Raw genomic sequence first — 115343 nt, forward strand, 5'->3', positions numbered from 1 at the left:
CATGAAGCGAAGCTTGGCGGCCTGGTTCATCATGCCGTCGAGGCAGACCCCGATGAAGTCCATGTACATGATCTCGACGACGGGCTTCATCCCGGCCATGGCCGACCCGACCGCGGTGCCGATGATTGCTGACTCAGAGATTGGCGTGTCGCGGACCCGTCCGGGGAACTGCTCGAAGAGCTTGCGGAACAGCGCATAGACGTTGCCGCCCTTGCCGACGTCGATCCCCGCCATGAACACCGTCGGGTCTTCCTCCATCTCTCGAACGACCGCAGCGCGGACGGCGTCCATTAGGCGGAACTCCTCACCAGGTTCAAGCTGAGGCTCGTCCTCTTCCATTTCCTCGACCACGACGAAATCGAACAGTGAGTCCTCCGACGGCAAAGGTGACTTGCGCGCTTCTTCGACAGCCGCGTCGATCTCGGCCTCGATCTCGGAGTCGATCGCGTTGAGCTCAGCGTCGGAGACGCCCAGATCGTAGAGACGGCGCCGGGCGATGACCAGTGGATCGCGCTGTTGAGCCTGTTCGAGTTCTCCACTCTCGCGGTACTTCAGGGGGTCACCTTCGTAGTGACCATGCCAGCGATATGTGTCTGCCTCCACAAGGACCGGGCCTTCACCTGCTCGAATGCCCTCGAGGAGTTCGCACATGAGATCCGCCACGGCAGCCACGTCGTTTCCGTCAACCCACGCATAGCGAACGCCGTAGCCGGCTGCACGCTCCTTCAGCGTCGCTCGATGCTGATCGGCCTCCGGGGAAAACTCTGAATAGTGGTTGTTCTCGCAAAAGAACACGACCGGCAGGTCCCAGACGGCGGCCAAATTTACCGACTCGTGGAACATGCCTTGGGCCACTGCTCCGTCGCCGAAGAATCCAACGGCGACCTGGCCCTCTCCCCGGATCTGGGCCGCTGTGCCAACACCAGCGATGATCGGCAGCCCGGCGCCGACGATGCCGTTCGCGCCATAGATCCCGAGCGCGGGGTCGGCGATGTGCATGGACCCTCCACGGCCGTGGCACGTCCCGCCCTCGCGACCCATCAGCTCGGCGAACATCGGCATCGGATGCAGCCCCTTCGCCAAGCAGTGGCCGTGACCGCGATGAGTCGACGTGATGCCGTCGTTGTCACCGAGGTGCCAGCATGCGCCGACCGCGGTCGCCTCCTGACCGATCGACAGATGTAGAAAGCCAGGAATTTCGGTGTCTGCGTACAACCGCGACGCGCTCTTCTCGAAATGTCGGATTCGCGTCATCCGGCGGTACATCTCTGTGAGGTCTTCGACGCCTACTCCGGACATGCTCAAGTTCTCGCTTAGGGCGGTCATGCGCCCACTTCAGAGTGAGCACCGAGGCATCGCTCAGCGTGGCCGCACACCGACGTGTTCATCGGGACAAGGTCTGGGTTTAGGGAGAAGAGGTTCATGAACACTCCTGCGAATTATCAGCACCTCGGCGCGCTGGCTTTGGATGGAACAGCTCTGGGACTTCGAACTCGCTCAGGTTGTAGCGAAGATGGTGGTGGCGGATCGGGGGCCCCGTCGGGAGGACTTTGAACGTTGGGATCTCGCTGCCTCGGGCGTGCGGCGACAGTACTTTTAGCGACAACTAGGCGATGCTCGGCGCATCGAAAGCGCCGGCCGCGGCCGTACTGGCTATGTCAGGCGTCGGCCACCGTATACGTCCTCTGTGACCTCATATCCTCGGATGTTTGCGGGCCCGCTCACGTCCATAAAGTTTGGGTGGTCTTCGAACATCTGCGTCAATATTGGCTGCGCCATGGCCCTATCGAAATTCTCACGGGTGTCGAACCAAAGCTCTAGGAAGGCGTCGAAGTCGGAAGGCGCCTCTTTCGCCGCGGGTTGGTTGAAGTCATTCACCGTATGCCTGATGACGCGGTTATAAGCAATCGCGATGAAGCCGGGTGCTCCTTCAAACGCCTGCTTGGCCATGCCCATATGAACGCTTCGGTAGTGCCGCTCGCACTCCTCGGCTGACAGATCCGGGTTGTCGCGGAACCCGTAGATCATCTTGATCACGAAATCTCCAATCACCTGAGAAGCGGAGGTCCAATTGACTACCAACCGATTGGTTGAAATGTAGTGTGGAGTCGAGAATTGGTCAAGCTATTGCGACGTGGGGAGCCGATCGCAAGGCGGACTTAAGGATGGCGCTCGCCTCTCCCGATGAGTCATGGCGACGCAATATTTGACTCGCAGACTTGCATTCTACCAATCGGTTGGTTGATGATGCGATCAACGACTGAGAGGTAAGCGAATGAACGAGGTAGTGATTGCGGAGGCCGTTAGAACTCCGTTGGGCAAGCGAAACGGCGGGCTGGCGGAGGTGCATCCGGTCGATCTTTTAGGGGCTTGCCTCAGTGCACTGGTCGATCGTTCCGGAATCGATCCGAGCTTGGTTGACGACCACATCGCCGGATCTGTGGGGCAAGTGGGGGAGCAAGCGTGGAACATCGGCCGCAATGGCTGGCTGCAAGCGGGGCTGCCTCCCGAGGTGCCCAGTGTCACCCTCGATCGACAGTGTGCGAGCTCGCAACAGGCTATTCATTTCGCGGCGCAGGGCATTGCCAGCGGTGCATACCAAGCGGTCGTCACCTCGGGTGTTGAGAACATGAGTCGCATCCCCATTGGACAGTCCGGATACGCGGGCCCCGGGCATCCGTTTTCGGATTCCCTCCAGGGGCGCTACGACTTGATCGGGCAGGGGCTCAGTGCCGAATTGATCGCCGCACGATGGGGGATCACGAGAGAAGAGTGTGACGAGTTCTCTGCTCGCTCGCATGCGTTGGCGGGAGCCGCCCGGGAGGCAGGTCGCTTCGACGCGGAGATCTCGCCGATCTCGACCCCGCACGGGACGCTGACGCAGGACGAGGGGATCCGCGAGATCGCCATGGCAAAGCTCGCCTCGCTAAACCCTGCGTTCTGGAGTGAGGAGGCGAGTGAGAAGTTCCCCGAGGCCGACTGGGTCGTCACTGCCGCGGGCGCGTCGCAAATCACAGACGGCGCAGCCGCCGTGCTGCTCACGAGTCGTGAGTTCGCCGAGGCACACGGACTGCGAATCCGTGCGCGGTACGTTGCAGGCGTTTCCGTCGGAGACGACCCGACACTGGCGCTCACCGCACCAATCCCCGCGACTCAGAAGATCCTCGACCGCACCGGCTTGGATCTCACGGACCTCGATGCTGTTGAGATCAACGAGGCCTTCGCACCGGTGGTCCTGGCGTGGAAGAGCGAGCTGAAGATCCCCGACGACTGGTTCGATACTCACGTCAATCCGAACGGCGGCGCGATCGCGCTCGGTCATCCCGTCGGCTGCTCGGGGGCGCGCCTCATGGTGACCCTGCTGCACGAGCTCGAGCGTCGAGAAGGGCGGTACGGCCTGCAGACGATGTGTGCGGCCGGCGGCCTCGCCAATGCCACGATCATCGAGAGGGTCGCATGATGTTTACCGGTGTGTACGGATTCAACATTGCTGTCAAGGATCTGGAGGCGGCGACGAAGCGGTACGAGTCGCTCCTCGGCATCACCGGCCTGCCCCTGGGCGAGAAGGACTTCGCATTTCCAGGTCTCGTCGGGACAAGGCTGGAGTTCGGAGGTCTGGTCATCAACCTGATCACGTCAACGGATCCTGAAACGTCTGTTTACAAGTTCCTGGAGGCCAAGGGCGAGGGGTTCTTCCTGGTGTCGTTGACGACCTCGGACATGGACGCCTCGATCGAAGGGCTACGAGATCTGGACATCCGCCCCCTCCTCGATCCTCCACGGGAGACGAAATACGGACGAGTGACGTTTGTGCATCCGAAGAGCGCCCACGGCGTGCAGGTCGAGATTCTCGAGACTGAATGACGGGCGAAAATACGTCGGGTGCGACGCTTTTCACGCCACTCACCCTGCGTGGGGTGACGATCCGGAACCGCATCTGGCTCGCACCAATGTGCCAGTATGCCGTGGCCGAGCGAGACGGCGTGCCCACCGAGTGGCATCTCGTGCAGCTGGGGGCGCGTGCAGTCGGCGGGTTCGGCGTAGTCATGGCGGAGGCGACGGCCGTCGTTCCGGAGGGGCGCATCAGTCCGGAGGACACCGGAATGTGGAACGACAAGCAGGCCGCTGCCTGGGCTCGCATCGTGTCCTTCGTCCACGAGCAGGGTGCCGTCGCTGGGGTACAGCTTGCGCACGCCGGCCGCAAGGCCGGTGTGTCCTCGGGGGCGCCGTGGTACGACCCGGGCGCAGCGCACGTGGCGGCCTGGGAACTCGTCGCGCCATCAGCCCTTGCCTGGAACGGGTCGTCTCGCCCTCGAGAGATGAGCGTCGCTGACATCCGGGCGGTGACTCGGGCCTTCGCGGAGGCTGCGCACCGAGCAGATGCGGCCGGCTTCGACGTCATCGAGCTGCACGGTGCCCACGGCTACCTCCTCCATGAGTTCCTCTCTCCGTTGTCCAACCATCGGGTGGACGACTACGGGGGCTCGTTCGCGAACCGCGTGCGGTTCCTGGTCGAGGTCGTGGAAGCGGTCAGGGCCGTGCTGTCTGACCACAAAGTGCTGGTGGTGCGTTTATCCGCGACCGACTGGATCGACGGCGGCTGGGGACTGGAGGACTCCGTCCGGCTTGCCGTCCTGCTCAAGGGGCACGGGGTGGACCTTATCGACGCCAGCTCAGGTGGGCTCGACGAGCGGCAGGACATCCCCGTGGGTCCTGGTTACCAAGTCGACTTCGCGTCCGAGATCAGGTCGCGTGTCGGCATTCCGACGGGCGCAGTCGGTCTCATCACCGAACCGGCCGAGGCGGAGCGGGTCGTCGCCACCGGCCAGGCCGACGTCGTGTCCATCGGCCGCGTGGGTCTGCGCGAACCCGCCTGGCCATTGCGTGCGGCCCACGAGCTCGGGCTGCACCGCTCGGTCGCGCCCTACCGCCCCGCTCATCTCAGGGGAGCCTGGCGATCTGCTGGCGCGCAGGTGGGACGTTGAGCGGTCGAAGGTTCTGATGCCCGACAGCGCGCTCGAGGCGCGTCTCCATGCATTGGAGACGCGCCTCTCCGCGGTCGAGGACCAGCTGGCGATCACGCGGCTTATGGCGACGTACGGGCCGGCAGTGGATGGCCTCGACGCTGACCTGACGTCGGCACTGTGGGCTGAGGGCGGTTGGTACGACGCTGGGGTCGCGGTCTTCGAGGGGCGTCAGGGGCTGCGCGACCTCATCGACTCCGAACTCCATCAGCGCTTGGTGGCTGAGGGATCGGCCCACCTCATCAGCGCGCCCCAGATCACCGTCGATGGCGACACCGCGATCGCTGTCTGCTACGCCCAAGTGCTCCTGCACGACCCCTCGGCGGGGGCGGGCGGCGGGTGGCACGTCTGGCGGGTCACGGCCAACCGGTGGGAGTGGGTCCGCACGGCCCACGGCTGGAGGGTGGCGGCGCGCATCAATCGTCCGCTCGACGGCGCCGACGAGCCGCGACAGCTGCTTCGGGCCTCGCTGTCGGATGACCTCGGTCGATTTTTCCGCAGCTAACCGCTTTCTCGGCGGCCGAACGGCCTGGAATTCTCCGGTGAATGCTTCTTGCCCTTGATAGTGATCTGGGTTACAGTTCCCTACCAATCGGTTGGTAGAACTCTATGGAGGATCTGATGTCGAAGTCGTCACAAGGCGATCGGTCGGTTGTGGCGGTGCATCCCTCGCGTGACACCGACCTTCGTGTCGTGAACGTCTCCATGGAGTTCGCTGGACGACGTGTTCTGCATGACGTGGACCTCGCTTTCCGCGCCGGACAGGTCAACGGACTGGTCGGCCACAACGGGTCGGGCAAGTCAACGCTCGTGCGCATACTGGCCGGCTACTACCGCCCGGTGCTCGGTGACTGCTGGCTGGCGGGCGAGCGGATCGACTCGCCCCAGATGGCGCAGCGGCTGGGCCTTCGCTTCGTCCACCAGGACCTGGGCCTGGTCCAAGAGTTCACGCCCCTGGAGAACTTCGGGATCGGCGGGGACTACGCCCGTGGCAGGTGGCGGACAATCGACTGGCGCGAGCAGGAGCGGCGACTTGTCGAGGTCTTCGACCTCCTCGGCAACCCCGTGCCCGCGGATCGACCCGTCGCGGAGTTGACGGCCGTCGAGCGCAGCCTCGTCGCTATCGCGCGGGCAATCGGGGCCCGTCCAGGCCATGGTGGCGACGGGGAGGGCGCCCGCTTCATCGTCCTCGATGAACCGACCACCACGCTCGAGGCCACGGAAGCTGAGCACCTCTTCCGGGTCGTGCGTCGCATGTGCGAGAGCGGCATCGGGGTCCTGTTCATCTCTCACAACCTGAGCGATGTGCTGAATTTGTGCTCGTCGGTGTCGGTGCTGCGCGACGGTCACCTCGTCGACACGTTCAATGCGCGGCGAGCCACCCGCGAGAGCCTCGTCCTCGCCATGCTCGGAGCCGAGACGGCTAAGGCAGAGCGCGAGTCGGCGCGAGCTGTAGAGGCCCGGACGTCCGACGCCACGTCACGCCCCCCGGTGCTTACCGTTAAGTCGCTGCGCTCGTCCACGCTGCGCGGCGTCGACCTCAGCCTCCACCCGGGCGAGACGGTCGCGGTCATTGGCCTCGCCGGGTCGGGCCGCGAGGAGATGGTGTACTCGTTGGCTGGAGCGAACGAGTCGACGTTCGATCACATGACGGTCGGCGGCAAGCTGCTGGCGAGGATGTCTCCGGCGGTCGCGCGCGAACTCGGCGTAGCGCTTGCGCCGGGCAACCGCCTTCCGGGAACCCTGGTGAGCGACTTTGCGATGCGCGAGAACTTGACGTTCGCGTCGCTGGGCGACGTCTCGAGGCGGTGGGGGGTTATTCGTCGCCGTGACGAACGAGACCAGGCGCTGGAGTGGGTCAGAAGGTTCGACATCAAGCCTGGCGACGTCGAATTCGGGTCCCGCTACATGAGCGGGGGCAATAAGCAAAAGGTCATCATCGGCAAGTGGCTGAGCATCAAGCCTCGAGTATTGATGATCGATGAGCCGACGGCCGGCGTCGATCTTGGCGCCGTTGCCATGATTTTCGCGACGCTGCGCACGTACGTGGCGGACGGTGGCTCCCTGCTCATCTCGACCTCGGAGCTTAGCGACGCCGTCGCTCTCGCCGACCGGGTTGTGGTGCTGATCGACGGGCAGGTCCACTGCGAGCTTGTCCGGGGATTCGACGAGATCACCGAACGATCGCTGCTACTCGCGACAGTTCAGGGCGCGCCCGCAGGCGCCGGGCGGGTCGGCACCGATGAAACCACAGCAGGAAAGAGGTCCATATCGTGATCATCAGTGAGGTCAAGGGCAAGCTCGGCGTGAAGAACGTCGGTGCGATTTACGTATGGATCGCGTTGATCGTGGTCTTCGCGCTGATCGAGCCATCTGTCTTCTTCCAGTACGCCACGGTCAAGCAGGTGCTCAACGAGTACGCCGTAACGGGTCTCGTCGCATTGGGCCTTCTGCTCCCGATCGCGTGCGGGATCTACGACCTGTCCGTGGGCGCGGTAGCGGGTCTCGCGGGCATCGCGGCGGCATGGTCGCTGGACCACCTCAGCCCCAACCCCTGGGTCGCGGTCCTGGCCGGTCTCGTCGTCGCCCTCGCATTCGGTCTCGTGAACACCCTCATCGTGCTGGTCATGCGAGTCGACTCGTTCATCGGGACGCTCGCGACGAGCAGCATCGCCACCGCGCTGGTGACCATGATTTCAGGCGGTAACATTCTCACGACTAACGTCAGCGGGTCGTTCCAGACCGAGCTAGCCATCAGGAGCGTGGCCGGGCTGACGCTGCCGGTCGGGCTGATGCTCCTGGGCATGGTGCTCCTCGCCTTCATGACGGAGAAGACCTCCTTCGGGCGTCGGCTCTACGCGACCGGCTATGAGACCGAGGTCGCCCGGCTCGGCGGCGTGCGGGTTGACCGCCTGCGCATGCTCGCGCTGCTCGGCTCCGCCACGCTGGCGGGCATCGCCGGGATCTGCGTGACGGCCTCGCTCGGCGCCGGTGACCCCACCGTGGGTCCGGGATACCTGCTTCCGGCGTTCGCCGCCGTCTTCCTCGGGGCGACGCAATTCCGCAGCGGACGCTTCAACGCCTGGGGCACCGTCGTCGCGACACTGATGCTCGGCACGGGTCACGTCGGCCTCATCATCGTCGGCGCGCCGTCGTGGTCGCCGGCGATCTTCGAGGGCGTCGTGCTGATCGCCGCCGTCGCCTTGACCCGTTCGCAGGGCTTCAGCCCACTCCGATCTATCCGTGGCCGGTTCGGGCGTCCCGCCCCTGAACCATCGAGCGGTCCCGTCGCGGGCGATGACCCGGTGGAGTCCGCCACGCCCAGCTCTCCCAAGCAGTTCGTCTAACCATGAGAACCCTCTAGAAGGAGACCGAAATGAAGTTCACCAAGGCCGCTCTGCGGACAAGGCAGCACTTGAGGCACACCGCGGTGGTGGTGGCGGCACTGGCCGCCACTACATCGATCGCGGCGTGCGGCTCTGACGGGGGATCGTCGTCGTCGGGCGGGGAGTCGTCGGACTCGAGCGCTGCGGCGGTCGCCGACGCGAAGGCGTTCGTGGAGAAGGCGTCCATGCGTCCCACGGAGTTGTCTGTTCCGCCTCTGCCCTCGAAGCCCGAGCCGGGTAAGACGGTCGACTACGTCCAGTGCGGTGTGCCGTCGTGCCAAGCCTTCGCGAAGGACCTGAAGGCCGCTGCGGCAGCGGTCGGCTGGAAGGTCAAGGTACTTGACGCGGGATTCACCCCGCAGACGCAGGCCGCCGCGTACACCCAGGCGGTGCGGGACAACCCGGCTGGCGTCGTGGGGTCCGGCGGCGTCAACCCCGCGTCGTTCGCCAAGCAGCTCGCGCAGCTGAAGGCCAGGGGCATCCCGGTGCTGCTGCACGGCATCCCCGAGTCATGGAAGGTGCCCGGGGTCACGGCCGTCGGAGCCGGCAGTTCGGCGCCGTACTTTCAGTTTGACGGCGTCCAGTTGGGCAACGCGATCCTGGCGGATTCCGGTGGTCGTGACGTCCACATCGCGTACATGGGCACACCCGCCGTCTCGTCCTACAACGCCACGCGGGACGGGATAAAGAGCGTGCTGGAAAAGTCAGGCGCATGCGACGGCTGCAGCTCGGAGGAGTTCTCGTTCCCGGTGACCGACATCGGCCCAAACCTGCCTTCGAAGGTCGTGTCCTATCTGCGCTCGCACCCGAAGGTCAACTATGTCGATCTCGACTTCCTCGACCTGACGAACGGCGTACCGGCGGCCCTGGAGCGAGCGGGCCTGTCCAAGAAGGTAAAGATCGTCACCAACGGCATTAGCCCGGTGCAGATCGAGTACATCAAGAACGACCAGATGCTCGCGGCATCGGCCAATCCGTGGCCGGAGACCATGTACTACGACATGACGATCATCTACGCGGCCAGCTTGAAGGCTGACTTGCAGCCGTACATCGACACGAAGCTCCCGTCGATGCTGATGACCAAGTCCAGCCTTTTCCCGGTCAGCGCGGACGCGCAGTTCTTTCCCCTCGTCGAAGACTACAAGAGCATCTTCGAAAAGGCCTGGAAGGTCGGCTGAGATGCGTACGACGCCACGACACCACCACTACGAAGGAGACGGAGCATGACCACGCAACGACGATTCATCCACGGGCTCTCCAACCCAGAGGACTTCTCGTTGATCCCCGGGAGCGACTGGGTCATCACAAGCAGCCTGTCCGGAGGCACCCGCCCCGAGGTGCGGACGTCCTTCGTCAACATCAGGACGGAGGAGATCATCGAGGCTTATCCGTCGCAGTGCGAGTACAAGCTTGACGAGGAAACCTACGGGCCAATCGACCCTCCGGAGAACCCGATGTTCCACGGTCTCCATGTACGTCAGGAGGCTGACGGCCGGTCAACGGTCTACCAGGTCAACCATCAGGGCGGCGGCGATCCGACCAAGGGCCGCGAGTCGATCGAGGTGTTTGAGGTGACGATCGTTGAGGACCGTCCTCGACTTGTTTGGGTCGGAGGCGTCGAGCTTCCCGACTGGGGATGGGGCAACGACGTTTGCGGGCTACCCGGCGGAGGATTCGCGGTTGCCAACTTCGCATTCGGCGGGTCCAAGAACCTCGCCCCCGGCGCGGACGACGAGCTCGAGGCCGTGGCGGTCTGGGCGTCGAGCGGTCGACCGACCGGCAACGTCATCGAGTGGACCGACCGTGAGACCGGGTGGCTCATCGCACCCGGCACCGACCTGAGCACTCCCAATGGGATCGAGGTGTCGGCCGACGGCCGATACTTCTACGTCGGGGTCTGGGGCCAAGAGCGCGTGACCAGGATCGAGCGAGGCGTTGAGGAGCCCGAGCGTCGATCGATCCAGACGGGTCTGCTCACGGACAATCTGACGTGGTCCCGAGCGGGCACAATCATCACGACGGGCCAGAAGACCACGGCACACCAGGTCCTCACGGACTTCCTCGAGGAGGGAGTGGACCACGGCTACCCGTACCACGTCCTCGAAATCGACCCGGACCTGCAAGAGGCGAAAATCCTCGTTGAGTGGCCAGAGGCGGACACGTTGGCCACCACGGCGGCCGAGATCGCCGGTGATATCTGGGTCAGCACCTCACGAGGCGACCACATCACGGTCTACGAGCTCGGTCGCTAGCAACTCAGGTCGTCCCCGACGTCGGGATCGACGTCGGGGACGGCCACTCAGCCATACCACCACCGACGAAAGGACAGCGGCGTGTCGATCGACGACGAGTTTGGAGGGGCCGTCTTCGTTGTGACGGGAGCGGCCCGCGGGATGGGAGCCGCCACGGCTCGCATGGCCGCGAGTAGGGGTGCGAAGGTCGCGCTCTTGGACGTCCTGGACGAGGACGGCGAAACCGTGGCCTCCCAGATCCGAGACGCAGGCGGGTCGGGTCGGTACTGGCGGTGCGACCTTAGCGACCCCGCGGCGATTGAGTCCACAGTCGAGGCCGTGGCGAGCGAGTTCGGCGGCATCGACGTGTTGCACAACAACGCCGCGATCCTTGAGAGCGCCATGACGGACGACGCATCGTTGGAGAGCCTCTCGGTAGAGCTGTTTCAAAGGGTGATCGCGATCAACCTGCAAGCGCCGTTTTTACTCGCCAAGCACGCGACCCCTCATCTTCGGAAGAGCAGCTTCCCGTCAATCATCAACGCGAGCTCGACGGGCGCGCACGTCGCCTTCCCCGGGTGCGTCGCGTACGGCGCCAGCAAGGGCGGAATCTCCAGCATGACGCGGCAACTCGCCGTGGAGCTCGCTCCGTGGGGCATCCGGGTCAACGCGTACTGTCCCGAACTCATAAAGACGGCGATGATCGAGGACTACATCGAGAAGTGCCCAGATCCCGCTGCCACCGAACGTGGCATGACTGCCACCCATCTCGTCAACAGATTCGGGGAGTGCGAGGAGGTTGCGGAGCTCGTGTGCTTCCTGGCCAGCCGGCGCTCGTCCTACATCAACGGTGCGTCGATCCTGATCGAGGGCGGTTCGCTCGCTTGGCGCGGCACAGTTGACCAGTTGGGCATGTAGGCGGTCTTGCTAGCGAAGGTGACGTGCACTACAGTTATCAACCAATCGGTTGGTAGAAAAGTGAGAGATATGAGGATGGCCATGGCGGACGAAGTCCCCTACTACTGGAAGTCTTTGGACTGGGACGCGCTGATGGCGGACTACCCGCCGCCACCCCTCTTCGAGCGGGCCATGGCGACGCGCAGCAACGACGAGGTGCTAGCGCTGCAGGAGCAGCGGGTGCTCGCGCGGGTGCAGGACGCATGGAACGTTCCGTTCTACCGCAAGCGGTGGACGGCAGCGGGCCTGGACGAGGGATCGATCCGATCCTTGGAGGACCTGCGGCACGTGCCGACCTTCACGAGCGCGGACCTGAAGGAGGCGATTGAGCAAAGCCCGCCCTTCGGCGACCACCACCCGTTCGACCGCGAGTCCATGGCCGACTATCTTCCGCTCAAGGTGCAGACGAGCGGCGGCACCACGGGCCTGCCCAGGTCGACGATGTTCGACGCGATGGCCTGGGAGGTCCAAGGCATCCAGTCCGCCAGAGGACTTTGGGCGATGGGTGCGCGACCGGGTGACGTGATCCAGATCCCGTTCACGACTTCGTTGGCCAACGCGGCATGGTGTTACTACCTCGGCGTGCACCACTGGCTCGGAGGCATTCCGGTCACGACGGGTTCCGGGGTCGTGACGCCATCCGAACGTCAGCTTGAGCTCGCAGTCGCGTACGGCACGAACGGGTGGATGGGCCACGGCGAGTACCTCGGCCGGCTCGTTGAGGTGGCGGGCTCCATGAACCTCGATCTGCACTCGCTTCCCACGAAGTACATCCACGCGCTACTGGGCAACGACAGCGCCGGAGAACTGCGGCGGGCGCTCGAGGAGGCGTGGGGTGCGCCGGTCTACGACACGTACGGCACGCACGAGATCGGGCTTGTGGCGTACGAGTGCCATCTGCAGGACGGCCGCCACGTCAGCGAGGACACGGTCTATCTGGAGACGGTGGACGTCGACGACTCGACCCGCCTGCTGCCTGACGGGCAGGTCGGCGACCTGGTCGCTACGTCGTTGCACCGCGGCGTGCCTCCGCTCATCCGGTTCAACACGCAGGACGCGCTCGGCATCTGGCCTCGCGAAATGTGCGAGTGCGGGCTCCGCACAAGTCGGCTGTCGGGTCTGGAAGGCCGCAGCGACGAGATGGTCAAGCTGCGCGGCCAGAACGTCTTCCCGATGGCCTGCCAGGACCCCGTCCGCGCGGACACGCGCACCAACGGGCAATACCTGTGCGTCCTGACGAGCGAGGGCGAGGGCGTCAGCAAGACGACCGAGATGACCGTACGGGTCGAGCGCCGCTCCGCCGACGTCGACGCCGTCGCGCTGCAGCACGACCTCGAGGACGTCCTGAAGACGACGCTCAACGTGCGCGTCGGGGTGGAGGTCGTGGACGCCGGAAGCCTCGACGAGCTCACGAGCCTTGCCGGTGAGGGCAAGGTCCGCCGGATGCTCGACCTGCGTCGCAAGTAGCCCCCGGCACCCCACCCAGCCATCCGTCACACCGTAGGAGGAGATCACGATGACCAACACTGCCGTCGAGACCATCAGGACGAGAAGTGCGATCCTGCGCGAACAGCCCGGCGCGTTCGAGATCGTCGAGCTGGACCTCGAGCTGCCGCGCCAGGGCGAGCTCCTCATCAAGATGGCAGCCTCGGGGCTGTGTCATTCGGACGACAGCATGGCCAACGGCCACATGGGCGTCGAGATGTTCCCGATGTGCGCGGGCCACGAGGGCGCCGGGGTGGTCGAGCAGGTCGGACCCCACACCCCCGGCTGGGAGGTCGGCGACCACGTCGTGCTCTCCTGCCTGCCGCAGTGCGGCAGATGCAAGCAGTGCTCGACGGGACATGGCGCCCTGTGTGACATGAACGCGAGCCTGACGCTGGGGTGTCGCTTCGACGACACCGAGAGCTGGCGCATGTCGCTCGACGGCTCACCCGTCGGTCAGTGGTGCGGCGTCTCGACGTTCTCGGAGTACACGACGGTCGGAGTGACGTCGGCGGTGAAGATCGACCCCACCATCTCGCTCGAGGCAGCTTGCCTGGTCGGATGCGGTGTCAACACAGGATGGGGCTCAGGCTTCAACCTGGCCGAGCCCCAGCCGGGCGACACGGCCATCGTGATGGGATTCGGCGGCGTCGGTGCCTTCGCGATGCAGGGGCTCCTGCATGGCGGGGCGACTAACGTGATCGTCGTCGACCCAGTCGAGTTCAAGCGTGAGAGCGCCATGACCTTGGGTGCTACCCACGTCGCATCGACGATGCACGAGGCGACTGACCTCGCCCGAAGCCTGACGAACGGCCAGGGCGCCGACAGCTGTGTCATCACGGTCGGCGTTCTCAAGCCGGAGCACGTCGCCGAGGGACTCGCCGCCGTGGCCAAGCGGGGCACGGTCGTGGTCACAGCGCTCGGCGACTCCAAGGACGTCGGACTCCCGATCTCTGCGTACGAGCTCTCGCTGTCGCAGAAGCGTCTGCAGGGGTCCATGTTCGGTGGAGTGGCGCCGATGTGGGACATCACCAAGATGCTCACGATGTACCAAGCAGGCCAGCTTAAGCTCGACGAGATCATCACGCGCCGATACAAGCTCGATGAGCTGCAGCAGGGCTATGCCGACATGAACGCCGGCCTCAACATCCGCGGAGTCATCGTCTACTGATCCGCGAGTCGCGTCGGCTAGGCCTGGCCGTCGGTCCGGCGATGGCCAGACTGGTGGGTTTTGGTATCGCAGCGCAGCGATGCGACGACGAGATCGCCGACCTCGCGGGCCAAATGAGTGGCGTGGCCCTCATCTGCGTGCGGATACCAGTCGTAGACCATGTTGAGCATCCCGAGCAGAGACCCCGATGCGTGGCGGACGTCGATGTCGGGACAGATGGCCCCGTCGTCCTGTGCTGCTTTGAGCAAGACGTTGAACCGCCGCGCGTAGCTGTCACGCTCGGCCGCGATCTCACGGCCTCGGTCCTCTGAGAGCGAGCGGAAGTCTCGGAAGAAAATCGTGGCCTGGACGCGATTGGTGAGTATGTAGTGCACGTGTGCCTCCGCGATGCGCCGAATCTTGTCTAGCGGCGCGACGTCGAGGGCGATGATCGCGTCCATGTCGGCGTGGCTGGTGGTGAGCATGCCGTCTAGCACTGCGTATAGCAGGTCTTCCTTTTCGGAGATGTAGTAGAAGAGGCTGCCCTTCAGCAGGCCGACAACGTCGGCGATGTCCTGCAGGCTTGTCGCCTCGTAGCCTTTCTCGAGAAACAACTGGGTGGACGCGCTGATGATCTCCGCATGTCGGTTGTTGGCCCGGCTCGACTTCGGCTTCTCTCGAGCCATGGGGTACCTCCTGGTGATCCCTCTCGTGATACGGCGGGAGGGAATTGCGTGGGATGAGTCAGACGATGACATTACTCCAACCAATCGGTTGGCAGAACTAGCGTGTGCATGGGGGCCCGCCTAGCCGAACTCGGAAGCGGCTCGGGAGAGCAAAGCCTTGGCGTCCCGCGCAATGGACGGTATAAATTCCGCTACGTCGATGATCTCGTCGATAGCGGTCGCGCACTGGCCGGCTGGGAGAAGGCCGGCGTCGAGGTTGCCATCGTTCATGGCCTGCGCGATACGCTCCTCTTTCCAGGCGCCAAGGTCCTCGTCGCGAACCCCCGACTCGAGGAGTTGGGCGAGTTCGTCGGAGCCGCCGGAACGAAGCCCGCGAATGGGGCCGAGGTATCCAGGGAAGATGATGTCCTGACGCTCCCCGGTCGCGACGATCCTCTCAGCGTACGCTGGGTGCCAGTCGCTATCGCGGCTCGCGGCGAAGCGGGTGCCCATCGCGACACCGGCGCCGCCCATCGCGAGCACCGCGGCCAGCCCTTGGGCATTGTAGATGCCGCCAGACACGACGACCGGGACGTCGACGGCCGCGATGACCTGGGGGGCGAGCACCATGGTGTGGATCGGGTGCTCGTGCGTGTGGCCGCCCATCTCGGCTCCCGAGGCGATAAGGACGTCAACTCCGGCTTGTGCCGCCTTGCGAGCGTGAGCGACGGCGCCGATCTTTTGGATGTGGATGAGACCGACCTCGTGAAGACGCGACGTTACCTCGGGTGCGAATCCGGCTGAAGTTATGACAGCTCGAAGCCGCCTCGCCACTCCGGCTGACTCAGCTGCCTTGACAGTGGCGTCGACGTACGCGGCACTCAACGGAAGCATCTCGCCAGACGCAGCCCGGCCTACCGGGATATTGACCGCGAAAGTCCCCGCGCGCGAGGCTTCCAGTCGATCGATTTCGCGGCGAAACAACCGCACCTTATCGCCAACGTCCCCGGCCGTGCCGAACGAGCTCACCGTCCCCAAGCCCCCAGCTCGCGACACGGCCTCCGCGAGGTTCGAAGTGCTGACAGGTCCCATCCCGTCCTGGATTACTGGATAGAGGATGTCTAGGAGCTGGCATAGGTCACGAGTTGAGCTCATAGAGGGAGTCTACCAATCGGTCGGTAGATGATCTACATCGGCGAAGCCAAAGGTAGGGAAGCTGCCCACGCTGTGATCGCGGACGATATCTCGAGGCGACCTCACGCTGTCGCGAGAGGTACTCGTGCCAGGGCTCGGTTGACCACTCAGCGCTCTACTGCCCACTGCACTGGGGAACAGTTTCGGCGCGGCCCCCCTTCGCTCGGGTGTGCCACGCTTAGGTCATGTCAGGCCTCAGCTATCCTCCGTCCACCGCGATCCGCCGGGAGTTCTCCTGGTTCGGCGCAACCGATGCCGAGGCCGAAGACACTTGGCATTCGCTCAGAGCCCACGCGCCAGGCAGTACGGATCGACGTGTCCAGCGGCTGCAGTACAACAACTGGCGAGGTATCTACACAAGCGAGGTCGGCTACCTCGAGCACGATGACGTAGAAGAGTGGATTACTGCTGGCATCTTTGAGCCGGCCTCCAGTGCGAACCCTTGGCAGATTGTTATCGTTAAAGCCGCTGGCGGGTCTGTGGTTACCCGCAATCCACCGATCCTGGTTGCCAGCACAGATGTTCTCGAGATCACCGATTTCTTGCCTTGAGATCGATAGGCGCTCTTGCCTCTCCGAGCCCGACCTATCACGCGGTTCCACTACGGCAGGCGTTCGCCTTAGTCTGCAGAAGGAAGCGTCTCTAACGAGTGCTCGTGCGGCTGGCAAGCGATGCTTGTGGCTACATGATTGCTTGGAACCGTCCAAGTTTTGACGAGGTCGTTCCTCGGATCGTCGCCTGACGCGATGATAGGTGCGCAAGCGTCCGGTGCCCTCAAATTCTGAAGGTGCGCGTGCGGCATCGACAGATGATCAAGGAGTCCAGATGAGTAAGAACGAGACGTCGCCCACGGAGACGTCCGAGGTGGGACCTGCGGACACGGATGCGGCTGTGCGCGCCGTGGATGAGGGTCTTGCCTCGTTCGAGATCACGCTGTTGCCGATGTCCGAGAGTAAGGCGGGCCTGTTCGTGTACGAGGAGGCGTCCATCGACCTGGTCAAGGACCTGCGGTCAGCCGGTGTCGACGTTGGGTTCGCACATGAACCTGCGGACCGTACTTTCCACGCAGAGCGGTCCGCGGAGATCGCGGTCGCGTTCATCATCAACATCGCGAGCGCTGCCGCATGGGAGGCGCTTATGATCTCGTTGGAACTGTACCGGGCGAGGAAGCGACTGAAGGTGACGCTCGTGGAGAAGACGGCGGCGGACGGGTCGACCAAGCGCACCGTGGACTTCGACGGCAGCGGGGACGAGGTGCTTGAGGCGATGAAGCTGTACCTCGACAAGGGATCGTCGTCGTGAGGTTCTCGTGAAGCAGTGGTACTCACTCACCGACCCGATCTGCCCGACCGAGGGCAGCGACGCCGGTGACGCGACCGAGTGGATGCGTCAGCGAACGCGCGACCAGGTCCGTGCGCACCGACGCGCTGCCCGCCTTGAATTCGACGCAGCCAAGCGCTGGCACCCGATGAACAGGACCAAAGCGGAACTGCACGCACGAGCAGCACTGCAACTAGGTGCGCAGACGTACTGGCTTGCTGAGCTCACCGAACTGGCCGAACGCGAACATCGGACTCTCCATGCAATGGGCCGATGGACGGCGTCACACTTTCCGTGCCCTCTCACGTTCAAGAACGGCCAGTACTTCAACAGTTGCCCCGTATACGTAGCGGACCTGAGGATGGGCTTGTCACCGGGCTTTACTGCAAAGAAGACGTGCGCCATCTGCCGCGGTGACCTGTCCGAGTGCGTCCATCGTCGTGGTCGGCTCTACTGGGTGCGCGGTGGTGCCGGTGACGACAGCTGGTGTTCGGTGTGTGCGGGCGAGGACTGCAAGCATCGTCCCGATCGCCTCTACTTGACGTCTGTCATTGGTGTCATCGAGCACATCGACGAACTGCACGAGATCAGTTACGTCGACGTTCCGGCGCAACCGCTCGCTCGCCTGACCGAGCGGCCCATCGACACCGAACGCCTAGCCAAGCACCTCGGGCCGTCGTTCATACCGGGGGTCACGGTGAACTGTGGGCGGTGCCAGGGCCCTTACCCCGGTTTGCCTGCCGAGCGTGCCAACGCGGCCACCGAGATATTCGGATAGGTCTCGGGCTTAATCGACGGTTTCGGACCCGTCTACGGGCGACTGTTCGATGTTCTTACCGCTGGTGCTGTCAGCTGTTACGTCTTCACCTTCGGTCCGGTACAGGAACGGCTGGGCAGCGAACTCGGGATCATGGTCGCCGGCGACAAGCTTCCGTTCCCACTCCAGGATGCCTTGGTGTCCGGGACACTCTTCGACAGCCCATCTGGCGTGGATGACCGCTTCGTCGTGTCTGCCAGTTTCCTCAAGGTAATCGGCTGTTTCGAGCTGCAAGATGGCGTCGAACCTGTCGGGGAAGTCCGTCGTTCGATGCTTCTGACGATGTTCGCGACGAGCCCTAGCAAGGTCGCGCCACTGGTCTACCGTCCATCCATGGTTCCACGCCGACAACACGGCGGCGACGTACGTGCTCATAGACGGCACCTGGAGCACATGCTCGTACTCGGCCATGAACGCTTTCGCGCCGTCGTCGATCGAATCTGGCTCGATCCATGAGTGCCATAGAACGTGGATGGCAACGAGCGCGGTCCGGGCTTCAGAGTCGGGCAGAGTGGGGACGAGGGTCTCAATCTCCTTGACGACCTCGGTCAGGTTGATGCCGTCGGTCGTTCGCTTCGTGACAATGTCGATGTATGCCTCGACGGTGGCTCCGAACCGGTAGGTGGCAGTATCAGCGTCGACACCAGATCCTGACACCCAGTACTGAGGCGCCCACGGCACCTGCACAATGCCTGGGAGTGCGCCGTTGTAGTCCCAGGGTTCGGGCCGTACCTGAGGTGCCGCGTTCACAAACTCAGTGACGACATGGCGGACTAGACGCCACAGGCCGGCGATGGTGAGCATCGTTTCGTACCGGGGCACGTTGATAGTTTCCGAACCGTCAGTGAACAGCCACGCCTCGTCGCCGAGGTCCTCCAGCACGTGACTGCGCCGTGACCGGATGTCGTACGCGAGCCCCAGCATTTGTTCCAGATCGGGCCCCCGCGGAGGAGCAGCCATGCCTGTGGCGTCCTCGCGGTAGAACGACGGCGCGACCCGCGCCAGAGTGGACGAGACGAACCGTCGCTTCAGACCTGCCTGATCGGCTTCGAGGATGGCCGCCTGGACGCGCTCACGGTCGACCGTGTCTAGTGGTTCGAGTACCGGGTCGAGAATCTTCCGCTTGCGGTTGTCGTACCGGTCCCACGTCGTCGGAGAACTTCTCGCGGACTCGCTCAAGGACTCCAGTGCGGCAACCATGTCGACGTACGCTCCGGTCGGGTCGTCGACAGCACGGCGTGTGGCGTCCACGCTTCGACGAATAGCACGCGTGACCCTGGCGAAGTCGTCCCGCCCAAGACCGATGAGGGTGTCGAGAAACGCCGCAAATCTTCCCCAGGCCGCCTGGGGAAGCACAGCGTCGGGGTCGAACAGGTCCGGGATGTAACGGCTCCCGTTCCGCCGGCTGATCCGCGGGTCGCGAGGACCCGTGAGCCGTCTGACGACGTCGTGGTCGTGGAAGAACGTCCGGTTCAGCACGAACGTCATCACATACGCGACGTCATCGAGCAGATCTGAACCGCCCGTCGCGACAATCCCGCTATCGCTGCCATCCCAGTCCTGCGCTTCAAGCCGATCCACGACCTCGAGCATCAACCACGGGACGTCCCTGTTGACCGTCGAACCGGACAGACGGCCGAGAGTGAAGTCGAACGGACCGTACGCGGCGAATGCGAGGTTCGAGTAGAGAACTTGACGTTGCGGAGTCTTGTGCAGGTCAATACCTGGCCGGAAGTACTTGCCACTGGCGATCTGCAGCATCAATTGCCCGCGGTAGTTCTGGCCGCTCTTCGCCATCAACCGATGGTAAGGCCATGGCTCACGTGCACGTGGCGCTGCCCCGCTCGATCTTCGGCAGAAGAGGTGCGGCGCCGCAATGCACGCAGCGTATGTCGATCGTCCGCGAGCTCCAGTTGAAAGCGATCATCGGTTCGGAAGACCAGCCACAATCAATCGCACATTGGCATGACCCATCCCAACTTCTCGTGCAATCGCTTCAACACCCAACTTGCTGTTGGTCCAAAGTTCCAGCACTCGGTTGGTCTGTTCGGTTGCCACTGTTCGTCGCTGTGGGGGAACACCAGCCTGACGGAGAATCATTCGGATTGAGTAGTCACTGACCTGATATCGCTCCGCGAGTCCCACAATGGTCGCCTCACCAGCGGTGTACTCGCGCACAAGTAGGGTTCTATCTGACTCATTCAGCTTGTCCTTCAGCCGGCGGGGGAATGGTTTCTCCCGCGGTTCTAAGCGTTTCCGCGACGCCCAGAGGTCAGAATCCAGCCGTTGCCGGATCTCTCATCTTGGCGGGCCTTCCTGGCGAACATCGCTTCGAAGTACCCGATGGGGTACGACCAGCCGTCGGACGGTTCTCTAGCCCCGCAGTACGTGCTTGAACGGCTCGGGGTGCTTGCCGGCGACGATGCCTTATTTGTTGGGGGAGTCGGACAGCACCAGATGTGGGCGTCGCAGTTCATCTCATTTGAGCGCCCGTCGACATGGCTGAGCTCGGGTGGTCTAGGGACGATGGGTTTCTCCGTGCCGGCGGCCATGGGCGCGAAGCTGGGACGTCCTGAGGCGGCTGTCTGGTCGGTCGATGGTGATGGTTGCTTCCAGATGACGAATCAGGAACTTGCCACATGCGCCCTAGAGAGCATCCCGATCAAGGTGGCCGTCATCAACAACGAGTCGCTGGGCATGGTCCGTCAACTCCAGACGCTGTACTACGGGGAACGCATCAGCAGCGTCGCGTTGCAGCGGGGAGGCGCTGTCCAGCGCATCCCTGACTTCGCGTTGCTGGCCGAGGCGTTGGGGTGTGTAGGGCTCTCGTGCGATTCAGTCGCTGGCGTAGACGACGTCATCCGAACTGCGAATGGTGTGAACGACATGCCAGTCGTGATCGACTTCCGAGTAAATCGAGAAGCGATGGTGTGGCCGAGCATTGCCGCAGGAGCAAGCAACGACGACGTTCAGTACGCCAGAGGCCTCGCACCATCCTTCGAACAGGATGACCTCTGACGTAGCGCCTCGGTCATCCAGCCGCAATTTGAAGGACCGCCACGCTCGCACGCAGTGGTGATGAATGGTTTCTTCGATGCACCCCGTCGCCGTGTCCCCCCGGCGTCCCGTACGGTGAAAGTGGGTGCCGTCTTCACACCAGCAAAGCTGGCACTGCGTCGGCCTTCGCAGGATGCCGAACGCAATGAAGCGCATCCGCCCCGGCCTTCGGCATGAATCCTGCGCCCCCGGCGCACCCCCACGGCGAAATCAGCGGTTCTGCAGCCACGAATGCAACTGAAATGTCAGGCAAAAACTCAGTCTTGGGTCACTCGGAATGAGGGTATTCGAACTCTTCGAGGCGCCGCTGGGTGGAAAAGGTGTGTGGATGTTTGGGGGGATTCTTCGGGAGGGAACGTCGCGGATCAATCCGGCTGGTGTGACGACAGACGTGGTGCTGTAGGAGCGGCGCGTCACACCCTGTGGCGCTGCTTGGTCTACTGGCGGGCAGAGCGGAAGTCAGCGCCGCCCTCGTCGCCGAGCTGATGAACGCGCATCCGCAGTGGTGAGGCAGCCGTGACACTGCTGGACGTGGTGTGGACGTCTACCTACCTTTGACGCAACCGGACCGTATCTAAAGAGAATGGACTGAATAGGATGAGCGCCTTTGATTCCGAGCCGCCGCTCAAGGCGATTTGCACCCTGCTGGCCTTTGTTGTCCTGGTCGGGATCATCGCCGTGGGATGTGGTCTAGGGATACCTTCGTTGCTTTGACGCCCTCGGATATCGCCAGCGATGACGGATCGTGGTGGCGCCCAAAGTGCACGACAGAGCCGGCCGTGGAGCGGCTGCGCTTCAAATGTCGAATGGCTAACAACCCTTCCACACGGGAGCGCGACGCTCAGTGAAGGCCTGCGATCCCTCTTGCGCGTCCTGCGAGGCGCTAACTTTCTCAACTGTCTCGGTCTGCATGGCCCATCCGTTGTCCAGGCCCCAATCCACGGAGCGAGACAGAATGTGCTTCGAGCCGGCCAGCGCGAGCGGCGCGTTGTCGGCGATGCCGGTCGCCAACTCAATGGCCAATGCCACCGCACGGCCAGAATCGGCGACGCGGTTGATGAGGCCGACATCGTAGAGGCGCTCCACCGGCAAGGGATCGCCGGTCAATGCGATCTCCGCTGCAACGTGATACGGAATGCGCTGCGCCAGGCGGAGAAGTCCTCCTCCTGCGGCCACGAGGGATCGCTTGACCTCGGGCAGCGCGATCGTGGCGTTTCTCGCCGCCACTATGAGGTCACATGAGAGGGCCACCTCCAGACCGCCCGCGACAGCAAACCCCTCGATCGCCGCAATGATCGGCTTGCGTGGCGGCGACTGTGTGATGCCCGCGAAGCCTCGACCCGGCACCGAACCGAGGTCGCCTTCTTCCAGGAATGCTTTCAGGTCCATCCCAGCGCTGAAACCACGGCCGGCACCGCAGATCACTCCAACCGCCCGACGTGGGTCCGCATCGAGCTCGTCCACTGCTGCTGCGATTCCGCGTGCCATGTCGCCGTTGATCGCGTTGCGCGCATCGGGACGGTTAAGCGTGATCAGAAAGATCCGCTCGTCCTCGATGGCTGGATTGGTGAGGACTGACTCGTTCATCGACACTTCTTTCACTCTGGGTCATTCGATCCGGCATGCGCTCGTCTCGGGAAACGGTCGTCCGGTCAATTCAGGTATCCGCGTCCGGAATGAGCGCAAGCCAGGCGCTGCGTTCAGCTTGCGCTAGTCGGAGGGCGCTCGAATCCGCCGACCTCGCGCGTGTCCCGAGGATGGCGTCCGCCACATGCTCGCTGCTCAGTGACCGGTCTGAGTGGTTCCCGACTTCGGTGTACTTCTGCGCTATGAGCTCGTGCCAGTAGTTGTGGGCATCGACGTAGTGCTCAGTGATTTGAGGATCTAGGTGGGCGCGTATGGCGAACCCATGGCTGGCAATCCACCAGGCGTCGTAGCGCTGAGGCACGCGGAGCAACGGTGCAACCAGCTCGGAGGCCGTGGCAGGCGAGGGCTGATCAAGCGCTCGGGAGACGGTTGCGACCTCGACGATGCACCGAATGATGTCGGTCATCCGAGCGGCATAGAGATCGTCGAAGAGGCCATGAAATTCCGGATACGCGGCGAGGTACTCCGTTGCGGTCACGCCGCTTCGGCCACACAAGTGCTCAACTGCCTCGGCGCTCCACCCGTGCTGCGCGATGACCTCGGTCGCAATCCGAGTGATACGAGTTCGCACATCCACGGGATCCATGGGGCCTCTCTGTGACTGTCGTGTCGGGTTCGGTCATGGTAGGCAAGACAGATTATGCACCTTAGTGCATAATAGTCGATGCTGCTCAATCCAGAACATAGGAGATCCTCCCGATGACCCACTACCCCCGACTCTTCGAGCCTCTCGATCTGGGATTCATCACGCTGCCGAACCGGGTCATCATGGGATCGATGCACCTCGGACTTGAGGAAGCCGCCAACGGCTTCGACCGCATGGCTGAGTTTTATGCCGAGCGGGTTCGGGGGGGCGTCGGGCTCGTCGTCACGGGCGGCATCGCGCCGAACGATGAGGGCAGGCCATGGGATGACGGCGCCGCGATGACTGGAGCGGACGATGTTGCGGACCATCGGGTGATCACAAAGGCAGTCCATGCTGCTGGTGGGCGCATCGCCATGCAGATCCTGCACTACGGCCGGTATGCCAAGCATGCGCAGCTTGTGGCTCCGAGCCCCCTGCGCGCACCGATCAATTCATTCATACCCAGAGAGCTGGATTCCGCCGGGGTCGACGCCACGATTGAAGACTTCGTGAACGCGGCGGAACTTGCCCGCCAGGCGGGCTATGACGGAGTCGAGATCATGGGGTCGGAGGGATACCTCATCAACACGTTCCTCGCGTCGTGCACGAACACACGGGAGGATGAATGGGGTGGCGACGCTCAGAGTCGTGCGCGGTTCGCGCTCGAGATCGTGCGGCGAACTCGGGCGCGCCTGGGTGACGATTTCCTCGTCTTGTTCCGGCTCTCGGTCCTCGACCTCGTTCCGGGTGGCTCCACGTTGGACGAGACGATCGACCTGGCCAAGCAGCTTCAGGTGGCGGGCGTCGACATTCTCAACACCGGGGTCGGCTGGCACGAAGCTCGGGTTCCTACCATCGCAACGTCGGTGCCGCGCGCCGCGTTCGCAGCGGCGACAGCCAAGATCAAGGCAGCGGTGGACATCCCAGTGGTCGCCAGCAACCGCATCAACTCGCCCGATGTCGCTGAAGACCTGTTGGCAAGCGGTGCGGCCGACATGATCTCCATGGCCCGTCCGCTTCTGGCTGACCCGGAGTTCGTGGCAAAGGCTCGCGATGGGCATGCCGAGCGGATCAATACCTGCATCGGGTGCAACCAGGCGTGCATCGATCACACCCTCAGCGGCAAGGTCACATCCTGCCTCGTCAACCCGCGTGCGTGCAACGAGACCGCGATCGCCCTGGCGCCGACACGCGCGACGAAGCGCGTCGCCGTCGTCGGCGCCGGCCCGGCCGGGATGGCGTTCTCCTTGGCTGCAGCGCAGCGGGGTCACCGGGTGGTCCTCTATGACGCTGCCTCCACCGTCGGCGGCCAGTTCGACATCGCCCGTCGCATTCCTGGCAAGGAGGAGTTCAACGAGACACTCCGCTACTTCCGTGCCGAGCTGCCGCGGGCAGGAGTCGATCTACGCCTCGGCTCATGGGTCGAGGCGCAAGAACTGATTGACAGCGATTTCGACGAGGTGGTCCTGGCCACGGGCATCGTTCCCCGGGCCCTCGACATCGAAGGTGCGAGCCATCCTAAAGTCGTGACGTACCTGCAGGTCTTGCGCGGGGAGGTTTCTCTCGGCCCTCGAGTCGCCATCGTCGGTGCTGGCGGTATCGGTTTCGATGTGGCCGAGTTCGTCACCCAGGAGGGAGGGTCTGCCAGCCTCGATGTGACGAAGTTCTACGAGCACTGGGGTGTTGATCCGACCTTCAAGACGGCCGGTGGTGTGGTGCCTGTGCAACCTCACCGCTCTGAGCGACAGGTCTACCTGCTGCAGCGGAAGACTTCAAAGGTCGGCGCTGGTCTCGGCGTCACGACGGGGTGGATCCATCGCGCGGAGCTGGCCGCTCGAGGTGTCAAAGCCATCCCAGGGGTGTCGTACGTTCGCGTGGATGACTCGGGACTCCACGTGCTGGTCGAGGGAGAACCAGTCACGTTGGAAGTGGATCAGGTCATCGTCTGCGCAGGTCAGGAGCCAGAACGCGGATTGCTTCGGGCTCTGAAAGCCGCTGGCGTTGCAGCCCACCTGATAGGCGGTGCCGATGTGGCGGCCGAGCTGGATGCCAAGCGAGCGATCCACCAAGGGGTCTCCCTCGCCGATGCGATCTGATCACCTATCTGGTTGCGTGCGTCGTCGGCGCGGGTGCGGCGGCTGAGCGCCGAGGTCGCGCGGATGTCGAGCGATTTACCGGTACCGTTTCCTCAGCCGTCTGGTTTGAGTCGACCTCGGAAAGAGCACATGTCGCTGCGTCACGCCATACTCACCGCCCTGCTGGAGCGGCCGTCGTCCGGGCTCGACCTGGCGCGGCGCTTCGACAGGTCGATCGGCTACTTCTGGTCGGCCACGCACCAGAGCATCTATCGCGAACTTGGAATGTTGGAACGGGAGAGCCTCATCGAGTCGCTCCCGCAGCCGCCTTCGCGAGGCAAGCGAAAGCTGTACGAAGTTCTGCCAGCTGGACGCTCAGAGCTGGTCTCCTGGCTTGAGCAGTATGAGGAACCCGAGCGGAGCCGGGACGCGTTGCTGGTGCGGTTGCGTGCCGCCTCAGTCGTCGGGGTAGGACCTCTCGTGGAGCAGATGCGGTCCCATCGCGCGGCCCACGAGGAGCGACGCGCTGAATACCTGGAGATCGCCGAACGTGACTTCAGTGATCCGCAATTGGATCCAAGCGCAGAGATTCAGCACTTGATCCTCCTCGCCGGCATCGGACTCGAGCAGTACTGGATGACGTGGCTGTCAGACGCCATCGACCGTCTTTCCGAAACCGGCTCCAGCGACGCCGAGCTGTAGTATCAGCGACCGCTGAAGTTGGCCGTTCGCCGGCTCGAGAATGCGTCTCGCGCCTCAAGGAGATCTTCGCTGGGCATGAAGGCTGCATTCCAGGCGGCGACGAACCTGAGTCCTGCGCTGACGCGGCTCTCTCGCTCGTTGCCGAGCACCTCCTTGATGCCAGCCAGCACCAGTGGAGAATTCCTTGCCATCTGTTGGGCCAAATCCGTGGCAGCGGCGTACAGGCTTTCGGCGTCCGCATAGACCTTGTTGACCAGGCCGATCTGCTGCGCCTCGTCGGCCGCGATGTCGCGTCCTGTCAACGCCAGATCTCGGAGGTGCCCGTCGCCGATGATCCCGACAAGGCGTTGAAGGCTGCCGAGGTCCGCGACCATGGCCATGCGGGTCTCCCTGATGCTGAAGGTGGCGCTCTCCGTCGCAAGCCTGATGTCGACCGATGAGATGAGATCCACTCCCGCACCGATGCACCAGCCGTCCACCGCGGCGATGACGGGCTTGCTGATGGTGGCAACGCTGGAGAATGCGGTTTGGAGCTCGGCGATGGAGCGCAAGAGCGTTTGACGTTCCCCAGCAGCTGCACCAGGCCGGGCCAGATCGAGCAGGGTGTGCATGTCGACCAGGTCGAGCCCGAAAGAGAAGTGGTCCCCAGCTCCGCGGAAGATGATCGCTCGCACGTCGTCGTTCTCTTCCATCCACCTGCATGCCAGAGGCAGCTCTTCGAAGTGCGCGACGCCCATCGATGGATTCGAACCGGTGTCGAGCAACGTGACCGTGGCGACGTGCTCCCTGACCGAGATCTGGAGTGCCGAGTAGTCGGGAGGTCGCATTCCGTTCGTCCTTTGGGTCCTGAGGGGACGGGCGCCGTAGCGGAGGCCCGTGGTTCAGAACCGTACGTCACCGCATTAATCTTGACAATAGTGATTCAGCATTATAGAAATTGAGCAACCGACCGCCGCGAATGACGGTTCAACCGAGTAGGTGCACATGCTGACGGATCTCCAGCTTTCGGTACGCGATGTGACGCGCAGCTATGTTGCGCGCGAGATCTCGCCGTACATCCAGCAGTGGGAGAGCGAGGGCGAGGTACCCGAAAAGGTCTGGCGAGGGCTCGGAGAGCAGGGGTTCTTCGGCCTCGCGGTCGATCCTGAGTTCGGCGGTGCTGGCGCGGGGGTGACGGCGTGGGCACTCATGATCGAGGAGCTCGCCCAAGGCGACTGCGCCATTGCCAACCAGGTCGGTGGAACCAATTTTCCATTCGGGTCGAAGCTGGCTGAGCTGGGGAGCCCCTGGCAGCAGGCGGAGTTCCTCAAGCCTGCCGTGGCAGGCGAGTACTACATATCCCTGCTGCTGAGCGAAGCTCATGCTGGCTCAGATTTGTCGCAGATCCGTACCAAGGCGACCAGGCGAGACGGCGGCTGGGTCATCAACGGGGAGAAGGTCTGGATCACCGGAGGGGCGACCTCCGGGGCAGGGCTCCTGCTTGCGACGACCGATCCCGATGCAGGAGTCCGAGGTTTAACACTATTCCTCGTCCGGCCCGACATGCCGGGATACAACGTCGTCAGGCGCGAGCCGAAGATGGGCCACCGCGTCGTCGACATCTGTCAGATCTCACTCGATGATCTTGAGCTCACCGATGATCACGTGCTGGGCGAAGTGGGAACGGGGTATCGCAACATCCTCGACGGGCTGGACACCAGTCGGATCGGAGTTGCCGCCCAAAGCGTCGGCGTCGCGCAGCGAGCGTTCGACTTGGCACTCGACTACGCCAAGGAGAGGACGACTTTCGGCCAACCGATCTTCCAGCACCAAGCCATCGGCTTCAAGCTCGCCGAGATGGCGACAAGCATTGAGGTTGCCCGGCAGATGTACCTGAGGGCAGCGGCCCTCAAGGAGTCGGGTGTTCGTTCGGTGCGGGAATCTGCCATGGCCAAGCTCTTCGCTTCCGAGATGGCGGAGTCCGTCTGCAGCGATGCGGTGCAGATCTTCGGCGGTGCCGGCTTCGCTGGCGGCGGCATGGTGGAAAAGCTCTACCGGGACCAGCGGATCCTGCAGATCTACGAGGGAACCAGCGAAATCTTGAAAATGCTCATCCAGAGGGAGTTGGCGTGACTCAACAGTTGACGAACAAGGTGGCGCTGGTGACGGGCGGAGGCAATGGCATCGGGGCAGCCATCGTAAGGCGCCTGGCCGAGTCCGGAGCGTCCGTCGGCATCATCGATCGCGATGAAGCATCTGCCCGATCGATTGCTGCCGAGCTGGAAACATCTGGCGTGACCACCGCCGTCGTGGTGGCCGACATCAGCGACAACTCGGCGGTGGTCAGCGGGGTGGACGCGATCGAGGCGGCACTCGGACCGATCGACATCCTCGTCAACAACGCCGGATGGGACTCTCTCAAACCCTTCCTCGACAATGACGAAGCCCATCGTGACCTGATCATGGACATCAACCTGAAGGGTCCGATCAACGTGACACACGCCGTGCTCACCAAGATGGTCGGCCGTGGCCGTGGCCGCGTCGTCACGATCTCGTCGGACGCTGGGCGCGTCGGGTCCACCGGGCAAGCCGTCTACTCAGCCTGCAAGGCCGGCATGATCGCATTGACGAAGTCGACCGCCAGGGAAGTGGCGCGTCACGGCATCACGCTGAATGTGGTGGCGCCCGGTCCTACTCGGACCCGGATGATGGAAGAGGCGCTCGACGGTGACGACGCCAGTGCCAAGCACGTTCTCGAGCGGATGACCAAGGCCGTACCCATGCGTCGTATGGGGGAGCCTGAGGACGTCGCGGGCATAGCAGTATTCCTTGCGACCGACGATGCTTCTTTCATCACGGGCCAGGTCATCAGCGTTTCCGGTGGCCTCACGATGCACGGCTAGAAAGGGCTAGAGGATGAACGTCGTTGAATTCATGGTGGGACTTGAGACCACCGTCGGTGACCGCCCGATCATCTACTTCCGGGATCGCGGTCTCACAGCGAGTGCCTTCAGGACCTTGGTTTCAGAGGCGAACGCGGAGCTGGACACGGCCGAAGTCGGTATAGGCGATCGGGTGGCACTGTTTGCCTCCAATCGTCCGGAGTGGTTGGCCATCTACTGTGCCTGTCTGGCACGAGGTGCGACCCTGGTCCCGCTCAACCCGGCCTTGTCGGAGTCGGAGGTTGCCTTCATCCTCGATGACTGTGCTCCGTCGCTGCTGATCGTCGACGACAGGAATCTGCCTCGTGTCCCAGGTGATCTGACAATTCCAGTTGATGTCCTGGTCGACCCGGAAGCTCAGTCTTGGGACGAGGACGACGCGAGCAAGTGGCCGCAGGTCGTGGATCTGGACGAGATGCACCCTGCGCTGATCCATTACACATCCGGCACCACCGGTCATCCTAAAGGTGCGGTGCTGCCACACTCCGGAGTCGCCGCAACCCTCAGCCGGACGACCACATGGGTCGCCTCCACGGCGGACGACACGATCCTCATCAACGGATCGCTCGCGTTCATCATGCACTCCACGATCGCAGCGATGGGGCACATCGCCATCGGCGCGACCGTGGTTCTGCAAGAGCGATTCCATCCGGCTGAGGCGATCGAAGCGATCGACCGCTACAAGGCCACGGTCATCATGTGGGTGCCGACCATGTACGTCATGGTGTGCGAATGGATCGAGTCGCATCCGGCGGAGCACGTCGGCTCCCTAGCCAGCCTGCGGGCATGCGTCTCGTCCGCAGCGAGTCTGCCGTGGAGCCTGGTGGAGCGTATGCGTGCCGCCACCGGCAAGACCATCTACAACGCCTGGGGCATGACCGAGGGGACCCCGTTGACGGGGTTCCCGCCAGGCTCCTCACCAGTTCCTGACTCAGTCGGCCCGCCGATCGGCGACAGCAAGATCCGCATCCTCGACGCGGACGGATCGGAGGCCGACATCGACGAGGTCGGTGAGATCACCTTCCGTAGTCCCAGCAACATGATCGAGTACTTCAACCGACCCGAGGCCACGAGGGAGACCATCATCGACGGTTGGGTGCACTCCGGGGATCTCGGTCGTCGCGACAAGGACGGGAACATCTACATCTCCGGTCGCATCAAGGACATGATCATACGGGGCGGTGCGAACATCTATCCCGCCGAGATTGAGTCGGTGCTGACGGATCACCCTGCCGTGGCGGAGGCGGCGGTGATCGGTGTTCCCGATGAGCGGTTCGGAGAGTTCCCCGTGGGCTACGTGGTCCTTCGACACGGTGAGCTCACAGATGGCGAGATGTTGATCGAGTACTGCAGCTCCCGTCTCTCCTCCTACAAGGTCCCCGTCTGGATCTCAGTGGTTGACGATCTCCCTCGCGGTCCCACCGGCAAGACGTTGAAGCGCGTTCTGCGTGACCAGGCCGCTGCCGGCAATTCTCCAACCAAGCACTGATTGGAACGTCATGGAAACCATCCAAGCTGAACAGATCTCCACGGGCCATGGGCTCCTGGAAGGACCTCTCTGGACGCCGGAGGGTCTGCTCGTGGCCGACGCCGTGGCGGGGGGAGTGCTCCGTATCACCGACTCAGGCTTCACCGAGACGGTCATCGAGCACAGGCGGGGCATCGGCGGAATGGCCATGCACGCTGATGGCGGGCTCGTGATCAGCGGCCGGAACGTGGCCGTCAAAGGGCTCGTCGGTAGCGACAACACGGAAACCCACGTGCTGCGTGACAACGACCCGTCCAAAGGCGTGGTCGGGTACAACGATTTGACGGTCGACGCCCACGGTCGCCTGTATGTGGGTTCGCTGGCCTTCGTTGCCTCAGAATCGCGAGACGCCGACAAACCCGGTCAGCTCTATTGCCTCGACCTGGATGGCTCGGCACGCGTGGTGGCAGAAGACATCCTGCTCACCAACGGGCTCGGATTCTCGCCCGACGGCTCCCTGCTGTATCACGCCGACACGCTGCGCTCGACCGTCAACGTGTATGACGTGGACGACCGAGGCGGACTCGGCCCCAAGCGATCCTTCGTGTCCACCGGGGACGGGGGCCACCCTGACGGGCTCGCCGTGGATGCTGCAGGAAATGTGTGGGTCGCCCTACCGCACAGCGGTCAGGTTGGTTGCTTCAACCCCAGTGGAGAGCGTGTCGCCACGATCCAGATCGACGTCCCGATGGTGACGAGCTTGACCTTCGGCGGCGAAGATCTCCGTGACGTGTACATCGTGTCCGGCTCCGAAGGTCTCGACACTGACCGGGGAGCCGGCGTGTTCACGGCACGCGTCGACACTCCCGGTCTGCCTGCGGCCGTGTGCCGGGTTGAGTTGTGAGCAGGCTGGGCAGTCTGCGTACTTCGGATGACGGCCGATGAGCCCCGCCGCGTCCGACGCAGACCGTCAGCAGCTGAATTCTGGGACTGGGGAAGTTCGTGAACTGCATCGGTTCGATGAGTCTCGATTGACCTATTGGCTCCGGTCGAACGTGACTGAGTTCGCGGGCCCCCTGAAGGTCACGCAGTTCCGCGGCGGCCAGTCCAACCCGACCTATCAATTGAGCACACCTGAGGCCGACTACGTGCTGCGGCGCAAGCCGCCGGGTGAGCTGCTTCCGGGAGCGCATGCCGTTGACCGGGAGGCGCGGGTCATGGCGGCGCTGAGCGGCGTCGGTTTTCCGGTCCCGAAGATCCTCGCCGAGTCTCAGGATGAGTCCGTCATCGGCACGGCGTTCTATGTGATGGGACACGTGGAGGGACGAATCTTCTGGGACAGCGCCATGCCAGGAATTGCCCCTCGTGACCGCACCATGATGTTCGACGACATGAATCGAGTCGTGGCCGCACTGCACTCGGTGGACCCCGACGCAGTCGCGTTGGGCGACTTCGGGCGCAAGGGTGGCTACCTGCGTCGTCAGCTGGATCGATGGTCCCGACAGTACGAGTCGGGCCCTGGCGAGCGCGACGCAGACATCGACTGGCTGCAAGCGTGGCTCCGCGAGAGAGTGCCTACCGATGAGCGCGTCTCCATCACGCACGGAGACATCAAGTGCGACAACTTCATCTTCCACCCCACGGAGCCTCGCGTGGTCGCGGTTCTCGATTGGGAGCTTGCCACGTTGGGCGATCCGCTCGCTGACTTCGGCTACAACGCCTTGATGTACCACCTGCCGAGCGATCTCGCCGGCGGTCTGGGTGCTCGTTCGGTCGAGCAGCTCGCCGTACTGGGGATTCCCTCTGAGGCTGAGTACGTGGCGAAGTACTGTGAGCGGACGGCGCGCCAAGACATCGACGATCTGGACCTCTATTTGGCCTTCAACGCCTTTCGGCTCTACGCGATCATGCACGGCATCCGAGCGAGGATCGAGCACGGCACGGCAGCGTCGCCGCACGCCAGCCAGATGATCTCGTCGATGCCTCAGCTCGCGAAGCTCGGTAGACACCTGGCAGAACGTGCCGGCGATTGACCAGTTGGCGTCCGTCAACCGGGTCACGTCCGCGACCCACTGGAGTGATCAGCTGAGCAGTTGGCTGGTGAACATCGGCTGTCGACGCTCATCGAACGCGGCGATGCCCTCTCGAAGATCCGATCCGGAGAAGGAGTCGACCCGCAGCTGACGGAGCGCGGCGGACTCGATTGGACGGTCCAGCGCTTGAGCGATCACCAGCTTCGTCAGCCGGATCGCGTACTGCGATTGCTTGGCGAGACGGTCCGTGTACTTGACGACCTCCTCGTCCAAGCTGGTCGCCGCCACCGTCTTGTCGACGAGTCCCAGGCGGTGTGCGGTCGACGCGTCGATCCGGCGAGCCGTGAAGAGCAGGTCGCGGGCCGCGCCGACTCCGACCAGCTCGATCAGGCGGCGCGTGGAATCCACGCTGTACGCCACGCCGAGGCTTGTGGGTGGCGTGGCGAACGTGGAGGTGTTGGTGGCGATGCGCAGGTCGCAGGCCATGGCGATCTCTAGTCCTCCACCGATGCAAAAGCCGTTGATCACTGCGATCGTCACTCGTCGGCACTGCGAGATGCTCGCCTCCGCCGACGCGATCGCATCGATGTACTCGCTCCCAGCCGGCGGATCGTCGAGTGCCGACCGTAGGTCTGAGATGTCTGCTCCGGCTGCAAAGGCTTCATCGCCTGCTCCGCGAATGACCACGGCGACCACCTCCGGCTGCGCCTCGGCTTGCGCGATCAGGCCAGGGATCGCGAGCCACATACTGTGGTTCAGAGCGTTGCGTGCCTCCTGCCGGTCGATCGTGAGGGTGGCCATGGGCCCGGCGACCGAGAGGCGTACTTCACCATCAGCCTGCTCCGGGCTCACCGCTCGTTCCCGCCGTCGACGCGGTCCGGGTGGTCCCGGTCCGAAACCCCGAAGTATGACTCAGACGCTCCTAGCCCGGGGGCTGATCGTTCGTCTGTGCGTCGAAACCCCTGATGAAGGGGGGTGGGTATCGCCGCGAACCTCTGGCCGGCCGCGCGCGCGGTCTCCTCGAACGTCCTACGAGCCGCCCAGTGCGGGTGGGCATAGGCGTCTTCTGGCGTGGTCATGACTGAGACACACACATCGACGCCGTCGAAGAGGGATCGCCAGTGGGCGCCGTCGTGTTGGGAGAATCGCTCCGCCAGTTGCGCTTGGACGGTCTTCCCGTCGGCGTCCTCCGTCCTCAGCTCGGCAGGGATCGCGAGCATGTCGCACAAGCGGAGCCAGAAACGCTCTTCCAGGGCGGCCACCGCCACCACGGCGCCGTCGGCCGCCGCGTACAGCGCATAACGGGGCGACCCGCCGGCTGGGTGGGAGCTACCCGGGGCGCTCGACTTCCCGGAGACGTCCACCTGGGTCCGAGTCCACCAGTGCCAGAAGAAGACGTTTTCCGTCATGGCAATGTCCAGATGGCTTCCTTGTCCGGTCAGCTCGACCGACCGCAGTGCCAGAAGGATGTTGACGACGGCCGGGTATGTCCCGCCCCCGATGTCTGCGATCAGTGTCGGTGGAAGATGAGGGACGCCCTGGGAGTGCGTACGTTGTGCCGACGCGAGCAAGCCAGCGTCGACCAGGTAGTTCAGGTCGTGCCCGGCCTTGGATGCCAGTGGGCCGTGCTGTCCGTATCCGGTGATCGAGCAATAGACGATACGTGGGTTGAGCGAGTGCGCGCGTTGGTAGCCGACTCCCAGCCTGTCCATCACTCCGGGACGGAACTGCTCAATCAGGACGTCGGCCTGGGCGATCAGCGGTTCGAGCTCAACGATCGCTGACGGGTCCTTCAGATCGATCGCGATGCTGCGCTTGCCGCGATTCAGGTTTTCGAAGTCCCAGGGCTCGAAGATGCGCATCTCGTCTCCGACGACCGGGCGCTCGACCTTGATGACATCCGCGCCGGCGTCGGACAGGAGCAGGCTGGCCAGCGGTCCCGGCACCAGGGTCGAGAAGTCCAGCACGCGGACACCGGCGAGGGGCAGTTGTGACGTCATGGGTCGGGACTCTTTCCGCTTCGGCTTGGATCGGTAATACTGATTCAGTATTTCAGGTTTTCGTCTAGTATGCATCAGACCGCTAAGTCGAGGAGGCACAAAGGTGAAACCCCCGAAGACGACCGTGACACGTTCGCCGGAGGCAGACGTCGATCTGCGACACACCGATCGCAGTCGAGAGCTTCAGCAGCGGTTGAGCGCGTTCATGCATGAGCACGTGTACCCGGCCGAGCGGGCCGTGCACCAGGAGATCGAGCGACTGGGCCCTTGGGCCGTGTACCCGACGGTGCTCGGGCTGAGAGAGAAGGCCAAGAGCGACGGATTGTGGAACCTGTTCATGCCCGCGTCCCCCAATGGGCAGGGATTGACGAACATGGAGTACGCCCCCCTCGCCGAAATCATGGGGCGAGTCCTGTTCGGGGCGGAGGTGTTCAACTGCTCAGCCCCCGATTCGGGCAACATGGAGGTGCTCCACAAGTACGGCACTCCCGAACAGCAGGCGCGCTGGTTGTCACCGTTGCTCGACGGAACGATCCGTTCGGCCTTTGCCATGACGGAGCCCGACGTTGCGTCGTCTGATGCTACGGCCATCTCGAGCTCCATCGTTCGCGATGGGGACGAATACGTCATCAACGGGCGGAAGTGGTACACGAGCGGTGCGACCCATCCGAACTGCGAAATCATGATCTTCATGGGCAGGACGGACCCCGATGCGGAACGTCACCAGCAGCAGAGCATGGTGCTCATCCCACGAGCCACCCCCGGCGTGCACGTGGCTCGTACGCTGCCTGTGCTCGGCTCCTATCTCGACCGCGCGTGCGAGGTGTGGTTCGACGACGTTCGCATCCCGGTTGAGAACGTCTTGTTGGGAGAGGGGCGTGGGTTCGAGATTGCGCAGGGTCGACTGGGGCCCGGTCGCATGCACCACTGCATGAGACTCATTGGTCTGAGCGAACGAGTCCTCGAGCGCATGTGTCGACGTGTCGACAGTCGCCACACCTTCGGCCGCACCATTGCGGAACAAACCGTGACCCTCGAGCGCATCGCTGAAGCTCGAATCCGTATCGAGCAGGCGCGGCTTCTGACCATGAAGGCTTCCTGGATGATGGACACCGTCGGAAACTCGGCGGCGCGCCAAGAGATCGCGATGATCAAGGTTGCCGCTCCCGCGCTCGCGCATCAGGTCGTGGACTGGGCCATCCAGGCGTTCGGCGGTGCCGGCCTGACCAACGACTTCCTGCTGAGCTCGATGTTCGCAAATGCGCGGTCGATGAGACTCTTGGACGGACCGGACGAGGTCCATCGGAACCAGATCGGACGCCTTGAGCTTCAGCGGCAGCGCGCGAGATCGGACATGGAGACCTCGGCTGAGGTGCTTTCCCGCGACGACGCGGTCGCGATGTCCGACTCCGGTCTGTGGCCTCGCCCGGCAGAGTGGCCGAACCTTTCCGTGGCGACGTCACCGGCAGAGCGGCAGGTCTGAGATGCGCGCACTGGTGTCAGTAGCGGCTGGTGGTCCAGAGATGTTGGAATGGAATGATCTGCCCGAGCCGCTGCCTGGGTCGGGTGAAGTTCGTGTCTCGGTTCGTGCCGTCGGGCTCAACGCGACCGATCTGCTCATGATGCGCGATCTTTACCAAGACAAGGTGGCTCGCCCGTATTCACCTGGCGGTGAGATCGCTGGCGTGGTCGAGGCGATGGGCGAGGGCGTATGCGAGTTCGCCGTCGGGGACCAAGTCGTCGCGATCACGGGCTCGGGGGGGTTGCGAGAGCAGATTGTCCTGCCGGCGTCGAGCCTGATCCGTATTCCCAGCGGCGTCTCGTTCGAAGAGGCGTCTGTCCTGCCCATTGCGTATGCGAGTGCCCTGCATGCCCTGCAGGACCGGGCGCACCTGGCTTCGGGCGAGCGTGTGCTGGTCACCGGCGCTGGGGCGGGCATCGGGCTCGCGACCGTGCAGATCGCCACGATATTGGGGGCTGAGGTGGTGGCCGCCTGTTCGACGGACGAAAAGGTCGAGGCTGCTCTGGCGGGAGGCGCGATCCGTGGGCTGGCGTATTCGCGCAAGGGCGAACATGTGCCGGATCGGCGTGAGCTGCGGCGCCTGTTCGCTGATGCCGTGGGGGAAGGTGGCGCAGATGTCGTCGTCGATCCGGTGAGCGGTCCATATGCTGATGCGGCTGCCCGTGCATTGGGGCGCGAAGGGCGATACGTGCTGGTCGGATTCGCGGCGGGCGTGGGTCCGCTACCGAACAATGTGGTCCTGGTCAAGCAAGCCTCTGTGGTCGGATCGGCTCTCGGTGAGTACCTCAAGGTGCGGCCGGAGCGCCTGGGAACGCTCATGACCCAGCTCTTCGAATGGTGCGTCGCCGGGACTCTGAGGCCTAGTATCACGTCCGTGGTGTCACTGGACCGGGCTGTCGAGGGACTTGGCATGCTGGACCGTCGCGCGATCACCGGGAAAGTGGTCGTGCAGGTCGGGAGATGAACCATTAACACGGTAGGCATTGTGGTGCCGCCGACGAGAGGATCCGAGCGTGGCAAGAGGACCTTACAAGCAGAATCAGGAACGGATCTCGGCGATGCGTCAACGGATCATCGAGAGCACTGCGCGGATCATCGGAGATCGGGGGTATGCCGAAGCGTCCGTTGCTCGCATCGTCGAAGACGTAGGAATTTCTCAAGGGACCTTCTATCGATACTTCACGACACGGCAGGACTTGTTCGACGTCGTCCTGCCGACGTATGCCGAACGGATGCTTGAGTTCATCCAGAAGCATGTGGACAAGGATGCACTCGGTCTGGATCGCGAAATGCAGCGGATGCAGGCCTTCCTCGACTTCGTGGCAGACCATCCTTGGTTCGCTCGCGTCGTGGACGAAGCGAATGTTCAGGCCCCGGCTGGAAACGCCGCCTACTTCGACAGGGTGGTCAACGGCTACGTGAGAACGTTGAAGCGAGCAGTCGACAGAGGCGAAATCGAAGGTTATGAGCCCGACGAACTGGAAGGGATAGCCATCGCGCTGCTCGCCGCGCGCAGCTATTACGCGAAGGTGTATCTGTCCAGCATGGGACACATTGGAGAGTCCCGTGCTGCTGTGTTGAAGGGCTATCGAGCCTTCATCGAGCGCGCACTTTTCCTGCCAGCGCCACGATAAGTGGGCCGTTGGGCCTGGCCGCGCTCCGGATGTCCGGGGTGCGACCAGGCCCATTTTTGCGTACCCATCGGTCTGTGGCAGATCGACGGAGATCGGCTATTGACAATCATGAATCATGATTATAGGTTTTCAGCGTCGCAGGGTGAGCGGCATCACACACACAGTTCGGCGCCCCACGCGTCGACGGCCAGAGGAGTAACTCGATGCACACACGATGGATGGTGCCAGCAGTGGCCGCGCTGCTGCTCGCGAGCGCCTGCAGCTCCGGCTCGGAATCGTCGTCTTCAGGCGGCGACAGCGACGCCACGATCGGCGTGATCGGCCCCAAGACGGGGCCGGCGCCGCAGTTCTACCAAGACACGAAGCGCGGGATCGAGCTCGCCGCTCCGATCATCGAGAAGCGATACGGTCTGAAGCTCGACTTCGTCTACACCGACGACGCCGGCTCGCCAGAAGGCGCGTCGCGCGCCGTGCAAAAGCTTCTGAATGAAGAGGACGTCGACGCCATTTTCGGCCCTCCGACATCGGCTCCCGCTCTGCAGATCGCTGAAGTGATCGCCCGTTCCAAGCGTCCCTACCTCCTTGTTTCAGCGAGCAATGGCGACCTGGTTCCGACCGCCGGTGGCAAGAATTTCGCATTCAGGACGCAGTGGTCAGGCCCGGTGCTCAACGCCGTCAACAGTCAGGTGGTCTTCTCAGACATTGATGGGAAGAAGCCGGCGGTCGGTCTCGCCTACGCGGCGGACGCGTTCGGTCAGGCCGCGATCGCCCAGTATCGGGACCTGGGAAAGAAGCTCGGTGTGAAGGTGGTGGGGGAGTCGATGCAGTCCGGCGCCACAGATTTCACGGCTGGAGCGAAACGGCTGCGTGATGCGGGCGTCAATTCGATGTTCTTCAACTTCACCTCCGGGTCCGACATCGCCACTGTCACCCGCGACATGAAGGTTGTGGGATTCGACCCGCCACGCAAGACGACGACCAGCAACGTGCTGGCGAACTACCGCGAACTGTCCAAGCCGGCGGAATGGAAAGGCTTGAAGTTCGTGGAGCGTGAGGACTTGAACAGCCCGAGCTTCAAGAAGATGCTCGACGAATACAGGGCAGCCTACGGTGAAGAGCCTCAGTTGCCGACGGTCGTCTACAACGTGTACTCGGCACTGGACGCCTACGGTCAAGGGCTGAAAGCTGGCGGCGACGACTATGAGGCCGTGCGCGATGCGATGGAGTCGGTTGCAAGCGTGCAAGTGGAGGGGGCAACGTACGAGAAGCCCTTTGGTCCCGATGATGGTGAGTTCTACGACGACGACATCTCGAAGTGGCACGTGATGGGATTCGACGACACCCCCAAGGGCAACATCGTCACAGACGGCACAGTCGCCGAATGCATCAAGCGCGGCTGCTGAGATCTGAAGCTCATGGAGATCGCTGTGACAGGACTGGCCGCGGGTGGCTTGTTCGCCCTCGTCGCCCAAGGCTTCGTCCTGACCTTCCTGACCACCAACACGCTGAACTTCGCGCTGGGTGAGTTTATGGTCGTCGCCGCGTTCCTCGCGCTGGGAGTCAGCTCATGGAGCTGGCTCCCGGACGCAGCGAAGATCGTGCTCGTGATCCTCGTGGTCGGCATGTTGGGGGCGTGGACCTATCGATTGATCGTGCTTCCATTCAGCGCCGGGCACAACGACTCACGGTGGCTTCTTTCAACTGTCGGTTTGTCGTTCATCATCATCAACCTGACGACCAATGGCGAGGGCGTGCTGCGTCAGCCTCTCAAGTACGGAAGTGTGGACGGGGTAGTCGAGGTTCTCGGGGTTCGGCTTCAAGCGCAGCAAGGTCTGATCGCCATGACGGCAGTCGTCGTCACGATCGCCCTGGTCATGGTGACGCGGCTGACGGGATTGGGGACCCGTATGCGAGCGGTGTCAGAAGACGCCGAGGCAGCCTCGTTGATGGGCATCTCGCCGGTGCGGATCGGGATGATCTCTTACGGGCTGGCCATGGCAGTGGTGGCTCTGGCCGGTGTCCTGTGGGCAGCCGAAGTGGGCGCCTCGCCGCAACTGGGCGAGCCGTTGCTCGTGGGCGCATTCGCTGCAGGCATCATCGGCGGGCTCACGTCCCTGTGGGGGCCACTGCTCGGTGGGGGGATCTACGGTCTGGTGACGGCTGCGGTCGGTGAATCCGCCGGCTCGATGTGGGGCGAGGTCTCGGGTCTTTTGGTCGTTCTGATCGTTCTCATGTTCCGTCCCGAGGGGCTGCTGGGACGGCGAGTAGACGTGAAGCTCTGACCCGCAACAACCCATGAACTAGACACTCAGAGCTCTGTCCAGAGACGAGCACGAGAGCGAAGGAACATCATGAACAAGCGCTTCCTGGGGGCAACGAACACACTTGCACGCTGGTCTGAAGTCTCGCCACAGCGTCGAGATGCGCTGTTCGTCGTCGCACTCGTACTCATCTCCTTCCTCGCTCTGGCACCAGGCCTGAGCGGTGAAGGGACGTCAATTCCGCACATGCAACTGGTGGGACTGATGGCCGGCACCATCGTGGCGGCGGCGGGGCTGAACCTTGTGGCGGGGTTCGCGGGGCTCATCTCGCTCGGACAAGGCGCGATGTACGCGGTCGGGGCGTATGTCTTCGGCTACCTGTCACTCAGGGGTGACTTGCCGATCCTGCTGGCGGTTCCTGCCACCCTGATCGTGTGCGCCGTCGTTGGCGTGATCGTGGCCTTGGGAACGGCGCGCCTCCGCGGTCCGCAGTTCACGATGATCACGTTGGTCCTTGCAGTGCTGGTTCACAAAGTCTTGGTGGAGTGGCCGGTGCTCGGTGCTGCATCGGGCTATCCGAACACCCTTCAGCACAAGACGGGACTCTTGCCTGATGCGACCATATTCGGGCGTACGTTCGTGCCGCCTCTGTTCGCGGGCGAGTTCGCCTCGGTGCTCGTGCTGGTGCTTGGGTTGGCCGTGGTGGCGCTGGTGCTCTATCGGAACCTGAGCCTGTCGTCGTGGGGCCGTTCGCTCAGGGCCGTCGGCGAGAGCGACATGCTCGCCTCGCATCTGGGAGTGCATGTATTTCGACGGAAGGTCGCTGCCCTGGGCATCGCGAGCGCACTGGGCGGTCTCGGCGGCATCTTCTACGCACTGCTGTTCGCTCACCTGCAGCCGGAGTCCTTCGACGTCTTCTTCTCCATCACCATTTTGCTGGCCGTCATTCTCGGCGGCAACGGAACGGTGATCGGGCCCGCTGTCGGCGCTGTGATCGTAGTCTGGCTGGAACGTTCAGAGGCGCTGGAAGGGGTCACCGAGTTCCAGCGTCGCCACGTCAGCGACCAGTGGTACCTGTCCACGCCAGGGATCATCGGCCTGATTCTCATCGCGACGTTGTTCATCCTTCCCCGCGGTGTCGTAGGAACCCTCTCGGACTTCGTTGCCAAGCGGACGCGTCGCAATCTCAACCAGCTTCCGCCACCCCAACCGCAGGCAGAGCTGGTAGCGACGGCCGACTTCTTGGCTGTGAATGTCGACGGCGTAAACGCGGAACCGATCCTGGAAGTGGTCGGCGCAACGAAGCAGTTCGGTGGTTTGCTGGCAGTCAACGGCATCGACCTTCGTCTGCGACCGGGAAGCATCCATGGCGTGATCGGACCGAATGGCGCCGGCAAGTCCTCGTTGGCGAACGTGGTGAGTGGGGCATATCGCCCCGACAGCGGTTCGATCCTCTTGGCGGGCGAGGACATCTCAGGCCACCGGCCCGACCAGATCACGCGAAAGGGACTCGCCCGAACCTTCCAGACTCCGCAGCTGTTCAATTCGGCCACTGCGCTCGAGAACGTGAAGGCCGGATTCGCCGACACCGGCCAGCTTTCTTGGTGGAAGGCCGCGTTGAAGCCGCGGGCGCAGTACCGAAGAGAGGCCGAGCTCGAGGACATGGCGGCTGCTTTGCTGGCACGCGTAGGCCTCCTTGACGAGGCGTACGTCCTTGCTGGAAGCCTCGCGTACGGAAAGGCGCGTGCGCTCGAGATTGCTCGAGCGCTCGCGAGTCAACCCAAGGTCCTGATCTTGGACGAGCCGGCCGCTGGGCTTAACTCCACCGAAGTCATGGAGCTGGGGCGCCTGCTGACAGAGCTTCGTGCCGACGGCCTCGGCATGATTCTCGTCGAGCATCACATGGATCTGATCTCAACGGTGGCGGACGAGGTGACGTGCCTGGCGCAAGGGACCGTCATCGCCCATGGAACCGCATCGGAGGTCCTGACCGACGAGACGGTGATGGCGGTCTATCTCGGGACGACTGATGCTGTGCAAGCGGAATCATTCTCCGAAGGGAGCCAGCGATGAGCCTGGTCGTTGAAGACGTCAGTTCCGGCTACGGCCGGCCCACGGTGATCGAGTCGATCAATGTTGATCTGGCACCTGGCCGCATCTCAGCGGTGATCGGCTCGAACGGCGCAGGAAAATCGACATTGGCGCGAACTGTGTGCGGACTGCTCCCTTGTCGTTCAGGCTCCATCGTGCTCGACGGCAAACCTGTCCAGAAGTTGTCCCCGTCCCAGCGAGCACGTGCCGGCATCGTCATGGTGCCGGAAGGCCGACGGCTGTTTGCGAAGCTGACCGTCGCGGAGAACATCCGCATGGGTTCCTACGCGGCTGCGGGACGCGGCAAGGCGTCGGCGCAGCACGTCGAGACGCTCCTCGATGCCTTCCCCATCCTTCGAGATCGGTGGAGTCAGCGCGCCGGCCATCTGTCCGGCGGCGAGCAACAAATGGTGGCGCTCACTCGGGCGGTCGCCTCAGCCCCCAGGTATCTGTTGCTCGACGAACCGTCGCTCGGCCTCAGCCCCAAGCTGACGCAGGAAGTCTTCCGGCTGATTCAGCTGATCGCAGCCGAGACGAACGCCGGGATCTTCTTGATCGAACAGATGGCCGACGACGCCTTGGGTCTCGCGCAGCATGCTCATGTGCTCGAGCAGGGACGAATCACGATCAGCGGGCCGGCGGATGAATTGCGGACTTCGCCGGATGTTCGCGCTGCCTACCTCGGAAAGATCCACTGAATGCGTACCGAACTGACTCCCTTCATCGGCCGAGAGCTCGAAAGCTTTGATCGGCAGATCACCAGAGATGCTGTCGGAGAGTTCGCGTCCGCCATCGGCGAGACCAACCCGATGTATTTCGAGGTCGCGGTCGCACGGGAGCTCGGAATGAAGGACATTCCCGCGCCGCCCACGTTCCTGATCACGTTGGAGATCGATCAGCGAGACAGCCTTCGCTTCATACGCGAACTCGGTCTCGACACCGCGATGGTTCTGCATGGGGAACAGGCTTTTCACTTTCGTTCGCTCGTGTATGCGGGCGACGCGATCCAGGTACGACGTCAGATCACCGATGCCGGTGTGAAGGGACGATCCATGGCTTACCTCGTCACGGTCAACAGATTCCTTCGCGGTGACGAGGTGGTCGCCACCTCCGAATGCATATGGCTGATCATGAGCAGGGAGGACATCTGATGGCCGACCAGCTCTCCGTGCCCACAGCGTTCTTCGGACCGGTCACGAGATCCATGTTGTCTGAGTACGCTCAGGCATCCGGCGACAACAATCCACTCCACCTGGATGATGCGGCTGCGCAAGTTGCGGGACATCGTGAGGTGATCGGGCAAGGGATGCTGTCCATGGCATTCGTAGGTCGGTGGGTGACGTCTTGGTGCTCTCTCGATGACTTGCGCTCCTTGACGTCCCGGTTCACCGCGCCCACCCCCCTGGGCTCGCGCCTCAGATGCGAGGGCCACGTCAGTGCTACGCAGCAAGGGTCAGCGACGGTTGCCTACACCGTGACGATCGAAGGGAGCGATGTTGTGACCATCGCCGGCACGGTTGTGGTCGATTCCGTCGTGCTGACGCGTCTTGAAGGCGATCGTGATCGGCAGCGCTAAGGCTCCGGGTCCGAGGGTCTCCCTATCGGAGCAACGCAGCGAGCTCCTCCGCGAACACCGTGATGGCGTCATCGCCATCGTCGAGCACGCCCGCCAGCAACGGGAAGCTGTGCGGCATGCCCTCGTACTCATGTATGTGGACCGCCACCCCCGCTGCAGCTAGCTTTGCGCCGTAGCGGCGGGCATCGTCGGCGACGGGATCTACCTGAGCACTGACGATCACGGCAGGCGGAGCGCCGGCTAGATCCTGCGTCAGCAACGGTGAGGCGAGGCTCGACGTTCGGTCCGCGATCTCGGGTACATACATGTCGTACGCCCACTCGAGGCCGGCGCGGGTCAGGAATGGGCCGGCCTCGTACCGGTCGACCGAGTCACCGCTCATCGTGGCATCGAGTGCGGGGCACAACAGACCCTGGGCCCTGATCGGGGGGCCGTCCTCTCGCGAGGCAAGCGCAATGCTTGCGGCCAGTGTGCCGCCGGACGAATCGCCGGCGACGGCTAGGGCATTCATGTCGATGCCCAGCTCATCGGCGTGCTGACTCACCCACGAGGCGGCGTCCGCTGCGTCATGATGAGCACGGGGGAATCGCTCCTCCGGTGCCAGCCGGTACGCAATTGCGAATACGACGAGTTCTCCCCGTATGCAGAGCTTCCGGCAGAGCCGGTCGTGGGTGTCGAGGCTCCCGCGCACGAATGCCCCGCCGTGAAGGTAGACCACCGCTGGCGATCGCGGTCCAGCCTCGGGCGGCCGGTAGCACCGCACCGCGACTGAACCCTGACGAACCGGGATGGTGAAATCCTCCACTGCGCAGCGCTTGTCGACGTCGCCCGAGAATGCGATCAGTTTCTCGCCGGTTTCCCGGTATGCCTCGATCGACATCTCCCAGGGCTGCGGAGCTGGGCGCCCGGACAGGGACTGCAACAGCTCCTGAACCTGCGTGTGGAGCGCACTCATGCGCAGGCGTGCCGTCGCCCGCCCGAAGGGCGGGCCTGACCGAGGACCTTGATCCGTGTCATACGACGACTCGGAAGACCTGGAACTCGACGACAGGTCCCGGATTGATGCGGCCCTGTCCTACGAAGATGGTCTGATTGACCCAGGCGTACCTGGGGTCTCCCGATTCCAGGCGAGGGGTCGTGACGAAGTAGTGATCGCCAAAGTCGGTGCCCGTCTCGGCGCCGCCGAGCGCGCCTGCGGCGGCTTCGGTGACCTCGACCAAGCCCTGGTAGCTCATGTAGATGACGGCCCCGTCGTCGGTGAAGAATTGGGCGCGTACGTCGAGGCGGCCGAACCCGTCGTCCCCGGCCAGCAGCCAGTCGCCGCCTCCGGGCGCTGCAACACCACTGAATCGGTTGCCGCTGACCTTGCCTCCGGTGACGGCGAGGACTTGACGCAGCCCGTAGGGCCCTGGGCCGACGATCTGAGGCTCGGCGAGCTCTGCGGTGTAGGTGAACTCCGGCTCCAACTTCATGGGTGACCTCCGTTTCGAGCGGGTTGCATGTCAACCCGCGGTGGGTCGAGAGTGCACTATGCGTCTGGAATAGTCAACGATGCGTCGATTCGAGCTGAAGGTGATTCCAACGAGGAGCGACTCTTGAGTGGACATGGTGTTGACTAAAATCGACTATGAGTTTAGTCTCATTGTCGCCAGGCCGAGATGCCGAACGCCGGCTCCCGGAGTCACACACCAAAGACAAGCGAGGATTCACATGTCAACTGCATCGGACGTCGACCAGATTCAGCCGTCGGTCTCACGCGACGGCGAGAGCTACGTCTCGCGCCGCGAAGATATCCACTTCAAGATGACCGGCGATTTCATGACAGGCGTGGACTTTTGGACTCACGCGACCGGTGAGACCACCAACGGTCAGCTGATCGTCATCGAGACCAACTGGGTGCGCGGCACCGAACCGGTCTGGCACATGCACCACCGCGAAGAGGAGGGCTTCTTCGTCATGGACGGTGAGATCAAGATTCACACCGAGGCTGGCTCCTACAACGCCAAGAAGGGCCAGTTCGTGTGGGGCCGCAAGGATCAGCGGCACACCTACGAGGTGGTCGGAGACGAAGCCCGGATCCTCGTGGTGTTCGTTCCGGGACCGGACAGCAGCGGCTTTGAGCCCAACGGCGGCATCGACAAGTACTTCTACGAAGCCCGCGATCGTGAGCTTCGCACGCCCGAGCAGCTGCAGGCAGAGGTCGAGAACCTCAAGGTCAACTACGGCTTGGAGATGTTCCCCGAGCTGCCACATCCTCGGGACGAAAAGGCCTGAGCCCTCGGTAGTCGTTCGAACCCCTCGCTCTTTTCGATCACTGGAGTTGTTGTGACCATTGAAGTATCTCTAGACACGGTGCCGCACTGGATTGGCGGCGCGCCCGTCTACTCGACGGAGGGACAGCGAGCCGACGTGCATGATCCCGCCACTGGGCGCGTGATCCGGACCGTCGCGCTGGGCGGTGCTGACGCCGTCGACGAAGCTGTCGTCAGCGCTCGTGCCGCGGCGCGGTCTTGGGCCGCCACCCCCGGCCCGGCCCGCGCATCAGTACTGCATCGTTTCCGAGTGCTGCTGCATGACCAGGCGGACGAGCTCGCATCGATCATCACAGCCGAACAGGGCAAGACGCTTGCAGATGCCAAGGGAGAGCTGGCGCGCTCGATCGAGGCGATCGACGTGTCGCTTTCGGTAGTACAGCAACTCAAGGGCGAGTACGCCGAGCAGGTCGCGAACGGGGTCGACACGTACTCCTTCCGACAACCGCTCGGGGTGTGCGCCGGCATCACACCATTCAACTTTCCGGTCATGGTGCCGGTGTCGATGTTTGCGGCCGCCATTGCTTGCGGAAACGCCTTCGTGCTCAAACCAAGTGAACGGGTGCCGTCGGCAGCGGTGCGTCTGGCGCAGATCATGAGCGATGCTGGGTTGCCCGATGGTGTGCTCAACGTGGTGCATGGTGGCGTGGACGCCGCCCAAGCGCTCATCGACCACGTCGATGTCGCGGCGGTGTCGTTCGTCGGGTCCACGCCTGTCGCGCGTGCGATCTACCGGCGCTCGGCTGAGGCGGGCAAGAAGGTGCAGGCGCTGGGGGGCGCCAAGAACCACATGGTGGTGATGCCCGACGCAGACCTCGATGCCGCTGCCGATGCCTTGGTCTCAGCGGCCTACGGCGCGGCGGGCCAGCGATGCATGGCCGTGACTGTTGCGGTGGCCGTCGGCTCGGCGGCAGACGCCCTCGTCGCCAAGACTGCCGAGCGGGCGCATGCGTTGAAGGTGGGTCCAGGCGCGGAACCGGCGACCGAGATGGGGCCGTTGATCTCCGATGCTGCACTCGATCGAGTCCGCGGGATGCTGGAACGCTCCGTCGAACAAGGCGGCCGACTGGTCGTCGACGGTCGCGAAAGGCTTGAACCCGGAGCCGGATTCTTCATCGGTCCCAGCCTGGTCGACGGCGTCAGCGTTCAGAGCGATCTCTACCGCGAAGAAGTGTTCGGACCGGTCCTGAGCGTGCTCCGTGCCGACGATCTCGAGCAGGCGCTACAGATCGTCAACGACAACCCCTACGGGAACGGCGCGACGATCTTCACCAGCAGCGGAGCGGCTGCACGTCGATTCAGCCGGGGCGTGTCGGCCGGGAGCGTGGGCATCAACGTACCCATCCCTGTGCCGATCTCCTGGTTCGGCTTCGGCGGCTGGGGGGATTCGCGCTTCGGAGATGACGGCCTGAACTACGACGCTTACCGCTTCTACACGCGGTCGAAGGTCGTCACTCAGCGATGGACAGATCCCACGCCCGGCCTTGCTCCTCACTTCGTTGCCGCCGGAAGCCAGTAACACGGCCAGAAAGGATCCACCATGCAGGAACACAGCACGCCTGTCACGCGCTCTGCCGACCCGCCTCGGCTCGATCATGTCGGCATCCTCGTACGCGATCTGGACTCAGCTCTCGCGCACTGGTCACGTCGGTTCGGGCTCGAGGTTGCTCGCAGGGTCGAGCTGCCGGCCATGGGCATCACCGCTGCGTTCCTCAACGTCTCCGGAGCTGAGGTCGAGCTGTACACGCTCCACGACCCGGACGCGATTGAAGCGGCTCTCGGAGGCGCATCGGCGAAGCTCGACCACGTCGCACTACGCCTTCACACCAACAGCGGCCGTGAGCTCGCGGGTTGTGCCATCCGAGGGCCTGGGCGGCCTGAGCCGATTGCCGAACCGATCCTGATGGGCGACGCCACACATGTCTGGACCGAGCCCCCCGGCATCGATGTTCTGCTTCAGCTGATCCAGCCGAGCAGCTGAGGCCCGTTGCCGTGGGGCCGCCTGAGACGCACACGAAACCACACAATAAGAGGAGTCAACATGGGACGCATGGATGGAAAGGTCGCACTGGTCACCGGCGCGGCGAGGGGACAGGGACGGGCGCACGCCATTCGCCTTGCCGAGGAAGGGGCGGACATACTCGCCTTCGACTGCCCGGAAGATGGACGGGTTCCCTATCCCGTCGGCACGGCAGCTGACCTCGAGGTCACTGTCAAGGAAGTGGAAGCGTTGGGCCGGCGAGTCATCGCGCACGAAGGTGACGTTCGCGAGCAGGCCGCGCTGGACAAGCTGGTCGCGGAGGGCGTGCAAGCCTTTGGCGGGCTGGACGTCGCGGTGGCCAACGCCGGCATCTGGACGGTGCATCCGTTCGCGGATGTCCCCGAGGACGAGTTCCTGGATGTGCTCAACGTCAACATCATGGGGCCTTGGCGCACCCTGAAGGCTGTCACTCCCGCCATGAAGTCGCGCGGAGGTGGTTCGGTGATCATCACCTCGTCCGGCAACGGCGTTGAAGGATCTCCCCATTATGTCCACTACGTGGCATCCAAGCATGGCGTGCTCGGGCTGGCGAAGAGCGCAGCACTTGAGTTCGGCCAGTTCGGCATCCGGGTCAACTCGCTGCTTCCTGGACCCACCGACACGCCTGCCTTGGACTGGCAGGGTGGCTACGATCTGTGCGCGGGCAAGGGGCCGGGTGAGGGCGTCAAGGAAGACCTGCAGGGCGCGAAGTACTGGGCTCTTCTTCGGGACGTGGGGCTCCTGCCGCCGCGCGCCATGAGCGAAGCGGTCCTGTGGCTGGCATCCGACGAGTCACGGTGGACGACAGGTCTCGAGATGCTGGTCGACGGCGGCCACATGGTCATGCCGGGGCTGAACATGACGAAGATGGCCTTGGACAATCAGTAACGTCTGAGCGGACCTTCAGAAATCACACGAGCCCTCTCCAAGTCGTCCTTGATGACTTCGGAGAGGGCTCGCGTGTGTCGATCTCGCTACCGCGCCTTCCACTCAAGGCCGAAGACGGTCCGCAACCAGATCGTCGTCACTGTCTCGGCCATGTCGTCCAACGGGATGGCGTTCTCGCTACGCAGACTCATCAAGGCAAGGTTGCGTTCCCCCATCCACATCAACGCAGCAGCCAGTGACCTAGCGGGCGGCCCGGCAATGGCCACGCCGGCCTCCCTGTCCCGTTCGATGCTCGCGGCCGCCGCGTCAATGAATCGTCCGAGGATCGCGTCCCACTGCGTCTGCAGGTCTGGCTCGGCCGCAGCGGCGTCAGCCACTTCGCGAAGCACGTGACCATGGCGTTCCCACACCTGGATGACTTCGTTGACGGCGTGCTCGATGGCAGCCTCCGGCGGCATACCTGCCGGGCGGGCGAAGATCAGCTGTGAGGCTTGGAACACGTCAGCCGTGACGTTCGAAAGCAGCGCAGACAGTACCTGCCACTTCGACTCGAAATAGAAGTAGAACGATGACCGTGACAGCCCCGCACGCTTGGTGAGATCGTCGATGGACAGATTGCGCAGCGGGATCGTGCGCAGGAGGTCGTAGGCACCTTCGAGGATGGCTTGCTCACGCCTGTCGCCTTTGGTGTTTCGTCGTCCGACCCGTGATTCGGCGGAGCCCAAAGGGAAGGATGAACTGGCGGCCATGAAGTTCATGATAGGCCACCCTCGCAGGGACGAGCTGCTGCCGGTCGTGGTGTCATGACGATTATCGACATGGCGTTGATTATACTGCACACATAGTTCATAATAGGCATGTCGGGTCGGCGTTCCCCTTCGCGGGGTCCGCGTCGATGACTGTCCCTTGAACTCGCTCGATGTTCCGCTCGAACGCATGCGGGTCCCCGAATCGAAGCAGGAGTCACGCGTGTCCAACCTCGCCGGCAATCTCGTCACCACGGCCAACAAGCACGGGGCCCGGCCAGCCGTGAAGCTCGAGGATCACGTCGTGTCCTATCGGCAGCTGCATCACCAGGCCTCGGTCGTGGCTGGAGATCTGCGAGCCCGAGGCGTTGGCCCAGGAGACCGGGTGGGCCTGATGCTCCCCAATGTCCCGGCATACGCTGTCGTGTTCTACGGGGCTCTGCTTGTTGGAGCGGTCGCCGTTCCGATGAATCCGCTGCTCAGCGACCGCGAGGTCGAGTACTACCTCGCCGACTCAGGCATGACTGTCGTGTACTGCCTGGAGGGGAATGATGCGGTCGTGTCGGCCGCGGCGGCGAGGCTGGGGATCCGTTCGATATCCGTACCGCTCACCGGACCGGTCAACATGTCCGGCGAGCCGATCTATGAAGCAACGGATCGGGCCGACGACGACACCGCTGTCATCCTTTACACCTCCGGCACTACGGGCAAACCCAAGGGAGCAGAACTCACCCACCGGAACATGTCGACCAACGCCGCGACGACGGTCGACACGCTGATCAAAGTGGGCCCGGAAGACGTGATCCTCGGGTGCTTGCCCTTGTTCCACGTCTTCGGTCTCACGTGCGGCCTCAATGCGGCGGTCAAAGCCGCTGCCCTCCTGACACTCGTTCCCCGCTTCGAGGCGGCAAAAGCGTTGGAGGTCCTGGCCCGTGATCGAGTGACGGTTCTCGAAGGCGTGCCCACCATGTACGCCGCGATGTTGCACTCTCCCGATGCCGACAGCGCCGACATGTCCTCGCTTCGCACCTGCATCACAGGCGGTGCGGCCATGCCGGTCGAGATCCTCAAAGCGTTCGAGCAGAAGTTCGATTGTGAGATCTACGAAGGGTACGGACTTTCAGAGACGGCACCCATTGCCTGTTTCAACCGACCCGGGTACCAGCGCCGACCCGGCACGATCGGTCTGCCCGTACGCGGCTGCGAGCTGCGGATCGTCGACGACGCCGGCGAGCAGGTCTCCGACGGCGTACCGGGCGAGATCGCCATTCGAGGTGAGAATGTCATGAAGGGTTACTGGAACCGTCCTGAGGCAACTGCCGAGGCCATCCCCGACGGGTGGTTCCGTAGCGGCGACATCGCCACTTGCGACAGCGACGGCTACTACACCATCGTGGATCGCAAGAAGGATCTGATCATTCGAGGTGGGTACAACGTCTATCCCCGCGAAGTCGAGGAAGTTCTTTATGAGCATCCCGCCGTGGCTGAAGCAGCGGTGGTCGGGATCAAGCACGCACACTTCGGAGAGGAGATCGGGGCGGCCGTGGCACTCAAGCATGGCTCGCACGCAGAGGCGGAAGAGCTGAAGAGCTTCGTCCGTGATCGAGTCGCCCCATACAAGTACCCGCGCGAACTGTGGTTCGTCGACGCCTTGCCGAAGGGCGCGACCGGCAAGATCCTCCGACGCGAGGTGGAGCCGCCGGCCCAAGCCGAGAGGGGTTGACCCGCACCCTTCGGCCCGCCGCGCCGGCAGGCACGAAAACAGCAAGTTCGGTGCGGGCCGTCCGGCTACTCGGTGTCGAGTTGAGGGCAGCCATACTCGCGGAGGGCGGCGGATGATGACCGGCGGCGTGACGGCGCTCAACGAGTCGACGGCAACAGGACTGAGCGTCCTGGCGAACAGAGCTCGGTGTCGAGCAACTCGTGACGCCGAACATGATTGCGGGACGATGGGGATGGCACCCTCATCGTCCCGCCATCAACACCTCAGCGATCGGCGGTCGCGCCCGCAAGGCTCGACTCGACCTTGATGATCGCCTTTCCCCGTGTAGTGCCGGAGAGCGCGTCGTTGAGGGTTTCGCGAGCTGCTGAGAGCCCTTCGACGATGGTCTCGTCGTATGCCAAAGAGCCTTCTCCTAGCGCCGCGGCGAGCTTGCCGATGATCTCCGCGTAGCGCTCCACGTAGTCGGTGACGATGAAGCCTCGCAACGTGGCTCGCTGCATGAGCAGCTGGTTCGTGTTGCGAATTCCCACCTGGTCGCCGTGCTCGTTGTAGCTGTCGTACTCCGAGATCAGCCCGCACAGCGACACGCGCGCGCCGACGTTCAGCCGGCTCAAGACGTGATCCATGATCGGACCGCCGACGTTCTCGAAGTCGACGTCGATGCCGTCAGGAGTTGCCTGGTCGAGCTGCTCGCGCCAGTCGTCCGCGTGTCGATCGATACATGCGTCGAAGCCGAGTTCCTCGACCAGGTGTCGGCACTTCTCAGTGCCTCCTGCGATCCCGACCACGCGAGCCCCTCGCTGCTTCGCCAGTTGTCCAGCGATGGAACCTACGGCTCCGCCGGCGGCGGAGACGACGACTGTCTCGCCTGGCTGGGGATCGCCCATCTCCACGCCGATGAACGCCGAGATGCCTGTATGCCCGAGCACGCCGAGGAAGGCCGTCAGGGGCGCGGGCAGTGGGTCGGGGAGAACCGTGAACGGGAACTCCAAGACGGAGTCGTCAGCAACGCAATACTCCTGCCACCCGGTGAAGCCGAGCACGAACGCTCCGACTGGGAGGTCGTCTCGGCGGCTCTCGACGACCTGTCCGACACCCAGCCCTCGCATGACCGCGCCGAGCTCGACCGGCGGGATGTAGGAACGCAGTTGGCTCATCCAGACGCGGTTCGTGGGGTCGAGCGAAAGGTACAAGGTACGGACCAGGGCTTGCCCCTCCGCGATGTCCGCCATCGGCTCCTCCGCCCACACGAGATCTGTGTCGGTGACCTGACCTTGTGGCCTTCTGTTCAGTCGAAAGAGCCGGTTGGTGGGCGTTGTCATAGCGGATCCTCACGGTTGTGGGTGGCTGGAGCGATCGATCATGCAGTTCAACGGCCGCGATTTCAGGGAAACTATCGAGACCGCAGCCCAGACTAGACTGGTCGTCGTCGATAATCAACGGTATGTCGAGTAGGGATAATGAGGAGTTCTGGACTTAGTCGACGAAGCGTTGACTATATTCGACTCATTGTGCATTATCGGTGGGACACGGCACGAGACACAACGGTTCCCAGAAGACGGAGACAGCACATGAGCGTACAAACTGACAACCGGGCGACAGTTGAGCAATTCTGGGGGGCCCTTGACGATGGTCTGCCCAGCGGCGAGGCCCTGGAAGCGTGGAAGGACACCTTTGCCGAGGACGCTGTCTGGGAGATGCCCTTCGCCCCCAAGCCGCTCGCCGAAGCCGTGCCAGGACGACACCTCATCGGGCACTTCATTGACTGGTTCTTCGACTCCGTGCCCGATCTGCACATCGATTCGCTGATCGTTCACGACACCACCGACCCGGAGCTCTTCGTCCTCGAGCTGCACGGCACGGCCACGGTCTCGCAGACCGGCAAGATCTACGCGAACACCTATTGCACCCACATGCGGATCCGGGACGGCAAGATCGTCTTGTTCCGTGAGTACTTCAATCCCGACGTCGTGCTCGAGGCATTCGGGCGTGACGAGATCGCCAAAGGCATGTCAGTTGTCATGGCGGCCGCCGGAGTAGTTGCCAGTCAGTGACGGCGGCATCGAAAGCCACGCCCGTCGAGAACGTGCCAGACATGCAGAGGCGGACTCGGCGAACGGCGCCAGCGTCCTTCGATTCCGAACGGATCCCACTTCTCGAACGACCGTGACGTCGGACTAGGAGGCTTCATGCACCAGCAGACCGCACGTTCGCGGCGTCATGTGCCCTCCGTCGGCCGCACGGGACGAGGGCTGTCGCCGTTCTTACGCCTGGGACCGGCTTTCGTTGCCGGGATCGCGTACGTCGATCCTGGAAACGTCGCCACTAACTTCACGGCAGGGTCGAGGTATGGGTATCTGCTGGTCTGGGTGGTGGTCAGCGCCAACATCATCGCGTTGCTGGTCCAGTACCTCTCCGCGAAGGTGGGGATCGCCACCGGTCGCACTCTGCCGCAACTGTGCCGCGATCGATTCTCGCGTCGCATGTCACTCGGCTTGTGGCTCCAGGCCGAGGCGGTGGCACTGGCCACCGACCTCGCGGAGGTTCTCGGGGGTGCCATAGCCCTGCGGCTACTGTTTGACCTGCCGTTGCTGGTCGGCGGACTGATCACTGGTGTCGTCTCCTTCGTCGTCCTCTCCGTCCAGCGGGCGGACCGCCAGCGACAATTCGAGCGCGTCATCATCTATTTGTTGGCGATCATCGTGGTTGGGTTCGCCTGGTCCGCGATCGACGCTGGACCGAGTGCCTCGGACACTGCCCGGGGCATGGTCCCCGGTTTCGACGGGAGCGACAGCGTCCTTCTCGCTGCTGGCATCCTCGGCGCGACCGTGATGCCTCATGCGATCTATCTGCACTCAGCGTTGGTGCGGGACCGTTTCGGCTCGCAGCTTCGCAATCCGGCGTTCCGATGGCGGGCGCTTCGTGCCACTCGCGTTGACGTGCTGCTGGCCATGACGATCGCCGGAGCTGTCAACCTCGCCATGGTCCTGGCTGGCGCCGGTGCTCTCCACGGTCAAGGTGTGGAGTCGCTCGACGATGTCTTCTCAAGTCTCAAGGTCGTTCTTGGAAACAGCACGGCGGTGCTTTTCGCTGTCGCCCTGCTCGCGTCTGGGTTCGCGTCATCGTCGGTGGGCACCTATGCGGGATCGGTAATCCTTGAAGGGTTCTTGAAGCGGAGGATTGCTCTGCCGGTACGCCGACTCATCACGCTGGTGCCGGCGCTGGGGATCATCGCGTTGGGCCTCGATCCGACGCTGATGCTGGTCTTGTCGCAGGTCGTGCTGAGCTTCGGCATCCCGTTCGCACTGTGGCCGCTGGTGATCCTCACGCGGGACCGCCGCGTCATGGGCGACATGGTCAACAAGCGTCGTACCACAGCAGCTGCCGCCGTCGCGGCAACAGTTATCAGCGCTCTGAACGTCACACTCGTCGTCCTCACCCTCAGGGCACTGGGTTGAGGCGGCGGGAGATGGCGTATCACCCGAGCGACGTTCGAGTCGCGACCTCTCGCCGGTGCAGGCCGAGCAGGAGACGGATCAAGGGACGTTGGTTCCGGCGATCGTTGGCGTGGACATATGGAAGGGCAGACGATGGTCGACCGGGATGACTGGCGCTGGCAGCTGGCGCTCGGGCTCGGACGGACGGTGTTGTTCGTGGCCGTTTTGATGGCGCTGGCGACGCTCGTCGATACTCTCGGCTGACTCAGGTGGAGGGAAAGAAGTCTGATGACGAGCTAGGGGAGCTCGGTGAGGTACGCCTTGAGGTCGCTCATCGACTCCTGCAGCACATCCGTCAACTGCAGCTCGGGGTGCGCCAGCCACCGTTCATACGAGGCCACCGCGAGGGCGAGGCTGACGTGACCGACGAGGCGCGGCACGGCCGAATCGGCGGGAATGTCGAGTCGGCGTCCGTCCAAGTCGATGTGCGACCAAACAGCTTGGCGGCCGCGGTGTCTGCCTCCCTTGCCATTTGCCGGAAGCGAATGCTGCGGCTGGTCTCGGACCAACTCCGCCTCCCACCCGGTCCGGGTGGGAGGCGGAGCGGCGCGCCCGCGTCCTGCGATGCGGCCCCAGCCGCTGGATCACACCGTCGCAGACTCCGGTGTCTCGAGCATGGCCAGTTCGGCCTGCACCAGGCTCTCGTGCTCCAGCTCGTCCTCGCGCGCCTTCCTGGGACTCCATCGGCCGGTGAGGAGCGCCACGCAGGGTATGAACAGGACCTGCCCGGCGAAGCAGATCCACCACCAACGCTGCCACTGCCCCGGGTTGTCTTCTGCAGCTTTCTGGACGTCGGCGGCGTTCGCCGACAGGTAGGCAAGGTCCGCGGGCGGGATCTCAGAAATGGACTGAAGCCGCGCTCCGGCCTTTGCGACGCGGGCCCCGTTGTCCTGAAGGAATCCCAGGTCCGCGGCCGGAACGGCGCCCAGTGCCTGGAGCCGCCTGGCCGCCTCGCTCGCCACGACGCCTAGGCCCTCCGCGATTTGTCCGGTTGCCTCCGCGGCGGCCTCCGCGTTGGTCGGCTCCGTCGCAAGTACTCCGAGGACGGCTGGGTCGACTACTGCCGCCGTGTCGAGTTCGGACTCGTATTTCGAGCTGAGCGTGAGGACCCTGCCGACATCAGCGGGTGGCATGGCCGTCAGCCTTGAGAGTGCCTTTGTCTGGGCTGTCGGATCGTTCGGGTTCGCCTGCAAAGCCTTGAGTGTGACCCCATCGACGGTCTGCAGCACCTTTACTTGGTCCGGATAGGTCGCCACGATTTCCTGGACCCGTGGTCCGTCGTTGACCAACGTGGAAACGGCCGGCACTGCGAATGGCAAGGCGGCGAAGGCGGCAGTCGCGACGAGCCTGGCCGTGTAGCCCCAGACTGCCAGGCCCGTTGCAGTGGCCGCAGGGTTGCGCTTCTCGACGGTTTCGGTGAACGCGGCCATCCAGGCGACGTACGCGATCCCTTGGCCGCCGGCAGCCAGCAGCAGGTAAAGCTTGAGGTCGGCCGTCGAGGTCGCCGGCTCCGTAGCCGCATTGGCGAAGAGAGCGAGGCCAACCATGCTGATGGCGCCTCCGACGAGGATGAATGGCTTCCGCACCCGCAGCCGGTCCGACAGCAGGCCACTAGCGATTACCGCGATCGCGTGGGGCGCCCAGAACCAGTTCGCGATGGAGTTCGATTCGGCCTCGCTGTAGCCGTAGACGGTTGCGAAGTAGACCACGATGAAGCCAACCAGGATGTAGTAGAAGAGCAGGTAGAGGCTCACCGCGAGCGCAGATCCGATGATGTCCGGTCGCAGCATTTGGCGCCAGCTTCCTTCGTGCGCGGCCTTGGTGTCGATGCCCGCAGCGCGTGCTTCGACCAGCGCGCGGTCGCTCATGCTGACCATCAGCTGATCGCGCAGCGCCGGCGAGAGCTCACGCAGCCAAACCATTGCGAGTACCCAGACCGCAAGGCCGACGATGCCGGCCACGCGGAACTGCCACTGCCAGTCCGGATGGCTGTCGAGCGTGCGACTCGAGACCTGGGTGAGCAGCAGGCTTCCCAGCACCGGGCCGAGCGTCCAGAACCCCATGGCGATGCCGCGGCCGACCTGCGGGGAGAAGTCTCGAATCAACGCAGGTGTCGCAACCAGGGCCATGCCCTCGACGGCGCTGACCAGGGCGTAGATCGCGAGATACTCGACCTTGGAATCCGCCGCGGGCATCGCGAAGCCGACAAGCAGTCCCGTGACGAGGAGCCCGCCGACAACCAAATTCGCGCGTCCGAACCTGTCAGCGAGCCCCGCACCGAGCGAGGCGAAGGCACCGACCAGCGCACCGGCCGCGGCGACGTACACGAACTCGGCGAACGTGAAGCCGAATTCCTGGATGATCTGGGTCGCCACCGCCCCTTGGACGAAGAGCTCGTAGTAGAGCGTGATAGTCGCAAGAACGGTGATCCCGAGGTAGATCGATCGTGGACCCTGATTGGGGTAGTGCACGAGCTTGCGGTCCCAGAGACGAGTGAGCCCCGGAGAAGATGTGGATATGGGCATGGGTTCTCCTTGAAATAGCGGAAATTGATGTGTGGCGGCATGGCGAACCGGCCAGGCCGCCGTTGAGGAACGTCGGTCGGCAACTGCGCGTCGGTGGACGTCAGGCGAATGCGGCGACGGTCATGATCCAACCGGATACTTGTTCAGCACACCTATCGAGCACTTTCGGCGGCCCCGACCCAACCGGATCGTTATTCAGCACGCCTATCGAGCACTATTCGGCGACCCCGAGAACAGGGTGTGGGCGCCACGATGTCCAGCCGATGTGTGCAGCTTTCATCATCGAGCACTTCCAGTTCCGCGCGTTGTGTCCAGAAGTGTGTGACAGAATCAACACGGTGTCAAGGGTTATCGGCTGACTGTCGACTATACGTAAATCCACGGTCTCGCATGGCGCACGTCCGTACCGGTGTTCACGTGTCAGGACGGCGAGAATTATCTCCACGAGTGCCCGAGCCACGCTTGGACGGTCGACGCGGGCACGCCGCGGCTAGCCAGAGGCATGCCGCGGTTTGCCGCAGGTCGTGCAGTCGACGGCCTCTTCCGGTGGTCGCCCATCGGGTGGTGCGCTTGAACGCCGCCGCGTGCAGGCGCGCTTTTCCCGGTGAGGTGATGAGGAGCTCGTCGGGTCCTTTGTCCTTGGCCATGGATCGCACCAACGGAAGCGAACACCAGTCCGGGGCGGTCGGGGAGGCGAGGTCAGGACGAATGACGAAGGCACCGACCACTCTAGGAGAGCGGATGGGTGCCTCCGTGGAACGCTACTTCGCGAGGACGCCCTCCGGTGCCGTGACCTTCGCGCCGCCGTGCCCGGCGTGGGTCGGCCGGGCCATGAAGACCACCAGGATGACCCCGATCGCGAACGCGATGACCGGCAGCAACAAGGCCTGCGACATCGCGGTCGAGAACGCGGACTGCGCTGCGGGTGGCAGGGAGCCATCCGCCGAGTCGGCGGACGCGCTGACACCGCCGAGACCGTTGGCGGCGAGGCGCGAGGTGATGATGGCTGCGACGGCAGCGCTGCCGAGGGCCCCCGCGATCTGGCGGGTCGTGTTGTAGACGCCTGCGCCCGAGCCGGCCGCGGAGATCGGCAGGTTGCGGGTGGCGGTGGCGCTGAGTGGTGCCCACAAACAAGCGTTCGACACGCCGAATAGGGCCATTGGCAGCAGCAGTTGCCAGACCGGACGTCCCGGGTCGAGGATCCGCGACAGCCACAGCATCGCTACGGCTGCGGTGCCAAATCCCACTAACGTGATGTTGCGCGGGTGCATGCGGTCGACCAGCCTGCCGACGAACGGCGAAAGAATCATTAGGACGACGGCCATCGGCGCGGTCAGCAGGGCCGCCTCGGTGGGACTCCAGCCGCGGGCGGTCTGCGCGTAGAACGTGAACGGCAGGGACATCGCGATGATGGCCATTCCCACCAGCGCGATGCCGAGGTTGCCGATCGAGAAGTTGCGGTCGCGGAACAGGCTCAGCGGGACGAGTGGCTCGATGCGCGTCTTGGCCTGCCAGACCACGAACACCGTGAGGACGACCAGGCCGAGCGCGATCAGCAGCGGGACCGAGATGATGCCCGTGATGGTTCCCCAGTCGTAGCGCTCGCCCTCCTGGATGCCGAACACCAGCAGGAACATCCCGATTGCGCTGAGGGCGACGCCGATCCAGTCGAAGCTGTGAGTGTGCGTGGGCAGGACCGGCACGAAGCGGACGGCGAGAACGAAGCCGATGATGCCGACCGGCACGTTGATGAAGAAGATCCATTCCCAGCCCAGGGAGTCGACCAGGATGCCGCCCAGGATCGGCCCGACCAGGGTCGCGACGCCGGCGGTGGCGCCCCACAGCGCCATGGCGCTGCCGCGCTTGGCGGGCGGGAAGGTGCGGGTGATGACGGTCATGGTCTGCGGCGTGATGAGCGACGCGCCGATGCCCTGCACGACGCGGGCGACGATCAGCATCTCGATCGAGCCGGTCAGGCCGCACCACAGCGACGCGAGCGTGAAGAGCGTCAGGCCAAACAGGTACACATTCTTGGGCCCGAAGCGGTCGCCGAGTCGGCCGGTGACGAGGAGTGGTACGGCGTACGCCAGCAGGTACGCGCTGGTGACCCAAATGACGTCGGTGTAGTCGCTGTGCAGGTCATTGCCGATGGCCGGTGTCGCGACGGACACGATGGTGTTGTCGACGAGGATCATGAAGAAGCCGATGACCATCGCCCAGAGGGCCGGCCATGGCTTGTAGTCGGGCCGGAGGTCGGTGGTCACGCGTGGTGCGGTTGCCATGTGAAGTCCTTGTGGTGGATGCGGGTGATGAGGTCGTTGATCCAGTCGCGCTGAGCGACGGTCATGGTCAGGAGATAGTCGGCGCCGATGAGGTAGGTCTCCTCCATGCCGCTCTCGCGATATCCGTTCAAGACGGACTCGAGGGTGGCGATGTCGTCGTCGAGCGCCGCCACGTACTGGCGGAGGTCGGCAGTGGCCTCGTCCGCAGGGAGGTTATGCGCCTCAGTGAGCGCGAGGGGGAAGTGCGGGTACTCGCGCACGGGCTGCTGGAGCAGCTCGCGGACGCGGGCCGTCACGGCGGCGCGTCCTGCGGCGGTGATTGCGTATGTGGTGCGCTCGGGGAGGTTGCCGTCACGGTCGGTCCCGGTGACCTCCACGAGCTCGTCGCCGTGGAGGCGCTCCACCGTGTGGTAGAGCGAACCGGGGCGGACCTTGACGAAGCGGTCCTCGTGACGCTCGAGCAGGAGCTGGTACATCTCGTAGGGGTGCATGGGTCGCTCGACGAGCAGGGCTAGGGCCGAGACCGCAAGCGGTGTGAGTGGCATGGTATTCCCTCCCGAGTGCTCCACACGGAGTACTCCACGTGGATGTTACACGTGCTTGTTCTGATGGGGACATCGGTACGGCTGGTCAGCGGGCCGCGAACGAAGTTCGCATCGAAGATGCACCTGACTGCGGAGTGCCCCTGTTGGTCATGGCAGTGCCTGCGCTCTCGCTGCACGACCTGCAGAACGATTCGCTGGGTTGATGGTGCGCCGGCTATGACTTACGTCTGATCGCTGTCGCGCCTGGCGAAGAAGGTCAATGCATCCCGAATCAGCCGAGCCGCCGGAGGTGAGAGCTGTCGCGCCTTGCGATGCGCGAGAAAAAGTTCGTATCGCATCAGGTCGTCGATCACCCGCACCGATGCGACACCCTCGCCGCGATGCTCGACGTCGTGCTGCGGCAGGAAGGCTATTCCGAGGCCAGACTCGGCTAGTCGCATGGCCTGCCAAGGATCACCGGTTTCGAACTGTTCACGCGGTGTGAACCCGGCGCGGGCGCACGCTTCGGTCACGGTCTGGCGAATGGTCGACGGACGGCGGAAGGCTATGAAGGGTTCATCGCGGAGCTCGGCCATGCGAATACTCGCTCGGTTCGCCAAACGATGAGTCGGGCTCACCACCAGCTGCAGCGGATCCGCGGCTATTTGGGTCAGTTCCAGCCCAGTCTGATGGATGGGTGGGATACCGGAGATGATTGCGAGGTCGATCGCGTCGGACCTCAGTTCATCGGTCAACAGAACGCTGACATCCTCGCGGACTGCAAGCTCGACGTCGGGATGACGCTGGTGGAAGGCGGCAAGAAGCACTGGGACATTGACCGGACCGGTGGTTGGTGTCACCCCGAGAGTGACCCGTCCACGGAGTAGTGCGGTCGACCTGTTCATCGAGTCGCGGATCGTGTCCATCTCGGTCAGTATCCGTCGGGCGTGCGCGACGACGGTCAGGCCGTCCTCGGTCAGCGCCACGCGTCGAGTGGTGCGGTCCACCAGGCTTACTCGGAGCTCGGCCTCCAGCTTCTGGATCTGTCGGGAAAGCGCGGGCTGTGCGACACCGGCCCGAGCGGCGGCTCGCGTGAAGTTGCGCTCCTCTGAGAGGAGCACGAGGTGCGCGAGCTGCCGAAGATCCATGCCAAGACTGTATGGCAGATATGTAATTCATGTCTTGGACAAACCCAATCGAGTTCTAGGACACTCTCGTTGAGCCCCGAGGAGAACTCATGAGCGAAATAGTTTGGCAACCTGCTGGCGCTGACGTTGAGAATGCCAACATCACCCGCTTCGCACGGGCCGTGGGTATCAGCGGGTCCTACGACGAGCTGTGGCGGTGGTCGACTGAGGACCTCGAGGGTTTTTGGGAGGCGGTGGTTGATCAGTTCGGCATCCAGTTCCATAAGCAGCCGACGCAGATCCTGGCTGGTCGCTCCATGCCCGGAGCTAGTTGGTTTCCCGGCGCCACGCTCAACTATGCCGAGCATGTCTTCATGGCTAAGAATGACGATGCCGTTGCCATCCAGCACGCGTCGGAGCTGCGCCCGCTGGGAGCGTGGACGTGGGGCGACCTACGACGCGAGACGGCGCGGATCAGGAGTGGGCTGCAGGCGCTTGGCGTTGGTGTCGGCGATGTCGTGGCCGCATACCTTCCCAATGTTCCAGAGACTGTCGCCGCCTTCCTCGCCACGGCCTCCCTGGGGGCCATATGGTCGAGCGCCGCTCCGGAGTTCGGGGCTCGAGCGGTGATCGATCGGTTCGCGCAGATCGAGCCGACGGTCCTCCTGGCGATCGACGGATATCGCTACGGCGGCAGCGACTTCAGCCGTGAGGAGCAGGTGGCGGACATCGCGCGTGAGGTGGGGGCTCCGGTCGTGAGGCTCGGCTATCTGGACGGCACAGGGTGGCAGCCTGACTTCCTCGGACCGGACGACAGCCGGCTCGAGTTCGTCGCCGTCCCCTTCGATCACCCCCTCTGGGTGCTCTACAGCTCCGGCACGACCGGTCTGCCCAAGGCCATCGTCCACAGCCAAGGGGGTGTTCTTGTGGAACTGGTCAAGCACCATCACCTGCACCTCGACGCCCGCCCGAGCGACCGTGTGTTCTGGTTCACCACGACGGGATGGATGATGTGGAACTACCTGGTCAGCTGCTTGCTGACTAAGGCGTCGATCGTGCTCTACGACGGCAGCCCCGCGTCACCCGACCTGGACCGTCTGTGGGACCTGGCCGAAGAGACGGGCACGACCATCTTCGGAACCAGCCCCGCCTACCTCGCCTCGTGCCAGAAGGCCGGGCTGGAGCCAGCACGCGGACGGGACCTGTCTGCCATTCGATCGATCGGCGCCACCGGTTCTCCGCTCTCACCGGAGGCATACACCTGGGTGCGCGACCACGTGGGCGCTGATGTCTGGCTCGCGCCCTCCAGCGGCGGCACTGACGTCGTCACAGCGTTGCTGGCCGGCGTGCCCACCCTCCCCGTCTACCGCGGAGAGCTTCAGGCGCGAGCGCTGGGCGTCAAGGTCGAGGCCTATGACGACACCGGCAAGCCCGTCATCGGCGACGTGGGTGAGCTGGTGGTCACGGCTCCCATGCCGTCGATGCCTGTCGGGCTGTGGAACGACCCGGACGGCTCACGGCTTCGTGCGACGTACTTCGACTACTTCCCCGGTGTGTGGCGCCACGGCGACTGGATCGAGATCACCGATCGCGGAACGGCCATCATCTCGGGACGCAGTGACTCGACCATCAACCGCGGTGGGGTGCGCATGGGTACCAGTGAGATCTACCGCGCCGTTCTGACCGAGGACGCGGTTGTCGATGCGCTCGTTGTCGACATACCGCGCGAAGGCGCCGAGAGCTTCATGCCGGTGTTCGTCGTTCTGCGCGAGCACGTCAGTCTGGACGACGACCTCGTCGCCCGCATCCGGCACAGGATCAGGGAGGACTGCTCACCGCGCCACGTTCCTGACGCGGTGCTGCAGATCGCGGAGGTCCCACGGACCCTGAGCGGAAAGATCCTAGAGGTGCCGGTGAAGCGTATCCTGATGGGCGAGCCGCCTGAGCGTGCGGCAAGCCGGGAGAGCCTCACCAACCCGGCCGCCCTGGACGAGTTCGTGGGGATGGCGCTTCGACGGTGAGCAAGCCGGACTGCGCTGGGCGCCTTGGACATTGGAGTCATCCGGTCCGCGAGGGAGCGACGTGGATGCGCAAGCCGCACTTGAGTCCTGGCTCATCTGATTGACAGACAGTCGGCTCGCGAGGTCGCTGCCTCGCGGTCGTCGATCCGCTGGTAGCTCTTGCATGAGTTGATCCCTTCGGTCTGAAGTTGCATCCAGCGGCTCGCATTCGCCCCGCGGTTGCCAGGACCACACCCAAAATACTAATGCGAAAACTCTTGCATGAGTGTGGTGCTGGTCATACCCTTTTCGATGTAAGGCGAAAATTTCCGCATTAACGTGCGCTGCCAGAGGCGCGTGTGAATGCTCCGCTGATCGAGGAGACACCGTAGATGGAGCGATACAGGCAAGACGGATCGAGCTGTCAAAGTGGGCTCGATCTCGTCGCCCAGCTGGCATGCGTCACATCTAGCTTCGTAGGTTGCTCGCGTGACTTCGCCTGAACGCGTCGAGGCTGGCCGCAAGATGAGCCGCGACGAGGTCGAGGCGCTCGCCCTGACCCACCGTCGCTGGGGACACTGGGGCGGCGATGACGAGCTTGGTGCGATGAACTTCATCGACGCAGACGCCGTCAAGCACGCCGTGACGCTTGTACGCACCGGGCAGGTTGTCTCATGCGCCATGAACTACGACCTGACGGGGCCGCAGACCGGCTACCTCGGACGTTTCAACCCAATGCATTACATGACGCAGGACGGCGGTGACATCCAGCTCGGCGCGCAGGACGATCTTCCAGGCCTCAGGTTCGCCGACGACGTCATCTCGATGCCGCTGCAGTCGGGGACTCACTGGGATGCGTTCAGCCACATCTTCTACAACGACCAGATGTACAACGGCTTCGGGCTTGAGAACGTCACCAGTGCCGGAGCTCGCAAAGGTGCCTTGGAGACCATGCGTGAGCGGTTGACGGGCCGGGGAGTTCTGCTGGACTTCCCACGATTCAAAGGGGTCGACTGGCTCCAGCCGGGCGACGCGATCCACGGTGATGACCTTCTGGCGTGCGCCGAGGCTCAGGGTCTCACGATTGGGCGCGGTGACATCTTGTTGGTGCGCACAGGGCACATGCGCATGTGCCGTGCCCAGGGCTGGGGTGACTACGCGGGTGGGGACTCGCCTGGTCTGAGCCTGGACACCTCGAGCGTCATCGTGGACCGACAGGTGGCTGCCGTGGCGTCCGACACCTGGGGTGTCGAGGTCCGTCCCAACGAGACGGACGAGGTGATGCAGCCGCTGCACGTCGTGCTGCTCGTGAACGCCGGCGTGGTGTTCGGCGAGATGTTCGACCTCGAGCGTCTGGCGGATGCCTGTGCAGCGGATGGCGTGTATGAGTTCTTGTTCATCGCGCCGCCGCTGCCGTTCACCGGGGGAGTCGGCGGACCGCTCAACCCGATCGCGATCCGATGAGCGCGGTGGACTCGGGCCGCGCCCGCGTACGACTCGAGGGGATCTCGAAGCGATATCCCGGCACCATCGCCCTCGACGAGGTCAGCATCGAGGTCCGACCCGGCGACATCCATGCACTGGTCGGCGGCAACGGGTCGGGGAAGTCGACCCTGATCAAGATCCTCTGCGGCGTGGTCGCGTCGGAGCCGGGTGGCTCGATCGAGGTCGGCGGGTCGCCGGCACCCTCGGAGTCGTGGAGCGCCGCTGATGCGCGGTCGGCCGGTGTGCACGCGGTCCATCAGGATCTCGGCGTTTTCCTCGACCTGAACGTCGGCGAGAACCTAGCGATCGGCGAAGGTTTCACGTCCACCAAGTTGGGCGCCATCTCATGGCCCGACGTCTACGGCCGCGCTGCCGCGCTGATCGAACGCTTCATGATCGACGCGACGCCGCAAACGCCGATGCGCAGCCTCAACCAGGTCAACCGGACCCTCGTGGCCATCGCGCGGGCCGTACAGGACGGTGCTCACGACCGTGGGCTGCTCATCCTCGACGAACCCACCGCGTCCTTGCCGGTCGAAGAGTCGGACCTCCTCCTGAGCACGCTCAAGGGCTTCGCAGTCGCTGGCCAGTCGATCTTGTACGTCAGCCACCGGATCGACGAGATCCTCCGCATCGCGGACAGGGTCACGGTGCTTCGGGACGGCCATGTGGCGGGGACGTACGAGGTGGGGGACCTGGACGAGGCGTCACTCGTGCAGCTCATCGTGGGGCGTGAAATCGAGCGTCGGACACCAAGGCCCGCCCCGGCGGTGGGCGACACACCGGTGCTGGAGCTGCGGAACCTGGCCATCGGCCCGCTCGAGAACATCGACTTGAAGGTCGGCGCGGGGGAGATCGTCGGAGTGGCAGGCCTCGTGGGATCGGGGCGCAGCTCACTGCTGCGTGGTGTATTCGGAGTGCACCAGCCCCAAGGTGGCACGATGGAGCTGCTCGGTGTGGATCGACGATTCGCGACCTGCCGAGAGGCCATAGCGGCCGGCGTCGCCTATGTGCCGGAGAACCGCGCCGACGACGCGGCCTTCGCCGACCTGAGTATCGCGGCCAACATCCTCATGCCTGCCCTGCACGACTACCGCTCGGTTGTGGGCATGAGGGACCACGCGATCGTGGAGACGGCCCGCCGCATGATGGGCTCCTTCCTGGTCAAGGCGAGCTCCGCCGATGCCCCGCTCATGACGCTGTCCGGTGGAAACCAGCAGAAGGTGATCCTCGCCCGCTGGATGGGCATGAGACCCAAGCTGCTGCTGCTGGACGAGCCCACCCAGGGGGTCGATGTCGGAGCACGCGCCGAGATCCACGAGCTCATCCGCAGAGCCGCCGACGACGGGATGGCCGTCCTGATGGTCGCCTCGGACCCTGAGGAGCTCGCCCAGGTCGTGGACCGCGCTGTCGTCCTGCGCGCCGGTCGTATCGCCGTCGAGCTCGAGGGCGAGGACATCTCCGCCGACCGACTGACCACCGAAATTCACCGCGGACGAAGTGCCGCCGCATGACCGAACAGGCAGACAATGAGTCACCACACTGAGACCAGCCGGCGCAGCCAGTACACCTGGGTCGCGCGCACGAAGTCCTATCTCGGGAGCAATCCGATCTTGCTACTGGAGCGGGCCGGCCTGATCCTGGCTCTGGCCGTCATGGTCGTCGCGTTCAGCGTGAGCAGCATCGGCTCGCTGTTCGTCAGCCGGGCCAACATCGACAACATCCTGATCGGAGGTGCAGTCGTCGGCATCGTGGCACTGGCCATGCTGCCCCCTCTGATCGCGGGCCACTTCGACCTGTCCGTCGCCGCGGTCGCGTGCGTCAGCAACATCACCGTGGCGTCGGCGATCGGCAACCACGGTGCCCCGGTCGTCATCGGCATCCTGCTCGGCGTGCTCATCGGCGGGCTGATCGGTGCGGTCACCGGATTCCTCGTCGCGAAGCTCAAGCTGAATGCGTTCGTCGTCTCGTTCGGCGTCTACATCCTGCTCAATGGGCTCACGACGTTGTACACGCACGGAGCGCAGATCGTCGCCGGCATCCCGCCCTCGCTCGGCGGTTGGAGCGGCCAGACGGTGCTCGGCGTGCCGCGTCCGTTCGCGGTGGTCGTCGTTGTGGCTCTGCTCCTCTGGTATGCGCTCCTGCACGTCCGGTGGGGGCGCCATCTGGAGGCGATCGGATCCAACGAGGGTGCCGCGCGGCTGGTCGGGATTAACGTCGACCTGTCTGTCTGGGTGGCGTTCATCGTGTCTGGGGGCCTCGCAGGCATCGCAGGGGCATTGCTCACGTCGACTTTGGGCGCAGGCGACCCCACGGCAGCCCTCTCCTACCTGTTCCCCGCCTTTGCCGCAGTGTTCCTGGGCGCCACCACAGTGCGTCCCGGCCGTTACAACGTGGTGGGGACGATCATCGGGGTCTACTTCGTCGGCACGGCGGTCAGCGGCCTCTCGCTGCTCGGGGCTGAGACCTGGGTCCAGCCGACGTTCAACGGCGGCGCGCTGATCCTTGCCGTCGCCCTGTCGACCTACCTCGCACGCGTCAGACAGCGTCGCGAGTCACGGTCGACCATCAGCTCGGGAAATGCCGCGTCTTCCGTCCGGAAGACGTCCCAACTCAGGGATCAAGGCGCCTTGAAATGAATGACCACCTGAAGGAGTGCTCCACCATGTCACCCATGCCACAAGTCCACCGAGGTCGCGCTCGTCGCCGACTGACCGTTGTCGCCGCCTGTGCCCTGCTCGCTGTCGTTGCGGCCTGCGGTGGAAGCACCTCGTCGAGCGAGTCAGGCTCCGACAGCGACAGGCCGGCGTCAGCAGCCTCGTCCGATGCGTTGAAGGCGCTGAAGAAGGGCACTGAGCAGACACCTCCGATCACAGGTCCCGCCCCCAGGAAGGGCGTCACGATCGTCTACGTCTCGTGCGGACAGGTGGCGCCCGGCTGCAAGGACCCCGGTGTCGGCTTGCAAGGGGCAGCGAAGGAGCTGGGCTGGAACGTCAAGATCGTCGACGGCAAGTTCAACGTCGGTGGCGGCTACTCCACCGCGTTCCGCCAGGCGATCGCCCTCAAGCCCGACGCGATCGCTACGGGGGGAATCGACTGTGCGCAGGTCAAGCAGTCGCTCGTCGACGCCAAGGCGGCCAAGATCCCGGTGTTCGACATGCTCGGATCGGACTGTGACGCCAACGGTGGAGAGAAGCTGTTCGCGGCAGACATCATCTATCGCGACGGCGTCACCTCGGCGGCCGACTGGTACGAAGCATATGGACAGCAGAAGGTCCAGTACCTCAAAGCCAAGCTCAACGCTCACGTGCGCCTCATCGACGTTCATTTCAACGACGTACTCCCGTCGCTCGACAAGGGTGTGCGCAGCGAGATCGCCAAGTGCTCGGACTGCAAGATCGTCGCGGACGTCGCGGTCGGCACGGCTGACTCCGCGTCGCCCCAGGGCCCCATCGTGCCGGGAGTCAAGGCCGCTCTCCTGAAGCATCCGGACGCCAATGCACTGCTGGTGCCCTTCGACACTCAGCTGATGGTCACCGGACTGCTGCAGGCGCTCAGCAACAGCCCGACAGGCAAGAAGCTCGTCGTCACCGGTGGCGAAGGAAGCAGTCCCGCCAGTGTCGAAGCCCTGAACCGAGGCCCGATTCCTACGGCATTGGAGGGATACAGCAGCGAGTGGGTCGGTTGGGCCCTCGCCGATGTGGCCAACCGTTACCTCAACGGAGCGCCGCAGGCGCCACAGGGATTCGGGTCGAGAGTCGTCGAGAAGGGCGATGTGCCCGCTGACGGCGGCTACGTGGCCGGGGTCGACTTCAAGGCCGCATACCGGCAGGCGTGGGACGTCAGCAAGTAGCTGTCGCATGACGCACGTGGCAGGGGAGCCCGGTCTCTGGGGCTTCCCTGCCGCCGATGGAGAATCACAATCTATGAAAGGGCTCGACCTGCTCGACACGAAACAGCTCGAGGACCTGAGGCTCGACAGCGACAATGCTGGTTAACAACGCCGGCCTGCAGATCGCCAACCTGATCGAGCGGTTCGTGCCGCAAGACTTTCGGGGAATCAGCACGTTGGTGCTGGAGGCGCCGTTGCCGCATGCGTCCAGTGTTGCCTGGGATGTATGAGCGCGGTTTCGGTCGGACAATCGACATCTCGTCAGTCCACGGCACCCGTGCCTCTCGGCACAAGGCGGCGTACGGTGCAGCGAAGCAGGGGCTCGAAGGGCTGTCCAAGGTGGCGACCACGGAGGAGCCGCGGTTAGCGAGCACGCCGCTCGTCCAGGTCAGGTTACAGACCCGGCCCGCGAGAACGGGATTCCGGAAAGAGGTCACCGCGGGCATGGTCAGGGCAGCGTCCTGTCATGGACAGGGGATTCTCGATCTCACGAATTGCCAGTTGGTCTCCAGGTCCCGTCTCGGAGCTCGCCTGAGGTCCAGCAGGAGAATCTGTGTAGGCGAGGCAGATCTCTACGGCTGCGGCGATGTGGTGTCCATCAGGGCTGCTTCGGGTACGCCCCACGCCATGGCCCAGCCGTCCATAGCGGAGTACTTCCGACCGAGGAAATCAGGCTGATGCAAGTTGGCCGGTCGATACCACGGTGCTGTAATCCACATCACACCATGATATGTATTGACCTCGCTATTCGCGAGTAGAGTCGCGTTAGATATGGTGTCAGTCATGGCTTTACCGAACTCTCAACCCGGTGCGACCCGTCCTGGTGGCCGCACCGCTCGCACGGCGCAGGCCGTGCATCGAGCAGTCTTGGGGATAATTGCCGAGCGAGGTCGCGAAGGTCTCACGATGAAGGAGATCGCCGCGGTCTCCGGTGTTCACGAAGCGACGCTCTATCGCCGGTGGAGGGACGTCGACACCGTCGTCCTGGACGCGGCAACCTCGCAAATAGTGGAGGAGTTGCCCATCCCCGACACGGGATCGATCAGGGGCGATCTCTACGGTTGGGTCGCTGCGGCAGCTAATGGCCTGGCTCGGCCAGGCGGTTTTGCCTTGTTCGAGGCCTTGATTCGCGCTGACGTCGGCGGCAGCGGTGGAGATGCTGACAAAGTACGACGGCGTAGCCAAGCAAGGGCGTACGTTGCTGAGCGCTCCGCGCAGCTGCAGAAAACCATTGACCGGGCACGCGAGCGCGGTGAGACGGTGCCGGACGTAGGGACTCTCCTCGATCGGCTCCTGGGGCCGATCTACGCTCGTGCAGTTTTCGCATACCGTCCCGCGGACGATGACCTCCATCGGCTCGTCGACGACGCGCTACGTGTCGACACTCCCTGACGTGCGCGTCCTGCTTGTCAGGCTCGAACCGCTCCGGCAGTGCGACTGGGCCGGACCGCCGAAGTTGCTCGTCTGAGTCTATCGTCGCGGGCGAGCCTCCCAGGCGTCCTTGATTCCTCGTGTGGCCCGAGTCAGGATCTCGTGAGCTGAGAGGTTGCCCGGTAAGGCGCCGGCAGACGAAGGGTCGGTGAGTAGCTCGATGTCGAACCAGCCGAGGTAGCCGGCTCGATCGAGTGCCCCGAGGATCTGATCGAACCGGATCGAGCCCTCTCCGGGAATGGCTCGGTTGAGGCCCGTGTCGCTGCCATGAGGGGCGTCGCCGAGCTGGACGATGCTGAATAAGGAGGCATAGTCCTCGATGTCGGCGAAGAGGGTCGGCGAATCATGATGGTGCCAGACGTCAAAGATGATCCCGACATTCGGCGCGTTAATCTCCTCGATCAGGAGTGCGGTCTCTGCCAGAGACGAGACGATGGAGGCCTCGGGAGCGAAGCGCGCGCGGATGGGCTCGATCCCGATCAGCGCTCCTGTGTTCGCTGCCGCTGCGCTCACGCGGCGATACCCGTCGATCACGATCTGCCGTTGCTCAGACTCTTGGAGTGACTGGTCCACGCCGGTGAGCGTGATGAATTGTGACGGCTGGAAGCGTTCGAACCGAGCGATCGACGTGATCATCTGTTCGATGCGCACATGCGGATCCGTGTCGCCGCCGAACATCTCGACGGGAAGGATGCTCGGTGTAGCAGGTACGCACAAGGTGGCCTGCAGGTCTGCGGCACTGAGCATCTCGGCGAGCTCCTCGTCCCGCGCTTCGCCAAGCTTCTGCTCCTCGACACCCAGTCCGCGCAGGTCGACGTCGCGCGTGACCTCCACATCATCCTCGAATGGTGTGCCCACCAGAGTCATCTGATTGACAGCCAGTCGGCTCGCGAGGTCGCTGCCTCGCGGTCGTCGATCCGGTGCAAGCTCCTGCATGAGTCGATTCCCTTCGGTCCGAAGTCGCATCCAGCGCCTCGCGTTGGCCCGGCGGTTGCCGGCCGCCCGTAAATACTAACGCGAAATCTCTTGCATGAGTGCGATGCAGACCATACGCTTTTCACGGTAAGGCGAATTTCCTCGCATTACTGTGAGACGCCCGGGAGCGCGTGTCGATGCTCCGCTGATCGAGGAGAAACCGTTGATGGAGCAGTACACACATGAGGGCTCGACGACCACGACTGGGCTCGATCTCGTGGCCCAGCTCGTGTACGAGCAGGACGTCCCGATCCCGATGCGCGATGGAGTGGTGCTCGCTGCCGACGTGTTCAGGCCCGTCGGGGACGCCCCATCGCCCGTGCTGCTCAGCTACGGCGGTTACGGCAAGAACCTTCCCATGCAACTCGCGTATCCGGCCGCCTGGCGGATCCTCGTAGAGCAACAACCGGAAGTGCTGATCGGATCGTCAGGCCGGCTGATGTCCTGGGAGCTGCCCGACCCCGAACGGTGGGTCCCGTTCGGTTACACGGTCGTTCGGGTCGACGCACGTGGTACGGGCCGGTCGCCGGGAGTCATGGACAACATGTCGGCCACGGAGGCCGACGACATCTACGACGCCGTCGAGTGGGCTGCTCAACAGTCGTGGAGCACGGGAAAGATCGGGCTGACGGGCATCTCCTACATGGCGATCGTGCAATGGACCGCAGCAGCGCGAAAGCCGCCACACCTCGCCGCGATGTGCCCATGGGAGGGCGCGTCCGACTGGTATCGCGACGTGGCGCGACACGGTGGCATTCTCAGCGAGTTCACGCGAACGTGGTTCCACGGGCAGCCCCTCAAGATTCAGCACGGGCGAGGTTCACGAGGATGGATCAACCAGTTCACGGGAGAGCCCGCATCTGGGGCCGTAGAGCTGACCGACGACGAGCTCGAGCGCAATCGTCTGGACCCTTCAGCAGGAATGCGGGAGCACGAGCTCGACGGTCAGTACTACCGCGCTCGCTCACCAAGGTATGAAGACGTTCGAGTTCCGCTGCTCTCGGCCGGCAACTGGGGCGGCGGCGGATTGCATCTACGCGGAAACGTCGAAGGCTACGTCAACGCGGCGTCTCCACAAAAGTGGCTCGAGATTCACGGCGGCAATCACTGGACTCGGTTCTACAGCGACGAAGGCGTCGAGCTGCAGCGACGGTTCTACGACTTCTTCCTGAAGGGGGAGGGCGACTGGGGAGACGAGCCGCCCGTCCACCTGCAGATCAGGCATCCGGGTGAGGTGTTCATCGCCCGGAAGGAGAACGAATGGCCACTTGCTCGCACTGAGTGGACATCTTTGCACCTTTCAGCCGGGGATCTGAGCCTCAGCACTGAGACACCCGGTGTCGAGACGACGGCAACCTTCGAGGCGCTGGGAGCGGGACTGGACTTGCGGACCGCTCCGTTCACCGAGGTCACGGAGATCACGGGGCCTCTGGCGTGCCATCTCTGGATCTCGTCGAACCAGTCGGATGCGGATGTGTTCGTCGTCCTGAGACTCTTCGACCCCGACGGCGCCGAGGTTCTGTTCGAAGGATCAGTGGATCCGCTGATGGCTTTGACGCAGGGTTGGCTGCGCGCGTCGCACCGTGAGCTCGACCCGCAGAAGTCGCTGCCCTACAGGCCGTACCACCCACATGAGCGTGAGCTGCCACTGACGCCAGGCGAACCGGTCGAGCTGGCCATCGAGGTGTGGCCGACATCCATCGTGGTGCCCGTGGGCTACCGGCTGGGCCTCACGATCCTCGGGCGCGACTTCGATCACGGTCGACGTGACGCGCCGGAAGGGATGATGCCGTTCGAGTCAACTGGAGTGGGTCCGTTCACCCACAGCGACCCCGATGACCGTCCCTCGAACGAGCTCGCCTCGACGCACATCACCGTGCTGACCGGACCCCAGTACCCATCCAGGCTTCTGGTGCCGATCATCCCTGACGTGAATGGCCCGAGCGGCGAAGACGGCAGTGAGGGGACCGGGCAGTGATCAACCACGTCATGATGTTTTGGTTCACACCCGGCACCGAACCTGCACAACGAGATGAGGTTCTCGACGGGATCCGACGTTTTTCCGACATCCCGTCGGTCCAACGTGTCGTGGTCAGTGAGAATCGCGAGTTTCCTGAGACGTCAGCGCCGTTCACCCATACGGCGATCCTGAGCTTCGACGACCGGGAAGGGCGCAGCGCGTTCTTCGGTGACGAGCGGCATCGGTCGCTGCGCCAGAAGGCAATGGCCGTGTTCGGCGACCTCAAGACGATGAGTGTCCGCGATCATGAAGGGCCTGACCTCGAGCGCTACGCCGAAATGCTCAGAGAAGCCGAGCGCGCCCGGGCGCCCATCGACCCGCTGACGGAACAAGAGCCGGAATTGAGCGCCAATGACGCCTACCGCATCCAGCAGATCAACGTGGCGCAGAGGATCAGCGATGGTGGCGAGGTTGTCGGCCAGAAGGTCGGTCTGACAGCAGTCGTCATGCAGGAGCAGCTGGGCGTCAACGAGCCTGATTACGGCGTGCTGTTCGCTGACATGCTCGTCGGGAACGACGATCCGATGTCAGTCTCCGCGATGATCCAGCCACGTGTCGAAGCCGAGATCGCCTTTGTGATGGAGCGTGAACTCTGCGGCCCCGGGGTGACCGAAGCGCAAGCGCTTTCGGCGGTGTCGGGCGCGCTGCCCGTGATCGAGGTCATCGACAGCCGAATCACCGACTGGCGGATCAAGCTACCTGACACTGTCGCGGACAATGCCTCCTGCGCAAGGGTTGTACGCGGGAGAGACGTGACCCCGCTCGAGGGGCTGGACCTGGCGCAGATCGAGCTGGTCCTTTCGATCAACGGCAAGCGCGTCGCGTCTGGGCTGGGCTCGGCGGTGCTTGGCAACCCAATCCGTGGCGTCGTATGGCTCGCCAACAAGCTCGGGGAGCTGGGCGGATCTCTTCGCCCGGGCGACCTGGTCCTTGCCGGTGCACTCCATGCATCCCTGCCGGTCGCGGCAGGGGAGTCGGTACGTGCCGAGTTCACCGACATCGGCGCCGTCACGGCCCAGTTCTCCGCCTGACGCCGAGAATCATTCATCCACCGAGAAGGACACGAGCATGAACCACAAGACGAAAGTCGCCATCATCGGATCGGGAAACATCGGGACGGATCTGATGATCAAGGTGCTGCAGAACGCCAAGCATCTCGAGATGGCGGCGATGGTCGGCATCGATCCGGACTCCGACGGGCTGGCTCGCGCGGCTGGCCTGGGTGTCGCGGTCACGCACGAGGGTGTCGAGGGCCTGATGGCCCTGCCCGGCTTCGACGACATCGAGATCGTGTTCGACGCGACATCTGCAAAGGCGCACGTCGCCAACGCCGCGAAGCTCGCACCCCTCGGCAAGCGGCTGATCGACCTGACCCCCGCCGCCATCGGTCCGTTCGTGGTGCCCGCCGTCAACCTCGAGGAGAACCTCGCCGTCCAGAACGTCAACATGGTGACCTGCGGTGGTCAGGCGACGATTCCGATCGTCGCAGCGGTCTCCCGGGTCACGAACGTCGCCTACGCCGAGATCGTCGCCTCGATCTCGTCGCGCTCGGCCGGCCCCGGCACTCGCGCGAACATCGATGAGTTCACCGAGACGACGTCGCACGCTATCGAGCAGGTCGGCGGAGCCGAGCGGGGCAAGGCCATCATCATCCTCAACCCGGCCGAGCCCCCGTTGATCATGCGCGACACAGTCTTCTGCCTCATCGACGCGAGCGACCCCTCGGTGCACGACCAGGTCCGCGAGTCGATCGGCAAGATGATCGACGACGTGGCCTCGTACGTGCCGGGCTATCGCCTCAAGCAGGACGTGCAGATCGACGCGCTCGACGGCGACCAGCCCGTTCACACCCTCCTCGCGGAGGGTTCGGCGAGCCACCCGACCCACCGCGTCTCGGTGTTCCTGGAGGTCGAGGGCGCGGYCCACTACCTGCCCGCCTACGCCGGCAACCTCGACATCATGACGTCCGCCGGCCTCCAGGTCGCCGAGCGCATGGCACAGCAGAAGGAGAACCTTTCATGACCCGCCTCTTCATCCAGGACGTGACGCTGCGCGACGGCATGCACGCGATCCGTCACCGGATCACGCCCGAGCGGGTTGGCACGATCGTCGCGGCCCTTGACCGGGCGGGCGTCGACGCGATTGAGGTCGCTCACGGCGACGGACTCGCCGGTGGCTCGGTGAACTACGGCCCTGGGTCCAACAGCGACTGGGAGTGGATCGAGGTCGCGGCCGCCAACATCACCAACGCCCGCCTGACGACCTTGCTGCTGCCGGGTGTCGGCACGATCGAGGAGCTCAAGCGCGCCTATGCGTTGGGAGTCCGCTCCGTCCGTGTGGCGACCCATTGCACCGAGGCCGACGTCTCGGCGCAACACATCTCGACCGCCCGCGAGATCGGGATGGACGTGTCGGGCTTCCTGATGATGAGCCACATGGCCGAGCCGGCGCAGCTGGCCGAGCAGGCGAAGAAGATGGAGAGCTACGGGGCGCACTGCGTCTATGTCACGGACTCGGGCGGTCGGCTGACGATGAACGGCGTGCGGGACCGCGTCCGTGCATACCGCGATGTGCTCGACGAGGGGACCGAGATCGGCATCCACGCTCACGAGAACCTGTCGTTGTCGGTGGCCAACTCGGTCGTCGCGGTCGAGAACGGTGTCGTACGCGTCGACGCGTCGCTGGCGGGTCATGGCGCCGGGGCGGGCAACTGCCCCATCGAGGCGTTCATCGCCGTCGCCGACATCATGGGGTTGGAGCACGGTTGTGACATCTTTGCGCTGCAGGACGCCGCCGACGACATCGTCCGGCCGCTGCAGGACCGGCCCGTGCGGGTCGATCGAGAGACGCTGACCCTGGGATATGCGGGCGTCTACTCCAGCTTCCTGCGGCACGCGGAGACCGCCAGCGCGCGCTATGACATCGACGTCCGCTCGATCCTGATGGAGGCGGGACGCCGCAAGCTCGTGGGCGGTCAGGAGGACATGATCGTTGACATCGCGCTCGATATGTCGGGATCGGAAGCATCCGCCGGTTGATCGACGACGGTGCTGGACGTCATGGATGTCGTCGTGTTCGGGAGTATGCGCAACCTTGCGGACGCGCTGTGCGCCGCAAATGGCGATCCCCGAGCGCGGCGACTCCAGAGTAGTAGCCCTGCCGACTTAACTTAGGACCCCAAACCCCACCGCGACCGGCACCCTGATCGGGGCGCCGCGGCAATAGATCGATACCCGAACCCCGGGTCCTCGAGGTGGGCGTCGCGGGGTTGCCGCGCGTTGCCAGGGCTTTAAGCAACTGGTAGGGCAGTTCCTCGTCCTCGACGACCTCGACTCGTGCGGGCTTGTAGGCGGTCGAGTGTCCGTGGTGGGCCGGGCTCCCCGATCGCCCGTTGAGCGAACAAGGGGTTCTCGATGTTGTGCAGTTGCTCCGAGGACACAAAGGCGAGCCACTATTTCGTCAGAACGCCTGCTGACTGATGTCCCGGTCGTTGCCTACGGTGTCATCAATTCGATCGACGGAGGAATCGTGTCGGACGGGCCCGAACAGTTCCTCGTCCTGACGGCGAGCTGCTTGGGATCCGACTTACTCAGACTCCTAGAGCAGCGGGGCCAGGAACTGGCTCTCCGTGTGCGCTTCACGATGCGCACTGGTATCGACCGAGGCGTACAGCCGGATCATCGTCAAGGTCTATGGCAATTACAGCGTCGGCCTGGAGCCCGGAATCATAGCAACGAAAGTAGGCGACCCTGATGAGAAACATCGAGATGACGGCGATCGAGCAGACTGGCGCGATCGGAGAGGTCCAGGTGGCTGCCCGGATCATCGAGGTGTTTACCTGCGCGGGCGTGTCTGCATGGTTGGTGAGGACGTGGCTGGCATGTGCCGGCGCAGTCCGGCAATGGATGAAGTGCTCTGTCTTTCGCTCTGTCGGCGAGCGTGGGCTGACTCATGAGGCGAGCGACCGGACACTCCCTCACTCCGATCACTCCTCGTGCCTATCGGTCACGAACGATCCTGGCCCTGGCATCGAAGCTCTTGCCGTGCACGTCGAGGCAAAGCCGCCGAGCATTCCAGATGTTGTGGATGTCCAGCCACCGAGCCGTCAGACCTGCATCGCGTCAAACGGTCACTCATCATGACTGCGGAGCGATCGAAGCGCGTGCTGTCCAACGCCGCGGTGCCTCCGAAGGTTCTGACAAACCCTTTGGATGACGCTCGTAAGCAGCTGCGCCAAGCTGTGGATGTGCTGGGCTATGAGGAGAGCATCTATTCGATGCTTGCCGTACCTCGTCGTGAGGTGACGGTCAGCGTGCCGCTTCGCCGCGACGACGGGACGATCGAGGTATTTACCGGCCACCGGGTGCAGCACAATCTGTCGCGAGGGCCGGCGAAAGGTGGGCTCCGCTTCAGCCCGGATGTGCACCTCGACGAGGTACGCGCCCTGGCGATGTGGATGACGTGGAAGTGTGCACTTCTCGACGTCCCGTACGGCGGCGCCAAAGGCGGCATCACGATCGACCCGCGGCAGTACAGCAAAGGAGAGCTCGAACGCGTAACGCGCCGATACACCAGCGAGATCTCCCCTGTGCTCGGACCCAACACCGACATCCCAGCGCCCGACATCGGTACGGACGAACAAACCATGGCTTGGGTTATGGACACCTACTCTGCCGCGCGCGGGCACACGGTTCTCGGCGTAGTGACCGGCAAGCCGCTCAGCTTAGGGGGTTCCCAAGGACGTCTTCTGGCGACGTCGAACGGCGTCGTCTACGTGACTATGGCTGCCCTGGCCGACGCCGGCCTGCTTCCCCGGGACACCTCTGTCGCGATCCAGGGTTTCGGCAAAGTTGGTCTTGGTGCGGCGCGCCTTCTGCATCAAGCTGGAGCCCGAGTGGTGGCGGTCAGCGACCAGTATGGCGCTGTGCACCGTTCTGATGGCCTGGACATCGCGGCGCTCGAGGCGCATGTTGAAGCGCATGGGTCGGTGGTCGACTTCCCGGACTGCGAGTCCATGCCCGACAAGGAAACGCTTCTCGAACTCGACGTCACGGTGCTAATTCCAGCGGCGGTTGAGAGCGTGATCAACGAGCGAAACGCCGATCGCATCCGCGCGCGAATCATTGTGGAGGGCGCGAACGGCCCGACCACCGCCATGGCCGACGAGATATTGAGAGCGGCGGGCGTTCTCGTGGTTCCTGACATCCTCGCCAATGCCGGCGGAGTGGTCGTGTCGTACTTCGAGTGGGTCCAAGCCAACCAGGCCTATTGGTGGAGGGAGCAGGAGGTTGAGCAGAGGCTCGAGGAGCGGATGAAGCTTGCTTGGACCCGCGTCACACAGCACGCGAGGGTGCACGACCTCACCCTGCGCGCTGCTGCCACTTCGCTGGCAGTGAAGACGGTCGCGGAGGCGCATCGAGCGAGAGGCCTATACCCGTGAGCCCAACTGCAGCTTCGACGAGGCCTCCGGACCTCGATCAGCGTCACAGTCGCGCCTTCGGATCCCCCAGCGCGAGTAGAGTGCTGCGCACGTTCGAGGCCAGCGGTCGGGAGCTCGCGCTCCTCGCTAAGGGAGCGAAGGATGCGCGCTGGATATAACGGGGCTCGGCATCCATCAGGTCGCGGACGTCCGCGTTTGTGACGGTGACCGCCACGCTGGTTGCAAGGCGTGCCCGCAGACAACTGGTGGACTATGTCGCCCGTCCGCAGCTGGGCGAGCGCAACGCATCGTCGTGGCTCATGCCCACGGATGGACGCTGGTGTCCGCCGACCGGTGTACGCGGCGCAACGGGTAGACGAAACTCGTGAGGTCTCCGCAACAATAAAAAGAGAGTTCGGTAGCAACGCGAGAGACTACGCACGGCACCAGCCGTGTGTAGCGTGGTGTGGCCGAGATACTCAAGGGCGGCGTCATCATGGATGTCGTCTCTGTCGAGCAGGCGAAGATCGCCGAGGACGCCGGCGCGGTGGCCGTCATGGCTCTCGAGCGCGTCCCGCCGACATCCGCGCCCAGGGCGGGGTGTCCCGCATGAGCGACCCCGACATGATCGACTGCATCATCGATGCCGTCCCCTGCACGAGAGTTCGCGGCAAAAGAATGAACACATGCAGAGTCGGTGCAGATCGGTGATCACGATGTCACGACGCCCCGCCCAACAGGTCTGCCGTCGGGTGTCCTGAGCGGCTGATTCCAGCGGTAACGCGGGGTGGGAACGCGGCACCCCGACGCCCTGGGTTTCGCCAACAGGACCGGGTCTAGTACCTGTGCCTCCGTGCCTTAGTCGGCGGGGCAGCCCTTTGGGAGTGCGAGCTGATCATGTGGCTGGCCCTGGCACCCCTCGCCTGGGACGGGTCCTCGGAAGGTCGTCGGTCCTGGAATGCGCAGGCGCATCAGCACGGCATTGGCTGTCCGATGTCTGGCTGTTTCAGGAGGAGAAGGGGAGCGCGGGGTCCGGGTGGTTGCAAATATCCGGGCTGCTATCGAACCGGTCGATCTATCGAAGCGCGGATCGTCGGCAGTCGTCTGGGTGACGGAGCCTTCCTGGCACTCGGCTGACCCCCGCCGACCGTGACCCGCGTGACCCCGTCATTTGAAAGTGGGACGTGACTGTGCGCGGCCATAGTCTTCAGCCGGGTTTTACTCCCCTGATCCAATCGACGCTGTAGGCGAACGAAGTCATCATCATAGAAGCCAGCGAAGGACCAGCTAGGGACTGGCGCAGGGAAGCTCGAGCCCGAAGCGTAGCTGGGCGCAGCACCCGCAGGACACGCGCTACAACGATTAAGGACAGGACTGACCTGATGGACGAGAGACTTCAATTGCTGGAGTCGATGGTGCGCATTCGCGCCTTCGAGAACATGCTTTCCAAGCTCTTCAAGCGCGGCAAGCTTCCTGGGTTTGTCCACCTGTACTCGGGGCAGGAAGCGGTAGCGGTGGGAGCATGCTCAGTTCTTGGCCCCAAGGATCGGATCACGAGCACGCACCGTGGCCACGGCCACATCCTGGCCAAGGGTGCCGAACCCAGTCGGATGATGGCTGAGATCTTCGGCCGGGTCGACGGGTACTGCCGTGGACGCGGCGGATCCATGCACATCTTCGATTTCGAGCTGGGCATCCTCGGCGCCAACGGAATCGTCGCGGGAGGCATCCCCCTGGCAACGGGGGCGGCACTCGCTGACGTGACCTTCGACCGTCCTCACGTGACGGTGGCATTCTTCGGAGACGGAGCCACCGGGCAGGGGGTTCTGTTCGAGTCGATGAACCTGAGCGCACTGTGGAACCTGCCCATCATCTACATGTGCGAGAACAACGGCTACGCCGAGTGGATGCCCACGGACACGATCAGCGCCACTGACATCGCCGACCGGGCCGCCAGCTTCGGCATGCCCAGCGTCACGGTCGATGGCAACGACGTGATCGCTGTCCGCGAAGCCGCCTCGGCGGCCGTCGATCGTGCACGCGCTGGTGGAGGCCCGTCCTTCATCCAAGCCAAGACGTATCGGCACCACGGACACAACCAGGGAGAGGAAGCCTTCGCCGGCGACTACCGCCCCGCCGAGGAGATGGAGAGCTGGATGCAGCGCGATCCCATCCCTCTGTACACGGCTCGTCTGATCGAGGAGGGCCTCATCGACGCCGAGGCGGTTGCCGCGATGGAGTCCACGGCTCTCGCCGAGATGAAAGCCGCAGTCAAGTTCGCTGAGAACAGCGAGTTCCCTGACCCCTCCAGTGCCCTCGACAATCTCTACGCAGAGGTGAAGTGAAATGGAAATGTTCGTCACAGACGCGATGCGTAGTGCCATCGAGCTCGCCATGAAGGAAGACCCCGCTGTCATCGTCCTGGGAGAAGATGTCGAGCGCGGAGCATTCGGAGTCGAGAAGGGGCTGTACGAGTCGTTCGGGCCGAGAAGGGTCCGCAACACTCCGATCTCCGAAGCCACAGTTCTCGGTACGTCGGTCGGAGCCGCGGCCTGCGGAGCCAAGCCCGTCTTCGACCTGATGTTCTCCAGCTTCTTCTACGTCGCCTTCGATCAAGTCGCGAATCAGGCTGCACGGTTGCGGTTCATGTCGGGTGGGCAGGTCCAGGTTCCGATGGTCATGATCGCGGTGACGGGCCCGGGCGGATCCGCCGCTGCCCAGCACTCCGAGAATCCTCACGCCATGCTGATGCAGGCAGCTGGCATCAAGGTGGTCATGCCGAGCACTGCCGCAGATGCTGCGGGGCTGCTCCTCACCTCGATCCAAGACCCCAATCCGGTGGCGTTCCTCATCGACGTCTCGTTGATGGGGAACAGGGGTGAAGTAGCTGATCCGCTGGTGCCCATCCCCTTCGGGAAGGCCACGACGCGCCGGTCGGGGGAAGAAGTCACCGTCGTCGCATTCGCGTCGGCCGTGGACCAAGCGCTCGCCGCCGCCGAGGAGCTCGAGGGACAGGTGTCGGTCGAGGTCATCGATCCTCGCACCTTGGTCCCGTTCGACTGGGACGCGGTCTACGCCTCGGTCGAGAAGACCGGCCGCCTCGTTGTCGTCGAGCCCGGTCGTCAGACCTGCGGCGCCGCTGCGGAGGTAGTGACGAAGGTCGTCGAGAACTGCTTCGCGAGCCTGCGGACCGCCCCGAGCCGGGTGACGTGGCCCGATGTCCCGGTCCCGTACAGCCCGCCGCTCGAGAACGAGGTCCTGACCTCCGCAGCGAAGGTGCGCGACGCCGTCCTGAAGGTGGCGGGGAAGTAATGGACATCGAGTTGCCGAAGTGGGGCGTCTCCATGCAGGAGGGCCTGATCGCAGAGTGGCTGGTGGAGGTGGGTGCGGTCGTCTCCGAGGACGACCCCATCCTCGTGGTGGAGACCGACAAGGCCAACGCCGAGATCGAAGCGCCGGTCGACGGCGTCATCACAGCCCTCCTCGTCAGCGAAGGGGACCGGGTGCCGGTCGGCACCGTCGTGGCGACTATCGAGGAGGCCACCAGCTAGCGGCTGAGTCACGGCCGACCACCTCGATCGTCGCATCCAAGCGATGAGCAGCCCTCACAGAAGGAGAAGCATCATGAGTCACCCACGGTACGCTCGCAGGCAGTTGGGAATCCTTGCCGTCACGCTAGCCCTCTTCTTGAGCGGCTGCGCGAACGGCGGGACGAACACGTCGGACGCCGGCAAGGTCGTCGACGTTGGCGCTCTCGACAGCATCTTCGAAGGAACCTTCGAGAACCCACCATCGTCGGCCCCGGCACACGATTCCGACAAGTCGATCTATCTCATCTCGTGTGGGCAGTCGATCCCCTTCTGTGTCACGTCCATCACCGGTGCTCGGGACGCTGCTCGATCCCTGGGGTGGAAGACGACGCTGATCGACAGCAAGGGCGACTTCAACAATGCCGGGCAAGCGATCCGCCAAGCCATCGCTGCGAAGGCCGACGGCATCTTCGTCTACGCATTGGACTGTGAGTACTTCAAGCAGCCGCTGCAGGAGGCGAAGAACGCAGGTATCCCGGTCGTCACCGCCGAAGCGCGGGACTGCAACCAGAACATCCGATTCAAGGACAATGGTGGACCTCAGCTCTTCACGTCTGTCGTGAGCTATGTCGAGGGCTCGCTCCTGGACTGGTTCAAGTCGTACGGTACTGCGCAGGCGAAGCTCGCCCTCGCGAAATCTGGCGACAACACTCACTCGATGAGCTTCTTCATCAACGAGCTCGGCGCTTCGGTGGTCATCTCCGATGCCTACCAGAAGTACCTGGAAGACAAGTGCGCGAAGTGCGACGACCATGTCGTCAACTACACGCTGGCTCAAGCGTCAGAGGGCTATCAGGAGAAGGCCCAGCAGGCGTTGTTGCAGCGCCCGGAGACGAACCTCATCCGAGTCGATGCCGATGGCACGCTGACGGGCGGAGTCCTGACGGCGGCCAAGATCAGCGCGCCGAAGGCCAAGATCATCTCCGGCGAGGGCCAGGAGTCCCTGTTGGATGTCTTCCGCAAGGGCAACACCGAGATCGTCGGGGGCGTCGGTACCGCCACCACCTGGGAGGGCTGGGCCGCGATCGACTCACTCCTGAGGATCTTCGCCGGTGAGCCTCCTGTCTCCAGTGGTATCGGGATCCAGGTGTGGGACGCCGACCACAACACCCCGAGGTCCGGCGGGTACGAGCCGCCGGTCGACTACCGGGGCCTCTACAAGAAGGCATGGGGTGTGAAGTGAGCGACGCCCGGCTGTTATCAGGTGACGAGGGCATTGACGAGGATGTCGCGGGGGAAACGTCCGCCGCCAGGCGCGCCGGGACCGGCCGTTCCGGACGCAAGATCTCTCACTGGTTCGAGGCCTATGCTCTCGTAGCCTTCACGATCGTCTTCATCGGTCTGTTCGGTGTCCTGCCGCAAACGCGCGAGGTCTTCCTGAGCCCTGGAAACGTGCAGGTGACCCTCACGGCGCAGGCTGTCGTCGTGGTGGTGTGCATGGCGGCGCTCATCCCGCTGGTGTGCGAGGAGTTCGACCTCTCGGTCGGGGCCAACGCCGGCATGACGTCGATATTCTTCGGCTCCTCGCTGGCCGCGGGATGGTCGCCGGTGGCGGCGCTCGCCTTGGCGGTCCTGCTGGGCGGCCTCGTCGGACTGGTGAACGGCTTCTTGATCACGGTGGTTCGGGTGAACTCATTCGTGACGACTCTGGCGACAGCCGCGATTCTTGCCGGAGTCGTGCAGTGGAAGTCGGGAGGGTCGAGCATCGTCGCGGGAATTCCGGACAGTGTGATTGCCCTCGGGACAGGCAAGACTCTGTCAGTGCCGAACGCGGTACTTGTCGCAGTGGGCGTTGCTGCGGCGGCGTATTACCTGCTGCGACAGACCCCGTTCGGGCGGTACCTGTATGCCATCGGGGCCAACCGGAAGGCAGCGGAGCTCGTTGGCCTGCCGGTCGATCGGATCGTCCTGTCGACGTTCGTACTGTCTGGGCTCCTGTGTGGCCTCGCCGGCGCTCTCCAGGTGGCCGTGTCGGGGACGGCCAACCCTCGCGTGGGTGAGAGCTTCACTTTGCCCGCTCTGGCAGCGGCGTTCCTCAGTGTCGCGGCGATCAAGCCTGGCCGCTACAACGTCTGGGGTGCTGTCGTGGCGATCGTGTTCTTGGCGGTTCTCAACAGTGGGCTCAACCTGGCCGGTGCCAGCAACTACGTCTACAACTTCGCGAACGGCATCGCGCTCATCGCCGGCGTCGGCCTGTCGGTCTTCCTCGGGCGTCGACGAGTGACCTCATGAGCGCAGAGATTGTGGCGAACCTGGAGCCCAGTCTCCGTATCGCGGGCCTGAGCAAGGCCTTCGGGGGTACACAGGCGCTCGATGACGTTTCCTTCGATGTCCAGCCCATGTCGATCCACGCCTTGCTCGGCGGCAACGGGTGCGGAAAGTCGACCCTCATCAAGGTGCTGGCCGGCGTCGTCAAGGCAGACGCCGGTTCGGTATCGGTGTCGGGCGCTTCATTCGATGTGAGTGAGCTCTCGCCACGAAAGGCCGCAGAATCCAACATCACCTTCGTGCATCAGCAGGACTCGACGTTCTCGACACTCTCAGTTGCCGAGAATCTGGCGATCGGGCGCGGTTTCGAGACGAGTCGACTGGGGGCGATCAGCTATCGATCCCTCCGTGCGCGGGCCCTGACGGTGCTCGAACGCTTCGGCCTCGACTGCGACCCCGATCAGCCGATGTCGTCACTCAGCCCGGCCGCGAAGATGGTCGTTGCCATTGCACGAGCACTTCAAGATCAGGACAGCGCTGACTCCGGGATCCTCGTCCTGGATGAACCGACGGCCGCTCTTCCCAAGACAGAAGTCACGCTCCTGCTCGATTCGCTCGAACGATTCGCCGCAGGCGGCCAGTCGATCTTGCTCGTCACGCATCGCCTGGACGAGGTGGAGGCAGTTGCGGACCGAGTCACGATCCTGCGGGACGGGCGAGTCACGGCGACGCTGGACGAATTCGACCAGAACTCTCTGGCAACGCTGATCGCCGGTCGCGCGATGGAGTCCACGATGGCAGCTCGACCCGTGCGCGCGGTTAAGGTCCCCCGACTCGAAGTACGGGAGCTCGAGGTGGGGCCCATCAAGGGTGTGAGCTTCACCGCGAATGAAGGCGAGGTTCTGGGGATTGCCGGGACCTTGGGCTCAGGGCGCTCGACCTTGCTCACGTCGCTCTTCGGGCTCGGCCGGGTCGAGTCCGGGTCGATCGAGCTCGGAGGGACGCCGCTCCGTCTCCGGCGTCCGAGCGATGCCGTGAAGGCTGGCATCGCGCTGATTCCTGAGGATCGACGCGCCGAGGCAGCCTTCGACAGCCTGAGTGTCAGCGAGAATCTGTTTGCCGGGCACCTGAGGGGGTTCTGGCGCCGGGGGAGATTCGACGCGAGCGACGAGCGTCGAACCGCTCGCGGTCTCATGTCGTCATATCTCGTCAAGGCGTCGTCCGAGAAGGCCATCTTCGGCACGCTCTCGGGCGGAAATCAGCAGAAGGTCGTGCTCGCGAGATGGCTTCGGCGCGCCCCCGGCGTCCTGCTCCTCGACGAGCCCACGCAGGGCGTCGACATCGGCGCCCGCCACGAGATTTGGAGCCTGATTCGAGACTCTCTCGATTCTACGGCGGTGGTCGTCGTGTCGTCCGACTTCGCGGAGTTGGCGACTGTTTGTGACCGCGTCGTCGTACTGCGCGACGGCGTGATCATCGCGAGCTGCGATGGCGACGAACTGACTGAGGCGCGGCTCAACGAACTGGCTCATTCGGGCGTGCTGAAGGTCGAAAACCCCGTCGCGTGACGGTGGCCACCTGGCCGAACTACATGACAACAGTCCTAGGAGTGAAGATGAAGGTATTTATTTTTGGTGTCAGCGGAGCCATCGGTGGCATGCTTGCTGACCGATTGGTTTCGAATGGCACCACGGTTTCTGGGCTCGTGCGACGTGTCGAGCAGCGTGATCGTCTGAGCGAGAGAGGCGTAGACGCGATCGTCGGCGAGCTCGAGACGATGACATCCGATGAGCTGGCTGAGGCGATCGCTGGTGCGGACGCCATCGTGTACACCGCGGGTTCCAACGGCCAGCCCATGTCTGTCACCGAAGCCATCGACGGCGAGGGCGTGGTCAAGACCATCGAGGCTGCCACGATCGCCGATGTCAGTCGATTCATCCTCGTGTCTGTCCTGCCGGAGTCGTGGCGAGAGCGGGATCTGGGCGAAGAGCTCGAGCACTACTTCATGATCAAGAAGCAGGCGGACGTGGCCGTGGTGCGCAGCTCGCTCGACTGGGTCATCCTGCGACCGTCGCTGCTGCTCGATGATCCGGCCAAGGGCACCGTCTCGATGGGGCCCGCCGAGATCCACAACGACATCACCCGTGAAGACGTCGCTCTGACGCTGGTCGAGCTCCTGGCCGAGCCTCGCATCAGCCGGCAGATCCTTGAGCTGGACAACGGTGAGACGCCCATCCGCGATGCGGTCCAGGCGAACCTTAGGTCTGAGGTCCCGGTGTGATCCGGCGGCACGAAGATCGCTCGCAGCAGTGGTCGCTCGTTCGCGGGACGTCAGTGCTCGACGACGGAGCACGTAGGCGATCTCTCGTGCCCGATGCGCGCCGCATGATGGTGAACCTCGTGGTCGAGAGGTCCCGTCCGCCTGATCGGGCTCCACGTGCCCGTGTGGTCGTGAAGCCGCGAAGGCCAGAATTGCTGTGAATCCCTGTTCCACGGGACCTGCCGGCCACGACGACACCGTCCGTGTGTCGTCGTGGCGCAGACGGCGGGGCAGGGTCCTATCCATCGCTCGAGATGAGGAGAACGTATGAGGGTCTTCGTCATCGGGATCAGCGGGGCCACCGGCGGCTTGCTCGCCGAGAAGTTACTACGACGCGGAGATTCAGTCGCAGGCCTGGTTCGCAGGCCAGCGCTTCAGTCGAGCTTGGCAGCGATGGGCGTCGCTTCGACCGTCGGCGACCTCGAGACGATGGAGGCTCGTGAGTTCGCCAAGGCGGTGAGCGGAGCCGACGCCATCGTCTACGCGGCTGGGTCTGATGGTGGCGCGCTCCGTGTGACGAAGAGTGTCGATGGAGACGGAGTCATCACCGCCATGGAGGGCGCCGCACTGGCCGGCGTCAAACGCTTCATCCTCATCTCGGTCTTCCCTGAGCAGGGGCGTGCGCTCAATCTGGGGGAGGAGTTCGAGTACTACTACCTGGTCAAGAAGACTGCGGAGGTCTCGGTGACGCGCAGCATCCTCGACTGGGTGATCGTGCGTCCGACGCTGCTCGTCGATGGCACGGGTCACGGTGCGGTGTCGGTGGGCGCTGCCGAGGTGCAGGGCCACGTCGCCCGTGAGGACCTCGCCGCGTTGCTGGTCGAGCTCCTGCACGAGTCGCGCGTCAGCCGCCAGATCCTCGAGCTCAGCTCCGGCGACACTGCCATTGCGGACGCGGTGCATCGCATCGGTCGCGACTGAAGGGATACGGCAGCATCACGGACCTCTGCGCACCGGTCGCGGGTGCGAGTCCGCATCCGGCAAGTGCTCTGGTCGCTACGGACGTCGGCGGCTGGCGGGTTCCTCGTCGACGACCGCGGCGAGGTCGGGGAGCTGGCGCATCCACGTAGCCGCATCAGTGCAGCCCGCCCGCAGACGGGGGAGGGGTCACCAGGCGGTGAGTCCGGAAGCGCGGAGCGAGCCGCCGCGGCGCCGCCGTGCGGTAGCTCGAGCTGTCACGCGTCCAGGTTCTGCCGTGTGCGTACGACGACCGTGTCGCCGGACACGAGCGGCACTCCACCGTCAGCGGTCAGCCGGAAGACCGCCTCGGCGACGGTCGCCGGCTCTGACGTGCCTTCAGGGAGGGAACCGGCCAAGGCACGAACCGTGTCGGTGGCGATGTAGCCGGGAGCGATACCGATGACTCTCAGGCCGCGCTGGGCCAGCTCGTCAGCGATGCCGGTGGTCAAGTTGATCACGGCCGCTTTGGAGGCGCTGTACAGCAGTGACTTGGGCTCTGGAACGATCCCGTCGACCGACGCGACGTTGAGCAGGACACCACCGCTCGCGGCCGCATCGGCGAAGCTCGCTGCGACGAGCCACGTACCCCAGACGTTGATGTCGAACAAGCGCCGGTAGGTCTCTGACGTGAAGTCAGCGATGGTGGACCGGGGATACACCCCAGCCGCGTTGACGCAGATCGAGACGGGCCCGTGCTCATGACTGATCTGTTCGAAGGCGCGGGCCACGTCATCCTGGTCGGTGATGTCCGTCGCGATGGTCTGGAACGGTGCTGCCTCGGGCACGTGGATGTCGAGGCCGACGACGGTCGCGCCGGTTTCGAGAAAGCGGCGTGCAACCGCATGGCCGAGGCCCTGCGTACTACCAGTGACAACGACGAGCTGCGCCATGACGAAACACCTTCCGGTCCAACCGCTGCAGTGAGCGCGGTGACGGTCGGTGAAGTCACGCCGTCGGCTTCATCAAACATCGTGCGGATAACTGCCGTCGACTAGCGCTCCCTAGGGCTTCTGGGCTGCACGCTGTGCCGGGTGATAAGGGTGGTGTAGCGACCCCGGCGCTTGTGGGCGACCAGGGGCGTTGCGAGCCGCCCGTGCGGCGCAGCTGATCGCGACCGGGCGACCGGGCGATGTCCCCGGGGCGAGGCTCCGTGCCGTGAGGTGGGGGACCGAGGGACGCACGGTCGGCGACAGGTGTCGGGATCGCCAGTGGGAACGCCGGAGTTCATCCATCGCTATGATGTCCACCACGCACTGCATGAGGAGATTCTGTACTCTTATGACGAGCGAATTGTTCACGGGCATAACGGTGCGGGAGCTGACCGCGATGCCCCAGCTGCGTATACGTCTCCTGGCAGGCCACGGCGGAGTCGATCGGCCCGTCTCGTGGGCGCACGTCGTCGACCACCCTGCCCCGTGGGACTGGCTGGAACCTGCGGACCTCGTCCTCACGACGGGTGCCATCATCCCCGACAGCGCTGCCGCTCAGGTCGACTTCGCCGAGAGGATGGTTGCCGCGGGGCTCAGCGGTCTGGTGGTCGGTGACGACTACACCCAATTCACGGACGAGTTCCTCGCCGCGGCGGAGCGACTGAACCTGCCAGTGCTGTCGGTGCATCCGCAGACGTCATGGGTGGAGCTGTCCCGTCTCGTCATTCGCGCGAACGATGGTCCGGAGGGGCGCACGGTCAGCACGATCATGCGCATACACGATGCAGTTCGGTCTGGGCTCCAGAGCGCCAGGTCGAGCGCGCAGTTCCTCGAGGCACTGGGCGACGTCGTGGGTTGTCGACTGTGGTTATTCGAGAGCGACTTCTGGGCACCAGTCTTCTCCGACACCACGGCCCCTGATGTCGTGTGGCGCGACGAGCTCTCACAGCACTTGCTCGATCGGCACGGCGCGGCCTCTCGATTCGCCTCGTTGAAGGCAGGCGCGCGCAAGAGCCTGGCTGTCCCAGTTCCGGTCGAACGGCCGATCTACCTGCTCGCTGAGCACTGGCGCGGCGAGGCCCCGAGGTTGACCTTGCTCGAGCACGCAGCGGCCGCCTGCGCAATGGAGCTCGCCCTCGTCGACGCCCGCTTCGTCGAGGAGTGGCGAATGGGTTGGTCCCTGTTGTCCCAGGCACTCCAGAGCGAACTGGATCCCGCTGCTCTCGGAATCGCGCTGAAGCGGCGCGGAATCGAACCGCCGTACATGTGCATCGCCATCGAGACGTCCAGTCAATCTGCGGACAGGATCTCCCGGTACTGGCGAGTGAGGAACATTCCCCATCTGGTGACTCGAATGACCTCGGTGATGGTGCTGCTCCATGCGGACGACGGACGACGAGACGATCTGGAGACGTTGAGCGCGATGACGACGCTGCGCGCCGGCATCAGTGATCCGTTCGTACGGTTGAGCGCGCTGCTCGACGCCAGTCGTCAGGCTCGGTGGGCTCTCGAGACCGTCGCGCTGGACGAGTCGGGCGTCTCGACCTATTCGGCCGCGGGACCGACGCTGCTTCCCCGCACACTCCTCGAGTCGGAGCACATCGTGGATCTTGTCCTCGGTCCGCTGCTGCGTTACGACGAGGAGTCCGGAAGCAACATGGTCCACACGCTCTCGACGTATCTGGAGTGCGACCGCTCGCCCAAGCGAACCGCCGAGGAGCTGTTCGTTCACACCCAGACGGTTCATTACCGGCTCCAGAGGATCCAGCAGCTGACGGGGCGATCATTGAGCAGGACCCCTGACATCAGCGCCTTCTGGCTGGCTGTGCAGACCCTGAACGTGTTGCAGACAGGTGACCAGAAGACCGCAGAACCGGGATGATCGCGGGAAGGGTCGACCATCGGCTTGCCTGACGTTGATCTCGGCACGGCGCGGCTGTACCGCGACACAAGGGCCGTGTCGCATGTTGTACACGGCCGCACTCCTCACCGATGAGACGTGTGAGGAGTATGGAGTCACCGTCCCGCGTCGAGCGCGGGGCGGGCACAGGGCTGAGGAGGTCTGGATGACGGACAATCTGTCGGTTTCGGTCGTGGGGGTCGGCCCCATCGGGTCCGCCGTCGCGCGGAGCCTACTTCGAGCGGGCTATCGCGTGACGGTCTGGAACAGGACACGCGCCAGGACAGCTGAGCTCGAGGCTCTCGGCGCGACGGCAGCGTCTTCGGCCGTCGAGGCCGTCGAGGCCAGCGATCTCGTGATCGTGACGTTGTCCAGCATGGAGGTGAGCTCTGCAGTTCTGGGTGACAGCCGAACGTCCGAGGCGTTGCGCGGGCGCACGCTCGCTCAACTCACGTCGGCGAGCGTGAAGGACAGCCTCGCTGAGGCGGAGTGGGCGCAGAAGCAGGGGATCGAGTACCTGAAGGGATACACGCTGAGCTATCCCCGCGGCATCGGCACTGATTTCGGCTTGATCTTCTGCGCCGGACCGAGCGAGGTCATGGAGCGACACCGCGAAGCGCTCGATGTCGTCGGGGCCGTGCAGTACGTCGGAGAAGACGTCAGCCACCCCAGCATCTACGCCACCTGCGCGATCTGGATGTACTACTCCTCCCTCTACGGTCTGTTGTTCGCGACCGCGTACGCAGAGGCTCAAGGCATCGAGATGTCGCGCGTCACGTCCTCCGGTGATGGTGCGTTGGCACGCTTCATCGACGAGGCGGTGCGGGACGAGAGCGCACGGATCCAGCATCGCGACTACTCCGGAGACGAGGCCCCGATCTCCACCCACATGGCGTCGTACGACCATGTTCTCGATCTGCCCTTCATGGCGAAGGCAGGATTGGATGCAGGTTTCGCACCTCTGCTGAAGGACCTGATGCAGCAAGCGATCGCTGCCGGAGACGGCGACAAGGACATCGCTGCCCTTTTCGAGCACCTGCGGCGCTGAGCGTCGACGTCTCATTGAGGCAGAAGGCCCTGGACGAGCGTGAGACCCATGGGTCGAACGCTCGTCCAGGGCCTTCGTGGCGCTCGCTACGGTGCGACGCTGGGCGACCACGACCTGCAACCGGCTGGACGTTCGCCACGGTCATGGGCTCAGAGCTCCGGGGCGAGCGTGTTCATGCCTCGCGGAGCCGAACCGGCACGCCGCGCAGCTCGGCTACTGATGAGCAGCCAAGAAGGGCCATCGTAGTGCTCAGCTCATTGCGGAGGAGCTCTGCGACCCGGCGAACTCCGAGGGGGCCACCAGCCATCAACCCGTACAGGTACGCGCGCCCGATCGCCACGGCGTCGGCACCCTCTGCCAGGCAGGCTGCGAGGTCGGAGCCGGACAGCACGCCGCCGTCCACGAACACCTGGACCTTCGGGTCGAGGATCTCGCGGACCTGAGGTAGGAGCTCGAAGGGCAGCGGAGCGCGGTCGAGCTGACGACCGCCGTGCGTGGACAGGTGGACTGCGTCAGCACCGGCCGCTGCCACGATGCGTGCGTCGTCGACCGATTGAACGCCCTTGACGACCATCGGTCCGGACCACTGAGCTCGCAGCCACTCCACGTCGGCGACAGTGATGGTGGGATCGAACACGCGTGCCATGCGTTGCGCGGGTTGTTCGGACTTCGCTTCGATCATCGCGAACTCGACGGGCGGCGTCGTCAACTTGTCGACCCACCACGCGGGATGACCTGCGATGTCCATGACGGAACGCCACGTCAGACGCGGTGGTACGACCAACCCATTGCGCACGTCGCGGTTACGCCGTCCTGGTACGGGCGTGTCGACAGCAAGTATGAGCGTGTCGAACCCGCAGGCACGTGCGCGAGCAAGTGCGTCCAGCGTCTGTGCTCGATCGGCCATCAGGTAGAGCTGGAACCACCGACGTGCTCGGGGCGCGGCGGAGGCGAGGTCCTCGACCGACGTAGTCCCGAGTGTCGAGAGGCAGTACGGAATGCCCAGTTCGGCGGCGATCGCGGCAACACCGCTCTCGCCGCTGGCGTGCATCAGCCGAGTCGCCCCGGTGGGCGCGAAGAAGAAGGGCAACGCGCTGGGCTTGCCGAGCAGCTCGACGTCGAGGTTCACCTGGCTGACGTCCCGGAGAGCCCGGGGCGAGAACTCGAGCCGCGCGAAAGTATCGCGAGCCCTGGTCAGGCTTGCCTCGGTGTCGGCGGCGCCGTCGACGAAGTCGAACACCATCCGAGGAACGCGCCGCCGGGCCAGTGCGCGAACGTCCCACACGTCGCCGCACCTGGCCAGAGCTGCTTCCCTCGAGGGCAGTCGGATCGACAAGTCGAGAAGCGGTGCGATCTCCCGCCACTTCGGCCTCTGCCTACGCACGCGGAACGGGTGGTTCCTGCTTGCTCTGTTCACAGCAGGAGATCCGAGGCCACGTTCGTGCACTGTTCGCGGCCGAACTGCTGGATGTAGAAGTCGCCGAACGCGAGCTTTCCCGTCGTGCCACTTGCCTTCCAGCCACCGAATGTCTGGTTTCCCGGCCAGAATCCGGTGGTGGCGCCGACAGGACTGTTCACATTCACGCCGCCGGCCTCGATGCTCTCGACGAAGACCCGTGCCTCCTCGACGTCGCGCGTGTAGATACCGGCTGTCAAGCCGTATGGAACGACGTTGGCCTCGGCCAGGGCGTCCTCGAAGCTCGGCGCCACGGTCACGGTGACCAGCGGGACGAACAGCTCTTCTCGGGTCAGGGGGTGGCCCAGCGGTAGGTCGGCCACGATCGTCAGATCGACGTAGTAGCCCTCGTCCACGGGTCGGGTCGCGCCACCGGTCACGACCCTGCCGTCGGCTTGTGCGACCTTGACCGACTCGGCGAAGCGCTCGACACTGGCACGCTCCACGACTGGGCCGGCGAACGTCTTACTGTCGGCCGGGTCTCCGACCACCAGCGCAGCCGTCAGGTCGCCGAGTCGCGTCACCAGGTCGTCGTAGACGCCGGGGGTCGCGATGACGCGGGACAATGCGCTGCAACGCTGGCCAGAAAGGCCGAATGCGGACGTAGCGATGCTACGCGCGGCCAGATCGACGTCCGCGCTGTCGGTGACGACGGCGACGTTCTTCCCACCCAGCTCGGCGATGACGGGGCGCCGGTACGGACCTGACGTCATCACCTCGTGGATGGAGCGGCCTGCTTCGACCGACCCGGTGAATGCGACGCCGTCGATGTCTTCGCCGACCAGTGCCTTGCCAGGCTCGTCCGCGCCGTGGACGAGGTTGATGACGCCGGCTGGAAGTCCGGCTTCATGCAGCAGGTCGACGAAAGCCTGTGCCGACCTCGGACCGAGATGCGAAGGCTTCATGACAACCGTGTTGCCGGCCAGAAGTGCCGCGATCGCCGGCCCCGCTCCCTGAACCATCGGATAGTTGAAGGGTGCGATCACCGCAAACACCCCGAAGGGGCGGATCTGACTGCGGGACACGAGGTCGTCCCGATTCTGGGTGAGGATCGTCTCAAAGGCACCGGATCGTTCAGCGATCGAGCAGTAGCGCTCGATGAGAGTGCTCAGCTCGTCAACCTCGACGAACGCCTCGAGCCTCGACTTGGCCACCTCGAGCGAGATGATCGCCGCTATGTCCACGCGGCGTTCCGGAGTGAGCAGCGTGTCGACTCGTCGGAGGACCGATGCGCGCTCGTAGGGCGACTTTCGAGCCCAGGCCCTGCTGGCGCGGCGGGCCGCGGACACGGCACGGGACACCACGTCCGCAGGTGCGTCGTGGCAGACGCTCACGTACCTGGACGGGTTGGTCGGGTCCTCGCGATGCAGCTCGGGACCCTCGAACGAGGTCGATCCGTCGATGATGTGCGGGGCATCGACCGGGCCTGCGAGGCGCATCGCGCTGAGCCGCGCCTCGAACGCCTCGCTCCGCTCGGTCTCCGTGGCTACGTTCTGCAGCATGTTGGTCCACCAATCTTGTTGTCGGGCTCGCTGCAATCATCGAGCGCCGGTTCTCCTCGCTCAATGAGCGACGACCCCAAAGGTGCAGGCGACGCTTGTCCCGTGTGACAAATCTGAAGCGTCGACAACAGGCGAGTCATCGGCCGTGGCTCACGCATCGTGCCGGAGTACGTCCGTCGGCCCGACCGTGGCGACATCCATCCCCGACGATCGCGGACGATGTGCGGGCGGAGCAGGTCAGTTGAGCGGGTCGCTCGGATCCGGACGCGAGAACGGCATCGTCACGCGATGCGCACATGTCGTGGCCGGCAGCTCCGCGCTGACAGCGGTCAGCACTGATGCCTGCGTGCGATGGCTCACGCCGGCCCCGTCGCGATCGCGTTCCGTCCACGCCGTGTCACAGACCGACGCCACACGACGAGCGGCAGTCGACGCGGTGAGCCTCCTGCTGCCGTCGACGGGCTGAGATCGACGTGGGTGGCGTCTCGCGCAGCGACTTCCCGGAACGGGTGCCTGCCGAGGGGCTGGGTGCGGGCCTCGGCGCGCTATGACACCGCTCCGACCGAGTCTGCCTCAGGCGTCGTCCGCCCCAGCAAGAAGCTGAGCGACGCGGGCGGCGTTCTGGCGACCGCTCCTGATGGCTCCGTCGATCCATCCGTTGAACGGGATGGCGATGTCAGCGCCCGCGAAGTAGATCCGTCCCTCCGCGCGGCGGATCTCGGAGAAGTGCTGCGTCAGTGCGCCCGGCTTCCAGCTGATGACACCGCCCTTCGCATACGGATCGGACCACCAGTCGTGGGACTGGATGCGCGCCACCTTGCAACCGGGCATGTAGGCCTGGAGTGCTTCCTCGATGTCGTGGGAGTCGCGGACGCTCAGGTCGGGATCATGACTGAACGTCGCCATGATCTGGCCCTCGTCCACCACATGCTCGGTCTGCACCGTGTTGATTCCTCCACCAACGGCCGGACTCCCCATCGCGGCGAACAGTTCCGGCGCGTCTTCGACCAGTGCCCACACCTTGACGGTCGGCGAGGCGTGTCGGTCCTTGCTGGCCGTGCGCTTCACATCGCTGAGAGTCGGCTCGAACTCAACGTCGTTCCAGCAGTTCAGCGGCATCGCCACAATCGCAAAGCGAGCGTCGATCGCGGCGCCGTCTGTAATGATGATGTGAACCCCGTCGTCGGACTGGGTGACACTCTTGACGGGACTCGACAAGCGGATCTCCGCCGATGAATCAGCTGCCATTGCCTCGATCAGTGTGCCCGTGCTCTTGTAGCGCGTCGTCAGGATCGTGGAGTACTCGTACACGCTTCCATCCATCTCCGCGAACTCGACGATGACGTTCAGCGCACTTCCCTCATCCGGGCGCCGTCCCGTCAGGAGCGAGAACCAAGCGTCGAGATAATCTTGCATGGCAGTTGTCAGGTTCAGTGGCGCCAGAAACTCATGCCATGTCACATCCAGATCAGCGATGGGCTGGAGGTCGTAGGGAACGTCGGAATCGATTCGCTTGGCGGAATTGATGAAGAGATTCCAGGCTCGTTCGAGTCCGATGATGCTCTCGGGGTCCGTCGGGATCGGAGCATCGAAGCGCTTGGTGCGGGTCAGCGCCACCACGGTCTTCTGCTCCGGGCTCTCATCGGTCGGTACGCCGTACCGCTCGATCTCCGTGCGCGCCATCGTGTTGTACTTCGGGGTCAACCATTGTCCGCCGTACTCGATCGTTGCGGAGGTGCCTTCGAACTTCTGCGCCCAGGTGCGACCACCCAGACGGTCTCGCGCTTCCAAGAGGATGACCGTATGGCCTAGATCCGTGAGGTCGCGGGCGGCCGCGACCCCAGCGAAACCTCCGCCAATGACAGCAACGTCGAACATGTGATCGCTCATGATTCTTACACTCCATCGCATTGGACTGACCGTCTGCTGCTTTCTGTCTCGACATCGATGTGCGAGCAGGGGCAGGTGGCGGCAGGGTCGAACTACACGGAGACACAGTAGGTCCGCTGCACCCTCGAGCCGCAATGACTCGTCGTTCAGACCGTGCGAGAGCGTTCATACTGCGGTACAAGGGCGATGTCGTGAGGACAGCCCGTGCGGGGACAGCGCACCGACGTGGCGTGCTGTTCGAGGTGATCACTTCTACGCAGCCGTCGCGGTTCGATGCGACACAGTCGTCGCCGTGTGATGTCCAGGGCTCGCCCTCGCAGCGCCATGGCAACGTCCACGAGGACGCACGGCTGCATCAGGCGGGACTGTTGGCCGCTGACAGTCTGCGAGCCCGGCCAGGTGCCGGTCAGCCGGACTATTGCACCGGCTACACAGGATGACTGGTCTTGGCCCGAGCCACAATTGTGATCCCCTGATCGCGCTCACAGACTGTGTCGAACCGGCGACTGCTGGCGTGGGTCGCCAGACTCTGACTCTGGTGGCTGGCTGAACATGGCGAAAGGGAACAGCGTGAGTAGGACAGGCACCAGGCGAGTTGTCATTGTGGGGGCTGGGGTCATGGGCCTCAGCGCCGCTGTCGAGATCGCTCAAGCCGCTGGCCATGAAGTGACCGTCCTTGAGCGTGGCTACCCGGGCGACGGGTCGACCAGCCGCTCCGCCGGAACCTACACGCGCCAGTATCTCGACGTGCGCGACATCGAACTGCGTGCGAGGAGCGTCGAGAAGTTGTTCGACCTCGAGCGCGAAGGAGCTATCAACCTGCGGCGCATCGGCTACGTCAGACTCGGGCGAGCGCCTGCAGACCGGCACCCCTTCGAGCGCGCCGTCGACATTCAGCGAGAGCTCGGCGTCGTGGACCCAGGCCGGGTGATCGAGCCGGATGAGTTGTCGCGTTTGGTCCCTGACCTGCGCGTGGAGGACGTGGACAGCGCCCTCTACTGCGCGGCCGAGGGGTATACGGACGGTGCGGAGCTGTGCCAAGCGCTGGCACTCAAGGCCAAGAGCCGGGGGGCCAAAATCTTGACTCGCCACGGTTTGGCTGGTGCTCGCCGGGGCTCGACGTCACGGTTCGTCCTGACGACCACGGGAGGTCTCGAGATTGAAGCCGACACGGTCGTCAACTGCGCCGGCGCTTGGGCCGAGCAAGTCGGGAAGCTGCTCGACGCGCCGGTGCCGACCGTGTCCGAGCGACACGAGATGTACGTGTTCCAACTGCCTCCGAACGTCGGGTACACGATCCCGGCGATCATGGACTTCATCCCGGGCGGGAAGCCAGGACTGTTTGTCCGCCAGGAGGGCGCTGATCAACTACTTGCCGGGCTTCACACCACAACGGTTCAGGGCTCGGTGGTGACCGACCCGGATACGTGTCCGGAGAAGGCTAGTGACGACGGACTCGAGCCGGTCTTCGAAGCCTTGACCGAGCTTTTTGGCGACTTGAACATTGGTTATCGTTCGGGTTGGTCGGGCATGTACCCCTTCTCAGCCGACTACCGGCCGATCGCCGGCCCTCATCCCGATGAGCCGGAGGTTCTCGTGGGCGCCGGCCTGCAGGGCGCGGGTCTCTCGCTCGGGCCGGCCATGGGTGCGCTGCTCGCCGAGTGGATCACCTACGGCGAGCCGCGGTCGATCGCGGGTGCGACCGACATGGTTCCGCGGGTGGCGTGAAATTCGATGAACACTGACAACATGCTTGACGCCGCGGCAGAACTGCAGGACCGCTATGCGGGTGCGCCTGGCTTCGCCGCGCAGTATGTCGGGTCGAGGGGATTCAGCCTCTTTCCGGGCGGGTACGGGCGCTCCACCTTCGCCATGGGCCCGAGCACGCCGATGGCAGTTCGAGGCGTCGGCTATCACCTCTGGGACAGCGATGATCGTCGTCTTATCGACCTCAACAACAACTTCACGTCGCTGATTCACGGCAATGCGCATCCTGCCATCACCGAGGCTGCTGTGGAGGCGCTGCGTCGTGGGGCGAGCTTCGGATTGCCCAACGAGGCGGAGATGGCCCATGCTCGGGTGCTGCTCTCGCGCATTGACGCAGCCGATCAGGTCAGGTACACGAACTCCGGGACGGAAGCCGTCATGCTGGCTGTCAGAATCGCTCGTGCCGCCACAGGGCGGGCCAAGGTCGTCTTCCTCCGCAACGCCTACCACGGCCACTCAGACCTGGCGTTGAACCCGGGCGGACCGCGTTCGCAGCGCGGCGTACCTGAGGGTGTACGCGCTGACAGCTTGGAGGTGCCGATCAACGACGTAGCCTCACTCGCAGAGGTCTTCACGAGTCACGGCCAGCAGTTGGCTGCCGTCATCGTCGATCCGTGCCCCAACCGTGCCGGCCTCGTGCCGGTCGACTCCGCGTACATGAAGGCTGCTCAAGAGCTAGCCGCGTCACACGGAACGCTCTTCGTCTCCGACGAGGTGATCTCCCTGCGCCAGGCATTTGGGGGGGCTGCCGCGGCGGCCGGAATCACGCCAGATCTGATCGTCATGGGAAAGTTGATCGGCGGAGGCCTTCCTATTGGCGCTGTCGCGGGATCGGCGTCCGTCATGCAGGAGCTCGACCCGCTCTCCGCCACCGGGCTTGAACACGGCGGAACGTTCAGCGGCAATCCAGTGTCGATGGCTGCCGGTTTGCGGTCGCTCGATCTGTTCACAACTCAGGAGGTCGACCGTTTGAACACGTTAGGTGAGCGGCTTCGGCAGTCGCTGAGGCCGTCGGTAGAAGCCCGCGGGTGGCAAGTTCGCGGATCTGGGTCGCTCGTACGGGTGTACCCGATCGACGAGTCTGGTGCGTTCAAGAAGGAGGTCGCCGACCAGCTGTGGTGGCGGGCCTATGACCGAGGAGTTCTCCTCACCCAGAGTGGGATGGGGGCGCTCTCAACGCCGATGGATGACAACGTGATCGACGACGTCGCGACACGTCTGGTGGAAGCCATCGAGGCGACGTCCATGCGAGTAGGTGCCCTGTGAAGCTTGTGAACTACCTGGTCGACGACCAATGGCGAGCGGGCGTGCTCCTGGGAGACGCTGTGCACGACGCCGCCCGGCTGGTAGGCGGCGCAGTGCCAGGATCAGTGCCGAACGTCGACGGCTATCTGCGCAATCCAGAATTAGTTGAAGCGCTCTGCGCGGCGCTGCCCGGCGCCAGGGGCGACAGCGCCGTTGGCGGTCTTGTGGACGTCGTGCTTGGTCCGCCGATCGTGGCCCCGAGCAAGGTTATCTGCGTGGGGCTGAACTACAAGGAGCACGCCGACGAGGTCCTCAAAGAGGTGCCTTCGCTCCCAACGCTCTTCGCGAAGTTCGCCACGTCGCTGACCGGACCGCGGGCTCCTGTTGTCACGCCCTCGGTGGTCGATCCGCAGCTCGACTACGAAGGCGAGCTTGCCATCGTCATCGGGACCACGGCGCGTCGCGTCGATGCGGCCGAGGCGCTTGGCTACGTCTTCGGAGCGATGGTGCTGAACGACGTGACGTCGAGGCGGCTGCAACACGCCACAACTCAATGGACTTTGGGCAAGGCGATTGATGCCCTGACGCCGTGTGGTCCTGCGTTGGTCAGCCTGGATGAGATACCAGACCTTCAACGACTCGAGTTGACGACCACGGTGAACGGCAAGGTGGTTCAATCCGCCAACACGGCGTCGATGATCTGGAGCGTGGCCGAGCTGGTCTCGATCATCTCGCAGTCGATCACCCTCGAGCCAGGTGACATCATCGCCACCGGTACGCCCGCCGGCATCGGTTCGCGACGAAATCCTCCGCTCTATCTTCAGCCCGGTGACGTGGTCTCGGTCTCGATTGAGGGCCTCGGCACACTACGCAATGACGTCGTGTGATGCCAGTAGACCGCCGGTCTCCCGTGTCGCCGCATCAGGCAATCGCTGGTCGAGGACTCAGTTCTCAAGAGTGTGACCGCTGCCGGGCGTCACCGCCGGGAAGGCTGGGTCGGCGATGCTGCGCACCCTGTGGGGCGACGAGGGGCGGTTCAAGGACGCCTACTGGTCATGCCGACCACCCTGCACGCCCGTTCTAGACCGCCGCTAAAGATTTTGGAGAGCGTTATGCCCACCGCAGATGGACGCAAGATGCTTCGGCTTGAAGTCCGCAACGCCGAGACTCCGGTCGAGAAGAAGCCGGAGTGGATCAGGACGAGGGTGAAGATGGGTCCTGAGTACAACGAGCTGATGAAGCTCGTGAAGGGCGAGGGCCTACACACGGTGTGCCAGGAGGCCGGTTGCCCCAACATCTTCGAGTGCTGGGAGGACCGTGAGGCCACGTTCCTCATCGGCGGAGAGCAGTGCACCCGCAGGTGCGACTTCTGCCAGATCGACACCGGCAAGCCCGATCCGATCGATCGCGACGAGCCACGCCGCGTGGCCGAGTCCGTCCAGAAGATGGAGCTGCGCTACGCGACCATCACCGGTGTCGCCCGTGATGACGTGCCCGACGGCGGTGCGTGGCTGTATGCCGAGACGGTCCGCAAGATCCATGAGCTCAACCCGAACACGGGCGTCGAGAACCTGATCCCGGACTTCAACGGCATCCCCGAGCTGCTGACGCAGGTATTCGAATCGCGCCCGGAGGTGCTGGCGCACAACGTGGAGACCGTGCCGCGCATCTTCAAGCGCATCCGTCCGGCGTTCCGCTACGAGCGGTCGCTGGATGTCATCACGCAGGCCCGCGACTTCGGCCTGGTGACCAAGTCGAACCTCATCTTGGGCATGGGAGAGACCCGCGAAGAGGTCTCCCAGGCACTGCTGGATTTGCGCGGGGCTGGCTGCGACCTGATCACGATCACGCAGTACCTGCGTCCGTCGGTGCGGCACCACCCCGTCGAGCGGTGGGTCAAGCCGGAGGAGTTCGTCGAGCTCAAGACCGAGGCCGAGGAGATCGGCTTTGCCGGCGTCATGTCCGGACCGTTGGTGCGCTCGTCGTACCGCGCCGGATCGCTCTACCAGCAGGCCATCGGCATGCGGCAGAACAGAGAACTGTGATCTGTCGCTGTGGTCGGTGCGTTACTTCTTCCCGGAGACAGGATCGCGCGTGTCTTCGAAGAAGTCGGTCATCGTTCGGTTGACAACCCGGGCGGCTTCCACATGCGGCGAATGGCCGACGCCGTCGAAGAGGGTCACTGCGATGGGGTCGTGAAGCACCGACGTTGCGGGGGACTCGATGACTCGATCGTCAGTACCCCACATGATCATGGTGCGGATCCCGCTGCGTTGGAGAGCGTCGGCACCGACCACGACGTGGTCACCGAGCGCGAGAACGTGTGTCGCGAGGAGTTCCAGCGCCGACTGGCTATCAGCTCTCAGCTTGTTCGACAGCACTTGCTGGGCAAACTCCACCGTGACGAGAGCACGGTTTGCGAAGAGCATTTCCAAGACCACGCGCATCTCATCGGTTGTCTCGGCCTGGACGAAACCCTCCACATATCGGCCATCGGCAGCCTGACCGAACCCGACGGGCGCAATAAGTGCCAGCGACGAGCATCGCTCGGGTCTACGCAATGCCAGACTCGCTGCCACCAGGCCACCCAACGAATGGCCCACGAGGTGGGACGTGCGAACGTGGCGCGCCTCGAGAACTTCTTCAACCGTATCTACCAAGACCGATGGTGCGCCGGTGCCTACCGCCTTCGTGGAATCACCGTGCCCGGGCAGGTCGAGTGCAAGGACTCGGTACCGACGTGCGAGTGCGCTCACGTTGAAACGCCAATTCTCAGCATCGCCCCCGAAGCCGTGAATCAACACCACGTCCTCTGAGTCGGGGGAGCCCTGTTCAAGAGTGCGAATAGGACCCAGGGAGGTGTCAGTGAATTGCACCCTCAGCTTCGACTCTTCCGTGCTCACTTGATTAGCCTCGATTCGCGAAAATATTCGCACCATGTGATCTGAGTTGGCGGTGTCGAGTGTCAATGCAAGCCATTTCCAAAAGCAACGGAAGGTGGGAATGGCATTGACACTGAAGAATGATCGCGGCCGACGCTATCTGAGCGCCTCGGTGGAGCGGCAGTGCGCTCGTCTCCAACACGTCGCGCGATCGTCATCGTGGACAACAAGTCACTGCTGAAGGCTATGTGGCTAGGTTTGGTGGCTCGACGAGCCCGCATGACGACAGACAAGCGGCGGTAACTGGCGCCTACGCACAACGGGCGCTTAAACAGAGGAGTGTTGTGTCTAACTACGCTGTTCGCGATCCTAAAACTGGCGAATTGGTCAGGACCTATCCAACGGCAGATGACGCATCGATTGCTTCAGCCATCGATGCTGCGTCGTCGGCCTTGAAGCCGTGGGCCGCCTCGGCTGTTTCCGATCGCGCTGCGATTCTTCACCGCATCGGCGACTTGCATCTCGACCGTGCCGCAGATCTTGCGCATATCGTGACCCGCGAGATGGGTAAACCCGTCGACGACGCTCGCGGCGAGATTGAATTCGCCGGTTCGATATACAAGTACTACGCGGATAACGCAGAGACCTTCATGACTGACACGCCGCTCGTGGTCCTGGAAGGCGGCGGGTCAGCAGTGCTGCGTCGGACCGCGTTGGGACCGCTCCTCGGAATCATGCCGTGGAACTATCCGTATTATCAGGTTGCTCGTTTTGTGGCACCCAACTTCCTGGTGGGAAACACACTTCTTCTCAAGCACGCCTCACAGTGCCCGCAGACGGCAGAGGCAATCGACGCCATCCTCGTGGAGGCAGGCGTCCCGCGCGGCGTCTATGGCAATCTCTACGCATCACGCGAGCAGGTGGGCGACATCATCGCGGACCCGCGCGTGCAGGGCGTGTCGTTGACGGGCTCGGAGGAGGCGGGTGCCTCAGTGGCCGAGCTAGCCGGTCGGCACCTCAAGAAAGTGGTCCTCGAGCTGGGGGGCTCTGACCCGTTCGTCGTCCTCAGCACGAACGACATGGCCAAGACTGTCGCGGCGGCGGTTGGTGCTCGGTTGGAGAACACAGGCCAGGCGTGCAATGGAGCCAAGCGGTTCATCATCATCGACGAGCTCTTTGACGAGTTCGTGCAGCAGTTCACCGACGCTCTGGGCGCGTCATGGTCCGGTGCACCGATGTCATCACTTGGTGCTGCTGAGTCACTGCAGGATCAGGTGGATCGTGCCGTCACGCAAGGAGCAATCTTCAGTACGAAGGGGGTGCGGGATGGATGCTTCTTCCCGCCAGGTGTCCTGACTGGAGTCTCACCGGACCACGACATCTATTACCAGGAACTTTTCGGCCCAGTTGCGATGGTTTTGCCGGCTACCGACGAAGAGCATGCCGTCGCACTGGCCAATGACACGCAGTATGGCCTGGGATCCTACGTGTTCACGACCGACCCGGCGCAGGCCTCACGAGTCAGCGACGCGATCGAGGCAGGGATGGTCTTCATCAACGGGATCGGGCTGGAAGGAGCCGAGCTCCCATTCGGAGGTGTGAAGAGGTCGGGCTTTGGTCGCGAGCTCGGATCACTGGGGCTAGACGAGTTCGCCAACCGCAAACTCATCCGTACGAGCTCGGAGTAGGAGGCTCTCGTGACTGCGATCGAACGGCTCCTCGAACTGGAGGACGCCTTCACTCATGAGGACTGGGTCACGCGGGTGCGTGGACTCTGTGCTTCGGACCTGGAGTTCATCGACGTCGGTCCAGGCGTGCGCACCGACATCGACGGGTTCATCGAGGTGGAGCAGACGATGATGCGAGCCTGGTCGAACGTGCGTACGCGTCAACTCGTGCTGCTGGGAGATGACACCAGCGCTTGTATCGAACTGGAGATCACGGCTACGCACAGTGGTCCGCTCATGTGGCACGGCCTTCCATTCGCTGCAACTGGGCGAGATGTGAGCATGCATTTTGCACGCTGCATCTCGGTCTCGGACAGCTCGATCACGAGTATCCGCGACTACTTCAACGATGTCTCCTTCATGCGTCAACACGACATCCCAGTCCAGATCGCCGACGTTGGTCCCATTGTCATCTGAATTGGACAGATCGAGGTCCGACGCTCGATCCCCCGACATCTGACACAACACAATCCGGCACTGAGTCGGAAGATACGCAGGGCTGGAGCGCGAGATCGGCTCCGCCCACGACCAGCAACGATGGTCACACGGGAAGAGGGCAGTCGATTGGCCATGGCAACTTGCAAGCGAATTGCAGTGATCGGCGCAGGTGCCGCAGGACTGGCGAGCCTGCGCGAGCTTCGGCGTGCGGGACACAACGCGATCGCCTTTGAACGTACGGATGTGCCGGGCGGTCATTGGAACACTGACTACGACGCTTTGCACCTCATCACTCCGAAGTCCGTCTCAACGTTTCGAGACCACCCGCAACCATTGACGTACCCGAACTATGCGAGCAGAGAGCAGGTCGTGCATTACTTGCACGACTTCGCGAGTAGCGAAGGACTGTTGCCGCACATCCGGTTCGGTGTCGAGGTTCTGGACGTCGCACCTCGTGCCGGAGTCGGACTCGACGGGTGGGAAATCCAGCTCGACGACGGTGAGATGGAGCATTTCGACGCTGTCGTGGTCGCGAATGGACACCTTCACCATCCGTATGTGCCGGATCTCCCGGGCGAATTCGCCGGGAGGGTACTTCACTCATCCGACTACAGGAATGTCGGCGACGTCGACGGCGAGCGTGTTCTGGTGATCGGCGCTGGCAATTCTGGATGTGACCTGGCTGTCGATGCGGCACAGGCTCGCCGTGAAGTCGACATCTCAGTTCGGCACGGGTTCATCTTCATGCCCAAATCTTTGTTCGGCATGCCGAGGCTCGAGCTGCCGATCAATAAGTTGCCCCCTCGGCTCTATGCGCGAATCCTTCGCTTGCTGATACGAGTCAGCGTCGGGCGCCCAGAGCAGTATGGTCTGCCGGAGCCGCTCTCGCGCGACTTCACGAAGCAGCGCGCCATTGTCAACGACTTGCTCCCGTATTGGATCACGCATGGACGTATCCGCGTCCGGCCGGGAATCCAGTCGATTGATGGCTGTGAGGTGACGTTCAACGATGGAACATCCTCGACATTCGACACCATCTTGTTGGCGACGGGATTTCGATACAGCGCGCCTTTCCTCGCCGCGGGTCTGCTCCCTCGAGAAAATGACATGCCGCGGCGATGGGCGTCAGGGGTTCTTCCTCACGGGCTCGCGAATCTTTACTTTGTGGGGTTGATTGCCCCGATGGGCGCGCAATGGCCGATCTACGAGATGCAAGCTCAGCAGATTGATCAAATGCTGAGGGTGCAGTCTGAACTCGAGGAGCCATTGGTCATGCACTTCCAGCGTAGAGATGAAGGCTTCGGTGGATTGGAACTTCAGCGGCGGGACTTCGCGAGACTCTACGTCAATACGCAGCGGATTCTCGATGCTCTCGAGAGATAGCGTTTTGAGGCGCTGTACCTGTCACGCCACTAGGTCCCGGCGAGGTTGCCCACCTGGCCGGCACAGTCGCGAGTTCAGGCGATTCACGAATTTTTCAAGTTTAATGAGCGACTGATGGGAGGGCGTGGTGAAGCGATGATCGCACTTTCAGCTTCCAGGGCCTTAGCTTTTCGCGAGTTGTCTGAGAAGAACTCAGAAGTCTTCGAACCGCAGGTTTCGAGACGTGATGAGTCTGACGAGGCTGAGCCGGACGACAACGAGATTCCAACGGAGTGAGACGGATGTCGGCTCTCGGACCATGGTCGCGTAGGTCGCAGTCCAGTAGTAACGCGACGAACCGCATCCTGCACGGAGGTTGTGTCCCAAGGGTGGGGGGTGCTGCTGAACGCTGACGGAGCTACACGAACACAGGCGATCCTGGGCCGAAGTGCGCACCCCCGGCGCACCCCCAGGGCGAAATCACCGGCTCCGTAGCCACAAATGCAACTGAAATGACAGGCAAAAACTCAGTCCTGAGACACTTGTAATGAGGATGTCGCTGGTTCGAATCCTGTCGGAGGCTCTGGGAGTCGTCACATTCTTTGCTTGGCGCCTGGCCAGTAGCCTCGTCAAATGACTCCGGACGTCCTGCTTGTCGGCTGCGGCGCGCTTGGTGCCGACGTGGGCAGACGACTCGCCGCGCGGGGCCACGCCGTCCTCGCGCTTCGACGCCGCGCTGACCAGGTCCCGCAACCGTTGCAGGGTCTGTCGGTGGACCTCACCAGGGCCCGCCCGGACCTCCCCCCGCTCGACCTGGCGTACCTGGTCGTGGCGTTGACGGCCAGGCCGCGTACTGAGGAGAACTACCGCGGCACCTACGTCGACGGCATGAGCCGCGCCCTCGACGCACTGGCCGCAACCGGCCAGGTGCCACGACGCGCCGTTCTCGTGTCGTCGACCGGAGTCTTCGGCGACCTGGACCCGGCCGTACTGGCCGACGAGTCCACGCCTCCCCGCCCTGCCGACGGGCCTGCCCGGATGCTGCTCCAGGCCGAACAGGTCTTTTCCGACCGCGTGCCACATGGCACGGTTCTGCGCCTTTCAGGGCTCTACGGCCATCGCAGCACGCGACTCGTCGACCAAGTGCGGGCAGGAACGGTGACCGACCCGAACCGGTGGACCAACCGCATCCACCGCGACGACGCAGCCGCCGCCGTCGTCCATCTGCTCACGCGGGACACACCTCCAGAGGCTCTCTATGTCGGCACCGATGACGAGCCCGCACTTCTCGGCGATGTTGCCACGCACCTGGCTGCACAGCTGGGCGCGCCCAGCCCTCACGCTGCGGACGCGCACCTCGGGCACGGCAAGCGGTTCAGCAACGCGCGACTGCGCGCAAGCGGCTGGGCACCGGACTTCCCGACGTACCGCGAGGGCTATGCCGGTTTGTCGGCAGAGTCGTCCCAGTGAGTCTGCGGGTGCTTTCCCTCAACTACTTTCGGAGGTGCTGAACCGCTGTCGGTATGACGACGGTGTGGTGCGGTAGGCGCCGTTGAATCGTTGGCGGAAGGTGACCGCGCTGCCGAACCCACACGCTCGGGCGACGCGCTCCACCGACAGGTCCGTGCGCTCCAACAGCCGCCGTGACTCGTCGAGCCGGCGACTCATGATCCAACGACCAGGACTGGTGCCGGTGGCCTCGATGAATCGTCTGGTGAAGTTCCGTCGGCTCATCCCGGCGTGCGCCGACAGGGTCACGATGTCCAGCGGTTGGTCCAGATGTGCCAGGGCCCAGTGGATCGTCGTACCGAGCTGACCGACGTCGCCAGCGTCGGGCACAGGCCGGCTGACGTACTGCGCCTGGCCACCGTCGCGGTGCGGTGCAACGACGAGCTCGCGTGCGACCGTCGACGCAGCATCCGCCCCGAGGATCGTACGGACGATGTGCAGGCAGGCGTCGATCGACGAAGCCGTTCCGGCGGAGGTGAGGATGTCGCCATGGTCGACGTAGATCGCGTCAGCGTTGACCGTGACCGACGGGCGGCGCGTCGCGAGGGCTGCCGCCGCACCCCAGTGGGTGACCGCCCCGCGACCGTCGAGGAGTCCGGTGTCCACGATGGGGAACGCGCCGAGACAGAGACCTGCGAGCGGCACACCGTTGTGATGGGCGCATTGCATGAGCTCGAGGAGATCGTCTCCGGCGGGCCGCAAGTCGTCGTGCCACGAAGGGAAGACCAGCAAGTCGGCGTCCAGCACGTCGGCCGGCCCAGCGAGGTCGTCAAGGACGACACCGTCCATCGTGGTGACCCGGCGATCCTCGCTCCACAGGCAGGTCTGCCACCCGTCAGCCAGCCCGAGCCGGTTCACCTCCCCGAAGACCAGTGAAGGAGCGGCGAGGTGAAACAAGCTGATGCCGTCGAAGGCGTGGATCGCGATCTTCACATCTTGGCCCAATCTCATCGAAAGTCGGCATTCGTGCCACTCACGATTGTCGCACCAAACGGCGGAGGATGGCAGAGCCCGGTTCCCGTTGCAGCAACAAGGAGAAGAACATGACCGCACCTCGCAGAGCCCTGATCGTGGTGGACGTCCAGCAGGAGTACTTCGACGGCATCCTTCAGATCCAGTACCCGCCGCGAGACGAGACGCTCGCGAACGTGGTTCGCGCCCTCGATGCTGCCGTGGAGAACGACATCCCGGTGGTCGTCGTCCAGCACGAGCTGCCCGAAGATGCTCCGGTGTTCGCGGTCGGCTCGCCGAGCTGGACGCTTCACCCGGAGATCGAGCGCCGCCTGCAGCCCGGCTGGAAGCGCGTGTCGAAGGTCAACAGCAGCGTGTTCGCCGGAACCGACGTCGCCGCCTGGCTGGCTGACCAGCAGGTCGACACGATCACGATCGTCGGCTACATGACCAACAACTGCGACATCGCAACAGCGGTGTACGCGGAAGAGTTGGGCCTTGCGGCCGAGATCCTGTCCGATGCCAGCGGCGCCATCCACCTCTCCAACGACGCGGGAAGTGTGACGGCCGAGCAGCTCCACCAGACCTTGATGGTGCTGCTCCACTCCAACTTCGCCGCAGTGGCCACCACCGATGAGTGGATCAAGGCGACGCAGGATGGAAACGAGCTGCCCAAGAGCGATCTCGGCACCTCGGCGACGCAGGGCCGCGCGTACCTCGTTGGCTGAGTGCTTGCGTGCGTTACGCCGGCACCTTGGTGCGGGCGTGGAGTGCGCCGAGGACGGTCACCACGAGGGTGATGGATGCAGCGAGGAGCAGGCCACCGCCCAGGTGCCACTTGAGCAGGCCGGCGCCGGCGAATGCGCCCGCAAGGATCAAGACGACTGCAGCGACTCTGCGGGAGCTGTTGCCCCGCTTGCCGCTGCCGAGCACGGAGTCGGCTGCGAGGCCCGTGATGGTTGACGTGACGACGACCGTGGTGACGTCCTTGACCGCGATGAACCGCGCCGTGGCGGCCTGTATGCCCATCGCCGCGCCCAGGGCAGTCGTGATGCCGATCGCGACGGGGTGCTGCAACTCTTCGTCGGTCGCCAGCAGCAGCGTCGCGACCGCGAGCATCAGGGCCGTGACCAAGGAGAAGAGAAGCGTCGTCCGATGGGTCCATCCGGGACCGGCGGGCTTGAGCACGCGACCGCCGAGCGCCGCACCGGCCATGAAGCCGGCCAGAGCCAGCAATGGTCCCAGCACTGGAAGTCCGCTTCCGCCGACGAGCGCCATGCCCAGGATGACGACGTTGCCGGTCATGTTCCCGGTGAAGACCCGGTCCAGCCCGAGGTAGCCGACGGCGTCGATCACGCCGGTCGAGAAGGTCAGCGCCAGCATCAGCCCGAGGTGCAACCGGTCAGTGTGCAGGGCAGCGAGGCGTCGGATCACGTTCGTCCGCCGCGGAACGTTCCGTCCGATCGGGGGTCGCTCGCGCCGACCTTGCCGAGCGGACCCTGCCGGACGAGCTGTGCGTGGCCCGCGCCATCGTCGTGCGCCTCGAGCTCCGAGATGACGAAACCGCCGTCGCGGAGCGCGTCCGTGACCATCGCAGGGACGCCCTGCTCGGCCTTGACGGCTCGTTGCGCTCGTGCGCCCTCCTCCATCGGACCGAGGATCCAGCGCGCTCGGTCGATGGCGACCTCCGGCGAGTCCCCGCTGGCGAGGCGCAACGCGAGCTGGGTATGAATCTGTGCCTGCGCTCGTCCGCCCATGGTGCCGTGGGCACCAGTCAGGACACCGTCGTCGCGGGTCAGGACCGGCATCAGTGTGTGTGGCGGCCGGCGGCCGTCGGCAATGGCTGCTGGGTGGTCCGACGACGTCGAGAACGAGGCGCCGCGATTGTGGAGGATGATCCCCGTCTCCGGGTCGAGGATGCCTGATCCGAATGCGTGGAAGAGGCTCTGGATGAGTGAGACCCACATTCCTGTGCCGTCGGCCGTCACGACCGCCACGGTGTCTCCTGTCGGGGGCGGGTTCTGCTGTCCAGGTAGAGGTACGGCTTGAAGGTCGGTGATCTGGCGTGCGCGTTCGCTCAACAGGCGCTGGACGTCCAAGGGCGACGAGTCGGGGTCGGCGAGCAGCCGGTCCCGATCCCCGGCCGCAGCCTGGAGGACCGTGGCGACCAGAAGGGCATCGGGGCCATCGAGATCGATGGCCTTCGCGGACGATGCGCGAACCATCTCGAGCGCCGCGATGGACTCCAGGAAGAAGGCGCCCTGCGACGGTGGCGGCGCCGTGAGGTACTCCGTCCCGTCGTAGATCGCGGAGATCGGTGACGCGACATCGCTGTGGTGCTGCGCGAAGTCGTCGACTGACATCTTCGAGCCCAGGTGCTGGAGAGTCTCGACGATGTTGCGCGCGATGTCCCCTTCGTAGAACGCCTGGTGTCCCAGATCGGCAACGGCTCGCAGGCTGGCAGCCAGGTTCGGCTGCACGAGCAGCTCACCCGCTGTCAGCAACGAACCCTCAGGTGCGAACACCGCACGCAGTCCAGGATCGGCGAGGATCCTGTGCTTCTCTCGCTGGAGATCTCGAGCCAGTCCGGCCGCGACTGGTACGCCTTCGGCGGCGAACTGTGCGGCTGCCGAGAGGTCGGCGGCGAGACCTCGCGAGCCCCAGCGATCAGCCATGGTCTGCCAGGCGTCGATGGCGCCGGGAACTGTCACGGTATGAGGACCGTCGATCGGCATGGCCGAGAAGCCCGCGAGGTCGTCTGGTTTGAGGGCGGCGGGCGTACGACCGATCCCGTTGATGACATGGACGCTGCCGTCGGGCAGGCCGACCATCGCGATGCAGTCACCGCCGATGGAGCACTGATGGGGGTAGACGACCGTCAGCACACTCGCCGCAGCGAGGGCGGCGTCGACGGCGTTTCCGCCTCGCTCGAAGGCGTCCTCCGCTGCCTTGGTCGCGCTGTCGTGGGGCGTGGCGGCGCCCCACGAGGACGAAGTGGTCATCAGAGCTTGCCGCCTGTCGGGAACTGCTGATCGCCACCGGCGATCACGATGAGGATGTCGTTGATGTGCCTGCTCATCTCGAGCGAGGCTGCTTCCGGGTCGCGTTGCTGGATGGCCTGGAGGATGAGGCGGTGTGCCGCCAGTGACGTGCGGATACGGTGCTCGGTCTCGAGCGAGGTGCGCCTCGAGGGCGCCATCCACTCGTTGGTCACCCTCAACAGCTTTTCCAGCATCGGGTTCATGGTCATTCGTCCGAGGGTCAGGTGGAATGCAACATCCAGCTCGACGTAGCGCTGGGGATCGACGCCTCGCGCGATCTCCGAGGTCGCCTGATCGACGAGGTCGGACAGCTGGGCGATCTGATCGTCGCTGGCCCTGATGGCCGCGCGCTCGGCGATCGGAGGTTCCACGACACCGCGAAGGTCCATCACCTCCCGGAGGACCCGGGCGGTCGAGTCGATGTCGCCCAGAAGAGACGCAGACATCTCGGGCCGCTGCGTCTCGACCACGACAGTGCCGCGTCCACGCCTGCGGTCGATGAGTCCTCGCAGCTCGAGCTCCCTCAGTGCTTCGCGAACCGTCGCGCGAGAGACGCCCAGGGCTGTCGACAGCTCGCGCTCACCAGGGATCCGCTCGCCGGCCGAGAGCGTTCCTTCCGAGATCATCCGACTGATGCGTGCCGAGATCGTGGTTGGCGCCGACCGTTGCTCTTGAGCAAGACGAGCCCAGTCGATCATATTTGCTCCTCATTGGTCTGACCTGATGAGAATGTATTCCGCAGGTCCCGAAGACTCATACTGCTGAATTGGTGGAGACCTGTCAACCAGTATGCGCTTTTACGCGTAACAAGACCGTAACAAGACGAATTTCGTAGAAAACCGTTGACTCGTCAGTTGGCGGACCACTAGCGTGACACTGGTCAGACCATCTGCGACTTACTCGGTGTCGCGTCCCCGGAAGGATCATCATGAAGCTCAGCGGAACGCAACCACTCCTGAGGCGCTCGATCGGCGTCATCGCGATCTCGGCCGCAGGCACGCTCCTCGCCGCGTGTGGCGGAGGATCGACCGGGTCTGAGGGCGGGACCGGCTCAGGCGGCCTTCCGTCCAGCGCCTTGATCAGCGGCGGGACGTTGACCTACTGCTCGGACATCAGTGCGCCGCCGCTCACGTACTTCGACAAGGGCCAGAAGGCCGTCGGGACGGAGATCGAGCTGGGCGACGCGATCGCCAAGAAGCTCAAGCTCACGTCGAAGTGGAACAACGTCGCGTTCGCCGGCATCATCCCGGCCCTGCAAGGCCGGCAGTGCGACGCCATCCTCTCCCAGCTCTACATCAAGCCGGAGCGGGAGAAGATCGTCGACTTCGTGCCCTACATGTATGCCGGCAACACCGTCCTCGTGGGGTCGGGCAACCCCAAGAACGTCTCGGGGATCGACGATCTCTGTGGCCGCAAGGTGGCAGCCCAGACCGGAACGACGATCGTCGACATCCTGGCCGGCGAGTCCAAGAAGTGTGAGGCCGCCGGCAAGCCCAAGATGGCCGTGTCCAAGTTCGGACGCGACAGCGAGGCGCAACAGCAGCTGAAGCTCGGACTCGTGGACGCCTATGGCACCACCGTCGAGATCGCCGGCTACGCCATCAAGCAGCAGCCGGGTGTCTTCGAGACGGTCGGCGAGCCGTTCGGCAAGATCACGACGGGCATCGCGACCGTCAAGGCCAACAAGGCGTTGCACGACGCGCTCGCCAAGGCGCTCGCCGAGGTCAGGGCCGACGGCACGTACGACGAGATCCTCAAGAAGTGGGAACTGACGGACGATGCCCTGCCTGCAAGCTAGGACGGCAGGGTCAACTCCACTCCTCAAGAATTGACACGACACATGCACACGTTGCTCCAAGCCGCGCAGGATCAACCGGTCTTCGACTGGGGCTTCTTCGCCGACGCTGTCTTTCACCCCTCGGGCCCGTTCCTGACCGGGCTGTGGCGCACGATCTACATCTCGGTGCTGGCCCAGACCCTGGGAGTGATCGGCGGTCTGGCGATCGCCCTGATGCGTCGAAGTCGGTTCGGGCCCTTGCGGTGGATCGCCGCGGGGTATGTGTGGATGATCCGCGGCACGCCGCTGCTGGTCCAGCTCGTGATCGTCTACAACGGCCTGGCGGCGACCGGCATCTACCGGTTCAGTGATGTCAGCCTGGGTTCGCTCACGATCCTTGGCGTCATCCAGGCCGCGATACTGACCCTCGCGATCAACGAGGCTGCATACATGTCCGAGATCATCCGAGCGTCCCTCGATGCGGTGGATGACGGGCAGACCGAGGCGGCGAAGGCCTTGGGCATGTCGCCGGCAGTGGCCATGAGAACCGTCATCCTGCCGCAGGCGACCAGGATCGTGATCCCACCGCTGGGCAACGAGTTCAACCTCATGATGAAGTCGACCTCGCTGCTCAGCGTGATCGGGGTGCAGGAGATGTTCCTGACCGCACAGTCGATCAACTCGGCGACCTTCAAGACCTTCGAGATCTTCATGGCCGCCGCCGTGTACTACCTCTTGCTCACCACGATCTGGTCCTTCGTCCAATCTGCGCTGGAACGCCGGTTCGGGGACCCGGCAGCGCCGGGAACGCGATCGGGGTTCCGTGAGCGGTTCTTCGGAGGGTCCGATCGGCCCATCATCAAGCCGGCGGTGCACTGATGCGCGCTGAAGACAGGGAACAGGGACAGACCGTGATTCTGGAAGCGCGTGACGTGGTGAAGAGCTTCGGGTCGCTCAAGGTCGTGGACTCGGTGTCGATGACCGTGCAACGCCAAGAGGTCGTCGTGATCATCGGGCCCTCGGGCTCGGGAAAGACGACGTTCCTCAGATGCCTGAATCACCTCGAGCCGATCGACTCAGGATCCGTACGCGTCCTGGGGGAGTCCGTCGGCTACAAGGAGGCCAAGGAAGGGCTCGTCGAGGAGAGCCCGAGAGCGGTGGCACGCCGCCGCCGCAAGATCGGCTTCGTCTTCCAGCGGTTCAATCTCTTTCCACACCTCTCGGCGCTCGACAATGTCGCGCTCGCCCCGATCAACGTCCTCGGCGTGGATCGGGACCAGGCCTACGACGAGGCCCGTGAGTTGCTGGCGCGGGTCGGCCTGTCGGACAAGGAGGGCACCCGTCCCAAGGCGCTCTCCGGGGGACAGCAACAGCGGGTGGCCATCGCGCGCGCACTCGCCATGAAGCCGGCGCTCATGCTCTTCGACGAGCCGACGAGCGCGTTAGATCCCGAGATGGTCGGCGAGGTTATCGCCGTGATGGGCGAGCTGGCCGCCGACGGCATGACGATGGTCGTCGTGACACACGAGATGGGATTCGCCAGATCCGCGGCTGACCGTCTCGTGATGTTCGACCACGGCCGGATCCTGGAGGAAGGCCCGCCGGAGAAGCTGTTCACCAGCGCGGAGCACGAGCGCACCAAGGCATTCCTGTCGATCCTCGGCGCCTAGCGTGGTCGGGCACAGCCATCCCGCGGTGCAGGAGGACGTGGCTCGGCAGCTGGGCTCGCTCAATACACACACCCGATACCTGGGGCGTGAGCTCGGCTCTCGGCATCAGAGAGTTCGTCAACCACCAGTTGGTTCGTTCGGCTCCTCGCTCCGTTCGATGACGCTGGTGATGCCCACGATCAGCAGCTCGAGCGCGAACGCGAACGCCCGGTCGGAACGCCGGCGTCCGGAACCGGCTTGCCGGATCGCCGCGATCAGCGCCGGGCTTCGGGCCTGGTCCACGGCCCAGCCCTCGTCCGGCGCCGCGAGGTCTAGGGCTGCGCCAATGACGACGCTGTCGCACATCGTGATCACGTCGAGCAGCTGGCCGTCGGGGACACCGGCCGCGGACAAGGCCTCGGCGAGCTCGTCGTACATCCCCATCACCTCCGGTGACGACACGGTGTATGCCGTCATCAGGGGAA

At 64.1% G+C, this 115343-nt stretch carries 107 protein-coding genes and 1 pseudogene (1 of these 108 running past the window's edge); 76 read left to right on the forward strand and 32 right to left on the reverse strand.

All coding sequences use genetic code 11. The annotated features are described in order from the left end of the window. On the reverse strand, positions 1-1326 hold a 1326-nt coding region (locus tag AC1DVU_RS15670), incomplete at its 3' end, for a thiamine pyrophosphate-dependent dehydrogenase E1 component subunit alpha (RefSeq protein WP_476923390.1). Positions 1327-1653: 327 nt separating this feature from the next. Next, complete coding sequence (locus AC1DVU_RS15675; RefSeq protein ID WP_476923789.1) at positions 1654-2028, reverse strand: EthD domain-containing protein; 375 nt, start codon at positions 2026-2028, stop codon at positions 1654-1656. A gap of 247 nt (positions 2029-2275) precedes the next feature. Between AC1DVU_RS15675 and AC1DVU_RS15680 the strand changes: the two genes are divergently transcribed. The 6 genes from AC1DVU_RS15680 (at position 2276) to AC1DVU_RS15705 (ending at position 8371) form a co-directional block, all read left to right on the forward strand. After that, positions 2276-3460, forward strand: a complete 1185-nt coding sequence (locus AC1DVU_RS15680; RefSeq protein WP_476923391.1) for a thiolase family protein — start codon at positions 2276-2278, stop codon at positions 3458-3460. Next, positions 3457-3864 (forward strand): VOC family protein, encoded by a 408-nt coding sequence (locus tag AC1DVU_RS15685; protein WP_476923392.1) that lies wholly within the window; start codon positions 3457-3459, stop codon positions 3862-3864. The genes AC1DVU_RS15680 and AC1DVU_RS15685 overlap by 4 nt, the downstream gene beginning before the upstream one ends. Further along, a complete protein-coding gene (locus tag AC1DVU_RS15690) occupies positions 3861-4985 on the forward strand; it encodes an NADH:flavin oxidoreductase/NADH oxidase (RefSeq protein ID WP_476923393.1) in 1125 nt (374 codons plus the stop codon). The genes AC1DVU_RS15685 and AC1DVU_RS15690 overlap by 4 nt, the downstream gene beginning before the upstream one ends. A gap of 16 nt (positions 4986-5001) precedes the next feature. Further along, positions 5002-5529 (forward strand): nuclear transport factor 2 family protein, encoded by a 528-nt coding sequence (locus AC1DVU_RS15695; RefSeq protein ID WP_476923394.1) that lies wholly within the window; start codon positions 5002-5004, stop codon positions 5527-5529. 200 nt (positions 5530-5729) lie between these two features. After that, positions 5730-7301 carry a sugar ABC transporter ATP-binding protein gene (locus AC1DVU_RS15700; protein WP_476923790.1) on the forward strand — a complete coding sequence of 524 codons (1572 nt, stop codon included), beginning with the start codon at positions 5730-5732 and terminating at the stop codon, positions 7299-7301. Continuing rightward, complete coding sequence (locus AC1DVU_RS15705; RefSeq protein WP_476923395.1) at positions 7298-8371, forward strand: ABC transporter permease; 1074 nt, start codon at positions 7298-7300, stop codon at positions 8369-8371. Before AC1DVU_RS15700 ends, AC1DVU_RS15705 begins: the two co-directional genes overlap by 4 nt. 13 nt (positions 8372-8384) lie before the next feature. Here the strand turns inward: AC1DVU_RS15705 and AC1DVU_RS15710 are convergent, their stop codons facing one another. Further along, positions 8385-8597 carry a hypothetical protein gene (locus AC1DVU_RS15710; protein ID WP_476923396.1) on the reverse strand — a complete coding sequence of 71 codons (213 nt, stop codon included), beginning with the start codon at positions 8595-8597 and terminating at the stop codon, positions 8385-8387. Here AC1DVU_RS15710 and AC1DVU_RS15715 point away from each other — a divergent pair. From AC1DVU_RS15715 to AC1DVU_RS15735, 5 genes are all read left to right on the forward strand, one after another. Further along, positions 8596-9588 carry a sugar ABC transporter substrate-binding protein gene (locus tag AC1DVU_RS15715; RefSeq protein ID WP_476923397.1) on the forward strand — a complete coding sequence of 331 codons (993 nt, stop codon included), beginning with the start codon at positions 8596-8598 and terminating at the stop codon, positions 9586-9588. The two genes, AC1DVU_RS15710 and AC1DVU_RS15715, sit on opposite strands and share 2 nt — an antisense overlap. Positions 9589-9633: 45 nt before the next feature. Next, positions 9634-10662, forward strand: coding sequence for a hypothetical protein (locus AC1DVU_RS15720; RefSeq protein ID WP_476923398.1), 1029 nt, complete (start codon positions 9634-9636; stop codon positions 10660-10662). Positions 10663-10743: 81 nt separating this feature from the next. Beyond that, positions 10744-11559, forward strand: coding sequence for an SDR family NAD(P)-dependent oxidoreductase (locus AC1DVU_RS15725; protein WP_476923399.1), 816 nt, complete (start codon positions 10744-10746; stop codon positions 11557-11559). Positions 11560-11640: 81 nt separating this feature from the next. Next, complete coding sequence (locus AC1DVU_RS15730) at positions 11641-13065, forward strand: phenylacetate--CoA ligase family protein (protein ID WP_476923400.1); 1425 nt, start codon at positions 11641-11643, stop codon at positions 13063-13065. Positions 13066-13114: 49 nt separating this feature from the next. Further along, complete coding sequence (locus AC1DVU_RS15735) at positions 13115-14254, forward strand: NDMA-dependent alcohol dehydrogenase (protein ID WP_476923401.1); 1140 nt, start codon at positions 13115-13117, stop codon at positions 14252-14254. Between the two features lie 17 nt (positions 14255-14271). Here the strand turns inward: AC1DVU_RS15735 and AC1DVU_RS15740 are convergent, their stop codons facing one another. Beyond that, on the reverse strand, positions 14272-14919 hold the full coding sequence (locus AC1DVU_RS15740) for a TetR/AcrR family transcriptional regulator (RefSeq protein WP_476923402.1): 648 nt from the start codon (positions 14917-14919) through the stop codon (positions 14272-14274). 120 nt (positions 14920-15039) lie between these two features. After that, positions 15040-16053, reverse strand: a complete 1014-nt coding sequence (locus tag AC1DVU_RS15745; protein WP_476923403.1) for an NAD(P)H-dependent flavin oxidoreductase — start codon at positions 16051-16053, stop codon at positions 15040-15042. Positions 16054-16277: 224 nt separating this feature from the next. Here AC1DVU_RS15745 and AC1DVU_RS15750 point away from each other — a divergent pair, with 224 nt between their 5' ends. The 3 genes from AC1DVU_RS15750 to AC1DVU_RS15760 all read left to right on the forward strand — a co-directional run bounded on the left by AC1DVU_RS15750 (position 16278) and on the right by AC1DVU_RS15760 (position 18190). Beyond that, complete coding sequence (locus AC1DVU_RS15750; RefSeq protein WP_476923404.1) at positions 16278-16643, forward strand: hypothetical protein; 366 nt, start codon at positions 16278-16280, stop codon at positions 16641-16643. A gap of 340 nt (positions 16644-16983) precedes the next feature. Continuing rightward, complete coding sequence (locus AC1DVU_RS15755) at positions 16984-17394, forward strand: hypothetical protein (protein WP_476923405.1); 411 nt, start codon at positions 16984-16986, stop codon at positions 17392-17394. 7 nt (positions 17395-17401) lie between these two features. Further along, positions 17402-18190 carry a hypothetical protein gene (locus AC1DVU_RS15760; RefSeq protein ID WP_476923406.1) on the forward strand — a complete coding sequence of 263 codons (789 nt, stop codon included), beginning with the start codon at positions 17402-17404 and terminating at the stop codon, positions 18188-18190. A 9-nt stretch (positions 18191-18199) separates the two neighbouring features. Here the strand turns inward: AC1DVU_RS15760 and AC1DVU_RS15765 are convergent, their stop codons facing one another. Continuing rightward, a complete protein-coding gene (locus tag AC1DVU_RS15765) occupies positions 18200-20026 on the reverse strand; it encodes a hypothetical protein (protein WP_476923407.1) in 1827 nt (608 codons plus the stop codon). A 489-nt stretch (positions 20027-20515) separates the two neighbouring features. Here AC1DVU_RS15765 and AC1DVU_RS15770 point away from each other — a divergent pair, with 489 nt between their 5' ends. Continuing rightward, positions 20516-21247 carry a thiamine pyrophosphate-dependent enzyme gene (locus AC1DVU_RS15770; RefSeq protein ID WP_476923408.1) on the forward strand — a complete coding sequence of 244 codons (732 nt, stop codon included), beginning with the start codon at positions 20516-20518 and terminating at the stop codon, positions 21245-21247. Positions 21248-22096: 849 nt separating this feature from the next. On the opposite strand, the gene AC1DVU_RS15775 is transcribed toward AC1DVU_RS15770, so the two are convergent. Together AC1DVU_RS15775 and AC1DVU_RS15780 are read right to left on the reverse strand one after the other, a co-directional pair. Next, complete coding sequence (locus AC1DVU_RS15775) at positions 22097-22873, reverse strand: crotonase/enoyl-CoA hydratase family protein (protein WP_476923409.1); 777 nt, start codon at positions 22871-22873, stop codon at positions 22097-22099. Positions 22874-22943: 70 nt separating this feature from the next. Further along, positions 22944-23519, reverse strand: coding sequence for a hypothetical protein (locus AC1DVU_RS15780; RefSeq protein ID WP_476923410.1), 576 nt, complete (start codon positions 23517-23519; stop codon positions 22944-22946). Between the two features lie 113 nt (positions 23520-23632). Between AC1DVU_RS15780 and AC1DVU_RS15785 the strand changes: the two genes are divergently transcribed. Beyond that, entirely contained in the window at positions 23633-25654 is a 2022-nt protein-coding gene (locus AC1DVU_RS15785; protein WP_476923411.1) for an oxidoreductase, read from the forward strand. Between the two features lie 129 nt (positions 25655-25783). After that, positions 25784-26335, forward strand: a complete 552-nt coding sequence (locus tag AC1DVU_RS15790; protein ID WP_476923412.1) for a PadR family transcriptional regulator — start codon at positions 25784-25786, stop codon at positions 26333-26335. A gap of 2 nt (positions 26336-26337) precedes the next feature. Here the strand turns inward: AC1DVU_RS15790 and AC1DVU_RS15795 are convergent, their stop codons facing one another. Further along, complete coding sequence (locus AC1DVU_RS15795; RefSeq protein WP_476923413.1) at positions 26338-27162, reverse strand: crotonase/enoyl-CoA hydratase family protein; 825 nt, start codon at positions 27160-27162, stop codon at positions 26338-26340. A 157-nt stretch (positions 27163-27319) separates the two neighbouring features. Here AC1DVU_RS15795 and AC1DVU_RS15800 point away from each other — a divergent pair, with 157 nt between their 5' ends. The 5 genes from AC1DVU_RS15800 (at position 27320) to AC1DVU_RS15820 (ending at position 32757) form a co-directional block, all read left to right on the forward strand. After that, complete coding sequence (locus AC1DVU_RS15800; protein ID WP_476923414.1) at positions 27320-28447, forward strand: acyl-CoA dehydrogenase family protein; 1128 nt, start codon at positions 27320-27322, stop codon at positions 28445-28447. Next, on the forward strand, positions 28444-29217 hold the full coding sequence (locus AC1DVU_RS15805; protein ID WP_476923415.1) for an SDR family NAD(P)-dependent oxidoreductase: 774 nt from the start codon (positions 28444-28446) through the stop codon (positions 29215-29217). Before AC1DVU_RS15800 ends, AC1DVU_RS15805 begins: the two co-directional genes overlap by 4 nt. 31 nt (positions 29218-29248) lie before the next feature. Further along, complete coding sequence (locus AC1DVU_RS15810) at positions 29249-30745, forward strand: class I adenylate-forming enzyme family protein (protein ID WP_476923791.1); 1497 nt, start codon at positions 29249-29251, stop codon at positions 30743-30745. Continuing rightward, the gene (locus AC1DVU_RS15815; RefSeq protein ID WP_476923416.1) at positions 30705-31628 is read left to right on the forward strand and encodes an SMP-30/gluconolactonase/LRE family protein; all 924 of its coding nucleotides are present in this window, start codon (positions 30705-30707) and stop codon (positions 31626-31628) included. The genes AC1DVU_RS15810 and AC1DVU_RS15815 overlap by 41 nt, the downstream gene beginning before the upstream one ends. Positions 31629-31779: 151 nt before the next feature. Next, positions 31780-32757, forward strand: coding sequence for a phosphotransferase family protein (locus AC1DVU_RS15820; RefSeq protein ID WP_476923417.1), 978 nt, complete (start codon positions 31780-31782; stop codon positions 32755-32757). Between the two features lie 48 nt (positions 32758-32805). Here AC1DVU_RS15820 and AC1DVU_RS15825 read toward each other — a convergent pair whose 3' ends face one another. Beyond that, complete coding sequence (locus tag AC1DVU_RS15825) at positions 32806-33609, reverse strand: enoyl-CoA hydratase/isomerase family protein (protein ID WP_476923418.1); 804 nt, start codon at positions 33607-33609, stop codon at positions 32806-32808. Beyond that, positions 33606-34832, reverse strand: coding sequence for a CaiB/BaiF CoA transferase family protein (locus tag AC1DVU_RS15830; RefSeq protein ID WP_476923419.1), 1227 nt, complete (start codon positions 34830-34832; stop codon positions 33606-33608). The genes AC1DVU_RS15825 and AC1DVU_RS15830 overlap by 4 nt, the downstream gene beginning before the upstream one ends. 49 nt (positions 34833-34881) lie before the next feature. Here AC1DVU_RS15830 and AC1DVU_RS15835 point away from each other — a divergent pair, with 49 nt between their 5' ends. The 9 genes from AC1DVU_RS15835 (at position 34882) to AC1DVU_RS15875 (ending at position 43841) form a co-directional block, all read left to right on the forward strand. Continuing rightward, positions 34882-36240 carry an acyl-CoA dehydrogenase family protein gene (locus AC1DVU_RS15835; protein WP_476923792.1) on the forward strand — a complete coding sequence of 453 codons (1359 nt, stop codon included), beginning with the start codon at positions 34882-34884 and terminating at the stop codon, positions 36238-36240. Position 36241: 1 nt separating this feature from the next. Further along, positions 36242-37243, forward strand: coding sequence for an NADPH:quinone oxidoreductase family protein (locus tag AC1DVU_RS15840; RefSeq protein ID WP_476923420.1), 1002 nt, complete (start codon positions 36242-36244; stop codon positions 37241-37243). A gap of 49 nt (positions 37244-37292) precedes the next feature. Beyond that, positions 37293-37913: a TetR/AcrR family transcriptional regulator gene (locus AC1DVU_RS15845; RefSeq protein WP_476923421.1), complete on the forward strand. Its 621-nt coding sequence runs from the start codon at positions 37293-37295 to the stop codon at positions 37911-37913. A 230-nt stretch (positions 37914-38143) separates the two neighbouring features. Continuing rightward, positions 38144-39316, forward strand: a complete 1173-nt coding sequence (locus tag AC1DVU_RS15850; RefSeq protein ID WP_476923422.1) for an ABC transporter substrate-binding protein — start codon at positions 38144-38146, stop codon at positions 39314-39316. Positions 39317-39328: 12 nt separating this feature from the next. Continuing rightward, entirely contained in the window at positions 39329-40195 is an 867-nt protein-coding gene (locus AC1DVU_RS15855) for a branched-chain amino acid ABC transporter permease (protein WP_476923423.1), read from the forward strand. A 69-nt stretch (positions 40196-40264) separates the two neighbouring features. Then, positions 40265-42247 carry a branched-chain amino acid ABC transporter ATP-binding protein/permease gene (locus tag AC1DVU_RS15860; protein WP_476923424.1) on the forward strand — a complete coding sequence of 661 codons (1983 nt, stop codon included), beginning with the start codon at positions 40265-40267 and terminating at the stop codon, positions 42245-42247. Continuing rightward, the gene (locus AC1DVU_RS15865) at positions 42244-42963 is read left to right on the forward strand and encodes an ABC transporter ATP-binding protein (RefSeq protein WP_476923425.1); all 720 of its coding nucleotides are present in this window, start codon (positions 42244-42246) and stop codon (positions 42961-42963) included. The genes AC1DVU_RS15860 and AC1DVU_RS15865 overlap by 4 nt, the downstream gene beginning before the upstream one ends. Beyond that, positions 42964-43416: an FAS1-like dehydratase domain-containing protein gene (locus AC1DVU_RS15870; RefSeq protein WP_476923426.1), complete on the forward strand. Its 453-nt coding sequence runs from the start codon at positions 42964-42966 to the stop codon at positions 43414-43416. It abuts the gene before it with no gap. After that, positions 43416-43841, forward strand: coding sequence for a MaoC family dehydratase (locus AC1DVU_RS15875; RefSeq protein ID WP_476923427.1), 426 nt, complete (start codon positions 43416-43418; stop codon positions 43839-43841). The genes AC1DVU_RS15870 and AC1DVU_RS15875 overlap by 1 nt, the downstream gene beginning before the upstream one ends. A gap of 22 nt (positions 43842-43863) precedes the next feature. On the opposite strand, the gene AC1DVU_RS15880 is transcribed toward AC1DVU_RS15875, so the two are convergent. Then, positions 43864-44796: an alpha/beta hydrolase gene (locus AC1DVU_RS15880; RefSeq protein ID WP_476923428.1), complete on the reverse strand. Its 933-nt coding sequence runs from the start codon at positions 44794-44796 to the stop codon at positions 43864-43866. Positions 44797-44854: 58 nt separating this feature from the next. Then, a complete protein-coding gene (locus tag AC1DVU_RS15885; RefSeq protein WP_476923429.1) occupies positions 44855-45313 on the reverse strand; it encodes a DUF3237 domain-containing protein in 459 nt (152 codons plus the stop codon). A 238-nt stretch (positions 45314-45551) separates the two neighbouring features. Here AC1DVU_RS15885 and AC1DVU_RS15890 point away from each other — a divergent pair, with 238 nt between their 5' ends. From AC1DVU_RS15890 to AC1DVU_RS15905, 4 genes are all read left to right on the forward strand, one after another. Continuing rightward, a complete protein-coding gene (locus AC1DVU_RS15890) occupies positions 45552-46115 on the forward strand; it encodes a cupin domain-containing protein (protein ID WP_476923430.1) in 564 nt (187 codons plus the stop codon). A 78-nt stretch (positions 46116-46193) separates the two neighbouring features. After that, positions 46194-47672, forward strand: a complete 1479-nt coding sequence (locus AC1DVU_RS15895; protein WP_476923793.1) for a CoA-acylating methylmalonate-semialdehyde dehydrogenase — start codon at positions 46194-46196, stop codon at positions 47670-47672. 21 nt (positions 47673-47693) lie between these two features. After that, the gene (locus AC1DVU_RS15900; protein WP_476923431.1) at positions 47694-48134 is read left to right on the forward strand and encodes a VOC family protein; all 441 of its coding nucleotides are present in this window, start codon (positions 47694-47696) and stop codon (positions 48132-48134) included. 60 nt (positions 48135-48194) lie between these two features. Continuing rightward, positions 48195-49061, forward strand: a complete 867-nt coding sequence (locus AC1DVU_RS15905) for a mycofactocin-coupled SDR family oxidoreductase (RefSeq protein WP_476923432.1) — start codon at positions 48195-48197, stop codon at positions 49059-49061. Positions 49062-49147: 86 nt separating this feature from the next. Here AC1DVU_RS15905 and AC1DVU_RS15910 read toward each other — a convergent pair whose 3' ends face one another. Next, on the reverse strand, positions 49148-49819 hold the full coding sequence (locus AC1DVU_RS15910; protein ID WP_476923433.1) for a TetR/AcrR family transcriptional regulator: 672 nt from the start codon (positions 49817-49819) through the stop codon (positions 49148-49150). Positions 49820-49997: 178 nt separating this feature from the next. On the opposite strand from AC1DVU_RS15910, the gene AC1DVU_RS15915 reads away from it, so the two are divergent. Then, the gene (locus AC1DVU_RS15915) at positions 49998-51530 is read left to right on the forward strand and encodes a long-chain-fatty-acid--CoA ligase (protein ID WP_476923434.1); all 1533 of its coding nucleotides are present in this window, start codon (positions 49998-50000) and stop codon (positions 51528-51530) included. 263 nt (positions 51531-51793) lie between these two features. Here the strand turns inward: AC1DVU_RS15915 and AC1DVU_RS15920 are convergent, their stop codons facing one another. Beyond that, positions 51794-52852 (reverse strand): NADP-dependent oxidoreductase, encoded by a 1059-nt coding sequence (locus tag AC1DVU_RS15920; RefSeq protein WP_476923435.1) that lies wholly within the window; start codon positions 52850-52852, stop codon positions 51794-51796. Between the two features lie 249 nt (positions 52853-53101). Here AC1DVU_RS15920 and AC1DVU_RS15925 point away from each other — a divergent pair, with 249 nt between their 5' ends. The 3 genes from AC1DVU_RS15925 (at position 53102) to AC1DVU_RS15935 (ending at position 55231) form a co-directional block, all read left to right on the forward strand. Continuing rightward, positions 53102-53584 carry a nuclear transport factor 2 family protein gene (locus tag AC1DVU_RS15925; protein WP_476923436.1) on the forward strand — a complete coding sequence of 161 codons (483 nt, stop codon included), beginning with the start codon at positions 53102-53104 and terminating at the stop codon, positions 53582-53584. Between the two features lie 135 nt (positions 53585-53719). Beyond that, positions 53720-54988: an Nramp family divalent metal transporter gene (locus tag AC1DVU_RS15930; RefSeq protein WP_476923437.1), complete on the forward strand. Its 1269-nt coding sequence runs from the start codon at positions 53720-53722 to the stop codon at positions 54986-54988. A 117-nt stretch (positions 54989-55105) separates the two neighbouring features. Further along, positions 55106-55231 carry a hypothetical protein gene (locus AC1DVU_RS15935; RefSeq protein WP_476923438.1) on the forward strand — a complete coding sequence of 42 codons (126 nt, stop codon included), beginning with the start codon at positions 55106-55108 and terminating at the stop codon, positions 55229-55231. A gap of 32 nt (positions 55232-55263) precedes the next feature. Here AC1DVU_RS15935 and AC1DVU_RS15940 read toward each other — a convergent pair whose 3' ends face one another. The 5 genes from AC1DVU_RS15940 to AC1DVU_RS15960 all read right to left on the reverse strand — a co-directional run bounded on the left by AC1DVU_RS15940 (position 55264) and on the right by AC1DVU_RS15960 (position 61506). Beyond that, on the reverse strand, positions 55264-55536 hold the full coding sequence (locus tag AC1DVU_RS15940; RefSeq protein WP_476923439.1) for an acyl-CoA-like ligand-binding transcription factor: 273 nt from the start codon (positions 55534-55536) through the stop codon (positions 55264-55266). Between the two features lie 75 nt (positions 55537-55611). Next, entirely contained in the window at positions 55612-57552 is a 1941-nt protein-coding gene (locus AC1DVU_RS15945) for an MFS transporter (protein WP_476923440.1), read from the reverse strand. Between the two features lie 761 nt (positions 57553-58313). Beyond that, positions 58314-59834 carry a DHA2 family efflux MFS transporter permease subunit gene (locus tag AC1DVU_RS15950; protein WP_476923441.1) on the reverse strand — a complete coding sequence of 507 codons (1521 nt, stop codon included), beginning with the start codon at positions 59832-59834 and terminating at the stop codon, positions 58314-58316. Beyond that, positions 59813-60379, reverse strand: a complete 567-nt coding sequence (locus tag AC1DVU_RS15955; RefSeq protein WP_476923442.1) for a PadR family transcriptional regulator — start codon at positions 60377-60379, stop codon at positions 59813-59815. Before AC1DVU_RS15955 ends, AC1DVU_RS15950 begins: the two co-directional genes overlap by 22 nt. A gap of 221 nt (positions 60380-60600) precedes the next feature. Beyond that, the gene (locus tag AC1DVU_RS15960) at positions 60601-61506 is read right to left on the reverse strand and encodes a LysR family transcriptional regulator (RefSeq protein ID WP_476923443.1); all 906 of its coding nucleotides are present in this window, start codon (positions 61504-61506) and stop codon (positions 60601-60603) included. Between the two features lie 89 nt (positions 61507-61595). On the opposite strand from AC1DVU_RS15960, the gene AC1DVU_RS15965 reads away from it, so the two are divergent. From AC1DVU_RS15965 to AC1DVU_RS16000, 8 genes are all read left to right on the forward strand, one after another. After that, on the forward strand, positions 61596-63506 hold the full coding sequence (locus AC1DVU_RS15965; RefSeq protein ID WP_476923444.1) for an acetoacetate--CoA ligase: 1911 nt from the start codon (positions 61596-61598) through the stop codon (positions 63504-63506). Positions 63507-63974: 468 nt separating this feature from the next. Then, the gene (locus AC1DVU_RS15970) at positions 63975-64949 is read left to right on the forward strand and encodes a cyclase family protein (RefSeq protein WP_476923445.1); all 975 of its coding nucleotides are present in this window, start codon (positions 63975-63977) and stop codon (positions 64947-64949) included. Further along, a complete protein-coding gene (locus AC1DVU_RS15975) occupies positions 64946-66484 on the forward strand; it encodes a sugar ABC transporter ATP-binding protein (protein ID WP_476923446.1) in 1539 nt (512 codons plus the stop codon). Before AC1DVU_RS15970 ends, AC1DVU_RS15975 begins: the two co-directional genes overlap by 4 nt. 15 nt (positions 66485-66499) lie before the next feature. Beyond that, on the forward strand, positions 66500-67609 hold the full coding sequence (locus tag AC1DVU_RS15980; protein WP_476923447.1) for an ABC transporter permease: 1110 nt from the start codon (positions 66500-66502) through the stop codon (positions 67607-67609). Between the two features lie 35 nt (positions 67610-67644). Continuing rightward, on the forward strand, positions 67645-68823 hold the full coding sequence (locus AC1DVU_RS15985; protein WP_476923448.1) for a sugar ABC transporter substrate-binding protein: 1179 nt from the start codon (positions 67645-67647) through the stop codon (positions 68821-68823). Between the two features lie 134 nt (positions 68824-68957). Beyond that, a complete protein-coding gene (locus AC1DVU_RS15990) occupies positions 68958-69092 on the forward strand; it encodes a hypothetical protein (RefSeq protein WP_476923449.1) in 135 nt (44 codons plus the stop codon). Continuing rightward, the gene (locus AC1DVU_RS15995) at positions 69085-69540 is read left to right on the forward strand and encodes an SDR family NAD(P)-dependent oxidoreductase (protein WP_476923450.1); all 456 of its coding nucleotides are present in this window, start codon (positions 69085-69087) and stop codon (positions 69538-69540) included. The genes AC1DVU_RS15990 and AC1DVU_RS15995 overlap by 8 nt, the downstream gene beginning before the upstream one ends. Before the next feature lie 105 nt (positions 69541-69645). Further along, a complete protein-coding gene (locus AC1DVU_RS16000) occupies positions 69646-70254 on the forward strand; it encodes a TetR/AcrR family transcriptional regulator (protein ID WP_476923451.1) in 609 nt (202 codons plus the stop codon). Between the two features lie 78 nt (positions 70255-70332). Here AC1DVU_RS16000 and AC1DVU_RS16005 read toward each other — a convergent pair whose 3' ends face one another. Next, entirely contained in the window at positions 70333-71229 is an 897-nt protein-coding gene (locus AC1DVU_RS16005; RefSeq protein ID WP_476923452.1) for a sugar phosphate isomerase/epimerase family protein, read from the reverse strand. 205 nt (positions 71230-71434) lie between these two features. Between AC1DVU_RS16005 and AC1DVU_RS16010 the strand changes: the two genes are divergently transcribed. The 15 genes and pseudogenes from AC1DVU_RS16010 (at position 71435) to AC1DVU_RS16080 (ending at position 87746) form a co-directional block, all read left to right on the forward strand. Next, positions 71435-73246 carry a CocE/NonD family hydrolase gene (locus AC1DVU_RS16010; RefSeq protein WP_476923453.1) on the forward strand — a complete coding sequence of 604 codons (1812 nt, stop codon included), beginning with the start codon at positions 71435-71437 and terminating at the stop codon, positions 73244-73246. After that, the gene (locus AC1DVU_RS16015) at positions 73243-74319 is read left to right on the forward strand and encodes a fumarylacetoacetate hydrolase family protein (protein WP_476923454.1); all 1077 of its coding nucleotides are present in this window, start codon (positions 73243-73245) and stop codon (positions 74317-74319) included. Before AC1DVU_RS16010 ends, AC1DVU_RS16015 begins: the two co-directional genes overlap by 4 nt. A 37-nt stretch (positions 74320-74356) precedes the next feature. Beyond that, positions 74357-75310 carry an acetaldehyde dehydrogenase (acetylating) gene (locus tag AC1DVU_RS16020; protein ID WP_476923455.1) on the forward strand — a complete coding sequence of 318 codons (954 nt, stop codon included), beginning with the start codon at positions 74357-74359 and terminating at the stop codon, positions 75308-75310. After that, positions 75307-76326 (forward strand): 4-hydroxy-2-oxovalerate aldolase, encoded by a 1020-nt coding sequence (dmpG, locus tag AC1DVU_RS16025; RefSeq protein ID WP_476923456.1) that lies wholly within the window; start codon positions 75307-75309, stop codon positions 76324-76326. The genes AC1DVU_RS16020 and dmpG overlap by 4 nt, the downstream gene beginning before the upstream one ends. A 714-nt stretch (positions 76327-77040) precedes the next feature. Further along, positions 77041-77430, forward strand: coding sequence for a hypothetical protein (locus AC1DVU_RS16030; protein WP_476923457.1), 390 nt, complete (start codon positions 77041-77043; stop codon positions 77428-77430). Next, positions 77427-78728 (forward strand): Glu/Leu/Phe/Val family dehydrogenase, encoded by a 1302-nt coding sequence (locus tag AC1DVU_RS16035; protein ID WP_476923458.1) that lies wholly within the window; start codon positions 77427-77429, stop codon positions 78726-78728. Before AC1DVU_RS16030 ends, AC1DVU_RS16035 begins: the two co-directional genes overlap by 4 nt. Positions 78729-79173: 445 nt before the next feature. Continuing rightward, positions 79174-79358, forward strand: a pseudogene (locus AC1DVU_RS16040) (pyridoxal 5'-phosphate synthase lyase subunit PdxS); the annotation flags it as partial. 731 nt (positions 79359-80089) lie between these two features. Beyond that, positions 80090-81052, forward strand: coding sequence for a thiamine pyrophosphate-dependent dehydrogenase E1 component subunit alpha (locus AC1DVU_RS16045; protein ID WP_476923459.1), 963 nt, complete (start codon positions 80090-80092; stop codon positions 81050-81052). A 1-nt stretch (position 81053) separates the two neighbouring features. Beyond that, the gene (locus AC1DVU_RS16050) at positions 81054-82019 is read left to right on the forward strand and encodes an alpha-ketoacid dehydrogenase subunit beta (protein ID WP_476923460.1); all 966 of its coding nucleotides are present in this window, start codon (positions 81054-81056) and stop codon (positions 82017-82019) included. Beyond that, entirely contained in the window at positions 82019-82258 is a 240-nt protein-coding gene (locus AC1DVU_RS16055; RefSeq protein ID WP_476923461.1) for a biotin/lipoyl-containing protein, read from the forward strand. Before AC1DVU_RS16050 ends, AC1DVU_RS16055 begins: the two co-directional genes overlap by 1 nt. Positions 82259-82331: 73 nt before the next feature. Further along, positions 82332-83480, forward strand: coding sequence for a sugar ABC transporter substrate-binding protein (locus AC1DVU_RS16060; protein ID WP_476923462.1), 1149 nt, complete (start codon positions 82332-82334; stop codon positions 83478-83480). Continuing rightward, a complete protein-coding gene (locus AC1DVU_RS16065; RefSeq protein ID WP_476923463.1) occupies positions 83465-84529 on the forward strand; it encodes an ABC transporter permease in 1065 nt (354 codons plus the stop codon). The genes AC1DVU_RS16060 and AC1DVU_RS16065 overlap by 16 nt, the downstream gene beginning before the upstream one ends. After that, on the forward strand, positions 84526-86073 hold the full coding sequence (locus AC1DVU_RS16070; RefSeq protein WP_476923464.1) for a sugar ABC transporter ATP-binding protein: 1548 nt from the start codon (positions 84526-84528) through the stop codon (positions 86071-86073). The genes AC1DVU_RS16065 and AC1DVU_RS16070 overlap by 4 nt, the downstream gene beginning before the upstream one ends. A gap of 47 nt (positions 86074-86120) precedes the next feature. After that, entirely contained in the window at positions 86121-86786 is a 666-nt protein-coding gene (locus AC1DVU_RS16075; RefSeq protein WP_476923465.1) for an NAD(P)H-binding protein, read from the forward strand. Positions 86787-87092: 306 nt separating this feature from the next. Beyond that, on the forward strand, positions 87093-87746 hold the full coding sequence (locus tag AC1DVU_RS16080; RefSeq protein WP_476923466.1) for an NAD(P)H-binding protein: 654 nt from the start codon (positions 87093-87095) through the stop codon (positions 87744-87746). A gap of 254 nt (positions 87747-88000) precedes the next feature. On the opposite strand, the gene AC1DVU_RS16085 is transcribed toward AC1DVU_RS16080, so the two are convergent. Continuing rightward, positions 88001-88675: an SDR family NAD(P)-dependent oxidoreductase gene (locus tag AC1DVU_RS16085; RefSeq protein WP_476923467.1), complete on the reverse strand. Its 675-nt coding sequence runs from the start codon at positions 88673-88675 to the stop codon at positions 88001-88003. A gap of 388 nt (positions 88676-89063) precedes the next feature. Between AC1DVU_RS16085 and AC1DVU_RS16090 the strand changes: the two genes are divergently transcribed. Next, positions 89064-90596 carry a PucR family transcriptional regulator gene (locus AC1DVU_RS16090; protein ID WP_476923468.1) on the forward strand — a complete coding sequence of 511 codons (1533 nt, stop codon included), beginning with the start codon at positions 89064-89066 and terminating at the stop codon, positions 90594-90596. A gap of 184 nt (positions 90597-90780) precedes the next feature. Then, positions 90781-91662, forward strand: a complete 882-nt coding sequence (locus AC1DVU_RS16095) for an NAD(P)-dependent oxidoreductase (RefSeq protein ID WP_476923469.1) — start codon at positions 90781-90783, stop codon at positions 91660-91662. 172 nt (positions 91663-91834) lie between these two features. Here AC1DVU_RS16095 and AC1DVU_RS16100 read toward each other — a convergent pair whose 3' ends face one another. The 4 genes from AC1DVU_RS16100 to AC1DVU_RS16115 all read right to left on the reverse strand — a co-directional run bounded on the left by AC1DVU_RS16100 (position 91835) and on the right by AC1DVU_RS16115 (position 96510). Beyond that, positions 91835-92947, reverse strand: coding sequence for an alpha-hydroxy acid oxidase (locus AC1DVU_RS16100; protein ID WP_476923470.1), 1113 nt, complete (start codon positions 92945-92947; stop codon positions 91835-91837). A gap of 128 nt (positions 92948-93075) precedes the next feature. Beyond that, a complete protein-coding gene (locus tag AC1DVU_RS16105; protein ID WP_476923471.1) occupies positions 93076-94620 on the reverse strand; it encodes an aldehyde dehydrogenase family protein in 1545 nt (514 codons plus the stop codon). Positions 94621-94857: 237 nt separating this feature from the next. Next, on the reverse strand, positions 94858-94980 hold the full coding sequence (locus tag AC1DVU_RS16110) for a hypothetical protein (RefSeq protein WP_476923472.1): 123 nt from the start codon (positions 94978-94980) through the stop codon (positions 94858-94860). 213 nt (positions 94981-95193) lie between these two features. Beyond that, positions 95194-96510 carry a flavin monoamine oxidase family protein gene (locus tag AC1DVU_RS16115; RefSeq protein WP_476923473.1) on the reverse strand — a complete coding sequence of 439 codons (1317 nt, stop codon included), beginning with the start codon at positions 96508-96510 and terminating at the stop codon, positions 95194-95196. A gap of 552 nt (positions 96511-97062) precedes the next feature. Between AC1DVU_RS16115 and AC1DVU_RS16120 the strand changes: the two genes are divergently transcribed. The 4 genes from AC1DVU_RS16120 to lipA all read left to right on the forward strand — a co-directional run bounded on the left by AC1DVU_RS16120 (position 97063) and on the right by lipA (position 101567). After that, positions 97063-98238, forward strand: coding sequence for an NAD(P)/FAD-dependent oxidoreductase (locus tag AC1DVU_RS16120; protein ID WP_476923474.1), 1176 nt, complete (start codon positions 97063-97065; stop codon positions 98236-98238). Between the two features lie 21 nt (positions 98239-98259). Next, complete coding sequence (locus AC1DVU_RS16125) at positions 98260-99543, forward strand: aspartate aminotransferase family protein (RefSeq protein ID WP_476923475.1); 1284 nt, start codon at positions 98260-98262, stop codon at positions 99541-99543. After that, positions 99540-100409: a fumarylacetoacetate hydrolase family protein gene (locus AC1DVU_RS16130; protein WP_476923476.1), complete on the forward strand. Its 870-nt coding sequence runs from the start codon at positions 99540-99542 to the stop codon at positions 100407-100409. The genes AC1DVU_RS16125 and AC1DVU_RS16130 overlap by 4 nt, the downstream gene beginning before the upstream one ends. A 225-nt stretch (positions 100410-100634) precedes the next feature. After that, complete coding sequence (gene lipA, locus AC1DVU_RS16135; RefSeq protein ID WP_476923477.1) at positions 100635-101567, forward strand: lipoyl synthase; 933 nt, start codon at positions 100635-100637, stop codon at positions 101565-101567. A gap of 21 nt (positions 101568-101588) precedes the next feature. On the opposite strand, the gene AC1DVU_RS16140 is transcribed toward lipA, so the two are convergent. Then, positions 101589-102425 carry an alpha/beta fold hydrolase gene (locus AC1DVU_RS16140; RefSeq protein ID WP_476923478.1) on the reverse strand — a complete coding sequence of 279 codons (837 nt, stop codon included), beginning with the start codon at positions 102423-102425 and terminating at the stop codon, positions 101589-101591. 323 nt (positions 102426-102748) lie between these two features. Here AC1DVU_RS16140 and AC1DVU_RS16145 point away from each other — a divergent pair, with 323 nt between their 5' ends. From AC1DVU_RS16145 to AC1DVU_RS16160, 4 genes are all read left to right on the forward strand, one after another. Further along, positions 102749-104092: an NAD-dependent succinate-semialdehyde dehydrogenase gene (locus tag AC1DVU_RS16145; RefSeq protein ID WP_476923479.1), complete on the forward strand. Its 1344-nt coding sequence runs from the start codon at positions 102749-102751 to the stop codon at positions 104090-104092. Positions 104093-104101: 9 nt separating this feature from the next. Continuing rightward, a complete protein-coding gene (locus AC1DVU_RS16150; RefSeq protein ID WP_476923480.1) occupies positions 104102-104548 on the forward strand; it encodes an ester cyclase in 447 nt (148 codons plus the stop codon). 153 nt (positions 104549-104701) lie between these two features. Then, positions 104702-105952, forward strand: a complete 1251-nt coding sequence (locus tag AC1DVU_RS16155; protein ID WP_476923481.1) for a flavin-containing monooxygenase — start codon at positions 104702-104704, stop codon at positions 105950-105952. 612 nt (positions 105953-106564) lie between these two features. Beyond that, a complete protein-coding gene (locus AC1DVU_RS16160; protein WP_476923482.1) occupies positions 106565-107401 on the forward strand; it encodes an NAD-dependent epimerase/dehydratase family protein in 837 nt (278 codons plus the stop codon). An 18-nt stretch (positions 107402-107419) separates the two neighbouring features. On the opposite strand, the gene AC1DVU_RS16165 is transcribed toward AC1DVU_RS16160, so the two are convergent. Beyond that, a complete protein-coding gene (locus AC1DVU_RS16165; protein ID WP_476923483.1) occupies positions 107420-108373 on the reverse strand; it encodes a GlxA family transcriptional regulator in 954 nt (317 codons plus the stop codon). A 110-nt stretch (positions 108374-108483) separates the two neighbouring features. Here AC1DVU_RS16165 and AC1DVU_RS16170 point away from each other — a divergent pair, with 110 nt between their 5' ends. Then, positions 108484-109119, forward strand: coding sequence for an isochorismatase family protein (locus AC1DVU_RS16170; protein WP_476923484.1), 636 nt, complete (start codon positions 108484-108486; stop codon positions 109117-109119). A gap of 13 nt (positions 109120-109132) precedes the next feature. On the opposite strand, the gene AC1DVU_RS16175 is transcribed toward AC1DVU_RS16170, so the two are convergent. From AC1DVU_RS16175 to AC1DVU_RS16185, 3 genes are read right to left on the reverse strand one after another with little or no spacing between them, the layout of a single operon-like run. Next, positions 109133-109825: a YoaK family protein gene (locus tag AC1DVU_RS16175; protein WP_476923485.1), complete on the reverse strand. Its 693-nt coding sequence runs from the start codon at positions 109823-109825 to the stop codon at positions 109133-109135. Next, positions 109822-111393 carry a gamma-glutamyltransferase family protein gene (locus AC1DVU_RS16180; RefSeq protein WP_476923486.1) on the reverse strand — a complete coding sequence of 524 codons (1572 nt, stop codon included), beginning with the start codon at positions 111391-111393 and terminating at the stop codon, positions 109822-109824. The genes AC1DVU_RS16175 and AC1DVU_RS16180 overlap by 4 nt, the downstream gene beginning before the upstream one ends. Further along, positions 111393-112130: a FadR/GntR family transcriptional regulator gene (locus AC1DVU_RS16185; protein WP_476923487.1), complete on the reverse strand. Its 738-nt coding sequence runs from the start codon at positions 112128-112130 to the stop codon at positions 111393-111395. Before AC1DVU_RS16185 ends, AC1DVU_RS16180 begins: the two co-directional genes overlap by 1 nt. Positions 112131-112360: 230 nt before the next feature. On the opposite strand from AC1DVU_RS16185, the gene AC1DVU_RS16190 reads away from it, so the two are divergent. From AC1DVU_RS16190 to AC1DVU_RS16200, 3 genes are read left to right on the forward strand one after another with little or no spacing between them, the layout of a single operon-like run. Further along, entirely contained in the window at positions 112361-113230 is an 870-nt protein-coding gene (locus tag AC1DVU_RS16190) for an ABC transporter substrate-binding protein (RefSeq protein WP_476923488.1), read from the forward strand. Between the two features lie 42 nt (positions 113231-113272). Continuing rightward, on the forward strand, positions 113273-114088 hold the full coding sequence (locus AC1DVU_RS16195; RefSeq protein WP_476923489.1) for an amino acid ABC transporter permease: 816 nt from the start codon (positions 113273-113275) through the stop codon (positions 114086-114088). A 32-nt stretch (positions 114089-114120) separates the two neighbouring features. Continuing rightward, a complete protein-coding gene (locus AC1DVU_RS16200; RefSeq protein WP_476923490.1) occupies positions 114121-114879 on the forward strand; it encodes an amino acid ABC transporter ATP-binding protein in 759 nt (252 codons plus the stop codon). Positions 114880-114996: 117 nt separating this feature from the next. On the opposite strand, the gene AC1DVU_RS16205 is transcribed toward AC1DVU_RS16200, so the two are convergent. Further along, positions 114997-115343 carry the 3' portion of a TetR/AcrR family transcriptional regulator gene (locus AC1DVU_RS16205; RefSeq protein ID WP_476923491.1) on the reverse strand. The gene runs 292 nt beyond the window's last position, so 347 of the gene's 639 nt are visible here — the last part of the coding sequence; its start codon lies beyond the right edge, outside the window — the gene reads right to left on this strand; it ends in the stop codon at positions 114997-114999.

The sequence above is a fragment of the Aeromicrobium sp. P2_G6 genome (genome assembly GCF_056403535.1).

Bases quoted from the DNA above. Each gene is read 5' to 3' on its own strand.
- AC1DVU_RS15675 (WP_476923789.1), bottom strand. From the start codon at position 2,028: ATGATCTACGGGTTCCGCGACAACCCGGATCTGTCAGCCGAGGAGTGC.
- AC1DVU_RS15680 (WP_476923391.1), top strand. From the start codon at position 2,276: ATGAACGAGGTAGTGATTGCGGAGGCCGTTAGAACTCCGTTGGGCAAG.
- AC1DVU_RS15685 (WP_476923392.1), top strand. From the start codon at position 3,457: ATGATGTTTACCGGTGTGTACGGATTCAACATTGCTGTCAAGGATCTG.
- AC1DVU_RS15690 (WP_476923393.1), top strand. From the start codon at position 3,861: ATGACGGGCGAAAATACGTCGGGTGCGACGCTTTTCACGCCACTCACC.
- AC1DVU_RS15695 (WP_476923394.1), top strand. From the start codon at position 5,002: ATGCCCGACAGCGCGCTCGAGGCGCGTCTCCATGCATTGGAGACGCGC.
- AC1DVU_RS15700 (WP_476923790.1), top strand. From the start codon at position 5,730: ATGGAGTTCGCTGGACGACGTGTTCTGCATGACGTGGACCTCGCTTTC.
- AC1DVU_RS15715 (WP_476923397.1), top strand. From the start codon at position 8,596: ATGCGTCCCACGGAGTTGTCTGTTCCGCCTCTGCCCTCGAAGCCCGAG.
- AC1DVU_RS15710 (WP_476923396.1), bottom strand. From the start codon at position 8,597: ATGGACGCCTTCTCCACGAACGCCTTCGCGTCGGCGACCGCCGCAGCG.
- AC1DVU_RS15720 (WP_476923398.1), top strand. From the start codon at position 9,634: ATGACCACGCAACGACGATTCATCCACGGGCTCTCCAACCCAGAGGAC.
- AC1DVU_RS15730 (WP_476923400.1), top strand. From the start codon at position 11,641: ATGGCGGACGAAGTCCCCTACTACTGGAAGTCTTTGGACTGGGACGCG.
- AC1DVU_RS15735 (WP_476923401.1), top strand. From the start codon at position 13,115: ATGACCAACACTGCCGTCGAGACCATCAGGACGAGAAGTGCGATCCTG.
- AC1DVU_RS15740 (WP_476923402.1), bottom strand. From the start codon at position 14,919: ATGGCTCGAGAGAAGCCGAAGTCGAGCCGGGCCAACAACCGACATGCG.
- AC1DVU_RS15745 (WP_476923403.1), bottom strand. From the start codon at position 16,053: ATGAGCTCAACTCGTGACCTATGCCAGCTCCTAGACATCCTCTATCCA.
- AC1DVU_RS15750 (WP_476923404.1), top strand. From the start codon at position 16,278: ATGTCAGGCCTCAGCTATCCTCCGTCCACCGCGATCCGCCGGGAGTTC.
- AC1DVU_RS15765 (WP_476923407.1), bottom strand. From the start codon at position 20,026: ATGGCGAAGAGCGGCCAGAACTACCGCGGGCAATTGATGCTGCAGATC.
- AC1DVU_RS15775 (WP_476923409.1), bottom strand. From the start codon at position 22,873: ATGAACGAGTCAGTCCTCACCAATCCAGCCATCGAGGACGAGCGGATC.
- AC1DVU_RS15780 (WP_476923410.1), bottom strand. From the start codon at position 23,519: ATGGATCCCGTGGATGTGCGAACTCGTATCACTCGGATTGCGACCGAG.
- AC1DVU_RS15785 (WP_476923411.1), top strand. From the start codon at position 23,633: ATGACCCACTACCCCCGACTCTTCGAGCCTCTCGATCTGGGATTCATC.
- AC1DVU_RS15790 (WP_476923412.1), top strand. From the start codon at position 25,784: ATGTCGCTGCGTCACGCCATACTCACCGCCCTGCTGGAGCGGCCGTCG.
- AC1DVU_RS15795 (WP_476923413.1), bottom strand. From the start codon at position 27,162: ATGCGACCTCCCGACTACTCGGCACTCCAGATCTCGGTCAGGGAGCAC.
- AC1DVU_RS15800 (WP_476923414.1), top strand. From the start codon at position 27,320: ATGCTGACGGATCTCCAGCTTTCGGTACGCGATGTGACGCGCAGCTAT.
- AC1DVU_RS15810 (WP_476923791.1), top strand. From the start codon at position 29,249: ATGGTGGGACTTGAGACCACCGTCGGTGACCGCCCGATCATCTACTTC.
- AC1DVU_RS15830 (WP_476923419.1), bottom strand. From the start codon at position 34,832: ATGCATACTAGACGAAAACCTGAAATACTGAATCAGTATTACCGATCC.
- AC1DVU_RS15840 (WP_476923420.1), top strand. From the start codon at position 36,242: ATGCGCGCACTGGTGTCAGTAGCGGCTGGTGGTCCAGAGATGTTGGAA.
- AC1DVU_RS15855 (WP_476923423.1), top strand. From the start codon at position 39,329: ATGGAGATCGCTGTGACAGGACTGGCCGCGGGTGGCTTGTTCGCCCTC.
- AC1DVU_RS15860 (WP_476923424.1), top strand. From the start codon at position 40,265: ATGAACAAGCGCTTCCTGGGGGCAACGAACACACTTGCACGCTGGTCT.
- AC1DVU_RS15865 (WP_476923425.1), top strand. From the start codon at position 42,244: ATGAGCCTGGTCGTTGAAGACGTCAGTTCCGGCTACGGCCGGCCCACG.
- AC1DVU_RS15870 (WP_476923426.1), top strand. From the start codon at position 42,964: ATGCGTACCGAACTGACTCCCTTCATCGGCCGAGAGCTCGAAAGCTTT.
- AC1DVU_RS15875 (WP_476923427.1), top strand. From the start codon at position 43,416: ATGGCCGACCAGCTCTCCGTGCCCACAGCGTTCTTCGGACCGGTCACG.
- AC1DVU_RS15880 (WP_476923428.1), bottom strand. From the start codon at position 44,796: ATGAGTGCGCTCCACACGCAGGTTCAGGAGCTGTTGCAGTCCCTGTCC.
- AC1DVU_RS15885 (WP_476923429.1), bottom strand. From the start codon at position 45,313: ATGAAGTTGGAGCCGGAGTTCACCTACACCGCAGAGCTCGCCGAGCCT.
- AC1DVU_RS15890 (WP_476923430.1), top strand. From the start codon at position 45,552: ATGTCAACTGCATCGGACGTCGACCAGATTCAGCCGTCGGTCTCACGC.
- AC1DVU_RS15900 (WP_476923431.1), top strand. From the start codon at position 47,694: ATGCAGGAACACAGCACGCCTGTCACGCGCTCTGCCGACCCGCCTCGG.
- AC1DVU_RS15905 (WP_476923432.1), top strand. From the start codon at position 48,195: ATGGGACGCATGGATGGAAAGGTCGCACTGGTCACCGGCGCGGCGAGG.
- AC1DVU_RS15910 (WP_476923433.1), bottom strand. From the start codon at position 49,819: ATGAACTTCATGGCCGCCAGTTCATCCTTCCCTTTGGGCTCCGCCGAA.
- AC1DVU_RS15915 (WP_476923434.1), top strand. From the start codon at position 49,998: ATGCGGGTCCCCGAATCGAAGCAGGAGTCACGCGTGTCCAACCTCGCC.
- AC1DVU_RS15920 (WP_476923435.1), bottom strand. From the start codon at position 52,852: ATGACAACGCCCACCAACCGGCTCTTTCGACTGAACAGAAGGCCACAA.
- AC1DVU_RS15925 (WP_476923436.1), top strand. From the start codon at position 53,102: ATGAGCGTACAAACTGACAACCGGGCGACAGTTGAGCAATTCTGGGGG.
- AC1DVU_RS15930 (WP_476923437.1), top strand. From the start codon at position 53,720: ATGCACCAGCAGACCGCACGTTCGCGGCGTCATGTGCCCTCCGTCGGC.
- AC1DVU_RS15935 (WP_476923438.1), top strand. From the start codon at position 55,106: ATGGAAGGGCAGACGATGGTCGACCGGGATGACTGGCGCTGGCAGCTG.
- AC1DVU_RS15945 (WP_476923440.1), bottom strand. From the start codon at position 57,552: ATGCCCATATCCACATCTTCTCCGGGGCTCACTCGTCTCTGGGACCGC.
- AC1DVU_RS15950 (WP_476923441.1), bottom strand. From the start codon at position 59,834: ATGGCAACCGCACCACGCGTGACCACCGACCTCCGGCCCGACTACAAG.
- AC1DVU_RS15955 (WP_476923442.1), bottom strand. From the start codon at position 60,379: ATGCCACTCACACCGCTTGCGGTCTCGGCCCTAGCCCTGCTCGTCGAG.
- AC1DVU_RS15960 (WP_476923443.1), bottom strand. From the start codon at position 61,506: ATGGATCTTCGGCAGCTCGCGCACCTCGTGCTCCTCTCAGAGGAGCGC.
- AC1DVU_RS15965 (WP_476923444.1), top strand. From the start codon at position 61,596: ATGAGCGAAATAGTTTGGCAACCTGCTGGCGCTGACGTTGAGAATGCC.
- AC1DVU_RS15975 (WP_476923446.1), top strand. From the start codon at position 64,946: ATGAGCGCGGTGGACTCGGGCCGCGCCCGCGTACGACTCGAGGGGATC.
- AC1DVU_RS15980 (WP_476923447.1), top strand. From the start codon at position 66,500: ATGAGTCACCACACTGAGACCAGCCGGCGCAGCCAGTACACCTGGGTC.
- AC1DVU_RS15985 (WP_476923448.1), top strand. From the start codon at position 67,645: ATGCCACAAGTCCACCGAGGTCGCGCTCGTCGCCGACTGACCGTTGTC.
- AC1DVU_RS15990 (WP_476923449.1), top strand. From the start codon at position 68,958: ATGCTGGTTAACAACGCCGGCCTGCAGATCGCCAACCTGATCGAGCGG.
- AC1DVU_RS15995 (WP_476923450.1), top strand. From the start codon at position 69,085: ATGTATGAGCGCGGTTTCGGTCGGACAATCGACATCTCGTCAGTCCAC.
- AC1DVU_RS16000 (WP_476923451.1), top strand. From the start codon at position 69,646: ATGGCTTTACCGAACTCTCAACCCGGTGCGACCCGTCCTGGTGGCCGC.
- AC1DVU_RS16005 (WP_476923452.1), bottom strand. From the start codon at position 71,229: ATGCAGGAGCTTGCACCGGATCGACGACCGCGAGGCAGCGACCTCGCG.
- AC1DVU_RS16010 (WP_476923453.1), top strand. From the start codon at position 71,435: ATGGAGCAGTACACACATGAGGGCTCGACGACCACGACTGGGCTCGAT.
- dmpG (WP_476923456.1), top strand. From the start codon at position 75,307: ATGACCCGCCTCTTCATCCAGGACGTGACGCTGCGCGACGGCATGCAC.
- AC1DVU_RS16030 (WP_476923457.1), top strand. From the start codon at position 77,041: ATGAGAAACATCGAGATGACGGCGATCGAGCAGACTGGCGCGATCGGA.
- AC1DVU_RS16035 (WP_476923458.1), top strand. From the start codon at position 77,427: ATGACTGCGGAGCGATCGAAGCGCGTGCTGTCCAACGCCGCGGTGCCT.
- AC1DVU_RS16045 (WP_476923459.1), top strand. From the start codon at position 80,090: ATGGACGAGAGACTTCAATTGCTGGAGTCGATGGTGCGCATTCGCGCC.
- AC1DVU_RS16050 (WP_476923460.1), top strand. From the start codon at position 81,054: ATGGAAATGTTCGTCACAGACGCGATGCGTAGTGCCATCGAGCTCGCC.
- AC1DVU_RS16055 (WP_476923461.1), top strand. From the start codon at position 82,019: ATGGACATCGAGTTGCCGAAGTGGGGCGTCTCCATGCAGGAGGGCCTG.
- AC1DVU_RS16060 (WP_476923462.1), top strand. From the start codon at position 82,332: ATGAGTCACCCACGGTACGCTCGCAGGCAGTTGGGAATCCTTGCCGTC.
- AC1DVU_RS16065 (WP_476923463.1), top strand. From the start codon at position 83,465: ATGGGGTGTGAAGTGAGCGACGCCCGGCTGTTATCAGGTGACGAGGGC.
- AC1DVU_RS16070 (WP_476923464.1), top strand. From the start codon at position 84,526: ATGAGCGCAGAGATTGTGGCGAACCTGGAGCCCAGTCTCCGTATCGCG.
- AC1DVU_RS16075 (WP_476923465.1), top strand. From the start codon at position 86,121: ATGAAGGTATTTATTTTTGGTGTCAGCGGAGCCATCGGTGGCATGCTT.
- AC1DVU_RS16080 (WP_476923466.1), top strand. From the start codon at position 87,093: ATGAGGGTCTTCGTCATCGGGATCAGCGGGGCCACCGGCGGCTTGCTC.
- AC1DVU_RS16085 (WP_476923467.1), bottom strand. From the start codon at position 88,675: ATGGCGCAGCTCGTCGTTGTCACTGGTAGTACGCAGGGCCTCGGCCAT.
- AC1DVU_RS16090 (WP_476923468.1), top strand. From the start codon at position 89,064: ATGACGAGCGAATTGTTCACGGGCATAACGGTGCGGGAGCTGACCGCG.
- AC1DVU_RS16095 (WP_476923469.1), top strand. From the start codon at position 90,781: ATGACGGACAATCTGTCGGTTTCGGTCGTGGGGGTCGGCCCCATCGGG.
- AC1DVU_RS16105 (WP_476923471.1), bottom strand. From the start codon at position 94,620: ATGCTGCAGAACGTAGCCACGGAGACCGAGCGGAGCGAGGCGTTCGAG.
- AC1DVU_RS16115 (WP_476923473.1), bottom strand. From the start codon at position 96,510: ATGAGCGATCACATGTTCGACGTTGCTGTCATTGGCGGAGGTTTCGCT.
- AC1DVU_RS16120 (WP_476923474.1), top strand. From the start codon at position 97,063: ATGGCGAAAGGGAACAGCGTGAGTAGGACAGGCACCAGGCGAGTTGTC.
- AC1DVU_RS16125 (WP_476923475.1), top strand. From the start codon at position 98,260: ATGCTTGACGCCGCGGCAGAACTGCAGGACCGCTATGCGGGTGCGCCT.
- lipA (WP_476923477.1), top strand. From the start codon at position 100,635: ATGCCCACCGCAGATGGACGCAAGATGCTTCGGCTTGAAGTCCGCAAC.
- AC1DVU_RS16155 (WP_476923481.1), top strand. From the start codon at position 104,702: ATGGCAACTTGCAAGCGAATTGCAGTGATCGGCGCAGGTGCCGCAGGA.
- AC1DVU_RS16160 (WP_476923482.1), top strand. From the start codon at position 106,565: ATGACTCCGGACGTCCTGCTTGTCGGCTGCGGCGCGCTTGGTGCCGAC.
- AC1DVU_RS16170 (WP_476923484.1), top strand. From the start codon at position 108,484: ATGACCGCACCTCGCAGAGCCCTGATCGTGGTGGACGTCCAGCAGGAG.
- AC1DVU_RS16180 (WP_476923486.1), bottom strand. From the start codon at position 111,393: ATGACCACTTCGTCCTCGTGGGGCGCCGCCACGCCCCACGACAGCGCG.
- AC1DVU_RS16185 (WP_476923487.1), bottom strand. From the start codon at position 112,130: ATGATCGACTGGGCTCGTCTTGCTCAAGAGCAACGGTCGGCGCCAACC.
- AC1DVU_RS16190 (WP_476923488.1), top strand. From the start codon at position 112,361: ATGAAGCTCAGCGGAACGCAACCACTCCTGAGGCGCTCGATCGGCGTC.
- AC1DVU_RS16195 (WP_476923489.1), top strand. From the start codon at position 113,273: ATGCACACGTTGCTCCAAGCCGCGCAGGATCAACCGGTCTTCGACTGG.